This window comes from Corynebacterium gallinarum, from assembly GCF_014837045.1.
GTDB classification, from domain to species: domain Bacteria; phylum Actinomycetota; class Actinomycetes; order Mycobacteriales; family Mycobacteriaceae; genus Corynebacterium; species Corynebacterium gallinarum.
In genome coordinates, this window is sequence record NZ_JACSPR010000006.1 from 57,672 (window position 1) to 173,014 (window position 115,343).

The window sequence follows — 115,343 nt, forward strand, 5'->3', positions numbered from 1 at the left end:
TCTCGCCTGTTGTTCCAATCCTTTTACCTCAGCTTCTGTCCCAAAAAGCGCACAAATTACATCACGACGAGATGCCTCATATGGAACTACTCCAATGTAGGGAATGCGTCGACGATAGACAGCATAAACTTTTTCAGACATGAGCTTTTCCTCTAACTGAACAGAACGTTCTCAATCACTTCTACTACTTAGCAGAAGTTGTACTGCCGGTTTTATTGCCCATGGTGTCACATCCGGGAGCTGTGGCTTCGTGTCAGTGACTACCTCTTGACAAAAACATAGGGACACCCCCACGTATTAAAACGCCAGTCCTGCGGTTCTGGCACGGGCAACCACATCAGCGATCACAGCGAGTACCGCATCCACGTCTGATTCAGTGGTGGTGCGTCCCAAGGTGAATCGGATGGCTCCACGGGCATCGGACTCAGTGATACCCATCGCCAGCAGCACATGGCTGGCGCGGTTGACGCCGTTGGAACAGGCGGATCCTGTGGAGGCCTCGATGCGCATGGAGTCAAAGAGCATGATCAGGCTGTCCCCCTCCGCGCCGGGGAAGGACAGGTGCAGGTGTCCCGGCAACGCGGGCTCAGTGGTGTGGACCAGGACGTTGTCGATCAGGGACAGGATGCCGTCGTAAAGCCTGTCGCGGAGGGCGCTGAGGCGGGCGAGCTCGGTGTCGACCTCGGCCACCGCCTCACGCAGCGCCGCTGCCGTGGCGGCCGCACCGGCGACGTCGAGGGTACCGGGGCGGATGCCGCGTTCCTGTCCACCGCCATGTAACACGGCAGACGGTGCCGGGGAGCGACGGGCCAGGAGCAGACCCACGCCCCGGGGTCCGCCGAACTTGTGCGCGGATGCCGCCAGCGTGGTCGCGCCCAGGGCATGGAAGTCCACCGGCAGATGACCCACCACCTGCACGGCGTCGATGTGTGTGGGTGTCTCCCCCGCCGCGGCGATGAACTGTTCCACCGGCTGGATTGCACCGGTTTCATTATTCGCCCACATCATCGTCGCCACCGCGGCGGGTTGGGCCAACGCCTCGAAGGATGAGACACGACCATCACCACCCACCGGCAGCAGCTCCACCTGCGCCCCCTCAATCCCGAGAGCCTTGACCGTTTCCAGGATGCCGGGATGCTCGATCGGGGTGGACACGATCCGGTTCATCGGCGATGCCCGGTACAGGCCCTGAATGGCGAGGTTGTCGGCCTCGGTGCCGGAGGCGGTGAAGATGACCTCGATGGGCTCACAGCCCAGCAGCGCGGCGATCTCCTCGCGGGCCGTATCCACCACGCTGCGCGCCCTGCGTCCCGAGCCGTACTGACCACCCGGGTTGAGTGCCTGGGCATGCTCCATCCAGGTGTCGGCGGCGATGGCCCGCATCGGGGTGGTGGCGGCATGGTCGAGGTAGAAAGTATCCACGGTCCTTCTTCGGTTCTTGCTTCAGTTTTTGCTTCGGCTTGTGATGGGAGATGGATCAACAAGGGCCCGACAGTGACAACACCGTCGGGCCCATGTTTATTCGGTACGTGATCCTACTTGCGCTTGTTGATCTCCTCAAGCAGCGCAGGAGCAACATCGAAGAGGTCTCCCACCACACCGAGATCGGCGATGTCGAAGATGGGGGCGTCCTCGTCGTTGTTGACCACGATGACTTTCTTGGCGGTCTGCATACCGGAAGTGTGCTGGATCGCGCCGGAGATACCGAAGCCGATGTAGACATCCGGGGAGACGGTCACACCGGTCTGGCCGATCTGGTACTCGCCCGGGTAGTAGCCGAGGTCGACGGCGTCGCGGGTGGCACCCACGGCGGCACCGAGGGCGTCGGCAAGCGGCTCCAGAACGGTCTTGAAGTTCTCGGCGGAACCCACACCACGACCACCGGCGATGACCACCTTGGCCTGGGGCAGCTCGGGGCGGTCGCCACGCTCGGCCGCGGTGGCGGACACCACGGTGACGTCCTTGGCGGTGGCGGCGGGCAGCTCCAGGGTCTGGAGGGTGCCGGCAGCAGCGACCGGCTCACCGGCGACGGCACCGGCACGCAGGGTGTAGATCGGGGACGCGCCACCCACGGCCGCGGACACCTGGATGGTGTCACCGAAGATGGACTGGTCGGCGGTGCGGTCGGCGTTGATACCGACAACATCGCACAGCACACCGGAGGCCAGGCGGGCCGCGAGGCGACCCGCGATCTCGTTGCCACCGAGGTTGGCGGACAGCACGATCGGGCCCGGGTTGTGGGCTGCCACGATGTGGAGGGCATCCACCTCGGGCAGGACCAGGCGCTCGGACACGGACGGGGACTCAGCCACCACGACCACGGCAGCACCCAGGGCACCGAGCTCGGCGGCCAGGCCCTGGCCGGTGCCGGGTCCACCGACCACCACGGCGGTGACCTCACCGAGCACGCGGGCTGCGGTGATCAGTTCAGCGGTGACGTGATCCAGCTGACCGTTGTTCTGCTCTACCAATACATAAGCAGTAGACATGAAACGTTTCTCCTACAGGATTTGACGGGTTGTTGATCGGGTTGGAACTAGATCACGTTGTCGGCGGCCAGGTGCTCGGCGATCCGTGCCGCGGCATCCCCGGAGCTGATGACTTCACCGCGGGTACGTGCCGGGCGCTCGGAGGCGGCAGTCACGGCAGTTGCCGCGTGGGCCAGGCCGACCTGCTCCGGGGTGACACCGATCTGCGCCAGGTTGAGGCGCGCGATGGTGGCCTTCTTGGCGGCCATGATGCCCTTGAAGTTCGGGAAACGGGGCTTGTCGGCCTTGTCGGTGATGGAGACAACCGCGGGCAGTGCGGCCTTGAGCTCGAAGCTGCCCCGGTGATCCACACGGGTGCCGGTCACGTCAGCACCTTCAATGGCCACCCTGGACAGTCCGGTCAGTGCAGGCACCTGGCGGTACTCGGCCAGCACACCCGGCAGCGCACCCATGGAACCATCGGAGGAGGCAGAACCCGCAACGATGAGGGAGACATCCGGGATGGTGTTGATCGCGTTGTTCAACGCCCAGGCGGTGCCCAGCAGATCGGAACCCGCCAGTGCCTCATCGGTGAGCAGGATGGCCTCATCCGCACCCATGGACAGGGCCTTGCGCAGTGCCTCATCAGCGGATTCAGGGCCGGCGGACAGTGCCACCACCTTGTGCCCCGGGTTGGCCTCCCGGAGCCGCAGAGCCTGTTCGAGTGCGAACTCGTTGATCTCATCCAGGACCTCGTCAACGCCCTCACGATCGAGGGTGAAGTCGGCCTCCAGGGTCCGCTTTGACCACGTGTCTGGAACGTTTTTCACCAGCACCACGATTGTGGACATCCACACTCACCTTTCAACAGTTGCTCTCAGGAAGAATTCAAACTCTCCGGCCATGGTACGCGGACGGTTCCGGTCACCCCGCAGGACAATCCATCACCCCTGCCCGCCCTAGACAGAACAGTCTATTCAATCCAGACTATCTAAAGTCCTGCGCGTTGCACAATGTGAGATTCACCCGTTCCATTCGCGGGCGCCACACACCAGTGCCACTCCGGCGGAACCGATGCGGGTGATCACCACGGCCATCGCCTGGTCCCCCTTCAAACCCAGCTTCTTCCGCAGTTGGTCGGGATCCACATCCACACCCCGCACGAGGATCTCCAGGGACCCCGCCCCGTGTGCAGCCAGAGCACCTTTCAGCCTCTTCAGGGGTACCTGCTCGATAAACCGGAACCCGCTGGTGCCAGCGGGGATCTGATTACCGGTCAGATACGCGATGCGCTCATCCAGCATCCACAGCCCCTCACGCACCGCATAGTGGCGCACCAGCCCGGCGCGCACCACGGCACCGTCCGGGTCGATGATGAACTCCCCCGGTTCGCGTGCTAGCTGCTCGCCGGGCGCATCGTCGAGCGTGTCGGTGATCCGGTCTGTCCGGGTTCCGCGCATGATCACCGCCTCGCGGGTCTCCCCATCGGCCAGATCAGGGGTGTACAGACAGGCCTCTTTCACCCCACCATCAACACTGACCAGGCTGACCAGGCCGGTCCACCCGGAGAAGTCCAGGCCGGGCGCGCATTTAACCGCCATCGCATGGCCCTCCCACGCGGTGAGCAGATCTGGCAGCGGGGGCAGCAGCTGGGCTGGGTCGGTGATTCGTCGCCCGCCCGCCCGGCGTGCAGGGTCGGCGATGATCACGTCGGCGCCGGTCACCGCGGGTGCCAGGGCGTCGGCACGCAGCAGGTGCGGCGAGTGCTTGTCGACGCCCCCACCCAGGTTGTATCTCGCCATCAACAGGCGTGCGTGGTCGAGGTCGGAACCGATATACCCCATGCCGACCTGCCCGACAGCATGTCCCTCTGTACCGATGGAGCAGGTGACATCCACGGCGGTGGCCCCCTCCCCCAGGGCCGCCACCAGACGCTGTGCCCTCACCTCGGAGACCTGCATCGGGGTGGCCTGCTGGGCGGAATCATGGCACATCAGCCAGTCACCGGGGAGTTTGCCCTCCGCGGAACGACGCGCCCCGGCCAGTTCCGCCACCGCCCTGCCGTGCTCACCGAAGCGGGCACGCAGCGCAGCCACATCGGAGATCATGGTCTTCTTCGTCAGCGCCAGATCACGCGTGGCGGCATCGATATCGGGGAGGTGGTCGATGAGGAAGCGCACCTCATCAGCGTTGAAACTCATTACCCCAGTCTATGGGGTGCGAGGTCAGAAGCGTTCGACCCGGTGCAGTTCGTAGAATTCCCGGTAGCGGGGATTGTGCACGGCATCATCGACCACCGGGGTCATATCGAAGTCCTCGATCCGATCCATGAGTTCGGCGGTACTCGAGAATTGGGACAGTTCATACAGTGACGCCCAAGTCGGGATGACCAGTCGCAACAACCCGGCGCGCCACCCCTCCAGGACGAGATCGGGTGGGAAATACCCGGTGGAGGATGCCTCCCGGGTATTGCCGTCCGCGTGCTGTCCGTCTGGTTCAACGGCGACGAAGGAGAAAGTATCAAACCGTGCCTTGTCCCCCTCGGGGCTGGCCCAGCGGGCAAACGGCACGATGAGATCAGTGCGGATGACCAGTTTCTCCTGGGTGAGCATCTCGGTCAGAGAGATCTCATGGCGTTCCAGCTTGGCCCGGTAGGAGTGGTAGCGGCTGGCGTCCTGGACCAGCTCACCGGCATCGCGGTGCTCGGCCAGCAGGGTGCCCGCCTCCTCAAAGAGTTCGCGCACCGCGGCAAAGACGAGCGCATAGGCGACCTCCGGGCTGGTGCCCAGTCGCCCCGCCCACTCCAGCGCATCCGGGCCTTTCCAGATATCAGGGCTGTGTCCCGCGGAGAAGTCCGGGAAGTCACGCGGATCCACACCACCACCGGGAAAGACCGTGGCGCGGGGAAAGTGTGGCATGGTGGGCATCCGCTCCTGGATGTAGACCTCGAGCGTCGGTTGTCCCTCAAAGTGCCCATCCCGGACCAGCAGCACCGTGGCGGCCAGTCTGCGGCCACCCAACCCCTCCATCACCATGCCTGCACCACACTTTCTCGATCAACCATGAACAAGTTTAGGAAAACCACCCCGCCGGTTTATATTCAGTTCTTGGCGCGACGCGTGCGGGCACGACGCACACGCCGGGCGAAGTACCTGTCACCGATGCGATCCACCTGGATCGGCTGGTGGAAGGTCTTGGACAGGTTCTCGTCGGTAAGCACCTGGTCGATGAGGCCCTGGGCGACGATCTCGCCCTCATCCAGCAGCAGTGCGTGGGTGAAGCCGGTGGGGATCTCCTCAACATGGTGGGTGATCATGACGATCGCCGGGGCATCCGGATCCAGGGCCAGTTCACCGAGGTAGTTGACCAGATCCTCACGCCCACCCAGATCCATGCCGGCGGCCGGTTCATCGAGGATGAGCAGCTCGGGGTTGATCATCAGTGCACGCGCAACGAGCACGCGTTTTCGTTCACCCTCGGACAGGGTGCCCCAGGTGCGGTCACCGAGGTGGAGCGCGCCGACCCGCTCGAGAATCTCCGTGGCCTGGTTGAAGTCCATCTCGCTGTACTCCTCGCGCCAGCGACCGAGGATGGCGTAACCGGCGGACACCACCAGGTCACTGACCTTCTCGTCCCCGGGGATGCGGTTGCCCAGGGCGGAGGAGCTCACACCGATCATGCCGCGCAGATCGCGCATATCGGTCTTGCCCACCACTTCGCCCATGATGCGGGCGTGGCCGGCGGAGGGGAACTCCTCGGCAGCGGCCATGCGGATCAGGGTGGTCTTGCCCGCGCCGTTGGGTCCGATGATCACCCAGCGCTCATCCAGTTCGACCTGCCAGTCGACGGGGCCGACGAGGTTCCGGTTATCACGGGTGAAGGTCACACCCCGGAAGTCGATGAGGAGATCCTCGTTGTAATCCTCTTGAAGTTCAGTCGCAGCGTCATTCACATCTTCCATCATGTCCGATTTCCGCGGTCCCGTGTGGAACTGACACAGCTCGGATAAGATTTTGGCAGGGTTCGGCCGGGGTGATCACCACCCCCGTCGCCTGTTTCAAGTCCGTGTTGAATCTGCACCGCTAATGAGGAGAAAACTGTGACTGGTCGTCTCGGTATCGATGATGTTCGCCCCCAGCTTCTAGATAAGAACCCGGCGAAGGCGGTGGTCGGTGAGATCGTGCCTGTCTCGGCGATCGCCTGGCGCGAGGGCCATGACGCCATCTCCGCGACGCTGAACGTCCAGGGCCCGACGGAATCCTCCGTGGCCGCCGAGCCGATCCAGATCCCCATGCGGCAGACCCCCGGCAACCAGGACCAGGTCAACGCCTTCTTCGTCCCCGATGTCCCCGGCACCTGGACCTTCCGCGTGGATGCCTGGTCCGATCCGATGGCCACCTGGCGCCACGCCGTGACCACCAAGATCGAGGCCGGCCAGTCCGCCAGCGAGCTCTACAATGACCTCGAGCACGGTGCGCTCCTGTTCGAGCGCGCCGCCGAGAACCTGCCCGACGGTGAGCGCAAAACGCTTCTCGACGTCGCGGCCTCCCTGCGTGGTGACGGTAATCTCCGCGCCCGCGTCGCCCCGGGTATCTCCGGGGAGACCATGCAGCTGCTGGAGCGTTACCCGCTGCGTGAACTGCTCACCCGGGGTGAGAACCTGCAGGTCAAGGTCGAGCGTCGCGACGCTCTGGTCAACTCCTGGTACGAGCTGTTCCCCCGCTCCACCGGTGGTTGGGATGACAACGGCAACCCCGTCCACGGCACCTTCGACACCACCGCAAAGGCACTCGACCGCGTGGCAGCCATGGGCTTCGACACCGTCTACTTCCCACCGATCCACCCGATCGGTGAGGTCAACCGCAAGGGCCGCAACAACTCCCTCACCCCGGATGCCCACGATGTCGGCTCCCCCTGGGCAATCGGGTCCAAGGACGGTGGCCACGACGCCATCCACCCACAGCTGGGCACCGAGGAGGACTTCAGGAAACTGCTGGCGCGCGCCGAGGAACTCGGCCTGGAGGTCGCACTCGACCTCGCCCTGCAGGCCGCGCCCGACCACCCGTGGGCGAAGGAGCACCCGGAATTCTTCACCGTGCTGCCGGACGGCACCATCGCGTATGCGGAGAACCCCCCGAAGAAGTACCAGGACATCTACCCGATCAACTTCGACAACGCCCCGGAGAAGATCTACAAGGAGGTCTACCGTGTGGTGAAGTACTGGGTGGACCTGGGGGTGACCACCTTCCGCGTGGACAACCCGCACACCAAGCCCGCCAACTTCTGGCAGTGGCTGATCTCCGAGATCCACGAGACCGACCCCGATGTCATCTTCCTCGCCGAGGCCTTCACCCGCCCGGCGCGTCTGTACGGCCTGGCCAAGATCGGTTTCTCCCAGTCCTACACCTACTTCACCTGGAAGGTCTCCAAGGAGGAACTCACCGAGTTCGCCACTGAGATCGCCGAGATGGCTGACATCTCCCGCCCGAACCTGTTCGTCAACACCCCGGACATTCTCCACGCCTCCCTGCAGCACGGAGGTCGCGCAATGTTCGCCATCCGCGCAGCGCTTGCCGCCACCATGTCCCCGCTGTGGGGCGTGTACTCAGGTTATGAACTCTTCGAGCACCAGGCGGTCAAGCCCGGTTCCGAGGAGTACCTGGATTCCGAGAAGTACGAGCTGCGTCCGCGTGATTTCGAGGCCGCCCTGGAATCCAACGATTCCCTCGAGCCCTATCTCACCGCTCTCAACCAGATCCGTCGCGCCAATCCCGCGCTGCAGCAGCTGCGCAACATCCACTTCCACGAGGCCGACAATGATCAAATCATCGTCTACTCCAAGGTCGATGCTCTCACCGGCAACACCGTCCTGGTGGTGGTGAACCTGGATCCGCGGTCCGCCCGTGAGGCCACGGTTCATCTGGATCTGACCGCTCTGGGACGTGAACCCGGCGCTACATTCGAGGTCCGCGACGCGATCACCGGGGTCACCTACACCTGGGGTGCCACCAACTTCGTCCGCCTGGAGCCACTGAAGGATGTCGCCCACATCTTCGTCCTCCCGGAGCTGCCGGCCGCGCGTCGGGAGCGTCTGGCCTGGCGCCAGATCGACAAGTACCGCGCATAGATCCCGTACGCGGGCGCCCGAACTGCGGTAGCGTCGAAACAGTCAAACCCACTGAATACCCCTTGATTTTTCCCGATAAGGACGAATGTCATGACCCCTGCTTCCGCGAACGACCTGTTGATCCCCGAAGAGGATCTCAACCGGTTACGCCATTGCCGCCACCACAACCCCCACGGTTTCTATGGTTGGCACGCCACCGCCGACGGTTCGGTGGTCCGCACCCGCCAGATCGGCGCAGAGAAGGTCGAGCTGGTCCTGGGTGATACCCAGATCGTCATGGACCCCATCGGTGATGACATCTTCGCCATCAAGCTCGGCAACCGGGAGCCCCTGGATTACCGCCTGCGGGTCACCTGGCCGGAGCAGGAACCCGTGGTCGCCGCCGACCCCTATATCTTCCTGCCCACCCTCGGTGAGATGGACACCTACCTCATCTCCGAGGGTCGCCACGAGCGCCTGTGGGATGTGCTCGGTGCGAATGTGAAGACCTACGAGACCACCCTGGGACAGGTCCGGGGCACCGCCTTCGCGGTGTGGGCACCCAATGCCATCGGTGTGGCCGTGGTCGGTGGCTTCAACGGGTGGAATGCCTCCCAGCACGCAATGCGGTCCCTCGGTGGTTCCGGTGTCTGGGAGCTATTCATCCCCAACATCGGAGCTGGTGAGGTCTATAAGTTCGCCATCCAGACCAGGGAGGGCCACCGTCGCGACAAGGCCGACCCCATGGCACGTCAGGCGGAACTGCCACCGGCAACCGGATCCATCGTGGTGGAATCCGACTACCAGTGGCAGGACTCCGGGTGGATGGACAAGCGCGCGGAGATCGACACCGCCAGCACCCCGATGAGTGTCTATGAGGTGCATCTGGGTTCCTGGCGCTGGGGTCGCTCCTATGCCGATCTGGCCACCGAGCTCGTGGACTATGTCGCCGACCTCGGCTACACCCATGTGGAGTTCATGCCGGTCGCGGAACACCCCTTCGGTGGTTCCTGGGGTTACCAGGTCACCGGTTACTACGCTCCCACCTCCCGGTGGGGCTCACCTGATGAGCTGCGCAAGCTCATCGACGCCTTCCACACCCGTGGCATCGGCGTGATCATCGACTGGGTGCCCGCCCACTTCCCCAAGGATGACTGGGCACTGGCGAGGTTCGACGGTCAGGCCCTCTACGAGCACCCAGACTGGCGCCGCGGTGAGCAGAAGGACTGGGGCACCTACGTCTTCGACTTCGGTCGCAATGAGGTCCGTAACTTCCTCGTCGCCAATGCCCTGTACTGGTTGGAGGAATTCCACGTCGATGGCCTGCGTGTGGATGCCGTGGCCTCCATGCTCTACCTCGACTACTCCCGTGAGCACGGCGAGTGGGAGCCCAACGTCTACGGTGGCCGCGAGAACCTGGAGGCCGTCCAGTTCATCCAGGAGATGAACGCCACCGTGCAACGTGTGCACCCGGGTGCACTGACCATCGCCGAGGAATCCACCTCCTGGCCCGGTGTCACCGCACCGACCTGGGACGGCGGCCTGGGCTTCTCCCTGAAGTGGAACATGGGCTGGATGAACGACACCCTGGAGTACTTCTCCAATGACCCGATCCACCGCTCCTTCCATCACAATGAGCTCACCTTCTCCCTGGTGTATGCGTTCTCGGAGCGTTTCGTCCTGCCGATCTCCCATGACGAGGTCGTCCACGGCAAGGGTTCCCTGTGGAACCGCATGCCCGGTGACACCTGGAACAAGGCAGCCGGGATGCGCACCCTGCTCGCCTACATGTGGGCACACCCGGGTAAGAAGCTGCTGTTCATGGGCCAGGAACTGGGCCAGCGCGACGAGTGGTCCGAGGGCCATGAACTGCCCTGGGGTGTCGTCGAGGGCTGGCAGGGTGAATACCACGAGGGTATTTCCGATCTTGTCCGTGAACTCAACTCCACCTACAAGGAGGTCACCGCGCTCCACCAGCGGGATTTCTCCGGTGAGGGCTTCACCTGGAACAAGGCCGATGATGCCAGCAACAACATCCTGGTGTTCACCCGTTACGGTGACGACGGTTCCCAGGCACTGTGTGTCTTCAACCTCTCCGGCACCTCCCAGCCGGAGTACCAGGTCGGTGTCTCCGGTGGAGGCTCCTGGCGGCTGGTGCTCAACACCGATGATGAGCAGTACCACGGTGCCAACAACCCGCTGCCCGAGACCATCGAGGCGGAGAAGGTCGACCGGGATGGCTTCCCCTACACCACCACCCTGCACTCCCCCGCGATGAGTGCACAGTTCTACGTCTGGGAGGGTTAAACCCCCGGATGGCATAAAAGACTGCCCCATGACCACGTCGGTGGTCATGGGGCAGTCTTTTATGTGTGTGGCTAGTAGAGGGCGCTGGCCATCCTCCCGCGTGCGCTGAGCACCCGGGGATCGGTCGGATCGAACAGACCGAACAGTTCGATGAGGCGGTTCTTCACCGTATCCTTCTCCTTGCCCGCGGTACGGGTCAGGAGTGCGATGAGCCGGTTGAAGGCTGCCTCGGGGTTACCTGCCACGATCTCTGCATCAGCCGCGGCAAAGGCCTTGTCCGGATCGGTGGGATCCGCGTCGGCCTCGGCGATGACATCCGTGTCCCCCGGGGTGGACCCCAGACGGCTCATCAGCATGGCGGTGTCACGGGCCTGCTTGATCTCGGCGTTCTTCGGCTCCTCGGCGAGGATCTCCTCATAGATCCGGATCGCCTCCTCGAAGTTGCCTGCGTTGAGGGCGTCGGTGGCGGCGTCGAGACGCGGGTCCTCCGGCTCGGCAGACTCTGCGGCTGGGGCGCCCTCGGGCAGGCCCTCCAGCTGCGGGCCGACGGCCTGGATGACGGAATTGACCCACTGCTCGATGGCCTCGGCGGGCTGGCCTCCCTGGAAGTCCGCCAGGGGCCGTCCGGCGGCCACCGCGATGGTGGTCGGCAGGCCCTGCACCCCGAAGACCTGGGCCACATCAGGTGTGGTGTCGGCGTCGATATAGGCGAAGATGAAGGACAGCCCCGCGTTGGCGGCCAGGGCGGTGAAATCAGCCCTGAGCTGTTCCGAATCGGGGCTGCGGGAGGTGCCGATGAGGACGATGACGGGCACCTGGGTGGATCGGCGCAGCACCTCATTTTCCAGATTGTCCATCGTGACGGTGATGGACGTGGCGATCCCATGGGAGGCGGGTCCCGCCTCATGGTTCTTCTGGCGGGCCTCGGCACGGGCCTTCACCTCGCCCAGATCAATGGCGCCACTGGCAAGACGGCCGGGTGTGGTCACGGTTGCAACACTCTTTCTCTGGTTCTCGGCGGATGGTCCCATCCAACTCTACTGATCACCGGACAGACGTTCCTCCACGGCTTCCACCTTGCGGGTGAGGGTGTTGGTGTAACCGGGACGGATATCCGCCTTGATCACCAGGGAGGTACGAGGGGACACCCGGGAGACGGCCTCCGTGGCGCGTTTGACCACGTCGAAGACCTCATCCCACTCCCCCTCGATGAGCGTGAACATGGCGTTGGTCTCATTGGGCAGACCTGATTCCCTGACCACACGGATGGCCTCGGTGACGGCGTCGGCCATCTCCGCGTCGGGATTGTCGGTGACGGTTGGGGCAACTGAAAAGGCGATGAGCATGATGCCAGATTACCCGTGATCACCGACACCGGCCCTATTCCTGCAGGCGTGTGGTCACAGGAATAGAATGTGGACTATGACTGAAAACCCACAAGCAATTGATATCCCCCACGAGTACGTCGTCTGCCTCGACCATGTCGGCATCGCCGTCCCCGATCTGGATGCAGCCGTCGAGTTCTACCGCAGCGCATTCGGGTGGGTCAACCACCACCAGGAGACCAACGAGGAACAGGGCGTGACCGAGGCCATGGTCGGCCCGAAGAACATGACCGAGACCGATGGCATGCTCCAGCTGCTCGCCCCGCTGAATGAGGAATCCACCATCGCCAAGTTCATCGAGAAGAAGGGCCCGGGCCTGCAGCAGATGTGCCTGCGCACCCACCACCTCGATGAGCTGTCCGACTACCTGCGCAAGCAGAACATCCGTCTGCTCTATGACACCCCGAAGATCGGCACCGGTGGCGCCCGCATCAACTTCGTCCACCCCAAGGATGCCGGTGGCGTGCTGCTGGAACTGACAGAGCCCGCCAAGTAGGGTTCTAGCGCCTGTCCCAGCAGGCCTTGTGCCAGTGCCGGCGGTCGTCGGCCCTGGCCCCGGTATCCCGGGGCCAGGCCACCACATGGGCCACTCCCGGGGGGATGTTCTGATTGCATCCCGGGCACACGTAGAACTTCGTGGCAGCTGAACTGCCCATCTGACGGACCATATAGGGCTCACCGAAGGCCCACCGGGGTCCGTCCTGCACCTGGGTTCCCCAGTAGGCCGCACCGTCGCGGGGTAATTCGCGCGGTGCGGTTCTCATTCTTCTGTTCCTGCGTGCCACTCGAGTCCCCCTAGAACAGCGTGAGCTCGTTGGATTCGATACCCCGCAGGGTCTGGTAGTCCAGGGTGACACAGCGGATACCGCGGTCCTCCGCCAGGGTACGGGCCTGGGGTTTGATCTCCTGGGCCGCGAACACCCCCTGGACGGGTTTGAGCAGTTCATCCCTGTTGAGCAGCTCCAGGTACCGGCTCAACTGCTCCACACCGTCGATATTGCCACGACGTTTGATCTCCACGGCTACGGTCTGGCCGTCCGCATCCCGGCACAGGATATCCACGGGGCCGATCGCGGTCGGGTATTCCCGGCGCACCAGGGTGTATCCCTCACCGAGGGTGGTGATGTGTTCGGCGAGCAGCTCCTGCAGATGATCCTCCACACCGTCCTTGACCAGACCGGGATCCACACCCAGATCATGGGAGAGCTCGGAGTGGATCTTCTCCACGGTGATCCGCAGCTGCTCCCCCTTCTTGTTCTCCACCACCCAGAGGTGGACACCCACCTCCTCGCCGTCCTCATCGGTGATGGGGGTCTCGGTGAGGGTGCATGGGGGTGTCATCCAGTTGAGGGGCTTGTAGGCCCGGTCATCGGCGTGGATGGAGACGGACCCATCCGCCTTGACCATCAGGAGGCGATCAGCCATCGGGAGATGGGCTTCCAGACGGCCTATGTAATCTACTGAGCAACGGGCAATGACAAGACGCATGTCCCTACAATAACCAACCCGGTCAGGAACGTCCCTTCCGGGTGTCGTTGCGGTTCCGATTCTTCAGGAAATCGGCGGCGGTGAGGGTGTTTTCCGTCCGGGCGTCACGCGCGGCCTCCAGCCAGGCGGTGAACGCCATCTCACCGTAGCTGTCCATACCCAGCTCCATCTCCGTGTCCTTCGAGCGCACATGGAGGATGCGGGTGTCCGAGGACATGAAAACCGCCTCTTCGGTGGTTGGCTCCCGACGATCCAGGAGTTCCACCGAGCGGCGGTTGAAGATGATATCGGCCATGGGCGACAGGGAGCGCAGCTTGAAGTACTCCAGGTCATTGCCGTTGTAACGCAGTGACCCGTGGCGCCAGCCGTGTACCCCGGCCTGTGGGAGACGACGCAGGATCACCGTGGTGCCCCGGGAACGCAGGGTGAAAAAACGCCACGCCGCGAGCACGACAGCAAGAAGCGCGATGATCACCAGGGCTGCGATAATGAATTCCACGGTGAAGTGTGTCCTCCCTGCATCAAGAGAAATGTTTTAGTTGATCCTACCCACAATCTCGGGTAATCAAAAAAGCCCGCCTGGGCTGATGATGCAGTCAAGGACCCGTGGTTGTCGTGTCACGCACGTCCGGTAGGAACGGCACGTCGCGGCGTCGATAAGCAAAAGGCAAACGCCCGCCGGCAGCTGGAGGGTATCCAGCGCCGGCGGGCGTTCGACAGCTAAACGGAGGGTACTAGAGACCTTCGCTGCTGCGGCGGACCGCGCGCAGCCCAGCCTCGGCACGTGCCTTGGCCAGCTCGTCGTCCGAATTCAGTTCAGCCTCGGCGGATGCGGCATCAACCTCATGCGCCCAGACGGCGAAGTCCGCGAGGATCGTCACCTTTTCCTTGGATACGGAGAGGAATCCACCCTGCACGGCGGCAACAAGCTTGTCGCCGTCCGTGGGCTGGATGGTCACGACACCATTCTCGACCAGCTGGCCGAGCATCGGCTCGTGATCGGGCAGCACGCCGATCTCACCCTCGGTGGTCTGAGCGGTGACGATGCTGGCCTGACCCGACCAGAGCATGCGTTCGACAGACACCAGTTCAACGGTGATTTCAGCCATGTGTCTCTACCTTACTTTCCGGTCAGCTTCTTGTACGCAGCTTCGACGTCGTCCAGTCCACCCAGACCGTTGAAGGCCTGCTCCGGGTAGTGGTCGAAGTCGCCGTTGCAGATGCGCTCGAAAGCGTCGATGGTGTCAGCCAGTGGCACGTAGGAGCCCGGCAGACCGGTGAACTTCTCCGCGACGAAGAAGTTCTGGCCGAGGAAGCGCTCGATACGACGGGCGCGGGCGACCGTGATCTTGTCCTCTTCAGACAGCTCGTCCATACCGAGGATGGCGATGATGTCCTGGAGTTCCTTGTTCTTCTGCAGGATACCGATGACGCGCTGGGCGACCTCGTAGTGACGCTCACCGACGATGGCCGGCTCGAGGATACGAGAGGTCGAGGTCAGCGGGTTCACAGCTGGGTAGATACCCTTGGATGCGATCGAGCGGTCGAGCTCGGTGGTGGCATCCAGGTGGGCGAAGACCGCAGCAGGGGCGGGGTCGGTGTAGTCATCGGCAGGGACGTAAACGGCCTGCAGAGACGTGATCGAACGGCCCTTGGTGGAGGTAATGCGCTCCTGGAGAACACCCATCTCGTCAGCCAGGGTCGGCTGGTAACCCACGGCGGAAGGCATACGACCCAGCAGGGTGGACACCTCGGAACCGGCCTGAGTGAAACGGAAGATGTTGTCGATGAACAGCAGCACGTCCTGGTTCTGCACATCGCGGAAGTACTCCGCCATGGTCAGACCGGACAGTGCCACACGCATACGGACTCCCGGTGGCTCGTCCATCTGGCCGAACACGAGAGCGGTGTCCTGGAGAACGCCCATCTCTTCCATTTCGAGGAAGAGGTCGGTGCCCTCACGGGTACGCTCACCCACGCCTGCGAACACCGAGGTACCGGAGAATTCGCGGGCGATACGGGTGATCATTTCCTGAATCAGAACGGTCTTGCCCACACCGGCGCCACCGAACAGGCCGATCTTGCCGCCCTTGACGTAAGGGGTGAGCAGGTCGACGACCTTGATGCCGGTTTCCAGGATCTCGGTCTTACCCTCGAGCTGGTCGAATGACGGTGGCTCGCGGTGGATTCCCCACTGCTCGCCGTCGCGTCCGAGACCCGGCTCATCGAGGCAGTCGCCGAGGGCGTTGAACACGTGGCCCTTGACAACGTCGCCGACTGGGACGGAAATTGGCTTACCGGAGTCAATAACCTCTGCACCGCGGACCATGCCGTCGGTCGGGGCCATTGCAATGGTACGGATGAGGTTGTCGCCGAGGTGCTGAGCAACCTCGAGGACAACGGTCTTGGCGACTGATGCGAGGGTGACCTCGACAGTCAGTGCGTTGTACAGTGCCGGCAGCTCGCCGCGGGGGAACTCCACGTCGACGACCGCGCCAATGACACGCACGACACGGCCGGCAGTAGCTGCCTGCTGTGCGTTCTGCTCTGTAAGAGCTGTAGTCATAATCTAGTCACTTTCTCCGCTGTCGGACAGCGCACCAGCGCCACCGACAATCTCTGTGATTTCTTGGGTAATCTGTGCCTGACGGGCCGCATTGGCCACTCGGGAAAGGTCCTTGACCAGTTCCGTCGCGTTGTCAGTAGCAGACTTCATCGCGTTTCGACGTGAAGCGGACTCTGCAGCGGCTGCTTCCAGGAAGATGGAGAACAACCGACGAGAAACATACTGTGGAAGCAGTGCTTCAAGCAGTGTGTCCGCGTCCGGCTCGAAATCGTAGTCGGGTTCGATCTCGCTGCCGGAATCGGTCAGCGCGCTCTCTCCTCGTACGAAGATTTCGTCTTCGATGACTGGCTCAATCGGCAGCAGCTGATGCACTACCGGTTGCTGAGTCAGCATGGAAATGAATTCTGTGTAGACCACATGAACCTGGTCGAAGCCCTGGATGCCCAGTCCCTCGTCCACATTCAGTCCCTCGCGGTACTTTGCCTCGCCCTGGGCGGTGGCGGTGAAGCCATCGATCAGGTGGCGGCGCACGTCGTGGGTGGCATCCCAGCTCGGATCCTGTGAGAATCCGGTCCAGGCACCTGCGACGTAGTCCTCGCGGAACTTGTAGTAGCCCACACCCTTGTTACCGGCGACGTAGCGAACCACTTCGTAGCCCTTTTCGACCAGGAGCTTTTCCAGCTCCGCAGCCTTCTTGAACACGTTGTGGTTGTAGCCACCGGCCATGCCGCGGTCAGAGGAGACCACGAGCACGGCGGCTCGGTTGCCACCTTCACGCTCGCGCAGCATCGGGTGATCGAGGGAGCTTGCCGACGCGAGACGCTCCAGCACACGCTGGATCTCCTCGGCGTACGGTGCAGCTGCCGCGACGCGACCCTGAGCCTTGGTGATGCGAGAGGTAGCAATCAGCTCCTGAGCCTTGGTGATCTTCTTGGTTGAGTTAACCGAACGAATCCGGTCACGCAATTCACGAATTGTTGCCATGGTTCAAACGCCTCCCTTCAGTTGCTTGATCAGTCATGTTGTATGAGGCTCTCTGCCTGCTACTACTTGCTGACCTTGCGGGAAACGGTGAGCTGATCCTTCTTGACCTGGCGGGGATCGAGTGCATCGACCTCTGCCTCGTTGATGATACGGGTACCATCGGTGGTCTGGAACGTGCCCTTGAACTGCTCAGAAGCCTGAACCAGAGTCGCCTTGGACTCGTCGGACAGCACTGCGCCGCCGGCGATCTGCTCGTACACCTGTGGGGCGTTGGAGCCGAGGTACTCGTGCAGTTCGGACTCGAAGCGACGGACATCATCGACGGGAACGTTATCGAAGACGCCCTCGCCTGCGAGCCACAGGGAGATGATCTGGTACTCGACCGGCTGAGGTGCGTTCTCAGCCTGGATGAGCAGCTGAACCAGACGCTGTCCACGCTCGAGCTGAGCCTTGGACGCGGAGTCCAGGTCAGAAGCGAAGGTGGCGAATGCCTCCAGGTCACGGAATGCGGCCAGGTCCAGACGGAGTGAACCGGCAACCTTCTTCATACCCTTGGTCTGAGCTGCACCACCCACACGGGAGACCGAGATACCGACGTTAATCGCCGGACGGACACCACGGTTGAACAGGTCGGACTCAAGGAATACCTGACCATCGGTGATGGAAATCACGTTGGTAGGAATGAAGGCGGAGACGTCGTTCGCCTTGGTCTCAATGATCGGCAGTGCGGTAATGGAACCGGCACCGAGTTCATCGGACAGCTTCGCAGCGCGCTCCAGCAGACGGGAGTGCAGGTAGAAGACGTCACCTGGGTAAGCTTCGCGGCCCGGTGGGCGGCGCAGCAGCAGGGAGATGGCACGGTAGGCCTCAGCCTGCTTGGTCAGATCATCATAGATGACCAGGACGTGGTTGCCCTGGTGCATCCAGTGCTGGGCGAGAGCAGCACCGGCGAATGGCGCGAGCCACTTGAAGCCGGCAGCGTCAGAGGCGGGAGCAGCCACGATGGTGGTGTACTCCATAGCGCCCTGCTCCTCGAGGGTCTTACGCAGGGCTGCAATGGTGGAGCCCTTCTGACCGATGGCGACGTAGATGCAGCGAACCTGCTTCGTCTTGTCACCGGTCTCCCAGTTAGCCTTCTGGTTAAGGATGGTGTCGATGCAGACCGCGGTCTTACCGGTCTTACGGTCACCAATGATCAGCTGTCGCTGACCGCGCCCAATTGGAGTCATCGCGTCGATAGCCTTGATGCCGGTCGACATTGGCTCCTCGACTGGCTGACGCTCAAGCACCGAAGGTGCCTGCAGCTCGAGGACACGGTCCTCTTCAGCCACGATTTCGCCAAGTCCGTCAATGGGCTTGCCAAGTGGGTCGATGACGCGACCAAGGAACTTCTCGCCGACGGGGATAGACAGAACGTCTCCCGTACGACGAACCTGGTCGCCTTCCTTCAGTAGCTCGTAGTTACCCAGCACCACGACGCCGACAGAGTCGGTGTCCAGGTTCTGAGCGACGCCGATGACGCCGTTAGGGAACTCCAGGAGCTCATTCGCCATCACAGACGGGAGGCCCGAAACCTGGGCAATACCGTCAGCGGCCGAAATAACCACGCCGACCTCCTCACGGGAGGCCTCCGGGGAGTAGCTCGAGGTGTAGTTCGCAATCGCGCTACGGATCTCATCGGAGGAGATCGTCAGCTCCGCCATGTTCTTCCTGCTCTCGGTTGTTTCTTCCAGCATTACTTATTTGTCTATTCGTCGTGTCTTAAGCGAAGGTTGCGCGGAGGCGCTCGAGCTTACCCGAGGTGCTTCCGTCAATGACTTCGTCTCCAACGCGGATGACCATGCCACCGAGGAGGCTGGTATCAACCTCGGAGTGGATGCTCATCGCACGACCGTAAATTCGTCCCAGCTTGTCAGTCAGCGCCTGCTGCTGTCCGTCGTCGAGATCAACCGCGGAGACAACGTGTGCCACGGAACGGCCCTGCAGCTTGGCTGCAGCGGCTGCCAGTGCGGCCACATCGTCGATCGGATTGTGCTCGGGTCGACCGATGACCTGGAGTGCGAGGGCTTCGGTGACAGATGTCACCTTGCCGTACAGCACCTTGGCAAGCAGGTCGCGGCGGGTAGCCGGCTCCTGAGTGCGATCGGAGAGCAGCTGAGTCAGCTTGCTTTCGCGATCAAGGATCCGGCTGAGACGGAACAGTTCGTCCTCCACCCGGCCGAGCTGACCCTGCATCTCCGCTGAGCGGAGCAGGGCGCGACGGCCGAGACCAACGAGTCCGGTGCGGAACTCGCGTGGGGTTGACCAGGTCTGCTCTGCGGCATCCTTGAGGATTTCGAGAGTAGCCTGGGAAACCTTTCCACCGAACACGGCCCCAATGAGGCCGACGCGCTGCTGCGCGTCCTTCGAGGAATCAGCCACTGCGACACGCAGACCGCGGTCGCCGTCGAGAACCTCGACGACGTCGAACAGCTCGGTTCCGGCCTGGGCGGCAACTGCGACGGTGTTGTCTGCCTTGAGGGCAGTGTCCAGATCGGACGATACCTTTGCTAGTGCCTCACGGCTCGCTGCGTGCATGTCGCTCACTTTCCGTTCGGTGCCACGGTGTCGAGGTCGGCGAGGAAGCGATCAATGGTGCCGGAGCGCTTAACATTGTCGGAGAGCTGGTCTCCGAGAAGGTGCTCGGCGAGGTTGATCGAGTTCTGGCCCATCTCGCGACGCAGTTCGTTGACGACCTGCTCGCGCTGTGCCAGGAGCTGCTTCGTTCCGGACTCGATGATGCGGTTGCTCTCTTCGTCGGCCTTCGCCTTCATTTCTACCTCGATCTGCTTGCCGCGCTCACGCGCCTGCTCACGGATCTCAGCAGCTTCGGTGCGGGCCTCAGCGAGCTGTGCGTTGTACTTTTCAAGGGCAGCCTTCGCCTCGGCCTGTGCGGCCTCGGCACGCTGAATGCCTCCCTTGATCCGGTCCTCACGCTCAGTCAGGACCTCCTGGAACTTCGGAAGAACAAACTTCCAGAAGACGAACAGGATGATCAGAAACGGGATGAGGGACCAGACGATGTCGTATGCCTTGGGCAGCAGAATGGAGTTACCGCTCTCAAGAGGAAGGTACTCCGCGTTTGCGTGCGCAAGGATGTAAATAGGATTCGCCATGGTTTACCAGCTTTCGGTTAGTTAGCTGATTAAACGAAGAGGAAGCCAGCAACGAGGCCGATCAGTGCCAGGGCCTCAACGAAGGCGATGCCCAGGAACATGGTGGTACGGAGCTGTCCGGCCATCTCGGGCTGGCGTGCCATGCCCTCGAGTGCCTTACCGACCAGGATGCCGATGCCGATGCCGGGGCCGATGGTAGCGATACCGTAGCCAACTGCGCGGTAGTCAGCGACTGCAGCAACAGTGTCAGCCTGAGCCAGGATGATTTCGTTCATGAGAATGTCGTTCCCTTTCTGGTACCCAGATGGTCTGGGTTAAGAGGTGTTAAGTGGGGTTATTCAGTTGACCGTGTGGTCCGCCCGCCACTGTTCCCTGCAATGAGGGTCCGGTGACGACCTTTTGGGTTCATCTAGTGAGAATCCGCATGCAACGAGAGTTCAATGTACACCGCGACCAGCAGGGCGAAAATGTACGCCTGCAGGAAGATGATGATGACTTCGTAGATGGTGAAGAGGACACCTGCGAGAATGGTGACACCGGACATCGCGGTCCAGCCGTTCATCTGCCAGAAGAAGAAGTTCGTGGCGGAATACAGCAGAACCAGAATGAGGTGACCGGCCAGGAAGTTGGCCATGAGACGCAGGGCCAGGGTGACTGGCCTCAGGATGAAAGTCGAGAAGAACTCGATGGGAACCACCAGAATGTGGAGCAGTGGTGGAATATTCGGAACGACCACGGAGGACTTCACGTACTTGAAGAATCCGTAGCGCTTGGAACCCGCGTAGATAAACGCGATATATCCAGCCAGAGCCATCACGAGCGGCATGCCGATTCGTGCGTTCGGCGAGATATTGAGTCCCGGAATGATCGTCGCAACGTTCATCATGAGGGTCGCGAAGAAGATGGTGGCGATGATCGGCAGGAACCGACGGCCTTCCTTCTTTCCGAGAATATCCTCAGCGATGTGGATGCGGACGAAATCGAGTGCATACTCTGCAAAATTCTGGACACCATGCGGGATCAGCTTCGGCTTGCGCATGGCCCAAAGGAAGAAGATCACCACGATGGCTGCCATCAGAAGACGGATCAGCATCAGGCGATCAAGTGCGAACCAACCATTGGCGAAGTCTGTGAACAGCATGTCCACCACTTCGCCGCTGTCGGTTACGTGCCCCGGGAAAAATTCGTCGTCCAAGTTCGGGGCGTGGAATTCGCCCTTCATGGACAGTGTTGTAACGCTCAGCGTTCTCTCCCGTGTTCGGGCCGTGCACGCGTGGGTTTGTGCACGGTGCGATGGACGTCTGAAAAACTCACTGCAACCGTTACGGACTCCGTCGCACATCAGCGCAACGATTACAGGGGACGTGCTCCTCGGAACCGTCTCTGGCTATATAGTCTGCTGCCGTTGAAAGTCCCTCGGTTCAACCCGCGTAATAGACTAACAGGAGATTTGGGCTTTTATCCAAGTGGGGCGGGGGCAGACACCACCCGCGCAGGTTCGTGATGGAGAAATACCGTGTGAGCGGGACCTTTTATCAAATGTTAGGTGTGTCACAAATGCCCGTTTTGTGTCAAACGGGGGTGATTCACCACCCTCCCACTGGGAATTCCGTGGGATTCTTCTGCAAGATCCGTGCTGGTCAGCCCACAAAGTTATCAAGTTCCCTCAACGTCACCCGTTTCCCCCATCCTCGACGCAGTCGGCGTGTCAACAATCCCCCACTCCAGATGATTCCCGCCGCCATTTTGGGCCACCCACGCCCCCAAGCGGACATTCCGAACGTACGGTTCACCGCATTCCCCACCCCTGCCCCCGGCACCAACCCCAGGACGCAAAAGGCCCCGCCCCCACCGTGATGGTGGGACGGGGCCGGGCGCAGGCGGGGAGGGGCCTATCCGACGTAGGTGACCCTGGCGGTGATGACTCCCCAGACCTCGACCGCCAGCACCACGATCAGTGCCAGGACGACAGTGACAAACAGTGCCATGGTGTCGTAGAACTCCATGTTCCTGATGATCGCCATCACGGCGATGAGCACCACGATCTTGAGCAACCAGCTACCCAGGACGATCGCACCGGTGGTCGCGGCATCGGTATTCGAGGTGATGAGCACGCTCAGCGCGGTCAGGAGCACGAACCCGCCACCGAGAGCCGCGCCGATGAGTACACCCCAGATACCGGGGAGATCACGCAGGCCTCCCCACACCGCCAGGGAGATGAGGGTGATCACGATCAGTGCGATGGAGCCGAATTTGACCGCCCGCAGCAGTGGCCGGCGGTGGTCATCGAACTCGGACACCCCGGGCTTGTCCGGTGGGGTCTGTGGTGTTGCTGGGTTCTGGGGCTGTTGGTTGGTCACGTCGGGGAATCCTACCGGGTTGGGCGGGGAACCGGAAAGACAGCCGATACCCCAGCGGGAGTTGGAAAAAATCAAGTTTTGATACTGGACTGCGGCAGCTTTCCCGCCCGCCTGTCGCGGATGAGCGGTACCACGGTCAATGAGGTCGCCAGCACCAGGCCCACCACGGTGAACCCGAGCGCAAACGCCGGGGGAACCACGGAGAAACTCACCGCACCGAAGGCCACGACGGTCACCCACATGTACAGCACCAGCACCACCCGCCGGTGGGAGTGCCCCAGCTCCAGCAGGCGGTGGTGCAGGTGCATCTTATCCGGCGAGAAGGGCGACGCTCCCCTGCCCACGCGACGGATGACGGCCATCACCAGGTCCAGCAGGGGCACCGCCACGGCCGCGACCACCACGATGATCGGGGACATCAGGGCGATCATGTCCACGGTGCCGTACAGGCTCATGTTGATCTTGCCGGAGGCCGAGGTGGAGGCGGCCGCCAGCAGCAGGCCGATGAGCATGGAGCCACTATCCCCCATGAAGATTCTGGAGGGCTCGAAGTTGTGGGGCAGGAAGCCGGCACAGATCCCCACCAGTGCGGCGGCGATGATCGCCGGCGGGTAGGCGGAAACCGCGCCGTTCTGGTCGAACAGGATGGTCAGGGAGAACACGAGGATCGCAGCGCCGGCGATCATGCCCACCCCGGCGGACAACCCATCCAGTCCGTCGACAAAGTTCAGGGCATTGATCAACGTCACCGTGAACAGGGTGGTCAGGATCGTCGACTGGAACTGGTCGATGAGCAGCGTGGTGCCCCCGCCGAAGGGGATGTAGAGGATTGTCCAGGTCAGGCCCAGCAGGCTCATGGTCACTGCGCCGACGATCTGCCCCACGAGTTTGGTGATGGCGTCCAGATCGAAGAGGTCATCCAGGGCACCGACCACCACGATGACAAACCCCGCCCAGATGACGGCGTTCATCTCCGGAGTAATCGGCATGAACCCGCGTGTCAAGGCTGGAAGCTGGTCCGCGAGGAATACTGCGCCGAGGAAACCGCTGAACATGGCCACCCCGCCCAGGCGTGGTTTGGGCATGGTATGCACATCGCGATCGCGGATCTCGTCGAGACGCCCGTAGCGCACCATGAGGGTGCGGATGATGCCCGTGGTGAGGTAGGTGATCGCGGCGGCGACCAGGATCACCAGTCCCAGTTCACGCAGCGGGATCCCCGCGAAGCCGGCGCCCATCTACCGCAGGCTTTCCGCCGTCACTCCCAGAACCTCACCGATGCGTTCCGCACTGATGGCGCCCTCACGCAGGAGTTTGGGGTGGGGGCCGGAGATGTCGATGATGGACGACGGCTTGCCGATCGCGCATTCACCGCCGTCGAGGTAGACGGAGACATTCTGGTTGAGCTGCTGACGCGCCTCGGTCACCGTGCTCGGCGGGGTGTGGCCGGAGATGTTCGCGGAGGACACCGCCATGGGGCCGGTCTCCCGGAGCAGTTCGATCGCCACCGGATGCAGCGGCATGCGCAGCATGACGGTGCCACGGGTGTCACCGAGGTTCCACGGCAGGCTGGGGGCCTGGGGCACGATGATGGACAACCCACCGGGCCAGAAGGCCTGCACGAGGGTGCGGGCCTGCTCAGAGTAGTGCTGGACCAGGCCCTGGATGGTGTCCCAGCTGCCCACGAGAACGGGTACCGGCATGTCGGGGCCACGGTGTTTGGTGGCTAGGAGGTTGGCCACGGCCTGGTTGTCGAAGGCATCGCAGCCCAGACCGTAGAGGGTATCCGTGGGAAGGACAACGAGCTGCCCGGCCTTCACGGCATCGACGGCGGCTTTGACGCCGGCAACGCGGGATTCCGGGTCTGCGCAGTCATATACTCTGCTCACTCTGGTGCTCCTATAAAGATATGTACGGATGATGGTGAGTTGATCAAACTCAAGGTGCCAGCTTACTCGCCGTGATAAAGCGGTCCCGACCGGTCAGGTCCTTGAGCACAGCAACATCCCCGAAACCGCCGTGACCTGTCACGACGTCCCTGACGGCGGAGGAGGTAGTGTCGTCGTGTTCAATCCCGACCACTCCCCCGGGTGTCAGCAGCGCATGGATCAGGTGGATCATCTCGGTGATCACATCCATCCCGGTGGCACCGCTGAACACCGCCATGTGCGGATCGCGGTAGACCTCGGGATCCAGGTCACCGGTCTCCGGGACATACGGCGGGTTGGACACCACGATGTCCACCCGGCCGTGCAGGTGCGGCAGCAGGGTCGGGTCGGTGGCATCACCGATGACCAGGTCCACACCGGGTGTGAACTCGTCGAAGTTGCGTGTCGCCCACGCCGCGGCCCCCGGATCGAGTTCCACGGCGGTGACGGAGGCGTCGACAAGCTCATGGGCGATGTACGCGGCGAGCGCGCCGCTGCCGGTGCACAGATCGACCACAACGGGCTTGTCGACGCCGCGTCCCCGACGCACCGCCCAGTCGGCGAGCACCTCGGTCTCCGGCCGGGGAACGAACACCCCGGGCCCCACATGCAGGTCGAGCGGCCCCATGGGGGCGCGCCCCAGGATGTGTTGCAACGGCTCCCTGGCGGCGCGGCGCGCGACGGCCTCATCAAAGCCATCGGGCACCGGGTCACGCATATACAACGCCACGTTGAGCGGCCCGCAGTCGAGGAGGTGGGCGGCGATGAGACGGGCATCATTAAGTGGCGACGCCACCGCAGCCTGTTCCAGGATGACGGTGGCGTCGCGCAATGCTTCCCCGAGGGTACGCATGCCTAGTTGTCGGCCTCGAGACGCTCCGCACGCTCGGCGGCACGCAGCGCGGTGAACAGATCATCCAGTTCACCGTTGAGCACGGAGTCGAGGTTGTTGGCCTTGAAACCGATGCGGTGATCGCTGATGCGGTTCTCCGGCCAGTTGTAGGTGCGGATGCGCTCGGAGCGGTCCATGGTGCGGATCTGGGAGGCGCGGCCTTCAGCTGCCTCGGCGTCCGCCTCCTCCTTCTGCAGAGCCTGCAGACGCGCTGCCAGCACCTGCATGGCGCGTGCCCGGTTCTGGATCTGGGAGCGTTCCTTCTGACAGGTCACCACGATGCCCGTGGGCAGGTGGGTGATGCGCACGGCGGAGTCGGTGGTGTTGACACCCTGACCACCCTTGCCCGAGGAGCGGTAGACATCGACGCGGATCTCCTTCTCGTCGATCTCCACGTCCTGCACCTCATCCGGTTCGGGGTACACCAGCACACCGGCGGCGGAGGTCTGGATGCGTCCCTGGGACTCGGTCACGGGCACACGCTGGACACGGTGCACACCGCCCTCGAACTTGAACTGGCTCCAGGCACCGTCGCGGGACGGCTGGCGGGAACGGATGGACAGGGTGATGTCCTTGACGCCACCGAGGTCGGATTCCGCGGAGTCCAGCACCTCGATGATGAAGCCGTGCTTGTCAGCGTACTTCTGGTACATGCGCAGCAGGTCGCCTGCGAACAGGGCAGCCTCCTCGCCACCGGCACCGGCCTTGATCTCCATGACGATATCGTCACCGTCGTGTTCATCGCGGGGTGCCAGCAGGTCGGCGAGCTTTTCCTCCAGTTCCACCAACTCCACCTCGAGTCGCTCGGCCTCGGCGGCGAACTCATGGTCCTCGTGGGCCATCTCGCGGGCAGCTTCGAGATCATCCCGGACCTGGACGAGCTGGCGGTGCACGTTGATGATCGGCTGCAGTTCGGAGTAGCGCTTGCCCACCCGGCGGGCGGCTGCGGGATCATTGTGCAGGGCGGGATCCGCCATCTGCTCCTCGAGGCCGTGGTACTCGGCGAGGATATCGTCAACCGCTGATACGTGTCCTGCCATCAGGAGTACTCCTCATCGTTCTCGGTTCCTGCCATCGGGGCGCTGGAGGCGACCTGCATGAGGAATTCCGCGTTGGACTTCGTCTTCTTCAGCTGCTTGATGAGCAGATCGATGGCCTGCTGGTTGTCCAGGGCAGACAGGATGCGACGCAGCTTGTGCATGATGCGCGCCTCATCCGGGTTGAGCAGCAGCTCATCCTTACGAGTACCGGACGGGTTGACGTCCACAGCCGGGAACACGCGACGCTCGGAGATCTTACGGTCGAGCTTGAGCTCCGCGTTGCCGGTGCCCTTGAACTCCTCGAAGATCACGGTGTCACCGGCGGAACCGGTCTCCACCATCGCGGTGGCGATGATGGTCAGGGAACCACCGTTTTCGATGTTGCGGGCGGCACCCAGGAAACGCTTCGGCGGGTACAGCGCATTGGAGTCGACACCACCGGACAGGATGCGTCCCGATGCCGGCGAGCTGTTGTTGTATGCACGGCCCAGACGGGTGATGGAATCCAGCAGGACCACCACGTCCTGCCCCTGCTCCACCAGGCGCTTGGCGCGCTCGATGGCCAGTTCCGCGACAGCGGTGTGCTCTCCCGGCGGACGGTCGAAGGTGGAGGCGATGACCTCACCCTTGACCGAACGCTGCATGTCGGTGACCTCTTCGGGGCGCTCATCCACCAGCACCACCATGAGGTAGCACTCCGGGTTGTTGGTGGCGATTGCATTCGCGATGTTCTGCAGGATGGTGGTCTTACCGGCCTTCGGCGGGGACACGATCAGGGCACGCTGCCCCTTACCGATCGGCATGATCAGATCGATGACACGGGTGGTCAGGACCTTCGGCTCGGTCTCCAGGCGCAGTCGCTGGTTCGGGTACAGCGGGGTGAGCTTGTTGAACTCGGGGCGGTTGCGCGCCTCCTCAACGGGCTGACCATTGATAGTCTCCACGCGAACGAGGTTGTTGTACTTCTGGCGGTTGCGTCCACCGTGTCCACTGTGTCCGCCCTGGTTGCCGCCCTGGTTCATGCGCACCTGGCCGACGATCGCGTCACCGGAGCGCAGACCCATGCGGCGGATCAGCTGGTTGTTGACAAAGACATCGGACGGCGCCGGGTGGTACCCGGTGGTGCGCACAAATGCGACATTGGTGTCGACGATGTCAAGGATGCCGGCGACATTCTGCAGCTGGTCGTCGTTCTGGTTGTCGCCCTGATCCTGCTGGTTGTCGCCGCGGTTGTCACGGTTGTCACGGTTGTCACTGCGGTTATCGCGGTTGTCGTTGCGGTCGCGTCCACGACGGTTGCGACGTCCCCGGCGGCCACGACGGTCATCGCCGTGGTCGTCGGAATCGCGGTTGTTCTGACGGTTGTTCTGACTGTTGTCACGGGAGTCCGACTGGTGGTCATCGGAGCGGGACTGGTCGGAATGCTGGTTGTCGCCACGGTTGTCGCCACGGTTGTCACTGCGGTTATCACTGCGGTTGTCGTTGCGGTTGTCGTTGCGGTTATCGCGCTGGTCATTGCGGTTACCGCGGCGGTCACGACGCTGGTTGCCCCGGTGGCGATCCTGGGAATCCGACTGGTGGTCGTCGGACTGTGCCTGATCCTGGTGCTCAGAGTGCTCTGCAGGAGCGTCAGTGGTCTCCTCGGAGGACTGCTCATCGTGGGTGGAGTCCTGGGTGTCGCGCTGGCTCTGGCGCTGACGGTTGCGGCGTGCGCGACGTGCGGCGGAGCGGGACTCCATGCGGTTGTCCTGGTCGTCCCCGTCGGAACCTGACTGGTCATCCTGCTGGTCGGAGGTGTCCTGGGCAGGGGTGTCCTGAGCGGTGTCCGTCTGCTCCTGGGAGGTCGAGGGCGAGGCGGTTACGCGACGACGACCCCGACGGGCGGGGGCCTCCTGGTTATCGGAAGCGTCCTGCGTCTCCTGCACCGGGGTCTCAGGTGCGGCGGCAGCTGCGGTTTCTGCAGGAGCTGCAGGTGCTGCCTCCTTCTCCGGGGCGGAGGTCGTCCTGGTGGCCCGACGGGTGCGGGTCGCAGGAGCAGCCGGGGCGTCCTTGGCGGACTCTGTCGGCTGGGCCGACTGTGCTGGCTGAACCGGTGATCCACCCGAACGGGCGGTAGAGATGGCATTGATCAAATCGCCCTTGCGCAGCGCGGAAACTCCCCTAAGTCCGAGGTCACCGGCGATCTTGCGCAGTTCCGGCAGTCGAAGGGCGGTCAGATCGCCCTGGTTCGCTGCGGTGTTGTCTGTGTCGGTCACAGATATCCTTTCGTTGCATTCCAACCAAATGGCGGTGTTGTGTTCCATGGGTCTACATGGCATATCGCGAAGGCTGAAAAGCTTCTTCTGTGTAATTGGGGTTGACCACCCACAACCCCACGGCAGAGCAGCGATCAGCATGACATCCAACGGGTAGAACCCGGGATATCCGCACACGCCTGAGTGGGGTTACGTGGTAGTTCACAGGGAAAGGGGAAACATGTTCTCCACATAGTGCGGATGCGATGCTGCGCCCTGATCCAGACCGGTTGTGGCCGAGTGGGGCCCACACCTCAAGGTGCGCCATAAATTCATCCCATCATCCCCGAGCGGTGACACCGCCGGGCGTAGCCCACAGGGGTGAAGAGGGATTGTGAAGCGCACCGGTATAGACTACCCGGTCTTATCAGGACATATTAGCGCATTACACAGGTGGTGTCTTAATCGGTGCCCCGGACTTCGCTCTAAACGCCCTGCCATCATCCCCGAATACCCGTTTCCCGCCATGACCCCCGTTACCGGTTTCCGTGTCCACCGCTGCCGCTAGAGTGTTAGTCATGCTCAGCACGATGCAGGATGTTCCCCTCTCCCTCTCCCGGATCCTCAAGTACGGTTCCACCGTCCACGGTGACACGGTTGTCACCACCTATGACGGCGGCGAACAGGAACAGGTCACGTTCGCCGACATCGGTGCCCGTGCAGCGGCCCTGGCGCACGCACTCCATGACTCGCTCGGGATCACAGGTGACCAGCGGGTGGGTTCCCTGCTGTACAACTGCGGTGAACACCTGGAGACGATGTTCGCGGTGGCGTGCATGGGGGCGGTGTTCAACCCGATCAACAAGCAGCTGATGAACCACCAGATCTCCTACATCATCAACCACGCGGAGGATGAGGTCATCGTCGCCGATCCCCGCCTGGCGGCTCAGCTGGGTGAGGTGCTCAAGAGTTGTCCCGGCGTCCGGGCCGTGATCTTCATCGGTGATCCCGATATCCAGGAACCATCCGCCCACCTCCCGGAGGGGGTGGAGGCCTACTCCTATGAATCATTGTTGGACGGTCGATCCACCCACTTTGACTGGCCGGTCCAGGATGAGCGCACCGCGGCGGCGATCGCGTACTCCACCGGCACCACCGGCGCACCCAAGGGTGTGGTGTATTCCCACCGGTCCCTGTACCTGCAGTCCCTGAGTCTGCGCACCACCGATTCCCTCTCGGTGACCCACGGCGAGACCTTCCTGTGCTGCGTGCCGATCTACCACGTGCTCAGCTGGGGTGTTCCCATCGCGGCCTTCATGTCCGGCACCCCCCTTGTCATGCCCGGGTCGGATCTCTCCGCCCCCACCCTGGCGCGGATCATCTCCACCACACTTCCCCGGGCGGCTCACGGCGTGCCCACCCTGTGGATCCAGCTCATGGTGCACTACCTGAAGAACCCACCGGAGCGGATGTCACTGCGGGAGCTGTACGTCGGCGGTTCCGCGGTGCCCCCCGTGGTGATCACCCTGTGGGAGGAACGTTACGGCGTGGATGTGGTGCACGTCTGGGGCATGACGGAGACATCAACCGTGGGTACGGTGTCACGGCCACCATCAGGAGCCTCCGGCAGCGCCCGCTGGGCCTACCGGGTCTCCCAGGGCCGCTTCCCCGCCTCGCTGGAATACCGGGTGGTCAATGATGGCCAGGTGATGGCCTCCACAGACCGCAATGAGGGTGAGATCCAGGTCCGTGGCCCCTGGGTGACCGGGTCCTACTTCCAGTCCCCCGCCCAGGCCGAGGGCGGGTTGACGCACACCTTCGACGGTGAGGAGGCCGATGACGGCCACGCGTCATTCACCGCCGACGGCTGGCTGCGCACCGGGGATGTCGGTTCTGTCACCAGTGACGGTTTCCTCTCCATCCAGGACAGGGCCCGCGACGTGATCCGTTCCGGTGGTGAGTGGATCTACTCGGCCCAGCTGGAAAACCTCATCATGGCCACACCCGAGGTCGTGGAATGTGCAGTCATCGGTTTCCCCGATGACAAGTGGGTGGAACGCCCTCTGGCGGTCACCTTGTTGTATCCAAACGTCGAACCCACCCGGGAGACCGCGGAGAAGCTGCGTGATCAACTACGTGACCGGTTGCCGAACTGGATGCTCCCGGAGTACTGGACCTTCGTCAGTGAGATCGACAAGACCTCGGTGGGCAAATTCGACAAGAAGGATCTGCGTATGCATCTGGCCAATGGTGAATTCGAGGTGATCAAGCTCAAAGGCCCAGGTGAGAAATAGACCTGGATAGTATTGTCCCCAACCCATGGTTTTCCGATTATTTCCGGTTATAGTTGGCTTTAATCTGCACCGTTCCTAGGATGGAGTTCACATGACCACGCGCCTCTTCCTCCAGCCCGGGCCGCCTGCTCAGACACCACAGCAGCCACTGGCGCAGACCGGATCCGCTGCTCTCCCCGCCGATCTGCCTGCCGCCGGGCCTGATGGCACCCGTGTGTTGGTGGACCGTTTCGGGCGGGTCGCCCGTGACCTCCGGGTCTCGCTCACCGACCGCTGCAACCTGCGGTGCACCTACTGCATGCCGGCCGAGGGCCTGGAATGGATGCCCACGGAACAAACCCTCACCGATGAGGAGACCATCCGTCTGATCCGCATCGCCGTGGAGCAACTCGGCATCCGTCAGATCCGTTTCACCGGTGGTGAACCCCTCCTGCGCAGGAACCTCGAGGACATCATCAGCGCCACCACTGCGCTGCGCACGGATGAGGGCGAGCCGGTACGCACCGCCCTGACCACCAACGGCCTGGGCCTGGACAAACGGATCACCGGGTTGAGGGAGGCCGGCCTGGACCGGGTGAACATCTCCCTGGACACCATCGACGCGGAGCGGTACCTCGCCCTGACGCGCCGGGACCGCCTGTCCGGGGTGTTGTCCTCCATCGAGGCCGCCGTGGAATCCGGTATGCACCCCGTCAAGGTCAACGCGGTGGTCATGCCCGGGGTCAATGAGGTGGATATCGTCCCCCTGGCCACCTACTGTCTGGAACTCGGCGCGCAGCTGCGCTTCATCGAGCAGATGCCCCTCGGGCCGCGTGAACAGTGGCGGCGCGGCGACATGGTCACCGCGGCCCAGATCCTTGAGCGACTGGAGCAGGCGTTCACCCTCACCCCCGCGGAGGAACCCCGCGGTTCCGCCCCGGCTGCGCTGTGGAACGCCACCGGCCGGAGCAACCCGTCGGTCACCGGCACACTCGGCATCATCGCCTCGGTCACGCATCCGTTCTGTGGCGACTGCGACCGTTCCCGCCTGACCAGCGACGGCACCATCCGCAACTGCCTGTTCGCCCGCACCGAGACACCGTTGCGCGACCTCATGCGCGCCGGGTCCACGGATGAGGAGCTCGCCGCGGTGTGGGCGGGGGCCATGTGGGTGAAGAAACCCGGTCACGGCATCGATGATGAGGGTTTCCTGCAGCCTGACCGTCCCATGTCCGCCATCGGTGGGTGACGCGTTCATGCCCACCGCCAGCATCACCGAGCATCTCACCCGAGTGCTGTCCCTGTGCACCCCGGCCGCGCCGGTGACCCTGCCCGTGCCGGAGGCGACCGGCTGCGTGCTGGCGGCCGATGCCCACGCCATCCTCCCGGTCCCGCCGTTTTCCAACTCCGCGATGGACGGTTTCCTCGTCCACGCCTCCGATCTCGCCGAGGGATCCGTCATCACGCTGCCTGTTGTCGGTGACGTACCCGCGGGTGGCGGTGCGATCACCCCAGCCCCGGGCACGGCAGTGCGCATCATGACCGGCGCGGCCATCGCGGATCCGCACGGCCTGGTGGTCATCCCCGTCGAGGACACCTCCGCCGACCCCGGCCCCCAGGACCTCCCGGAGACCGTGACCATCAGCTCCTACCGGGGTCGTGCCCACATCCGTCCGCGCGGGGACAATGTGAACACCGGCGATGTGCTCGCCGGGGCGGGTGACACCGTCGATGCCGGCCTGCTGGCCGGGCTCATCTCCGCCGGCGTGCGGGAGGTGTCCGTGTTCCCCGCGCCCGCGGTCACGGTGCTCAGCAGCGGGGATGAGCTTGTCGACGCCCGATACACCCCCACCACCGGTCAGATCCCCGACTCCAACCGCCCCATGGTGGCACAACTGCTCCGGGAGCTGGGTATCACCCACGTCACCGAGCTGCACACCGGTGATGATCCCGCCGACTTCACCGCCGCCCTCCGTGAGGCCGTGGACCACAGCCACCTCATCATCACCACCGGCGGGGTCGCGGCCGGTGCCTTCGACGTGGTGAAAACCGTGATGAGCGCAGGTGACATGTGGTTCGGGCATGTGGATATGCAGCCAGGCAAGACCCAGGGGGCGGGAAGCTGGGCCGGGGTGCCCGTGCTCTGCCTGCCCGGCAACCCGGTGGCGGCGTATGTCTCCTTCCTCATGTTTGTCACACCCGCGATCGCACGACTCCGGGGACGCGACACCCCGGCCGACCTTGATTCCCGACCCCGTGTCACGGCCACCGCCTGCGCCCCCTTCCCCAGTGCCAGGGCGAAGAACCTCATTGTCCCGGTCCGCCTGACCTGGGATGCCAACGGTGCGGGTGCATCACCCTTCACCCGGGCAGGTCGGGGCAGTCACTTCGCGGCCTCCCTCAACGGCGTCGGCGGGTTTGTGCTCATCCCGCCGGGTGGGACCGGACCACAGGCGGGCGGGAAGGTCACGGTGTATCTGACATGAACGTGATCATTCTCGCCGGTGGGCAGGGCACCCGCATGGGCGGGGTGGACAAGGCATCGGTCCAGCTCAATGGGCGTCGCTTGGTGGACCACCTCCTGGGCCAGCTTAAGGGACACGACGTCATTGTGGTCTCACCCCACCTCCTGCCGGGCGTCGCCACCACCAGTGAACAGCCCCCCTTCGGTGGTCCGGTCGCCGGCATCGCCGCGGGGATCGCCGCGCTGGACCACCACAGCGACGTCACCGCCATCCTGGCCGTGGACGCCCCCCACTCCGCGGAGATGCTCCCGGCACTGCAGGCGGCGCTCGGTACCGCCGATGTCGCGGTCACCGTGGCCGCCGACGGGTGGATCCAACCCCTGTGCGCGGTGTGGCGCACCACCTCGCTCATTGAGGCCCTCACCAGCCTGGGGGAGGTTCGTGACCGACCCGTCAAGGCGCTGCTCAGGCAGGCGGCCACGGTGGTGGAGGTACCCGGTGACGGCACAGAGGCGGATTATGACACCCTCGGGGAACTGACCACGCTCGGAGAGGTCGAGCTGCCCCGCACACGCTGAACCACCGGGGACGGTGCGGCGTCGACAAGCACGCGTTTAGTAGAGACGCTCGAAGATCGGGCCCAGCAGCGGGCAGACCACCCCGAGCGCATCACGGACACCACCCGGGGAGCCGGGGGTGTTGACGATGAGGCTCGATCCGCTCTCGCGCGTGGTCAGGCCCACCAGTCCGCGGGACAGGCCGGCCTGGTTGGTGGCGGACAGGCCCGCGATGAGGATCTGGGTCATCACGGCGGGCAGCTGCGTCTCCAGGAGTGGCTCGGTGGCCTCCGGGGTCCGGTTGCGCGGGCCCACCCCGGTGCCCCCGATGGTGACGATGACCCGCACCCCGCGGTGGATCGCCGACTCGAGTTCCCCGGCCACCCCCTCGTGGCCCTCCGGGACCGTCACCGCGGACACCACCTCCACGCCCGCCTGCGACAGCAGCTCACGGGCGACAACACCGGCCCGATCCTCCCGCTCGCCGGATACCACCCGGTCCGATACGGTGATGACCGCACCGGTCAGCTCCATTCCCTGCACCGCCATGGACGACTACCTCTCTCCTGCGCTCCCACCCCCGAAAATGGGGGAAATTTAAAACCACATTTAAACGGACATCCGGTAAAACACCCAACATGCTGGACGTGAATTAGAGCACATTTATGTTGCGTAATTTTCAACGGGTTAAATCGTATTAAAGATGACCTTAGCAGGTCAGACCGTGTTAGATTAGGTTCAATGTAGTCACGGAAGGGTTTCCGGGAAGCCCTTCGACCCTAATCAGAAGAGGCATAAAGTGACAGAACTCAACACAAAGGGAAAAACTCTCCACGGGTGGGATCCCGAGGTCCCCGAACAGTGGGATTCCAGGATTGCCTGGCGCACCCTGTCCATCACAACGTTTTCCCTCATCATCGGTTTCAGCGTCTGGTACCTGGTCTCGGCCATCGCGCCCCTGCTCAACCGCATCGGTTTCGACCTCAGCGCAGCGCAGCTCTACTGGCTGACCGCGGTGCCGGGGCTGGCCGGAGGTATTCTCCGCCTGGTCTTCATGTTCCTGCCCGCCCGCATCGGCACACGCAACCTGGTGGGACTCTCCTCAGCGCTGTTCCTCATCCCCATGTTCGGCTGGTTCCTCGCGGTCCAGGATGCCAACACCCCCTACTGGTGGCTGCTGGTTCTGGCGGCCCTGACCGGCATTGGCGGTGGTTGCTTCTCCGGGTACATGCCCTCCACCGGCTGGTTCTTCCCCAGGGCCAAGTCCGGCACCGCCCTGGGCATCCAGGCGGGTGTGGGCAACCTGGGTGTCTCCGTCATCCAGTTCCTCGGCCCGTGGGTGATGGGTTTCGGTCTGCTGGGCATCGGTTTCATCACCCCGCAGCGTACCGCTGAGGGCAGTGAGGTCTTCGTCCACAACGCCGCCATCGTGCTGGTGCCGTGGGCGATCCTGGCCTCGGTCCTGGCCTTCCTGTTCCTCAAGGACATCCCGATGAAGGTGAACTTCCGGGACCAGTTGAACTTCTTCCGCAACAAGAACACCTGGATCCTCAGCGTCGTCTACATGATGACCTTCGGGGCCTTCGCGGGTTTCGCCGCGCAGTTCGGTCTGATCATCAACAACCACTTCGGCATCGCCTCCCCGATGGCGGAGCAGTTCCCCGCGGAGGCGCTGCACGCCGGTGCCACCTACGCCTTCCTCGGCCCACTCATCAGTGCCCTGGTCCGCGCGGGCTGGGGCCCACTGTGTGACCGGTTCGGTGGCGCTGTGTGGACCTTCATCAGTGGCGTGGGCATGATCGCCTCCACCGTGGCCGCCGCCATCTTCCTGTCACGGGCGGAGACCCCGGATGATTTCTACCCGTTCCTGTGGTCCATGCTCGCCCTGTTCTTCTTCACCGGTATCGGCAACGCCGGCACCTTCAAGCAGATGCCCATGATCCTGCCCAGGAAACAGGCCGGAGGTGTCATCGGGTGGACCGGAGCCATCGGCGCATTCGGACCCTTCGTGGTCGGTGTGCTGCTCTCCATGACCCCCACCGTTACCTTCTACTGGGGTTGTGTGGTCTTCTTCACCTTCGCCACCGCCCTGACCTGGATCTACTACGCACGCCCGAACGCCCCGTTCCCGGGATAACCGAAAGGCTCTCCACACATGACTACCACCGATAGCAAGACCGACTCCGTCAACCCCCTGTTCAAGCTGGGCAGCTACCTGCGCAAGGGCAAGGTCGGCCCCGAGGGTCAGCAGATCTTCCTCAAGGGCGGGCGTAGGGCCGATGTGTTCTACCGCAACCGCTGGGCCTTCGACAAGATGGTCCGCTCCACCCACGGTGTGAACTGCACCGGTTCCTGCTCCTGGAAGGTCTACGTCCGGGATGGCGTGATCACCTGGGAGTCCCAGGCGGTGGACTACCCCACCACCGGCCCCGACATGCCGGATTACGAACCCCGTGGTTGCCCCCGTGGCGCGTCGTTTTCCTGGTACACCTACTCCCCGACGCGCATCCGCTACCCGTATGTGCGCGGTGTACTGGTGGATATGTACCGGGAGGCGAAGAAACGCCACGGGGATCCCGTGCTGGCGTGGCGGGAGATCGTCGAAACGCCCGAGAAACGCCAGGCGTACATCTCCCAGCGCGGCAAGGGTGGGTTGATCCGCGTCCAGTACCACGAGGCCATCGAGATCGCCGCGGCCGCCCACATCTACACCATCCGCAATTACGGCCCCGACCGCATCCACGGTTTCACCGTCATCCCCGCGATGTCCCAGGTCTCCTACGGCGCCGGCACCCGCTTCCTGCAGATGATCGGTGGCGTGGCCCTGTCCTTCTACGACTGGTACGCCGACCTCCCACCATCCTCCCCGCAGACCTTCGGCGACCAGACCGACGTTCCGGAATCCGGTGACTGGTACAACTCCAGCTACCTGATGATGTGGGGCTCCAACATCCCGGTGACCCGTACCCCGGACTCCCACTTCATGGTGGAGGCCCGCTACCGCGGCACGAAGGTGGTCGTGGTGTCCCCCGATTTCGCGGATTCCACCAAGTTCGCCGATGAGTGGGCGAGGATCAACCCCGGCACCGACGGTGCCCTGGCGTTCGCCATGGGCCATGTGATCCTCAAGGAATTCCACGTCGACCGGCAGACCCCGTACTTCCTCGACTACATGTGCAAATACACCGACGCGCCCTTCCTGGTGGAACTGGATGAGCGCGGTGACGGCACCTACACCCCGGGCAAGTTCCTCACCGCCGCCGGTGCGGCCTCCTTCGCCCCGGACCTGGCTGCCACGCCCAACGCCACCCACCGCCTGCTCACCATCCAGGCCGACGGTCAGATCGTCGACCCGGGCGGCACCGTCGCCGACCGCTGGGGTGAGGAGGGCATGGGCAAATGGAACCTCCGTCAGGATGGCGTCGACACGGTCATGTCCGTCGCCGAGGTCACGGGTGCCACCGCTGCCACCGGTACCGCCGAGCTGCTCTTCCCCCGCTTTGACCTCGCCCCCACCGGCGCCGGGGAGACCGGCCCGGTCGGCGCGGGTGTCATCTCCCGTGGCGTGCCCACCGTGGAGGTCGGTGGCCGGAAGTTCACCACCGTCTTCGATGTCATGCTCGCCCACTACGGTGTCAACCGTGAGGAACTCAACCTGCCCGGTGAATGGCCGGTGGACTACCACGATCCGGTCATGGGCACACCCGCCTGGCAGGAGGAGCTCACCGGAGTCCCGGCCAACCAGGCCATCCGCATCGGCCGGGAATTCGCCCAGAACGCCGATGATTCCAAGGGCCGATCCCAGATCATCATGGGAGCCGGTGTCAACCACTACTTCCACGCCGATTCCATCTACCGTACGTTCCTGGCCCTGACCTCCATGTGTGGTACCCAGGGTGTCAACGGTGGTGGCTGGGCCCACTACGTCGGCCAGGAGAAACTCCGTCCCTCCACCGGCTGGGGTCTCTACGCGTTCGCCACCGACTGGCAGCGCCCGCCGCGTCAGATGATCACCACCGGCTTCTACTACCTCACCACCGACCAGTGGAGGTATGACAACACCCGCGCCGACCGCCTGTCCTCACCCCTGGCCAACCGCGGTTCCGTGGGCGACAAGCTGACCTCGGACACCCTGATCGAGTCGATGAAACGCGGGTGGATGCCGGCCTACCCGCAGTTCAACCGCAACCCGCTGCTGCTCTCCCAGGAGGCTGCGGACAGGGGTGTCACCGTCCAGGAGCACATCGCCGGGCAGCTGAACTCCGGCGAGCTTGAATTCGCCTGCGAGGACCCGGATGCACCGGAGAACTGGCCCCGCATCCTGCTCAACTGGCGCACCAACCTCATGGGTTCCTCCGCCAAGGGCACCGAGTTCTTCCTCCGGCACATGCTCGGCGTAGACTCCGATGCCACCGCCCAGGAACTCGGTCCCGATGAGCGCCCCGCCTCCATCCGGTGGCACGAGAAGGCCCCGGAGGGCAAGCTCGATCTGATGCTGACCACGGATTTCCGCAACACCTCCACCACCCTGGTCTCCGACATCGTGCTGCCCGCGGCCACCTGGTACGAGAAGCACGATCTGTCCACCACGGACATGCACCCGTTCATCCACTCCTTCAACGCGGCCATCAACCCACCCTGGGAGACCCGCTCCGACTGGGAGGTCTTCCACGACCTGGCGAAGGAATTCAGTCAGCATGCCGGGAAGTGGCTGGGCACCCAGACCGATGTCATCGCCGCACCGATCGCCCATGACACCGCCGATGAACTGAGCATGCCCGGCGGCATCGTCCCCGACCTGGAACGGGAGGGATATGTCCCCGGCCGGACCATGGCCAAGCTCATCCCGGTGGAACGTGACTACACCCAGGTCTATGAGAAGTGGAACCACCTGGGGCCCCTGCCGGAGAAGCTGGGCACCGGCACCCACGGCACCCCGTATAACGTGACCAAGCAGGTGCAGGAGATGGCACTGATCAACGGCACCGGCATGACGCAGGCCGCCGGTGAACGACCACTGTTGAACTCTGCGGTCAAGGCCATCGAGATGATCCTGCACCTGTCGGGTGTGAGCAACGGCCAGGTGGCCGCCGAGGGCTTCCGCAACCAGGGGGCACGCGTGGGAACCGACATGATGGATCTCATCGCCGGCCAGGAGGGCACCCTCATCAACTGGGACCAGGTCAAGGAACGCCCCATGGAGGTCATCACCTCACCGGAGTGGTCCGCGGATAAGCGCAATGGTCGCCGCTACACCGCGTTTTCGATCAACATCGAGTACGACAAGCCCTGGCACACCCTCTCCGGGCGCATGCACTACTACCTCGACCATGACTGGTTCATCGACTACGGCGAGCAGCTGCCCATCTTCCGACCACCGCTGGACAAGATCCACATCAACGGTGAGATGGGGCCGGGTGAGACCTCAACCGGCCGCGATGGTGAGCCCGAGGTGTCCGTCCGCTACCTCACCCCGCACAACAAGTGGTCGATCCACTCGCAGTACTACGACAACCTGCACCTGCTGACCATCTCCCGCGGTGGCCAGGTCATTTGGATGTCGGATAAGGATGCGGCGAAGATCGGCGTGAAGGACAACGACTGGATCGAGGCCTACAACCGCAATGGTGTGGTCTCCGCGCGTGCGATCGTCTCCTACCGCATCCCGGAGGGCACGGTCTTCATGAACCACGCCCAGGAACGCACCACGGGAACCCCGATCAACGAGCGAACCGGCAGGCGCGGTGGTACCCACAACTCGCTGACCCGCATCATGATCAAACCGATCCACGTGGCCGGTGGCTACGGCCAGCTCACCTACGGCTTCAACTACATCGGACCAACCGGAAACAACCGCGACGAGGTCACCCGGATCCGTCGCCGCTCCCAGGAGGTGCAGTACTAATGAAGGTCATGGCGCAGATCGCAATGATCATGAACCTGGACAAGTGCATCGGATGCCACACCTGCTCCGTCACCTGTAAGCAGGCATGGACCAACCGCGAAGGCACGGAATACATCTGGTTCAACAACGTCGAGACCCGCCCCGGTGTGGGTTATCCCCGTGGCTGGGAGGACCAGGACAAGTGGGAGGGAGGCTGGGTCCGGACCAATTCCGGCAAGCTGAAGCCGAAAGCCGGTGGACGCCTGAAGAAACTGGCCACCATCTTCCACAACCCCAAGCTGCCCACCATCGATGACTACTACGTGCCGTGGTCCTATGACTACGACAAGCTGCTGTCCGCCCCGGCCGGCCAGGCCACCCAGCCGACCGCCCGACCCATCAGTCAGCTCGATGGCCGTCCCATCGACAAGATCGAGTGGTCGTCGAACTGGGATGACAACCTCGGTGGTTCGAATGCGACCATGGACGAGGATCCGGTGCTGGAGAAGATGAACCTCCAGGTAGCGAAGGAGATCGAACATTCCTTCATGTTCTACCTCCCGCGCATCTGTGAACACTGCCTCAACCCCACCTGCGTGTCCTCCTGCCCGTCGGGCGCGATGTACAAGCGTGCGGAGGACGGCATCGTCCTGGTCGACCAGGATCACTGCCGCGGTTGGCGCATGTGCGTCTCGGGCTGCCCGTACAAGAAGGTCTACTTCAACCACAAGTCCGGCAAGGCCGAGAAATGTACCCTGTGCTACCCGCGTCTGGAGGTCGGCCAGCCGACCGTGTGCTCCGAGACGTGCGTCGGCCGCCTGCGGTACCTGGGCGTCCTGCTTTACGACGCCGATCGTGTCGCCGAGGTAGCAGCCACCCCGAACGAACAGGACCTCTTCGAAGCCCAGAAGACCCTGTTCCTCGACCCGCACGACCCGGAGGTCATCGCCGCCGCCGAGCGGGAGAACATCCCCCACACCTGGATCGAGGCTGCCCAGCAGTCCCCCATCTATGATCTGATCTTCACCTACGAGTTGGCACTGCCGCTGCACCCGGAGTACCGCACCCTGCCGATGGTCTGGTACATCCCGCCGCTGTCGCCCATCGTTGATGAGGTCACCGCCTCCGGCAACGACGGTGAGGACCACAAGATCCTGCTCACGGCCCTGTCCACCATGCGCATCCCGCTGGAGTACCTGGCGGGTCTGTTCACCGCGGGTGATACCCGGCCGGTGGAGAAATCCCTGCGCAGACTCGCGGCGATGCGATCCTATATGCGGGATATCAACCTGGGCAATGAACCCCGGGAGGAGATCGCGGAGGCTGTGGGTATGGACGGGAAGAAGATCCAGCAGATGTACCGTCTGCTGGCCATCGCCAAATACGACGACCGCTATGTCATCCCCACCGCCTCCCCGGAGACCCCACGCGGAATCCAGGGACTCGACCCCTTCGGCAATGTGGATCCCATCGGCGCGGCGGAATCCCTCAACGTCGGACTCGGCGAGGGTGCCCCGGAGGCCTGTGGGACCGGGGTGCCGGCAGCCGCCGGCCGCGTGAGCCTGGCCTCGTGGAACCCCGGTGAGCGCCCAGATTCAATGTTCCCGGACCGGCAGGGCTGATACGCGACCATGGCTATCCACCGCACCCACACCGGCACCGTTCCGCAGGAACTGGTCAAACGGATCCCGATGAATGACCACCAGAGACGACTGGTGTTTATGACCGGTTCCCTGCTCCTGGACTATCCGGAGGAGGATTTCGTCGACAAGCTCACCGCCGTCGAGGAGCAGCTCGACCAGCTGCCGCTGCCGGTGGCAGCCCAGGTGGTCGAGTTCGTCGACCACGCCCGGGTCAAGGGTCTGCGCTGGCTGCAGGAACACTATGTGGAGACCTTCGATCAGCGTCGACGGTGTTCACTGTTCCTCACCTACTACGCCGTCGGGGACACCCGTCAGCGTGGTACCGCCATCCTGGCGTTCCGGGACACCCTCCGGGCGCTGGGGTTCGACATCGAGCGTGATGAACTGCCCGACCACCTCTGTGTGGTCCTGGAGGCGGCTGCCCTGGCGGACCCGGAGCTTTTCGACAACGCCACCGACGTCCTCGCCGCGCACCGCGACGGCATCGAGGTGCTGCGCTCCGCCCTGGACAACCTCGACTCCCCCTACCGTCACCTGGTCATCGCCCTGTGTCAGGCCCTACCCCAGATCGATCAGGAGACCGCCGACAGTTATCTCGAACTGATCCGCACAGGTCCCCCCGCGGAGATGGTCGGACTCGGCACACCACTTCCCTTCCCGACATCACAACCGGACAATTAAAGGAACCGTGAGATCATGTCCAATTTTGAGACCTTCCTCTGGGTGGCCTTCCCCTGGCTGTGCATCGCCGCCTTCATCATCGGTATCTCCTGGCGCTGGCGCACCGATCAGTTCGGCTGGACCACGCACTCCTCCCAGATCTACGAATCGAAACTGCTGCGCCTCAGCTCCCCGCTGTTCCACTGGGGCATGGTCTTCGTGGTCATCGGCCACCTCATGGGTCTGGCCATCCCGAAGAGCTGGACCTCGGCGGTCGGGATCTCCGATGCGGCCTACCACCTCATCGCGACCATCCCTGGCACCATCGCCGGTGTCGCCGTGGTGCTCGGACTCATCGGCCTGCTCTACCGCAGGATCGCCAACCGCACCGTCTTCCTGTCCACCTCCAAGTCGGACAAGGTGATGTACCTCCTGCTGGGGGCGGCGATCCTCTCCGGGTTCATCGCCACCCTGTCCACCCAGGTCTTCGGCGGACCCCACGGATATGACTACCGGGAAACCATCTCCCCGTGGCTGCGCCAGCTGCTGATCTTCAATGCCCAGCCGGAACTGATGATGGATGTCCCCTGGGAGTTCAAGGTCCACGTCGTGGCCGGCTTCACCCTCATCGCCGTGTGGCCGTTCACCCGCCTGGTGCACGCATTCTCCGCACCCGTCGGTTACACCACCCGCCCATATGTCGTCTACCGTTCCCGCGACATCACCGCGCGCCCGGTACGGCACGATTCCGGGTGGGATCCGGTGCGCTCCGTCAAGACACAGCATGACGACGAGGCCCGCTGGCACGGTGCCTGAGCGGAGTCTCACACCTCGGGCGCAACATTAATGAGGGTGTTTCAGTAGTAAATATGTTAAGGTTTTTGACATAATTACTGTGGCTGCCCACTTTCTGTCGGTCGACGGATAACCCGCCGGCCGGCAGCCCGCACCCCCACTCCTGCACCTTGAGAGATGATTGCCGTGAATGAGAATCCTGCACCGCAGGCCGCCACCGAGCTTTTCACCGAGTCCTACCGACTCAGCCCAAAGCAGCGGGAGGTGCTCACGGTGCTGCAGGGCTTCCCGGAAGGCGCCCGTGCAATCGACGTTGCCAAGACGCTGGATATGCACGTCAACACCGCCCGTGGCCACCTGGAAGAACTGGTCGCCCAGGATGCCGTCCGTGTGGTCACCGCCCCCGCCAAGGGTCGCGGTCGCCCCTCACTGATCTTCCAGACACGGGTGCCGGATAACCGTGCTGTGGCACAGGAGTACATCACCCTCATCGAACTGATGGCCTCCCTCCTCGGCGCCTCCGACGAGGATGTCTTCCAGGACCCCGCCATGCACGCCAAGGCCAAGGCGGTGGGCACCCAGTGGGCCGCCATCATGGGATCCCAAGCCTCCGGGTGGGAGACGCTGGAGACGGCCCTGGCCCCGGTGCTCGCCCGTCTGCGCGCCATGGGTTTCGATCCCACCACCGAAAATGCCCAGCGCACCGAGGTACCAGAGCCCGCTGGACCGCCGGCAGATACCTCAGGGGATGTCTCCATCCACCTCAACAGCTGCCCCTTCATCATCGACGGCAAACGCCCGTCATCGTTTGTCTGCGCCGTGCATGAGGGATTCATCGAGGAGAGTCTGCGGACCCCGGACAGGATCTCCCTGGAGCTCAAGCCCTTCAACGCCCCCGGTTCCTGTGAGGTCCGCGTGACCCAGGCCGGTTGATATCCGTCAAAGATGAAACAAGGCTGCCCCCGTTGCGGGGGCAGCCTTGTTTCAGGTTTTTAAGGTTGAAGCACCTCTACTCGTGGACGACCTCGATCCGCACGGGTTCGGCGACCTCGAGTTCAATCACCCGAAGACCCGCCTCACGGGCATCATCGAGAATCCTGTCGGCCACCGGCTCGGTGGACAACACCATCACGGTCGGCCCGGCACCGGAGAGGTAGGCGGCGTAACCACGGTTGCGCAGACGGTTCACCCACTCCGCGGTCACCGGGAGCACATCGGCACGGTACGGCTGGTGCAGACGGTCACGGGTCCCCTCCCACAGCAGGTCAGGGCGCTGCTGCAGGGCGACAATCATGACGGCGACGCGGGAGACGTTGAACCGGGCATCGATATGGGTGACATCCGAGGGCAGGACGCGACGCACGGCCTCGGTGGAGGCATGGAAATCCGGCACGAGTGCCGTGGCACGGATCCCCTCATGCACGTCAAGCCCCACCGCGCGGTACTCCGGCTGGCTCTTGCCATCCACCGGGAGGTTGGTCCAGGAGACCACCGCCCCACCGAGGACAGAGGCCGCGGCATTGTCGGGGTGTCCCTCGAACGCGGAGGCCAGCTGAACCACCTGCTCCTGAGTCAGGGGGAAACCTGCCAGACCATTGGCTGCCGCGACACCCGCGACGGCTGCCGCCGCGGAGGAACCGAGCCCGCGGGACTGCGGGATGTTGTTGTGACACACCACGCGCAGACCGGGCACCTCGGCGTCAGCGGCCTTGAGCCCGGAACGGATGGCCTTGACCACCAGATGTGATCCGTCGAGTGGGACCTCACCCTGGCCCTCACCGAACACCTCGACCTCGAGGCCCGACTGGATGATCTCCACCTCGACGGTGTCATACACCGACAGTGCCAGACCGAGTGTGTCAAAGCCTGGGCCGAGGTTCGCGGAGGATCCGGGAACCGTGACTGTGACCTTCCGGCCCACATTCAGTTCGATCGCCATGGTTTGCTACTAGCCCCTTTCGAGACGGATAACGCTGTTGATGGACTTCACCGCCGGGTTGTCCTTGAGTGCCTCGACGGTAGCAGCCAGGGCATTCTCACGGGCCTGGTGGGTCACCACGATCAGGCGTGCACCCTCACCGCTTTCCTCCTGGCGAATGGTGCGCAGGGAGATGCCACGGTCGGCGAAGAGCTGAGCCAGGTCGGCGAGCACGCCGACGCGGTCCTCGACCTCCATGTCCACGTGGTAACGGGTGGGGGTCTCACCGTAATCGGCGATCGGCAGGTTGGCGTAGGTGGACTCGCCCGGCGCACGACCACCGTGGACCTTGTTGCGGGCGGCGCCGACGACGTCGCCAAGCACAGCCGATGCGGTGGGTGCACCACCGGCACCGTTGCCGTAGAACATCAGGCGCCCGGCGGCCTCCGCCTCGACGAAGATGGCGTTGAAGGACTTGTTGACGGCAGCGAGCGGGTGGCTGCGTGGGATCAGGGTCGGGTGGACTCCGACGGAGATGGCGGTCTCACCGTTGCTGTCGGTGATCTTCTCACAGATGGCCAGCAGCTTGATGGTGTGATCGGCCTGCTTGGCTGCGCGGATATCCTCCGCGCTGATGTTGGTGATGCCCTCGCAGTAGACATCATCGGAGGTGACCCGGGTGTGGAAGGCCAGGGAGGCGAGGATGGCTGCCTTGGAGGCGGCATCGTGGCCCTCGACGTCGGCGGTGGGGTCCGCCTCCGCGTATCCGAGGCGGGTAGCCTCGGCGAGGGATTCGTCATAACCGGCACCGCTGGAATCCATGGCGTCGAGGATGAAGTTGGTGGTGCCGTTGACGATGCCCATGACGGACTGGATCTGGTCACCGGCAAGGGAACGACGCAGCGGGCCGACCACGGGGATGGCGGCCGCGACGGCGGCCTCGAAGTAGAGATCGACGTTGGCCTCATCGGCGGCGTCGGCAAGCTCGGCGGCGTGCGCCGCGACGAGGGCCTTGTTGGCGGTGACGACGGACTTGCCGGCCTTCAGCGCTGCGAGGACCACCTTGCGCGGGTAATCGATGCCACCGATAACCTCGACGACGATATCCACATCATCGCGTTTGACCAGCGAGAAGGCATCATCGGTGAGCAGCTCATCCGGCACACCCGGGCGTGGCTTGCTCTTATCGGAAACGGCCACGCCACGAACCTCCAGGGGGCCACCGATACGGTGCTCGAGCTCATCGGCGTATTCGGTCATCAGACGCATAACCTCCGAGCCGACGGTGCCGTAACCAAGAAGGGCGATACCGACTGGTGAGCCGATTCCCTTGCCGGGGTTGAAGCTGGGGGCAGGTGCTGAGGTCATGATTCTCCCAAATAATCGTGGCGGTGCCTGGTGTTCGTTCTCTCCCTGGTCAGCCTACATGGCCGCCCGAGGGGGGAAGTCTACCAGGCCACTATAGACCAAGCTGTTCATTTTCTCCGGGCATGTGGACTATTTCATTCGGAACCCCGCCGGTACGACATCTCCTACCCCCGGGGGGATTTAAGCCACACACCGAAGTAACCTCCTGTATATTTTCATTGCTTCGTAGCAGAAGCAGTACCGCTATCTCCCCCCTTTCTTCACATACAGGAGTCCATCTTGAAGATTTCCACCCTGGGCCTAAGCATCGCCGCCACCGCGGCGATCACACTCGGCAGCATCACCACCCCCGCCTCCGCACTCGTGGCAACCACCACAACTGGGGATTGGGGATGGCCCGCCTGCACCCTCGAACTGAACAACGCTGAGGTGAACTTCTACCAGGGCTCTCTCCAGACGGCGCAGGACACCCTCACAGCTGACTTCAAGAAGCTCGTTCCCGCCGCATCGGCTGATATTGATCTTTTCGTCGACTTCGTCGAGGAGAATGGTAACGAGGTCAATACACTGCCAGACGCGGAACAGGACCGCTTCAATGAGATCGAGGGGCGCATCTTGGCAGCCGGTGAGGCCGCCGGACTGAAAAACAACATCCTAGACTCGGGCGAATCCATGAATGAGGCGGAACTCCTCCTCATTTACCTTACGTACCTCACGTTATTCAAATCGTTCGGGGGCTTTTTCACCCACACTGAGCAGACCCCCGGAGGGGCCACAGCGGTTCTGCCCGCGCCCCACTACTACAACGGAACTTGGCTCATTTCCGGTATTGCCAGCGTCGATGAGAGCCCAACTGCATCACCCGTAGAAGCCGCAATCGGCAAGGCATTCAGGACCCTGCTGCCCCTCGAAGCAGCCATGACACCCGCCCTGCAGAGCTGTGTCGACGGTGTCGGAGGGACCTTTACCCCGGATCTGACCGGTGTCACGCCCCGCCCGGACACGGATGAGACCACCACTCCCCCAGCAACAGCACCTGTGGCTGGAAGCTCGTTCGGAAGCAGCTAGCTCGATACCAGACGGAGCTTAAGCCTGCGTGCTCAGGCTCCGCCTACCCCGCCTGCACAGATACCCCTTCCATCGATTCATATGGAGAGTAGTATGACTTCTACTCCTGTTGGATCGGGGTTGCCCTACCACTGCTTAGAACCCCGGACAGCCGAAGGTCCCTACACTCGCCCCCCTTCTAAGGATGTCCCCATGAACATTCGTCCGTTCGCATCGGTTGTCGCAGCAGCCGCCCTACTCAGCACATCGGCCGTTGTCGCACCCGCTGCCACCGCAGCCACGGTCACACGCTCCGGTGTCACCTGCACCATCACCTTCACCCAGCAGGATTTCAACGATTTCCGCACCCACTTCGCCAGTTATGACGACTCGGTGGCCAGCCGCCTCAGCGCAGCAGTCCCCGGGCAGGAAGAGGAAATCGCGCTGATCGCCGGTGAAGTCGCCGACGCGATCAAGGACGGCGGTACATACAGCATGGAAGCCAATGCTGCCTGGGGCCGGTATTTCGCCGCCGGGCGGGAGCAGGGATTCACCAACAATGATCTGACTGCCATGATGCTGTTGGCCGCGACTCCTGCGGCCATGAGCAATCTGTTGCCCACCTTCGAACGAAGCCTCCGCGGGGTTCATGTGTTGACCCCCACCCAGGCCGCCTATATCCGCGATGGCCTCAACTACAGCTACCCCGTAGTAGAGGATGCCCTCGGGCCAGGCACCTTCAATAACATCCCGCTATCCCAGCGCGCCAAGGAGATTATTGAGCCTGCCCGGGTTGTCCTGCAGGATTTCGACGAAGGCCTGAAAGAGCCCTACCAGGCATGCGTCGATGGCAAAACCGGAACATTCCGGATCGGTGCGGATGATATCGATACGCCAGGTGGTGGAAACTGTGACGGGAACGGCGATGGTAACGGTGACGGCAACGGTGGGAATGGCAACGGGAACGGTAACGACCCCAACCCACCTGCCACCAGTGGTGGTTCCAGTTTCGGAAGTAGCTAGAAAACAGGTTCTTCCCGGTGCGGTCCCCCAATGTCACGAACAGATAAGTTGGGGGTCCGCATCGAGGAGTCGGGGAGCAGGCCATCCTCCACCGCCCGATGATAGAAATCGATGCGGGTGAGTATCGGGCGTCCGGCAAGGGCGTACTTCACCCGGATGCGGTCGATATAGTCCCGCACGGTATTAAGTGACAGGCCGGTGATTGTGGCCAGCCTCTTGGCTGGCTCCCCCGATGCGTACAGAAGAAGAATCTGCTGCTGCCGTGGGGATAATCGCACCCCGGCCGCAGCGGCCCCCGTCGATGCCTGGGCGCCTCCCCGGAATGCCGCGGCAACGAGAGCCTCCTCCAGATCCCGGGCACTGCTGGTCGGCTCAATGATCCCCGCCACCCTTTTCATGATGGGGTTGAGGTCAATGTAGGGGTCAGAGGTGATCCGGAACAGTACTATCCTCAGCCCCAGATCCAGCAGGCCACAAAGATCGCCCCTATGGTTCAGCCCCGTCTGGAGGCCCAGCAACACCACATCGGCGGCACCCGGGTCATCCCGGATGTGGTTCAGCGCCTCCACCGGCGTGGTGCATGTACCGACGCAGACACACGAAGTGGTTTGCAGCAGCATCTGCCCCACCCCGAGGCGCATCACCTCACGCTCATCCACTGTCAGCACATTTACTTTCATGATGAAAACTCTACGAGATGTCACAGGATAATTCCCAGCACTGACAGAAGTTTTCCCAGAATCCACCGCGGCCCCACTGTGGGCTCATTCGCGTTTCTCTCAACATGCCCATTAGCACACTTCAGGTGTCTCCGGTAGACGCCATTACTGCTGGCACCACTTGTAGCACCTTGTCGCATCACGCTTTTCTGGGGACCCTTGAAGGAGTGGATCATCGCTAGGATCCCCCCCCCACCAGCCACTGAATCACCCTTAGGAGACATCATGCGTATCCGAAGATTATCTCTCGGAATTCTGGCAACCGTCGGAATAGCTGCCAGCACCCTTCTTGCGCCTCACGCCAACGCCGCGGAGCTCACCATCACAGGCGATACCTGTACCGTCACTCTTTCCGCGACGGATAAACAACGGATCATAGCGGCTTACAGCAAATGGGGCGATAATCTCATCGCCGAATTGAAGCGGGAGGTCCCAGCCGCTGCATCCGACATCGACTACATCGTGGAGAACGTAGACTTCACTGGCCCGGGCTCAGTTGAGGTGGAGGCTGCACTCGCGCGTGTCGTCGCCGCTTCCGTAGCGAAGGGGTTCTTCAACGTCGACGACAACCCCGAGGCAACCCAAATCCTCGTAATCGCGCTGATCATCAAAACGGATCCTACTATGTTCGCTCAGGATCTAACCTTCACCCGCAGCACCATTCCTGTGGACCCTGTGGATCCCACCGACATTGATCCCGGGGACGGCGCGTCCGAACCCTACAAGCGTGTTCTCCAGAACTCCATGCATGGTGGTATGACAGCCGTGGGTGAATGGTATGGCGATGTCTATGCCGCCTGTCGCGATGGCGAGCCGGGTACCTACAATGTCCGTGTCACTCCCACCGGCGGTGGCGGCGGTGGCGGTAATGGTGGCGGCTTCGGTTCCGGTGGTTCCTCCTTCGGATCCAGCTAGACCCAAATCGGTGATCCCCGCGTCCGGTTGCCACACCTGGTGTCCGGATGCGGGGTTTTCCACGTCGGGTGCTCCCGCGGTCTCACAATCACACCCGTTCTTTCCTCGGGCGGGCTGAACAGGGTGCCGATATGCTGGCCTGCATCAACAGATCCAAGCCCCCACCGCCAACCGGAGGTTTCCCCACATGCTCCGCTCCACCCCGATCGCCACGTTCTGTATCAGCGCCCTGACCCTGCTCAACGCCTGTGGCATGGGATCGTCCGGCAGCACGGTGGGATCCTCCACCGTGGACACCTCCACGGCGGTTATTTCCAGCCCCGGTTCCTCAGGCTCCAGCCCGGGATCATCCGCACCCATCCCGGTGGAGACGGTGGATGTGGCCACTGATCTCCAGGCCCCGTGGTCAGTGGCCTTTCACGGTTCAACAGCCCTGATCAGCGAGCGGGACACCGCCCGGATCCTGGAGGTCACAGCCGACGGTGGCACCCGGACGGTGACGGAGATACGGGATGCCCAGCCCGGTGGTGAGGGGGGCCTGTTGGGGTTGGCGGTGCAGGAGGATTTCCTCTACACCTACTACACCACCGCAGGGGACAACCGGATCGTCCGGTTCCCACTCACCGGTGAGCCCGGCGCGCTCAGCGCCGGCGATCCTGAGGTGATCCTGGACTCCATCCCCAGCGCCAGCACCCATAACGGAGGGCGCATCGCCTTCGGTCCCGATGGGATGCTCTACGCCACCACCGGGGATGTCAACGAGCGCGATAATGCCCAGGATGAGACCTCCCTGGCCGGGAAGATTCTGCGCATCACCCCGGAGGGGGCTATCCCCGCGGATAATCCCGTCCCGGGCAGTCCCGTCTACAGCATGGGGCATCGCAATCCTCAGGGTATCGCCTGGGACGCGGACGGCACCATGTACTCCTCAGAGTTCGGGCAGAGCACCTGGGATGAACTCAACATCATCACCCCCGGCGGTAACTATGGGTGGCCGGTGGTCGAGGGGATCGCCAACCGCGACGGTTTCATTGACCCGATCCAGCAGTGGCGTCCCGCGGAGGCCAGCCCCAGCGGGATGACGATCGTCGGGGAGTCCATCTTTGTCGCCAATCTGCGTGGCCAGTCCCTGCGGCAGATCCCGCTGGCCGCCCCGAACACCTCCCGGGTGCTTCTCGACGGCGAATTCGGGCGCCTACGGGATGTGGTGACCGCCCCGGACGGCACCCTGCTGGTACTGACCAACAACACCGACGGCCGTGGCTCCCCAACCCCGGGTGATGACCGGATGTTGCGCATTGATCCCGCTGACATCCCCGGGATGAGGTAACGGGGTCAAATCCGCACCGTCCGGGATTCGCCGGTGTCCTGCTGCCGGTGCAGGATGGTGGCGGAGGCATCACGGCCGGCGGGCAGGAGGCGGGCCACCACGGTGTCCCCTGCCGTGGCGTGACGGAGTACCCCGGTGAGGGTGTCCTCCACGTCCGTGATGCGCGGGTGGGGGTCGGCCCCGCGGCGGGTGGTGTGGGCGGTGGAATAATCGTCGAGAAGCTTCACCCGCACACCGCGGAGGCGGGCATCCCAGGTGGCCGCGGAGATCGTCGGCCGGTCGAGTGCGGGTGACCGGATCGAATCGCGGAGGCGTTGTTCCAGCAGGTGTGCGGCCACGCGGGTCTCGTCGGGGGTGAGGGTGTCGGTAAACAGCATGGTGATGCGCGTGGATAACCAGTCTCGGGCGTCCTCGAGGAACCGCTCGCGGGTCAGTTCAACCGCGGCGGTTGCGGCGCTGGTGCGTCGTTCGGCGATCAGCAGTGGTAAACCGTCCGAGATCCGCTTGACCATCCACGGCAGGATGGAGGCAGGGATCAGCACGAGGGAGTGGGTCCAGGACACTGAGGGGTCAATGTAATCCGACTGGAATCCGGCCCAAACGAAGAGCTGCCCGATGATCATGCATCCGATCCATGCGGTCCACCCCGCCAGTGGTCGGTTGCGCATAGCCAGGTAGGCGCTGAGCAGCAGTGCCACCCACGGTGCCCAGAAAAACGGCCAGGTGTCCTCGTCGGCGGTGTTCTCCCCGATCGCCAGCGCGTAGAACACCCAGATGGAGACACAAGCAGCGGTGGTATACCGGTCCGGCAGGCGTTTCAGGGGTTGCTGGATCAGGCACCACAGCGCCCCCGCCGCGGCGAGGAGGGACAGCAGCCACAGCACCGGGCGGGGATGGTCGTTGAAGGTGGACATCGCGACAAACAGCAACCACACCACCACCGCGGGGCCGGGGCGGAAGATATCCGAGAAACCCATGGATTCATACACCGACGGCAGGGAGTCCATATTGGCATCCACATGGGATTCCTGCCGTTGGCGGTCCCACACCACGTGGATGACGCATCCCTCACCCGGCGCGCTGTGCACCTGTGCCGAGGCACCGGGGGTCCGGTCCAGACGGCCGAGGATGCTGACCCGGATGCCCGCACGGTCCGGTGATAGGCCCGCCGGGTCGAATCCGGGGCCGTCGTCGGCAAGCGTCACGGTGAACCGGTCGGGATCCAGATCGAAGCTCAACCGGGCTGAGCTACCGGGGGCGTGCTGTGCGACGTTCGCCCCACCCTGTCGCAGGGCGTCCACCAGCGCGGCAACGGTGGTTGCCGGGAGACACGCATCGGGCACGTCAACCCGGTCGAGGATGATACCGGTGTCTGGATACTCCGATAGAACCGCCGCGCTGATCTGGTGGACCGCGTCGGTGAAACTCATATCACCGAGACTGTCCAGGGTGTCGGCGCCGGTGTGGTTGATCTCCCCGATGATGTGCTGCGGATCCGGGCTGAGGGTGCCACGCCAGATGGCGGAGAGCTGGGTCAACACATGATCATGGATGAAGGCGAGGAATCGGGTCTCCAGCTCGCCCAGGGTCTTCTGGCGGGCGAGCACCAGCGCATCCCGGTAGGTGCGGGAGGCAGCCAGGTCAATGGTGCGGGTGGTGTTCAGGCCACGGGACACCACGATCACAAAGGGCACCACGGGCGCCAGTGCGTGGAGCACCTCTATCAGCAGGGTGAAACCGGGTGGGGTGCCGAGGTTCACGGCCGCGGCGACGGACACAGCTGTCAGGGCGATCATCACCGCGGGCAACCCGGGCCAGGATGCCACGAACAACGCCGCGGGCAGGGCCGAATAATCCCCCAGGCGCAGCTGCGTCAGGGGCGATTCCCCCATGACCAGAAGACACCCCGCGTGCACGGCCAACAGGGCGAAATACGTCAGCGCGGCAGCTGCCATCAACGGCTGATAATACCGCTCCCATTTCACCAGGCCCGCCAGCAGGAGCAGTGCCGACAGGGCAAGCAGGAGATTCCGGAAGAAGGTCCCCACCGGATCGAGCAGGGTGCCTGACGAGTAGAGGAGCAACAGCACCCAGGACAATCCGCCACCGATCGCGATGACACGCAGCAGGGAGACCGTGGCGGTGCGCAGTTCGTGGAACCGTTGCTGCACCTTTCCCGAGAGGTCCCCCTCCGGTGTGGTGAGCCCGGCCGCGAAGAATTCCTCCGGAAGGGAGCCGCTGCTCAGCACCTGGGGCGCCATGGCTTACGCGATGGGTCCGAGCGGTCCGGGCAGGAAACCATCCTCCTGCGCCCGCTGGAACATCTCCACCTTGGTGTTCGCCGGACGGCCGGTCTGTGCGTATTTGTACCGGATCCGGTTGATATAGTCCTGCACCGTTTCCACCGACAGACCCAGGATGGTGGCCACGCGTTTGGCGGACTCCCCGGAGGCATAGAGCTCAAGGACTTCCCGTTGACGTGGCGACAGGTCCACTCGAACCAGGCACGGATCAGAGTCGATCACGCTCGCCCACTCCGCGTTGGCCAGGGTGTTACCCCCGCAGATGGTCACGATCGCCTGATTGAGTTCGAGGGCACTGGCGGATTTCTCCAACACCCCCGCGGATCCGGCATGCAGGGCACGACGCGCCAGGTAGGGGTCCTCCAGGGAGGAGAAGATCAGCACCGGTATGCCCAATCCACAGAAGCTCTGCACGTTGGCAAATGGGTCCGAGTTGTCCGCCAGGCGTAGGTCAAGCAGGGTGATGTCAATGCGGACATCATCCCGGGAGCGGATGAAACGACAGGCCTCATCCGCCGTGGAAAACGAACCCACCAGGGTGCAGTCATCGCTGGAGCGCAGAATGGCATCAATGCCAGCAAGTGCAACCTCGTGATCATCAACCGCCAGGACATTCAATGTCATAAGAAAAATGTAGCAGGTGTGCAATTGCCCGGCTGCGTGAATGGTCCAGCGTCACAGCTACGCTCCCCCTCCGGGGGTTTTCATCGCCCCCTGAAATAGGGTCTGGTTCGAATCTGCCCGGATCCATACGGTGAAAGTGGGTTGACCCATCGGATCGCACCCGCTCTTTCCCCGAAGTAGATCAGAATGGAAAAATCATGAAACTCTCCAAGACGACTGTCAGCCTTGTCGCTGCGGCCACTATGATCATTGCCACCGTCGCGGCGCCAGTTGCCTCCGCGGTCCAGGTCCGGGTCAACGGTGATACCTGCAATATCACCTTCACTGAACGCGAGAGCAAGACCATCCGGGTGGCCGTTGCGAATGCAGTGGAAAAGGATCTTCTGGCTCAGGCCCCATCCGCCTCACGCCAGATCAAGGACTACTTCTCCAGCTACCGCACGGCCGTCAACGACCCCTCCAACACCAATCTGGCCAAGGCGCAGCTCCACTTCCTCGGGCTCATGGGCTCCGGTCTCACCGAGGAACAGCTGGGTCTTGCCATGTTCCTGGGCGTTGACTCCATCACTTCCGGTGATGTCACCGACGAGATCGACCGTGAGGAGGCGGCGGCAATCCGTGAGCTCGGCGTGGCAGTGTTCTGGCTGGCGACCGTGGATGCCGATGTCTACCCGGAAACCGCGCGGGTCGCCGGCAGCATCAACGAAACATTCGACACCGTTTATCAGGCGTGCGCTGACGGCGAGAACGCTGATCTCGCCCTGCAGGTTGAGGCGGATCTCAACGCCGGCACCGGTTCCTCCGGGTCTTCCATGCTCTCCCTCGGCAGCTCCTAGATAGGGAACACACCGCCACCACCCCGGTCAGGGGTGGTGGCGGTGTGCGTCGACAAGCGTTGTTCTAGACCTCGAGGGAGAGGATGTCGTCGAGGGTCTCGCGGCGCAGCATCAGCTTCGCGGCGCCCGCGCGCACGGACACCACGGCGGGACGGGCGAAGGCGTTATAGCGCGAGCTCATGGCGTAGCAGTACGCGCCGGTGGCGGCCAGTGCCAGCAGGTCGCCGGTGTGGATATCCGAGGGGTAGGTCGCCTCGTTGATGAGGATGTCACCGGACTCACAGTGGGATCCCACCACGCGGGTGTTGGTGGTCGCCCCCTCCGTGAACCGGGAGACCACGCGGGCATCGTATTCCGATCCATAAAGCGCCGGACGGATGTTGTCGGACATGCCACCGTCAACAGAGATATACCGGCGGGTGGTCTCATCATCGACGTCGACATCCTTGATGGTGCCCACCTCATAGACGGTGACGGCGGACGGGCCGGCGATGGCACGACCGGGCTCGACCAGCACGGTGGGTGCCTCGATACCCAGCTCGGCGGCGGTCTTGCCCACGGCGGTGAGCAGATCGTGCGCAACCTCGGCGACGTTGAGGGGTTTCTCCTCGGCGGTGTAGGCGATGCCGTAACCACCCCCCAGATCCAGCTCTGCGAGGGTGACACCCAGCTCATCGTGGATGCGGGAGTACAGCTCCAGGACACGTTCCGCGGCCAGGGAGAAGCCCTGCGCGTCGAACACCTGGGAACCGACGTGGCAGTGCAGGCCGACCAGCTCGAGGTTCTCGGCGTTCACGGCGGCACGCGCCGCATCGAAGGCTGCACCGGAGGCCAGGGAGAAACCGAATTTCTGGTCCTCGTGGCTGGTGGCGATGAACTCATGGGTATGGGCCTCGATGCCCGGCTTCACCCGGATCAGCACAGGCTGAACCCTGCCCTCACCAGCGGCGATGTAGTCCAGCAGCTCGAGTTCCTGCGCGGAGTCCAGCACCACGTGGCCCAGGTTGTTGCGCACGCAGGCCCGCAGGAAATCGGCGTCCTTGTTGTTACCGTGCGCAGTGATGCGCCCACCGGGGAAACCGGCGGCCAGGGCGACACCGAGCTCATTTCCGGAGGCGATGTCCAGGGACAGCCCCTCCTCGTCGACCCAGCGGGCGACCGTCTTGCTCAGGAAGGCCTTGGAGGCGTAGTGGACGCGATCCGGACCACCGAAGGCGGAGGCCATGTCACGGCAGCGGGCACGGAAATCATCCTCATCCACTACGAATAGCGGGGTGCCGTATTCCTCGGCCAGGTCCGGCAGGGGGACACCGGCGACGGTGACCACACCGTCCTCCTGGCGCACGGCGTTGCGTGGCCAGACATGGGCGGGCAGCTCGTTGAACTGGTCGGCGGCTGGCTCGCCTGGGGTGCCTGGTGTGCCTTGGACGCCTGGGACGCCTGTTTCTGTCTCAGCGGTCATTTACATCTTCTCCGGTGCGGATACTCCGACCAGCGCGAGGGCGTTGGCCAAGGTCTGGCGGGTGGCGGCGGCGAGGGCCAGACGGGCCGCGTGGATCGGCGCCTTCTCCTCATCGGCCTTGGGCAGGATCTGGCAGGAATCGTAGAAACGGTGGAAGGTACCGGCCAGTTCCTCAGCGTAGCGGGCAATGCGGTGCGGTTCACGCAGATCGGCCGCGGCACGGATGACGGCGGGGAATTCACCCAGGGTGCGGATGAGATCACCCTCGCGGTCATGGGTGAGCAGGGACAGGTCCGCGTCCTCGTAGGTGACGCCGAGGTCGACGGCCTTGCGGGCGATCGAGCACAGACGGGCGTGACCGTACTGCACGTAGTACACCGGGTTGTCCGAGGACTGGGATTCCCACAGGCCGAGATCGATGTCCAGGGAGGAGTCCACCGAGGAGCGGATCAGGGAGTAGCGGGCGGCGTCGATGCCGATGGCCTCGACCAGGTCGTCGAGGGTGACCACGGTGCCGGCACGCTTGGACATGCGCACAGCCTTGCCGTCGCGCAGCAGGTTGACCATCTGGCCGATGAGCACCTCCACACCCTCCGGGGCGTAGCCCAGGGCGGCGGCCGCTGCCTTGAGGCGGGCGATGTAGCCGTGGTGGTCGGCGCCCAGCATGTAGATGTTGAGGTTGTGGCCGCGCTCGAACTTGTCCTGCGCGTAGGCGATGTCACCGGCGATGTAGGCGGCATCCCCATCGGATTTGATGACCACACGGTCCTTGTCGTCACCGAAGTCGGTGGAGCGCAACCACCAGGCACCGTCGGATTCGTAGAGGTTGCCGTTGTCCTTGAGTGTCTGCACGGCACGGTCCACGGCGCCGGATTCGAACAGGGAGTTCTCGTGGAAGTACACATCGAAATCGGTGCCGAATTCATGCAGCGATTCGCGGATGTGGGTGAACATCATCTCCACGCCCTCGGAGCGGAACAGCTCCTGGGTCTCCTCCGGGGTACGGTCCAGGGCATCCGGGTGCTTTGCGACGATGGCGTCTGCGATCTCCCGGATGTACTCCCCACCGTAACCGTCCTCGGGGGTGGGCTCCCCCTTCGCCGCTGCCAGCAGCGACAGGGCGAAACGGTCGATCTGGCGGCCGTGGTCATTGAAGTAGTACTCGCGGGTGACCTTCGCGCCGGCGGCCTCGAGCACACGGCCCAGGGAATCGCCCACCGCGGCCCAGCGGGTACCACCCAGGTGGATCGGGCCGGTGGGGTTCGCGGAGACGAACTCCAGGTTCACATCCAGGTGCGACAGGTGGTCGGAGGTGCCGAACTTCTCGCCCTGCTCCAGGATCTTCGCCACGATCTCACCCTGCGCGGCTGCTGCCAGGCGGATGTTGATGAACCCGGGGCCGGCGATCTCCGCGGAATCGATGCTGTCATCGGCGGCAAGCGCCTCGGCGAGCCAGGTGCCCAGATCGCGGGGGTTCACGCCGACCTTCTTGGCCACCTGCAGGGCGACGTTGGTGGCGTAGTCACCGTGCTCGGGGTTACGGGGACGCTCAACCACGATCTGCTCGGGGAGCATGGAGGCGTCCAGATCACGGGAGGTGAGAACCTCAACCGCGGTCTGCTTGATCAGTGTGGCAAGATCAGCTGGTGTCATGGGGAGAAATTCTAGCCGAGCCCCACCATATGCACAGAATACAGGGTGTTCTTAAGGGCCACCCAGCTCATTTAACAGTGTGGGGTATCACAAACCCTGCCTGCGCTATAGACTCTCACACGAAATCCCAAGCATTGGAGTTATGGATGGTTACTGCCACAAACCGTGTGCGAAACAGCGTGCTCTCCCTCCTGTCCGCGACCGTGATCGCGGCGGGTGTGGTGGCCCCGGTGGCCAGCGCCCAGCAGTCCCCGACGGGCACCGGGGAATCGATCACCTGGGAGGAGTGCCCACCCCAGGTGGACATCCCCACCGCGCAGTGTGGACGCATCGAGGTGCCCATGCACTACTCGGATCCCGCCGCCGGTGAGATCTCGGTCGGGTTTGTGCAGATCCCGGCGCGCGATCAGGCCGCCAGGCGGGGTGTGATCTTCGGCAACGCCGGTGGCCCCGGAGGGGATGCCTATTCCTTCTTCGGCAACACCGCCATGGAGTGGCCTGCGGAGCTCTACAACGAATGGGATCTGGTGGCCGTCCAGCCCCGTGGCCTCATCGGTTCCACCCCGGTGGATTGTTCCACCCCTGCACCGGGATATGACGAACTGCGCATGATCACCCAGGCCGGCGCCTTCGTCCGTGACTCCTGTGAGCTGGGCACCCCGGGGTACACCTCCAGCCTGACCACCGACAACACCGCCAATGACTGGGAGATGGTGCGTCGTGCGCTCGGCGAGGAGAAGATCTCCATCCTCGGATTGTCCTACGGCACCTACCTGGGGTCGGTCTACGCCACCCGCTACCCCGCCCACACCAACCGGGTGGTTCTGGATTCCGCCATGGCACCGGGCCTGAGCTGGAACGGCGTGATGGCCGCCCAGGAACAGGGCTATATCAACGCCCTGCACGACTTCTTCACCTGGGCTGCGGATCACCATGAGGTCTACGGACTGGGCGAGACACCACTGGCGGTATATCAAGCATGGTCCAACCGCATCGTCGCGGAGTCCGGCACGAACCCCACCGTGGCTCCCCCACCCGCCCGCATCGGTGATATCCCGCCGGCCTTCGCCTCCTCCGGACAGATGGGGGCCGATGTGGTCACGGCAGTGGCACCGACCGGCGTGGCCCTGCAGGGCCTGGCCACGCAGCTGCTCAATCCGGGGGCCAACCAGGCGATGAGTCCGCTGCTCATCATCACCCAGGCCACCATCCCGCAGCCCTCCACCTGGCCCAACCTCGCGCGGGCGGTCTCCGGCGAGGAGCCCGTGCCCGATCTGGCCCAGCTGTCCGCTGATGAGCAGACCCAGCTGGTGATGAGCAATGCGGTCAACATGCAGCGTTTGGTCATGTGTAATGAGAACTCCGTGGCCCCCAACCCGCTGGAGATCCCCCGTGCGGCCTGGACCGGACTGGTCACCGGGGACATCTTCTCCGCCACCTCCACCTATTTCTCCTCCGGCATGGCCTGCTCCGGGCTCACACCCACCAGCGGGGTGCAGCCCCTGGACGGATCCCAGCTCGAGGTGCAGCCCCTGCTCATCCAGGGCACCCGTGACCCCCAGACCCCGTACCACCTCCACGGCGAGCTGGCCCAGGCCATGGGGGCGCATGTCCTGACCGTCGACGGCCCCGGTCACGGCCAGGCCGTTGGCACCCAGAACCCGGCTGTCTCCGGCGCAATGATCGGGTATCTGCGCTCCGGAAATCCCGGTGTGACCTCCCTTCCGGGATACCTACCGACCCCCTGATTGACCTACCCACAACCGATGGTGATAGCATTACACCGTTGTCGTCGGACAGTGGTGATCCACCTTGTCCGCGATGGCGGTTCGCCTCCGTAGCTCAGTGGATAGAGCACCGGTTTCCGGTACCGAAGGTCGTAGGTTCGACTCCTATCGGGGGCACAGAAAAACTGGCAATACACATCGGCACCGTCGTGGACTACTTCAATGTAGGCACGGCGGTGTCGGTGTTTTACCCGTGGTGATCAAGCACACCGTGTGGCGTGTGACCGGAATCCGGATATGTCTGCTAGTTTGTGAGAAACGAAATCGTTTCGTTATATTGGCTTTGCGTATGTCAGTTGATAGGTATATGGCGTTTGTCACCATCCGGATCGGATAGGTGCCTATCCATGGCAATTGCGTTAGAGTTTGATGGCATTAGGGTGTGGCCCATTTCACTCCCTGTGATGTGGATTTAGTTTCTGAAGTTCCGCTTGAGAAACGGTTGAGGGATACTGTGCCTCTAAGCAGCGGATTCCTGACATCAGCCACTTGGATTTTGGAAGGTTTATCGTGAGATTTCGTAGTACAGCAGAGAAGCGCACCACCGAGCTCCGTCTCCTGACCGCCACCGTTTATTTGAGGGCGCTCAACCAGCAGTGGATCCGCGAAGACCTCATCTCCGAAGACTGCCTGGGTCCACAGACCCCCATGGTCCCCGCCACCTCCGCAGCCCTCCTCGCCGATGTGCGCACCGACGCCCTCGAGCACTTCGAGAACGGCGCCTCCACTGTGATGGTGCCCTTCATCAACCCCTCCCCCTTCACCCTGTCCGTCCTGACACTCAGCGGCAGTGACCTCAATGAGCTGGATGGTTCCCAGACCATCAGCTCCCTGTTCGAGATGCTCTCCCCGAAGAAGACCTGGGCACTGCAGGACCTGTACTCGGGTGATCAGGAATCCGTGGAACGTCTCAGCCGCAGCGTCAGCCGTCTCAGTCTGCCGGTGGACTAGCCTCCGGGCAAGACGCACAAAACCCGCGCACCGACCGACCATCTGGTTAGTCAGTGCGCGGGTTTCATGTATTCCGCCCGCGGTCTAGCGCTTCGGGATGATCAACCACGCGAGCAGGTACATGAGAACCTGTGACCCCGGAAGCGGGATCAGCAGGGTGGCCACAAAGACCAGCCTGACCAGCATGGGATTCCATCCGTAAGTTTCGGCGAGGCCACCTGCCACGCCACCGATCCACTTATCGGTGGGGCTGCGGTGGAGCCGGCGGGCATGGGACGAGGCGGTGTTGAGCGCCTTGTCAAAAGAATTGTTCTGGTTGTTGGGGGTCGTCATGACCTGCTCCTTCATGCTGATGGGTGTTTTCTTCTACCCACCAGTGTCCCCGCGCAGCGGCGTGGGCGCATCGGGGATGGCCCCCCATTTATCCCCTAGGGAACGCCGAGGCTAGCTGTCGAGTGCGTCGACCTTATCCGTGGCATCACATGCACCGGAGTTGAGGGCCGCGGTGAGATAAGCGCGCAGCACATCCGCCTGCCCCGGTTCCATGGGATCGAAGACGAGGCGACGCACGGTCTCCACATGCGCCGGCACCGCCTGTTTGAGTCTGCGTTCACCCTCGGGGGTGAGCTCCACGATCACGCCGCGGGCATCCCCCTCACACTTCACCTTGGCCACCAGGCCCTTCTTATCCATGCGGGTGATCTGGTGGGAGGTACGGCTGCGGTCCCACTCCAGTGCGATACAGAGATCGCGAAGTCGCATCTCCCGGTCCCCTGCCTCGGACAGGGATACCAATACGGAGTACTCGGAGGAGGTCAGTTCATGGTCAGCCTGGAGGGTCTCATCGAGGGTGCGATCCATCTTGCGCGTTGCGGCGAGGATCAGCCGCCAGAGCTTCTGCTCCTCATCATTGAGCCATCTAGGTGTTGTCATGTCATACACCTTAGCCCTGCTCGGAGCGTTCTTTCAAAGGCCCGCCCCAACCCCACCCACATGACCGGTAAAAGAAAATCCCACGCTCATCCATTTTTATTCACGGCCCCACCAGCAGTTTTAAGTTGAAGCATCAACTAATTTGCCGTTCTTGTTGACACGTCACCAAACGTGGCCCATAATGGATGACGAACCGATCACAACGGCAACCACCCGAGATGATCGGTAACCGTGAACATGGCCGGGGCTAAACCTCCGGTGACACAAAAACAACACGAAGGATATGAAATGACCAACCTGAACGGTACCTGGACCCTGGACCCCGCCCACACCGAGATCAAGTTCGTGGCCCGCCACGCAATGGTGACCAAGGTGACCGGCAAGTTCACCGAATTCGACTCCAACATCGTTGTCGACACCGACAACCCGGAGAACTCCTCCGCCAAGGTCGTCATCAAGTCCGACTCCCTCACCACCGGCAACGCGGACCGCGATGGCCACGTCAAGGGCGATGACTTCTTCGGCGTGGAGAAGTTCCCCGAGATCACCTTCGTGGCGACCTCCTTCAACATCAGGAACGAGAACGAGGGCACCGTCACCGGTGACCTCACCATCAAGGAGACCACCAAGTCCGTCACCCTCGACGTTGAGGTCGGTGGCGTTGCTGAGGATCCATTCGGCAACATCCGCATGGGCTTCGAGGCCACCACCAAGATCAACCGCAAGGACTTCGGTGTTGACTGGCAGGCACCCCTGAACACCGGTGGTGTCCTGGTCTCCGAGGAGATCAAGATCCAGATCGACGGCTCCGGCATCAAGCAGGCCTAAAGCCTCCCCCGTTCAGCCACTCGAAGGCCACGTCCCCGTTATACGGGACGTGGCCTTTTGTGTTTGTCTGTGCTCGTCGACGCCGGAAGGTTCCTACCCGGGAACACCCAACCGGGCTTTCAGCTCGACACCGATGAGCCTGCGCGCCACGTGGGCGTCGGCAATGAGCGCGGCTGCGTTGACGAAGGGGTGCACCTGGCCCCGGAAACACACCGCGGTCACCTCTCCCCCGGCGCGTTGTACGGCATCGACATAGGCGTCGCACTCATCCCGGAGCGGATCACATTCCGCGGTGATCATGAGCATGGGTGGCAGGCCGGTCAGGTCAGATTGTCGTCCGGGTGAGAGGCGTGGGTCCGTGCGGTCATGGGTGGAGGCGTAGGCCCGGTAGAAGTACTCAAGACGACGACGGGTGAGGAAGAATCCCTCGGCGAACTCCCGGTGGCTATCGGTGTCGAAGGTGGACAGGTCCATCACGGGGTAGATGAGCACCTGAAAACTGATCCGCTCACGCAGCTCTTGCGCGACGACGGCCGCCAGGTTGCCACCAGCACTGGCCCCGCCGACGGCAACACGTCGCGGGTCGACGGGTAACCCACTGCGGCCCTCCAGGATGGTGGTCACCACCGCGAGGGTGTCCTCCACCGCCACCGGGAAAGGGTGTTCGGGTGCACGCCGGTATCCCACGCTGATACAGACCACCCCGCTGGCAGTGGCGATGTCCCGACACAGGGCATCGTGGGTGTTGATATCCCCCACCAACCAGCCCCCACCGTGGCAGAACACGAAGACGGGGGCATCCGCCACCGGCCATGTCGGGTGGTAGACACGGACCGCGACACCACCAAGCAGGATGTCCTCCACCCTGGCCACCGGTGCAGGAATCCCACCCACCGCGGCGCCGGCCTCGGTGGCAGCCCGGTTCTCCTCAGGCGTGCGGGTGTCCAGTTCGGGATTGTCGGCTGTGACCTGGAGAAACCGGCGGGCATCAGGGTGCAGTCTCATAGAATCGACGGTACTGTTTTCAGACTGTCGATGTCATGCATGACCTTCGGTGAGACGTAGTTGTACCGCTCCGGTACACAGGTGAGGACGAACACCTGGCTGTCCCGGCCGGCCTCCCCGAAGAGGGTGGAGATGCGGGTCAGGCGCTCCGGGTCGGTGCTGCCGAGGGCATCGTCGATGAACACCGGCACCACCCCGTGGGTGGAGGAATCCGCCACCAGATCGGCGATGGCGAACCGGGTGAGGATGGCCAGCTGTTCCTGGGCCCCTCCGGAGAGATGGTCCAGGTTGACGGTGCGCGGGCCGATGGATCTGGTGGAGATGCACAGTTGTTCATCCAGATCGAAACCGGTCTCCTCGCCGAATACCCGGGCGGCCAGGCGCGCGAGTTTGTCGGCGAAGGGGGCGGCGTAGCGTTTGCGGGAACTCTCCCGGTGCCGGATCATCACCTCGCGCAGGCGTTCCGCCGCCCGGGCGCGCCGCTGCTGGGAGGCCAGCCGGTGTTCGGCTGCCTCCAGTGCGGCGTAGGCCTGGGCGTGACGTTCCGAGGCACCCGCGGCCTGTTCGATGTGGCTTTCCAGGCGCGCCAGTTCCACCGCGGTGGTGGACAGGACATCACGGTAGGACTGCACATTGGCCTCAGCCGCCTGCAGCATCACCTCGGCGGTGACGGGATCGGACTTCTTAAGCTGGGCGTCGATCTCCTCCTTCTCGGCCCTGATGCGGGTGAGCTCGCCCAGTTTCTCCTCCACCGCCCGGGTGAGGTCGTCATCGCTGTTCTCCTCCACCGCCCGGTCCAGATCATCGCGGGTCGCGGTGGCGGTGGATTCCAGGCCCTCGAGCTGGGTGCGCAGGATCGTGAGTTCCCGGTCGGCGGGGCGTTGACGCAGGGCGTCGAGGGCGGCGTCGGCAAGCTTGGTGTCCTCGGCGGCCCGGTCGCGGTGTTCCTGCGCCGCGGTGAGCGCGGTGGTGGCGTCGGCGAGGGTGAGGTCGGTGGTGGCCTCCCCCTGCTGGTCCGCCAGGGCCGCGTATTCCGCACGGAGTCCATCGATGTCACGATCACCGATGATCCGGGCGCATTCCCGGGCCAGTGCGTCGATGTCGCTGGCAAGTTTCTGCTGCTCCGCCAGTCGCAGGCGCAGCTGTTCCACGTCGTCCACCTGGAGTGTGTCGAGCAGGGCCGCAAGATCGGCCTCCGCGGCGATCAGCTCCCGGTGACTCTGGGCAATCTCCCGGCCGGGATCGACCACCACGGTGACCTCGCCGATGGTGATGCTCAGCTCATGGTCCAGATCGAGGACGTGATCGTCGGCGTCGATCGTGATGGTTTGTCCATCAATGGTGATGTCGCTGGTTGTGGTCGCGGTGAGCCGGACGCTGCCACCGCGTGCCTGACTGAGTGCACGGGTGACCTTCACCTGTTCGGTGGCCTGCTGGAGTGCGTCGATATCCGCCGCGCTCACCGGGGTGTCCCCCGCCTGTCGGGTGCGCAGGGTCATGAGCTGGTCATTCACCTCATCAACAGCACCCAGCAGGGCCTCCAGTTCCTCCCGGCGCGCCCGGGCGGTGAGACTGTCCACCAGCTCCCGGGCTGTCCTCACGGCGTTGACCGCCTCAGCCTCCACGCCGCGGGCATCCTCGAGCACCTGCGTGCGCCGGGCGATCTCGTCTGCCTCCTTCTCCGCGGCGGCCACGGCGGCGGTGAGTTTCTCCTGCTGGGCTTCCACAGCTGTCCGGGCGGTGTCCGCGCGGGTGCGCAACTCCGTGCGTTCGGTCTGTTGTTTCACCGCCCGGCGGTGGTCATCCTCGGCGCGCATCAGACGCGCGACCACATCATCGGCCTGTTCCTTGATCTTCACCGCGGCCTCATGCTCGGAACGTCGCAGTACCAGTTCCTCCTCGGCGACGGGAAGTTTCTGCTGGGCGCTCTCGCGTTCGCGTTCCAGGCGGGCCACCCGGTCGACCTGGGCAGACAGCGTGGAGATCTCCGCGCGGGCGTCATCGAGGTTTTTCTCAAGGTTCTCCACCGTGGTGAAGTACTCTTCATAGGATTTCACCCTCTTCCCCGTGGCGGTGAAATACCGGGCGTATTCTGCCTCGACGGCGGCCATGAGGGCGGTGTCCTCGGTGCCATCATCACCACCCTCCCCGTCCTGGTTGTTGAGCGCCTGGGTCAGGGAGGGAATGCCCACGGCGTTGATCCCGGCCCCCACCTCCCCCTGACGCATGAACAGGGTGTCCAGCAGGAAACGGTCGAGGTGGCTCTCCAGGATGTCATCGAGGGCGGTATCCGCCTCCCGGCCGGTGTAGTTGGCCGGCCGGGGTTCCAGGACCTGTAGCTCGGAGGAGGGGGATTTGATGAACTGCTTGGTGATGATCATCCGGTACGGCCCCACCGAGACGTCCAGGCGGATGCGCACCGGCACGTCCCGGTCGACGGGTTTGACCGGCTTGGTCACCTTGTTCTTCGCGGTGTGTTTCTCGGTGAGCACGATCTGGATGGCCTCCAGGATCGACGACTTGCCCTTCTCGTTGTCACCGTGGATGACGATGACACCGGATTCCGGGATGTCTTTCAGTTCCAGGTGCTCGATGGCGCGGAAGTTGGTGATGGTGATGGCGTGGATGCGCATGGTTAGTTCTCCCTGCTCAGTCGGAACATCAGGTTGAGGGCATCACGGTCGACCTCTGAGGCGGGGCCGTCTGTGACTGCGTCGACAAGCTCCCGCAACGCCTCCGCCGCGTACCCGGTGACATCGAGGTTGGCCAGTTCCTCATCGCCGGGCTCGAGGACGAGGTCGGTGGTGCGCTCCCGGGGTTTGAGGGAGGCGAAGATGTCCTCCAGGCTGGCGAGCCCCTCCTCCAGGAGGCGGTTCTGCTCCAGGGTGATGGTGCCCTGAAGGCCGTATTTGATGACCGTGCGGGACTTGTCGGGGTAGGTCCGCAGCGTGGTCAGGAACTCGTCGATGTCCTCATCGGAGGTCAGTTCACGGTTGAGGGCCTCGAAGACCCACTTGCCCACCGGGACCTGTTGCACCTCGGCGTGCCCCTTGGAGGCGGTGACCACGAGGACGTTGCCTGAGTTGATCTCGCCGCCGACGCGGGTGGGGTCCAGGTCGTGGAAATCGGTGGTTTCCGGGGCGCCGGAGAACCACACCCGGCCGGTGTCACCCACCTGTTCGGCCGAGTGGGTATCACCCAGGGCGAGGTAGTCGATGGTGCCGTCCGCCAGCCGGGATTCCACATGGGCGAGGTCGATGAGGTCGGGGCGGGCATCGGTGGTGTGGGCCTCTGCCTGACCATGGCCCACCGCGATGCGGATCTTGTCCGTGGGTTCCAGTGGTTCCAGTGCCGCGCGGACCAGATCCGTGGTGGCGGTCTTGCTCAGCAGGGGCGCCCCGACCAGTTCGACACCGGGGAGGATCTCATGGACGTCCGTGTCCTTGAGCACCGTGACCGTGTCGATGTCCTCCATCCGGTAGAAGATGGAATCCGCGGTGAGGGGATCATGGTTTCCGGGTAACAGGTAGACCGGCACCGGCAGCCCACGCAGTGCATCAAGTGCCCGTCCGGTGGTCTGCTGGTGGAGTGAGTTGTGTTCGAACACGTCCCCGGCCACGACAATGAACCGGCACCCGTGTGCCACCGCCACCTCCCCCATCCGTTCAATGGACCGGATGCGGTCATCATCGAAACGGGCCTGGGCCTCGGCGGAGAGAAACCACCGGGTCATACCGATCTGGAGGTCCGAGGAGTGCAGAAACTTCACGCTGTCAGTCATGTCATCCATCTCAGCACATGGGGTGGACACGGGGGCACCCGCTGTTCGCTACTGCCTGCGACAGCGTCAGACCTCATCATCGGCATCATCGGCGCGCTGGCTCGGATGCGTGGAGGTGAGGATCTCATACATGTCCTCGATGTCACTGACCGCGCGCAGCTGTTCCAGCGAGGTGTAGGAGACCAGTCGCAGGGCCCGGTGCAGGTAGTTGATGTCGGAATCGTCGATCGCGGCGGCCACCTTCGGGTTCGGCAGATCCGGCAGTGTGCGACCCTCCCAGAAGGACTCGTTGGTCTCCGGTTCCTCCTCGCCGCGGGTGTGGAAGGTGTTGATCAGGGCCTCCAGGCCCGCCATCCCCTGCCCGCGCATGTCCAGCACCATCGCTGGACTGGCGGTCATCTTCTCCGCCACCACATAGGCGGCCGCCACGGCATGTTTACACACCAGGGTGCGGTCGGGGCAGGTGCAGTCGAAGTAGATCGACTCATCATGATCCCCGATGAGGTGATCGAGCATCGCCGAGGTCAGCCGGCCCTCACGCACCAGTTTCATGCCGTTGGGGGTCTCGGCGATGGTGGCATACGCCGCGCGGAGTTTCTCCGAGCTGCGGTACGGGAAGGTCATCAGCACGTCGAAAGGCTCGTTCTGGGACCCGGCGACCTTGCACGAGATCCGCCCCTCGAGCACCTGCACCCCGGTGACATTGCCGTTGCGGTAATAGTCCTCACCGCGCCGGATACGACCCGAATCGGCGTTTTTCAGGGTCAGCTGGACCACACGGTTGCCGGTGGGGCTGAACCGTTTCTGGCGGACCCTGCTGGTCTGGTCCCCCTTCTCCGGTTCCGTGCTGGTGACCTGGGTCTTCGCGCCGAAGTTGGCGTAGATGACATTGTCCATGCGGGGGCGACGGGACGCGCCCTGGCCGGAATCAGACTGGGTGGTATCAGGCATCAGCGCCCTCCCTCTCGCGGTAACTCATCAGGGCTGCCAGCTCGTCCGGGTTGAGTTCGGTGATCCAGCCCTCGCCCTCGCCGACGATGGCGCTGGCCAGGTGCATCTTGCCGTCGAGGATGTCCTGGATGGATTCCTCCATGGTGCCGGCGGTGATCATCTTGTACACATCCACATTCTTCTTCTGCCCGATGCGGAAGGCACGGTCGGTGGCCTGGTTCTCCACCGCGGGGTTCCACCAGCGGTCCATGTGTACCACGATCGACGCGGCGGTGAGGTTCAGACCCGTGCCGCCGGCCTTGAGCGACAGGATCATCGCCGGTGGGCCGTCCCCGGCCTGGAATTTGGACACCATCCGGTCACGGCCGAGTTTGCTCACCCCGCCGTGGAGGAAGGGGATGTCGGCGCCCAGCCGGTCGGAGAGGTATGGGGCCAGGATCTGGCCGAAGGCGGTGTACTGGGTGAAGATGAGCATGCGACGCTCCTGGGCCACCGCGTCGTCAAGCAGGTCCATCAGCGCCTCCACCTTGCCGGACCGGTGACGACCCCGCAGGGTCAGCGGGGAGCCATCATTGAGGAAGTGCGCCGGGTGGTTGCAGATCTGTTTGATGCGGGTGATGGTGGCCAGCACCAGACCCTTGCGTGACATGCCCTGCCGCTGGCTGAGCTGCTGCTGCACATCATCAACCAGCGCCTTGTACAGGGAGGCCTGTTCCGCGGTCATGTCCACCCGGATGATCTGCTCGGATTTCTCGGGCAGGTCATCGATGATGGCGGTGTCGGTCTTGAGACGGCGCAGGATGAACGGTGCGGTGAGCTGACGCAGACGCTCCGTCATCTCATCATCCTGGTCCCGTTCAATCGCCTTGGCGAAGTGGTTGCGGAAGAAGGAGGCGCTGCCCAGGACACCCGGGTTGCAGAAGTCGAGGATGGAGCGCATCTCCGCCAGGCGGTTCTCCACCGGGGTGCCGGTCAGGGCGACACGGTGGCGGGACGGTAGGGAACGCACCGCCTTGGAGATCCTCGTGGAGGAGTTCTTGATGGCCTGGGCCTCGTCGAGGACCACGCGATCGAAAGCGACGTCGCCAAGCAGCTTGAAGTCGCGGGTGACCACGCCGTAGGACGTCACCACCAGATCAGCCCGGCGCGCCTTGTCCACGAAGGCCTGCCCGTTCTCGCGCTGGGGCCCGTGGTGGACGACCACCTTGAGGCCGGGGACGAACTTGGCGGCCTCGACCGCCCAGTTGCCCACCACCGAGGTCGGGCAGACCACCAGGGTGGGTTTCGGTTCCCGGTCGGGGTGCTCGGCGCGTTCGACGGCCAGCAGGGTCAGCAGCTGCAGGGTCTTGCCCAGGCCCATGTCGTCGGCGAGCACGGCCCCGAGGTTGTTCTCCGACATCCAGTACAACCAGTCCACGCCGCGGCGCTGGTATTCGCGCAGGTCGGCGGTGACCGTCTCCGGGATCTCCACCCGGCGTGGTGCCGGGGTCTCGGTGCCTCCCAGCAGCGAGGTGTACCACTGGGAACCGGTGAACTCCACGGGTTCGTTCTCCGCGGCCTTGAGGGCGATCTCACGCAGCTCCTGGAGGGTGACCTCGCCGGTGCCGTCGCCGCTGAACTGCTCGTTGAAACGCTGGCGCAGTTCCTCCGCACGCGCCGTGAGCAGCTGCCACCCCTCTGCGCCGCTGGCCTCGGCGAGCTGGGCCTGCATGGCGGCCTCCTCCATCTCGGCCTTGGCGCGTTTGCGGGAGGACTTGGACAGCTCCTCCATGTACCCGGTGATCCGGCGCAGGGCATCCTGGTCGGCCATGACCCAGTCACCGCGCAGACGGATCAGACCGGTCTTGGATTCCACCAGCTCACGCATCTCATCATCGGTGAGTTCCACCTCGCCGACGCTGATCTTCCAGTCATATTCCACCAGCTGGTCCAGACCGATGATGGACTGGGTCGAGGAGTCCGCCGGGTCCCCCGGCGTCCGCGACTCGACCTTGGCGCGCGTCTCGTACGCGCTCCACGCCTTGGGCAGCATGACGGTGATCCCGGCCTTCTTGAGCTTTGCGACGTCATGGCCGATAAAGTCAACGATCTCCGCGGTGTTGAGGAAGACATCCCAGTCGCCCGTGGGCACGGTGTTGTGCATGTGCGCAGGGATCGCGTCATCGCGGGCGGGATCGAGCAGGTAGGAGATCGTCTTGGCGGTCTCGAACTGCTGGCGCAGGGACTCCAGGCCACCGGTATCAATGGAGTGCTTCTGGATCGGCTGCGGGGCATCCACACCGGAGCGCACCATCAGACGCACCGGCCAGATCGAATCCATCGGGTCCTCGTAGTCGGACTCCGCCGGTGGTTCCTCCACGATGATCACGAGCTGCAGGGCCGCGGAACTGATCGTGTTCTTCCACTGGTTGAGCGCATGCGTGAGGGTGGTTGACCCCTTGCGCAGCGGACGGTCGTACAGCAGTGCATCGAGGAATTCATGCCGCGCGTACGGCAGGACCTCATCCCGGTAATCGGACAGGATGTGGTTGGCGATCCAGTGGGGCAGATCATTGGCCATGGTGCCGGCCAGGTCCCGACCCCCGTTCTTCAGCAGGATGCCCGGGGCGGCGTTGTTCATCTCCGCGAGCCAGCCCCGCTCGGACAGGCTCGCCGCCAGCTGCCACTGGGGCCACCAGGCGTTGTCCATCATGACCGTGCGCAGGGTGACCCGGCCGGCCTGCACGAAACGCGTGAGACCCTGATACATGGTGATGATCCACCGCAGATCCGCGGCGATGGTCTCGCGCTGGGCACGGGTGGCGGCGGGCAACTCCGCCTGGAGGAAACTGAGCTGGGCAAGCACCAGCACCGCCTCCTCCGGGGCGAAGGCCGCAGTGGGGGTGGGCAGCGCCACCTGGCGGCCCTTCGGGGTCCGCAACTGCACGTTCATCCGGGCACGGAACGACCTGCCCTCGAGGATCCGGTCCACCACCGGCGGAAACGTGCCCGCGGGGACTGCCTCGGGCAGAACGATCCTGTGGCCCTCAACCTGCTCGATCCACAGTTGAAGCCCCCGGTCTTTGATCCACAGACCATGCAGCAGATGAGAAGTCATGTGCTCTTTCTACGCAGTACCGACACCATTACTCGTATCCATGTGCGAACACGGAGGATAACTCTTCTACCCTATCCTGTTCTTCCGGGCAGTGGGGATCGTCGGTGTGTAGGCCTCGCGTACCGGGTGTCGCGATCCGCCGGTTACTGCCCGGATCCAGCCCCTCCCACATTGGGGTGGTTTGTTTTCTGTGTGTTTCATCGCGCCGGACTGTGGGTTAGTGTTGGGCTTCACACGTTTTTCATTCCGTTTTTGAAGGAAGTGTGCTCCCACCCGCCCCCGGGTGACCCCCGGTGGTGATGGGACCGCGCTTCGCCCATGTACAACAACCCCCTGAAGGAGAACCTCGTGAGTGATAACACCTGGTTCATCATCGCCATCATTATCTACATGTTGGTCATGGTGCTCATCGGTTTCTGGAGCTACCGCAAAACCGCACACTACGACGAGTACATGCTCGGCGGCCGTGGCCTGAACCCGTTTGTGGCCGCCATGTCCGCCGGCGCCTCGGATATGTCAGGCTGGCTGCTCATGGGCCTGCCCGGTGCCCTCTACGTCACCGGCATGTCAGAGCTGTGGATCGCCATCGGCCTGACCATCGGCGCCTGGGCCAACTGGATGTGGGTGGCACCACGTCTGCGTTCCTACACCGAGGTATCACGCAACTCGATCACCCTACCCTCGTTCTTCGAGAACCGCCTGCGTGACCATTCCCGGCTCCTGCGCATCATTGCCGCACTGATCATCATTGTCTTCTTCACCTTCTATGTGTCCTCCGGCATGGTCGCCGGTGGCGTGTACTGGCAATCCACCTTCGGCGGTGACTACCTCACCGGCATGATGATCGTGGCCTCGGTGACGGTGGTTTACACCTTCGTAGGTGGTTTCCTGGCGGTGTCCTACACCGATGCCGTGCAGGGCACGATCATGTTCTTCTCGCTGATCATCGTGCCGGTCTTCGCCATCCTGGCGTTGAACAACCCCGCTGATATCTTCAGCTTCGCCGCTTCTAATGATTACGGCCCGTACACCGATGGCGAGGGCAACCCCACCTACTTCTCCATGATCACCGGGGTGTCCGTCGCCGCGATCATCGGCAACATCGCCTGGGGTCTGGGGTATTTCGGCCAGCCCCACATCGTGGTGCGTTTCATGGCGCTGCGTTCCCCCGCCGAGGCCAAGCAGGGCCGTCGCATCGGTATTTCCTGGATGATTCTGTGCCTGATCGGTGCCACCTTCACCGCCATGGCCGCGACTGTATTCTTCGCCCAGAACCCGGATTTCTCCGTCACCGACACCAGGGCCTATGAATCGGTCTTCCTGGATCTGGCCCGGGTACTGTTCCACCCACTGATTGCCGGCCTGGTGCTCACCGCCGTGCTGGCAGCCATCATGTCCACCATGTCCTCCCAGCTGCTGGTCACCGCCTCCTCGCTGATCGAGGATCTACTGCACGTGGTCAAGAAGGACGGCCTGAGCCAGAAGACCCTGCTCACGCTGTCGCGTGCCACAGTGATCATCCTGGCCATCATCGCCGGTGTCATGGCGGTCAACCCCTCTGACTCCATCCTTGGCCTGGTTGGTTTCGCCTGGGCCGGTTTCGGTTCCGCCTTCGGCCCGATCATCCTGGCCATGCTGTACTGGAAGCGTCTCAACGCACCGGGTGCCATCGCCGGCATGATCACCGGTGCCGTGGTCTCCATCGTCTGGGGCAGCACCGCCCTCGGTGACATCATCTATGAGATCGTCCCGGGCTTTGCCCTGGCCACCATCGCCATGGTCATCGTCTCCCTGGCCACCAAGGCACCCTCCCAGGAGATCACCGACGAGTTCGACACCGCGGTCCGCCTCTCGCATGCCACCAGCATGGCCGATGAGGACGTGGACTTCTCCGAGGTCGCCCAGGAGATCAAGAAGGGCCGCTAGAAGGGCCCGGAAACCCCTGTGTGGGAACCCCTCCCGGAAACGGCGAGTCTAACCAGGATGTGACAACATTTACCCGGTTACTCGCCGTTTTCACCTTTCTACTCCTTCTCTATACCGCGATCCCCTACATCACCACCTCAGGCACCAACCTCGCCCCGGTGGAACCGGTACCGCAACGGGTCCGGATCATCGGATACGACCGCGACCAGATGTTCGGCACCTGGCTCCCGGGGGTCCGGGAATCCGTGGTGGAGGCCTCCGGAGCAACCGACCCCTATTCCGGTGAACCCCTTGATCTCTCCACCGCCGAGGTGGACCACATCCTCCCCCTCAGTGCCGCCTGGGATCTGGGCGCCCACAGGTGGACCGCACTGGAACGCATCGAGTTTGCCAACGATCCCGCCAATCTGGTGCTGGTCAACCGGGCTGAGAACCAGCAGAAATCCGATCAGCTGCCCAGCCAGTGGCTCCCCACGAACCGTTCCGTCCGGTGCTGGTATGTGGGCAGGCTCTTCGACGTGGCCGCCGCCTACGAACTCCCCCTGCCGGAGCAGGACATCCGGGCGGGCAGACGCAGTTGCGGGTTAGCGATTCTGTAAACGCCTGATTAGGGTTATTCGGAGCAGAATTTCCATCCCACGACCGAAAGGCCCCCACCCCTCGTGACCACCGTTGTGATCATCCTGCATGTCCTCGCCGCCATCCTCTTCCTGGGACCGGTGACTGTGGCCACCTCGTCCTTCCACGTCCGCGCCGCGGAGGCCAACAACGGCGACACCGAAGCCGCCGGGGCCGCCAAGAACCTCTACAGGATCACCCAGAATTACGGCGTCTTCTCGCTCCTGGTCCCACTTCTGGGTGTCGCCGTGATGTTCACCGATGTCGGCTACTACTTTCAGCAGTACCAGTTCCACGCCGCGATCGTCCTGTCACTGCTTGCCTGGGCTGTACTGCTGTTTCTGATCTTCCCCCGACAGAAGACCATGATGGGTGCACTCGGATTCCTGGAGCCTGATGAACTGGCCGCCAAGTCCTACCAGATCGCGGACTGGAACAAGGCCAAGAGCCAGCTGTCGATGTTCGGTGGTATCTGGGCTCTGCTCTGGGTGCTCACCGCCATCACCATGTTCCTTTAACCCCGGGCACCGTCCCCTGGATAGGCCACACCGCGGCACCGGTTCTTCCGGTGTCGCGGTTTTTCGTGCGGTACGCCGGCTGTTGCGGAAGCTGAGGAGCCGACAGCCGTGAACGACATGGTTGGTTTATGGTGGAAAAAGCCAACATAGGGGTGTTTCCGGCACAGAACAACGATGTCGTTCACCAGCCGTCTCGCACAGTCTGCCGCAGGACCCTCGCAGGTCCCCCGACACAACAACAGCGACCCTCCTCCCACCAGGGAGAAGGGTCGCTTGTTATTGGTCAGTCAACCGGGGAAACTAGTCCCTCCAGCCGCCTCGGCCACCGCGATCATCACGGTCACGGCCGCCGCGGAATCCACCGCGGTCGCCGCCACGTGAGCCGCCTTCACGGCCGCCGCGGAAACCTCCGCGGTCGCCGCCACGTGAGCCGCCTTCACGGCCGCCGCGGAATCCACCGCGGTCGCCGCCACGGTCATCGCGCTCGAAGCGACGTGGTGGGCGTCCACCGGAGTCACGTTCGATGTTGATGAGCTGGCCGGAGATGCGGGTGTCGCGGAGGTTGTCCAGGACACTCTGTGGCAGATCCTTGGGCAGTTCGACCAGGGTGTGGTCGGCTGCAATGGTGATGCGTCCGAAGTCCTTGGAGTTCAGACCACCCTCGTTGGCCAGGGCGCCGACGATGGCACCTGGGCGGACGTGCTGACGCTTGCCCACCGCGATGCGGTAGGTGGCCAGGTTTGCGTCGTCACGGTCGAAGCGGGACGGACGGTCACCCCGGTCGCGGCCACGGCCACCACGGTCGTCGAAGTCGCGGTCACGACGTCGATCGCCGCGGTCTCCGCGGTCACGGTCCCGGCCACGGTCGCGGTCAGCGGCCTGCTCGGTCAGGAAGAAGTCGTTGCCGGCCTGAGCCTGGGTGGCCAGTGCGGCGGCGACGTCCTCGAGGGGTACGTCGTTCTTGTCGGCGTACTCCTTGATCAGAGTGCGGAAGAGAGCGACCTGGGGGTTCTCGAGTGCCTCGGTGATGGAGTCGGCGAACTTGACCTTGCGGTACTCGTTGACCTCGTCCACGGTCGGCAGTTCCATCTCCACCAGTGGGGCGTTGGTGGCCCGCTCGATGGAGCGGAGCATACGACGCTCACGTGGGGTGACGAACAGGATGGCCTCGCCGGTACGTCCTGCACGGCCGGTGCGGCCAATGCGGTGGACGTAGGACTCGGTGTCGTTCGGGATGTCGTAGTTGAGCACATGGGAGATGCGCTCAACGTCGAGACCACGGGCGGCAACGTCGGTGGCAACCAGGATGTCCAGACGGCCATCCTTGAGCTGGTCGACGGTGCGCTCACGCTGAGCCTGGGCGATGTCACCGTTGATGGCCGCTGCGGAGAAACCACGTGCACGCAGCTTCTCTGCGACCTCTTCGGTTTCGTGCTTGGTGCGCACGAACAGGATCATTGCCTCGAACTCGGTGACCTCGAGGATGCGGGTCAGTGCGTCCATCTTGTTGCGGTGTGCAACAGACAGGAAGCGCTGGGTGATGTTGGTGGCGGTGCGAGTCTCGGACTTGACCGAGATCTCCTGCGGGTTGTTCAGGTACTGCTTGCTCAGGCGACGGATGCCGTTGGGCATGGTCGCGGAGAACAGTGCGACCTGCTTGTCAGTGGGTGTGTCGGCGAGGATGCGCTCGACATCCTCCTGGAAGCCCATGTTGAGCATCTCATCGGCCTCATCGAGCACGAGGAAGCGCAGACCGGAGATATCCAGTGAGCCCTTCTCCAGGTGATCGATGATGCGGCCCGGGGTACCGACGACGACGTGGGCACCACGACGCAGGCCGGACAGCTGGATGCCGTAGGCCTGTCCACCGTAGATCGGCAGGACGTTGATGCCACCGAGGTGATCGGCGAAGGACTGGAAGGAATCAGCGACCTGGAGCGCCAGCTCACGGGTCGGGGCAAGCACGAGAGCCTGGGGGCTGCGCACGGACTTGTCGATGCGGGACAGAACCGGCAGCGCGAAGGCTGCGGTCTTACCGGTACCGGTCTGTGCGAGGCCGACCACATCGTGTCCGTCCATGAGGACGGGGATGGTCTGTGCCTGGATGGGGGAAGGAGTTTCGAAACCAACCTTGCGCACAGCGTCAAGAACCTGCTGTGGCAGTCCGAGTGCATCGAAGCCGGTGGAGGCTTCCGTAGAGGATGACTCGTTTGAAGACTGGGTTACGTCTTCCGAGGAGTCCTCATTCACATTCTCATTGATTACATTGCTCGCGCTGTCCGCTGCTTCGGCGGAGTCGGCGTCCTCAGAAATTTCCGCAACCCTGGTGATCTCTTCGCTACCCTCAGGCACAGTGGTGCCTTCAACAGTGTTGGTGGGGGTCTCGAGAGCGAAGTCAGCTACTGCTGAGTCACCCTGCGGGGTTTCCTGAGATTCCGACGAAATGACGTTATCCGGCTGTTCTACGTCGCCGTTGACGTTATCGGTATTTCTCATTGTTCCCCCAACTTACGCCACCAGCCGGAAAAACTCCATAGCCACCCCGCGTCGGCACGCATCACACCCAGGACCGTGAGCTGCGAAAATGAAACGCAGGTCACGATTTTGTCCCAAAAATGCCTGTCGACGCCCGTTCCACCGTCCCACAGGCCCTCGGGAAGGTGACACTGATCACGAAGCACCTCTCAATGGGACATTCCCTACTGCCCCGCCCAATAGTCCGATCATAGTATTTGTGCGTCCAGCGAGTAAGGTGACTTTCGTTCAAATCCCGTACCGCTCGCGCCCCTCACACAGGTGATCCCTGTCCGGCACAGCGGGAATGTCCCTTTGAAACGGAGACCGCATTTCCATGAATGCCTCCCCCACCGTGACTGATCAACCGGTACAGACCAGGAAATTCAAGGGTCTGCGCGCTCGTCACATTCATTTCATCGCGCTGGGTTCAGCCATCGGCACGGGACTGTTCTACGGTTCCGCCGGTGCCATCCAGGCCGCCGGCCCCTCGGTGCTGCTCGTCTACCTGCTGGGCGGGGCCGTGGTGTACTTCATGCTCCGGGCGCTGGGTGAGATGTCGGTCAGGCATCCGATCCGCGGCTCCTTCGCCGTGTACACCCGTGCGCACCTCGGTGGCTGGGCCGGGTACATCACCGGCTGGATGTTCGCCTTCGAGATGCTCATTGTCTGCCTGGCGGATCTCACCGCAATTGGCATCTACATGAAATTCTGGTTCCCCGACACCGCCCAGTGGGTCTGGGTGGCGGCGACACTGCTCATCGTCGGTGGCGCGAACCTGGCGTCGGTGCGCTGGTTCGGTGAACTGGAGTTCGTGTTCACCCTGATCAAGGTCACCGCCGTCATCGGCATGATCGTCGGTGGTGCCGCCATCCTCGCCTTCGGTCTGGGCAACTCCCCGGAGGTCTCCGGGATCTCCAACCTGTGGGAGCACGGTGGCTTCTTCCCCAACGGCATCGAGGGCATGATCGCGGCCTTCATCTTGGTCCTGTTCGCCTTCGGTGGCACAGAGATCATCGGCGTGGCCGGATCGGAGGCCGAGGATCCGGAGAAGTCCATCCCGAAGGCCGTCAACACCGTCCCGGCGCGCATCCTGCTGTTCTATGTGGGTGCCATCCTGGTCATCCTGGCGCTGAACCCGTGGCAGTCGATCACCGGTGAGGAATCACCGTTTGTGCAGATCTTCTCCACCCTTGGAGTCAACTGGGCCGCCGGTCTGCTCAACCTCGTGGTGATCACCGCGGCGCTGTCCGCCATCAACGCCGACCTCTTCGGCGCCGGCCGCGTGCTGACGGGCCTGGCCAAGGAGAACCTGGCCCCGAAGATCATGGGCAAGGTGGCCGGCAACGGCGTGCCGATCATGACCACCGTCATCATGATCATCGTCCTGATCCTGGGTGTGGTGCTCAATGTGATCCTGCCGGAGCGCGTCTTTGAGATCGTCGCCTCCCTGGCCACCTTCGCCACCGTGTATGTGTGGCTCATGATCCTGCTGGCCCAGGTCGCCTCCCGCCGCCAGATGAGTGCGCAGGAGGTGGCGGACCTGAAATTCCCAGTACCGTTCTATCCCTTCGGGCAGTACTTCGCCATCATCTTCATCGCCTTCACCTTCGGCATCATGGTCTGGTACGACAACTACCACCTGGCCCTCAGTGTGGGCGTCGGTTTCCTCGTGGTGATGACCATCCTCTACTACGCCACCGGACGCCCCAAGGCGATCGCTCCGGCGAGTAGTCCCTCATCCGTTTCTACCGGATCCCAGCAGGTCTGACACCCTCGCCCCACTTCCCTACCGTGGGTGGGCATGGACAACGAACTGTTTGGCATTGAACTTCCCGACACCTGGGTGGGCCGCATCGACGGCGACAACCCCGAGCACGCGCTGTGGTACACCACGGTAAGGCCCCTTCCGGAGCCGGATGAGGTGGATGCGGGCGTCGTCACGCTTGGTTTTGCCTCCGACGAGGGCAACCTGCGCAACCACGGCGCGGCAGGCGCGGCGCTGGGCCCCGATGCGATCCGCGGGGTGCTCGGCCTGGTCGCCGTCCATGACGCGCGGCCCCGGTATGACGCCGGCACGATCCGCGTCGATGGGGATCTGGAGCGCGGGCATGATGAGCTCAGCGCCGCCATCGAGACCATCGCGCGCGCCGGCCACCTGCCGATCGTGCTCGGGGGCGGGCATGAGGCCGGGTTCGCTTCGCACCGCGGCATCTACCGGGTTCTGGGATCATCGCCTGCGATCATCAACCTCGATGCCCACCTGGATCTACGTGCAGCCGAGCGCCCCACCAACGGCACCCCGTTCCGGCAGGTCCGTGAACTGGTTGGAGAGGAATTCCGGTACTCCGTGCTCGGGGTCTCTGTTCCCAACAACACGACCTTCCTGTTCAACGCGGCCCGGGACTTCGGCACCCACGTCACCACCGATGATGAGCTCAATGCGATGAGCCCGCAGGAGGCGGCCGATCACGCGCTCGCGCTCGCCAGGGATGCCGAGCACATCCACCTCACCGTTGACATCGATGTGCTCTCCGAGGCGCTCGCCCCGGGCACCGGCTCGCCGGCCGCGGTCGGGGTGGAGCTGGGCCGCATCCGGGCCATCTGTACCGGGTTGGCCGCTACCGGACGCCTCAAGCTTGTCGACGTCGTCGAGGTCAACCCACGCCTCGACCACAACAATCAGACCGCCCGCGTCGCAGCCCGCCTCATCCACGAGATCGCGGAAGCACATCTCGAGGCCACCCAGGAAATGTGCTCACAGGCCAACAGATGAGCCCCTCAGGTGCCCCGCAACCCCGACATCACCCACAGATGTTGGCCTGTGAGCACCGGGCCGTCGCATCCGTGAGAGAGCGGAAACGCACCTGAAGGACGGGTGAGGATCTCAGAGCTGCTCTTACCCTCTCAAAGGTCCTCAGCCCCGCAGGAACTCCATGATCGCCGGCCAGTCACGCCTCGCCTGACGCATGCCCGCATCAAAGGTGGCCCTGAGTCTGCCCAGGTTGATCTCGGTGTTCCGGATGGCCATATCCTCGGAGAAGAACACATAGGCCTGGCCGGCCTTCTCCAGGTCGAGGATGCGTTGCTTGGTCTCGTTGTACCGTGTGGGCCGAGCCAGGGTTGCCTGCGCCACCGCCGGATAACGCCTGAGTACCGCGGTGAGCAGACCGGGGCGGGTGAACTCCGAACGCCGGTAGTCCCGTGGCCTGGAGGACAGCACCAGGAAACGCTCAAACCCGGCGCCCAGGGCCGGCTGCAGCATCAACCCACCGGTCTCGCCGATGGCGCCGTCGACATAGGGTGCGCCGTCGATGATGGGGATCGGCATGAACCCGGGCATGGTGGAGGAGGCCCGCACCCTCTTCATCAGTTGCGAGAGGTCGGTGGCTGATTCCCTCCCCCAGAACACTGTCTCCCCGGTGTCGGCCCGCACTGCGGAGATCTGAAACGGCGTGGGATTGTTGGTGAAGGTCTCGAAGTCATAGGGGTACTGCTGGTCGGCACCCGGCGCGATCTCATACATATGCTCGGCGTGGAAATATCCCTTGCCACGCAGAAACGGGCGGATCCCCGAATGCCTGCGGTCGGCGGCGAAATCCACGAAACTCGCCTTCGTGCGGAAGCGGTCCCCGGACAGGTAGTTGACCGTGTGTGAGGATCCGGCGGAGACTCCCCCAACCCAACCGACATGGATGTCGTGGGCGATGAGCTGATCCACCACGGCGGCCGTATAGGCGTTGCGGGTGCCACCGCCCTCGATGATCAGGGCGACATCCGGGAAGTACTGGGGTGAGGATAAAGACATGGGGATGAGTTTACGCGTGCGACCCGAGTCGCTGGCCACCCCAACCTGCACATCCCCCACGGAGAAACTGTGCAGTGCGCCACAAAACTGCACGTAGACCGCATTATATCCAACCCTGAAAGAGGTCAACCGGGAACTCCCCGGGGTATCTTACGACCTATGAGGAGATGACGGTTTCATCAATCCATTACCCAAGGAGACCGTCGCACCCGATCACCTATTGAGGGGAAGTGTTTTCACGTGGATGTCGTTGACATCGCACGGTGGCAGTTCGGTATCACCACCGTCTATCACTTCATTTTCGTCCCGTTGACCATCGGCCTGGCACCGCTGGTGGCGCTGATGCAGACTTTCTGGCAGGACACCACCAATGCAGATCAACGACCCGTGAACTGGCAGTTCACCACCACGGACGCACGGATCAAGCTCCGCCACCTGTACCCAGAACATTAGTCACGACACTCTACTAGTAACATTCTGGGAATGAATCCCGCAAAACCAACTAAAGCTCCTAAGAAAAGTACTCTCTCAGCGGGAGACGTCAAACGGTTTCGATCGCTTCTAGAGAAGTTTCTCAATTCTGCAGACCCACAAGGTCGTGTAATAGGTGCTGCAACTTGGGGTGTTTACGCTTTTTATGATTTCGATGGAGAGCCAATTTATGTCGGGCAAACCAAAGAGTCGCTTCGCGGCCGCGTTCGACGCCACTTAACAAATCAACGTACAGATGCAGTCGCTATGAGGGTCCTTGACGTATTAGAAGTCGCCGAAGTAGAAGTTTGGCCCCTATGGGATCTGCAAGTTCTGGGAAGAATCGACAAACCGACAGCTCAAAAGCGTCTCGATGAATATGAATATAGTGCCTATCTCAAGGCAATCGATAAGTCTAAATTTCGTGCAATCTTAAATGAAAAAATTCCCCCCAGGAATCCACGAGTGGACCTTCCCGAGTCCTTTCGAGGTTCTGTGATCAGTGTGGAGGATTATGAACATTTGAGTCATCCCGATATTCGCATTGCAAGAAGAGCAGAGACCATTTCGCGTTTGGCTGACGTCGTCCGAGAGCGGGGCGAAGTGTCAACCGGCTTGCGTCGCGTATTGGTAATTCAGGCAATCCGACTCACCTTCTTATCTGCGGAGAGACTTGCTTTTAGTGAAGGAAGACCCCAGCCGTCACCCTTGAGCATCGATTCCATGAGTTTAGTTGGTTCCGTCCTTTCTGAAAAAGATTCGGAATCCTACGAGCTTGAGCAGGAAGAATGCGAAGACTAGTATGACTCTTGAAAAGAACATCTGTTTGGATAAACATACGCGGATAATGTTCTCACTTGTCGCCATCTGTTAGATCGAGGTCACTTTATATGAACCAATTCATTCCACAATCAAAGGAACCTTTGAAAGCGCTGGAATTCTTTGCGGGAATTGGTTTAGCCCGAGCAGGCATGGGAACCTTTGGCATTTCAACCATCTGGGCTAATGATTATGACCCTTCCAAACAACTCATGTATTCGAAACAATGGGATGGTTCGGAATATCGATTGGCCGATATACATGAGATTCGGGGCGAGTCAGTACCTACAGCCGATATCGCATGGAGTTCGTCTCCATGCACAGATCTCTCACTAGCGGGTAACCGCGTAGGACTTCGAGGCGGCCGCGAATCCTCTGCATTCTTTGGTTTCACTAGAGTCCTTCGCGAAATGGGTGAACGTAAACCTAAAGTGGTGGTATTGGAAAATGTTCTAGGACTTGCCTCATCGAATAAGGGAGCAGATTTACGGGCAGCAGCTCTTGAATTCAACGAATTAGGGTATTCCGTCGACTGCATAGTCCTAGACACTCTTCATTTTCTCCCCCAGTCGCGCCCGCGGTTGTTTATGGTTGGAGCATTGGAACCCCGGGGGGGCGGGTCATTAGACGAAAGCCTTCGACCTAAGAAAATTTCAAGCATTCATAGTGATCCCGCAATCGATACTTTCCTAAGTCCTCTACCGCAATTGCCTGATTTAGTCACTGAAGGACTAACCTCCGGAATTATTGAGAGATTGGATCCTACTGATAAGCGGTGGTGGCATCAGGAACGAGTTGAGAATTTCGTTCATTCCATGTCAGATGTTCAACGCCAGCGTTTGAGAAATTACATTCAGTCACCTCTAATTGTTGCTCGCACCGCTTACCGACGTACCCGTAATGGAATTCCCGTATGGGAAATGCGGGCGGAAGACGTCTCGGGATGTCTACGCACTGCTCGAGGAGGATCGTCCAAACAAGCGGTCGTTATTATGGGTCAAGGAAGCGTCAACATTCGGTGGATGACCGGCCTTGAATATGCTCGTTTAATGGGGGCTGGATGGTTTAACCTCGACGGATTACGTGAGAGCCAGATCCATTACGGTTTCGGTGATGCGGTTTCAGTCCCGGCAGTATCATGGATTACAGCAAATATGGTACTTCCCGTTTTAGGAACACCAACATCTTCCTCTCCGGCGCTCAAACCGTCCTTACTTAGCAATGGGTAATTCTGTGGCGTGAAGATCACAGAGATTTAAATAATTGAGACCTTAACGCCGAAAGGCGGAGCAGCCCGCGCTGCTCCGCCTGTGGAAAAACCCTTCAGAGGTTAGTGAACGAGGATATTAATCCTTGGTCCACCACTTGCCGAAGGTGAGGTTGGCGATGGTGACGTTGTCGATGAAACCACCACGGACCGGGTCGGCGCCGACGATGGAGGCCTTGATGTCCTCAGAGCCTGCGCCCTTGAAGAAGAACGGAACCACCTGGTTGGTGTGGTTGCCGGAGTACCAGCCGTGCGCCGGGACCTCGCCAACCTCACCGGTCAGTGCCTTCCAGTTGGGCAGCTCATCCTGGCCGGAGAGGTAACCGGTCTCGTGGTCGGCGGTGACGATCAGCAGGGTTTCATCCCAGGAGGAGTTCTGCTCCACCCATGCGACAACAGCGTCGACGGCGTTGTTGAAGTCCTGCTGCTCCTCGATGTTGCGGGAGATGTCGTTGGCGTGGCCGGTCCAGTCGATGGCGCCGCCCTCGATCATGAGGTGGAAGCCATCCTCGTCCTGGCCCAGGACGTTGAGTGCGCCTTCGGACATGGTGGCGAGATCGACAACGTCGTTCTGCGGAACGGAGTAGGGGGCGGTGGAGAAGCCGTCGCGACCCTGCTGCAGGGTGGAGGCAACCTGGGCCAGACCGAAGTACTGGGCATCATCCTCGACGTCACCGTTGGCCAGAGCCTCAAAGTCAGCGTTGTCCTCCACGTAGGTGAAGTCGGTGTCACCGTTGGAGACTGCGTTGAAGTCAGTCTCGGAGATGTACTGGTAGCGGGGGGTGTCGCGGAGGTTGTTGGAATCGTCGTAAAGCGGGTGGCCGGCACCCATGATGACATCCAGGTCGGAGTTGAGCATCTCGGTGGCGATACCCTGGTAGTCATTGCGGTTTTCGTTGTGGGCTGCCCAGGCAGCCGGGGTGGCGTGGCTGAACGGCACGGAGGAGACAACGCCGGCGGCCTTGTCCACGGCGAGGGCGCGCTCAGAGGTGTTCTCGACGGCGTTGCCCTCGTGGTCCAGACCGATGGCACCGTTGGTGGTCTTCGCGCCGGTGGCCATGGCGGTGCCGGCCGCTGCGGAGTCGGTGATAGAACCGGTGTTAACGTAGTTGTGGTCATTCCACGCCTGGACCGGATCATAAGAACCACCGTGCTGGTAGGTGGTCATGCCCACCAGGTCGAAGTCCTCGTAGACCTGGACTGCTTCACCTGGGAGCTCCTCGAGGGCCTCGGCGTCGGCTTCGCCCTCGACCTGATACTTGGTCTGGCCAGTCTCATACAGGTTGGTGGCAGCAACATGGTTGAAGCCCATGCCGTCACCGACCATGTAGATGATGTTCTTGGGCTCGGAGGGGCCCTCCGGGGCGGTGGAGCCGTAGTTGAACAGGTCGGAGGAACCGAAGCTGCTCTGGGCGCCGACGCCCGGTGCCATGAGACCGGCGAGGACGACGGCGGACGCGGAGACAGACGCTACAGTGCGCAGTGCGAGGCGGGAAAGTGCCACTTTGTAAATCCTTATCGAATGAGATCATCAAATGATTTGACCCCACCAGAACGAGCACCGGATGCGTTGGTATACGCATGGTGCTGGGTGCGGTGGGGAGATAACCGCAGACCAGAGGCTTTTAACAATTCCTCCGATGCGGACATCCATAATGTAAGAGCTATAGATTTCCGGCAGGTAAACTTGAAAATAATGTTCAGTAAAGCTCGGGCGACAAGGGGGTTAGCTGCTGTGTTCGCATAACTGCTGAGCGCGTCCACACTATTCGATAGGCTCCCATTAGATTGGGAGAACACGTAATGGAGGATGCGAAATGGAACCACGGGCACCGCAGTGGGAACTGAACGAACGGTTCCTCAGAATTACTGATCTCCTCGGCGATCACCGCAGCATCGTGGAACGGGAGGCCGCGGTCTATGCGCTGTCCGCCCTCGCGGATGACTGCGCGGAGCTCAATGACGGTGATCTCGACGAGTCATATCGATTACAGCAGGCCTGCCTCAATCTGATCTGCTCCCAACTCAGGGACCCCATCACCGGCAGTACACCAGCGTCAGAGCTGTTGGTGTTCAAACATCGCGTCCAGAACCTGATCGTGGACCGATTCCGCCCCAGATTCCTCGGGGGCATCGCCGACTGGTCCCACCTCTGGCTGGATCTCACCTACTGCCATTTACATGATTTCGGATTATCACTGGCCACACTGTCCAAACCGGTGAACTTCGCCCACGCCCATTTCCACGGCAACACCTCCTTCAACGATTCACAGTTCCACGCACCTGTCCTGTTCACCCACGCCCACTTCACCGGGTTAACCTCACTCCAGCGGGTACAGTTCCACCACACCGCCAGATTCACCGAGGCGGAATTCACGGCCCTGGCGGTATTCAATGAATCTCAGTTCGATCGTGATGCCTTCTTCGACGAGGTCTGTTTCACCGGTTCATCCTGGTTCCGCGCCGTGACCTTTGATGCCGATGCCGATTTCACCTCAGCCCAGTTCTGGGATACGGCACATTTCCAGGATTCTGACTTCGCCTCCTATGCCACCTTCTCGCAGGCGCAGTTCACCTCCACTGCGCGCATCGAGAAGTGCACCTTCCGCGACGGTGTCGATCTCTGCGAGGTATTCTTCGGCGGTCCGATCTCCTTCAACAAATCAGAATTCATCGATTCCGTGTGTTTCGATGATGCCTTCTTCACCACCTCTCCCCTGTTCCGATCCGCGATGTTCAACGAGGTCCAGTTCCACCGCACCCACTTCCACTGCCCCGTGATGTTCGGTCCGTTCCAGTTCAGCACCACCACCGACTTCTCCGACGCGGTGTTCTGCAGCGGGTTCGGACTCCACGCAGACCAAGGCAGCAACATGGAACTGACCCTCGATGGCACCTGCTTCAGCTATGACGAGGACACGGTAATAAAGGAACTGGACAATGCGATCCCGAGCGGACTGCTGAAAACCGCGATGTTTGAGTACAGCTGCGATTCACCCCTACAGATCCGCGGTCGGTGATTACTGGCATCTCCTCAGGGGCTAGAGGGGGCGGCGCAGGTGGGCGTCGTAAAGCCGTTGGTAGAGCTTGACGAAACCACCCACCGCGAAAGCCGCGAAGATTGTGCCCTCGCGCACCCCGACGAGCTCGCCGACGAACATGAGACCGATGGCGACGGCGATGAGGATGAGGGACCAGTCGAACAGCTGCTTGACCGTGCCGAACCTCCACCCCGACGCGATCGTGATCGCCGCGACGATTCCCTCCCCCGGGGAATAGAGAATACGCGGAAGGATCTGCAGGAACACCCCGAGCGACACCATGATGGCACCGACAATCACCGTGACCCACTGCCACAGATAATTCGAGGGCTGGATGAAATCCATCATGTACAGCGACACATCGCACAACGCACCGAAGACAACGGCCACGAGGAACTGCCAGTACTGGAAGGTGACGAAACGACTGCGCAGGATCACTTTCTGGGCGATGACCAGGACGATACTGATCAAAACGGTCACCACGCCAAAGGACAACGATGAGGCCGCCGCGATGGCAGCTGGCACCGTCGAGATGGGCGTGGTTCCGAGATCAGCGTGGACGGTCAGGGCAATACCGATGGTCATGATCCAGACCCCGAGGAAGAACATCCCCCACCGCACGGGAGTGCTGTACCGCTTGGAGGGATCCCTCGATGTCTTATCTGCGACCATAAGGAATGATCTTAAGCCAGTGACGCCGGTTACGGGACTACCCGCTGCGGTTGGAATCTGTTGGTGTGTGAGCAACTCGGCGCGCACAGGACAACAGCTGCGGGGTTTCCGGGCGGTGGGATGGCGGTTTCGGGGTCATCTGTTGGTATGTGAGCAAACCCGTGCTCACAGGACAACAGATCCACCCTTTGTCCGCCCCAACCGACGACAACGCCCCGCATCTCCGGGGTGGGAGAATGCGGGGCGGGGGTTGAGGCGTCGAAAAGCGCAGGCTAGCGGGCCTGGCCCTCGCGAATCTGGCCACGGAAGACCTGGCGGGCCTCGTCCTCGTCGGGCTCACTGAGGTAACGCTCAAGGCTGTCGTCGAGCTCGAGCATCCACGGGGTGTGGTGCTCGGCGGCCTTTGTGCCGGTGATCACCGAGGTGTACGTGGCATCACGGAAGTTCATGATGCCTTCCTTCTTCGACTGCAGCCACTGGCGCTGGATGTTGGCCACCTCGTCGAGGTCGAACATCGGGTAGTCGGTCTGCTCGATGAGATCCTTGACGTAGTCGCACTGGAAGTCAATCTGGTCGAACTCGTCCTTCATGGCGTTGAAACGCTCCAGCCACTGGTCCATGTGGGCGCGCTGTTCCTCAGCGGTGGGCAGCTCGATGCGGCCGAGGATGACGTCGCGGGTGTACCATGCCTGGGCGTCAAACATGTTGAAGGTCAGCCACTGGTCCTGGGAACCCAACCAGAACAGCTGGTTGTTCTTCTCCGAGACCACACCGCGGTAGAGGGTGTCCGGGTAGATGTTGTTCGCGGACTGCAGCGTCAGGCTGGAGGGCAGGAACGGATAGTGGTGCTTGTAACCGGTGCAGAAGATGACAGCGTCGAAGTCGCGCTTCTCACCATTCTTGAAGTACGCGGTGGAACCCTCGAAGCGCACCACCAGGGGCAGCTCCTCCATCTCCTCCGGCCAGCCGTGACCCATCGGCTTGGTGCGGTAGCTGTAGGTGATGGAACGGGCACCCATCTTATACGCCTGTGAACCGATGTCCTCGGCTGAATAGGATGCGCCGATCAGGAGAACATCCTTGTCAGCGAGGGTTTCAGCACCACGGAACTCGTGGGCGTGCATGACCTGGCCGGGGAAGGTCTCAATGCCCTCGAAATTCGGGATGTTCGGGAAGGTGAAGTGGCCGGAGGCGACAATGACGTTGTCGTAGGTGTCACTGGTGGTCTCACCGGTGCGCAGGTTTTCCACGTGAACGGTGAACAGCTTGGTGTCCTCATCGAAATCGACCCAGCGCACGGCGTGGGCGAACTTGACGTACTTCTTCACATCCGACTGCTCTGCGCGGCCGTTGATGTAATCCCACAGCACCTCACGGGGCGGGTAGGAGGAGATGGGTTTACCGAAGTGCTCATCGAAGGTGTACTCCGCGAATTCGAGGATCTCCTTCGGACCGTTGGACCACAGGTTGCGGTACATGCTGGAGTGGACGGGCTCGCCATAATGGTCGGTTCCGGTTCGCCAGGAGTAATTCCACTGGCCACCCCAGTCGTCCTGCTTTTCAAAGCAGACAAGTTCAGGGATCTCCTGTCCCTTCTTCTCCGCTGACTCAAATGCCCTCAACTGGGCCATTCCACTCGGGCCAGCTCCGATGATCGCTACACGCTTCTTGCTCATACTTGCCTTCCCGACCACCCCTTTCACAAGGCGGCCTCATTCGCAGTGCGTGCAGGGGGCCGGGATGAACATGCTTGTCGCACCCTGTCTGAGGGCACCAACCAGCACACCGCCGGCCACGCTAGGGCCACACGCTCTTATCATGGGACCTGAAACCGGTGATTATGCGTAAAGGTGCATAACCTGCCGGGGCAAAAAAATAGGCTCGCCCATGCGGCCACACTCGTCAGTGGGGGCCTGCAAGGCGACAGCCTTTTTCGCTCTAGTCCGTAAACAACCTTATCAAAGTAACAGAAGTTTGCAAGTTTCACTTATTTATCCGGCAGGAAATACCTTCAGATCAGCACCTTCGCGGACGGGCATGATCGGGGGTGGGCGGCCTTCCGGTGCGCGCCCGATCACGCTTGATCACGCCACCTCGGGCCCGAAATCCCCATCCAGACGCCGGTTATGATCCCGCGACAACATCAGAGCTGGAATGGCGGCAAGCACCATCAGAAACACACCCCAGATATTGATGGGCATATACAACACCGCGCCACCCATCAAGAGGAACATGAACCCCATCGCCCGACCCACATAAGGGCCGAAAGGGTAATCCTCCGGATTGCCCACAAACACAGGTAATCGCATGAAAGGATTCCACCGCGCCAGGTACAGCGTGGTGGCGATGGCCATCATTGAGCCGACAATGAGGATTCCAAGTCCAGGTAGTAGCTCCATGGGGCCATTCCACCAGAATGTGTTCTGCGACACAACCACCCGGTCTGGTTTTATTCCATTTTTGTACAAGCTCTTATGCTGATCCAGTATTACTGCCAGCAAATTCGTAGTCCCACCTGGGGATGAGCGGCTGGGGGCATGAGGGCTTTAGTGCCAGGGGCTTGAGCGCTCGGGGGTTTTTCGCCGCCGTCTACCGGATTGCCTTGTCCACCATCATCGCCAGGATCCGGACCGCTCCCCCGTTGATCACATGCAGGGCCCGTTCCGCGATCAACCGTTCATTCACGGTGGGGGCGAATCTCTCCAGCATGGCCATCAGCACGGCCAGCTTGGGGAATCTCCTGTCCTGGCCGAGACGTTGGAACGCCACCGCATACAGTGAGGTCTGTGCCATGGAGATTCCCCGCTGGATGAGCTGGTTGTCTGGAAATTCCTGCAGCTTCCCGTATCCGCTGATGGCCAGTTGCAGCTGGCGTGCCTGACGTTCGCGTTTGCCGGGATTGTCCACGGGCACTTCGCGCAGCAGCGCCAGGGTCATGGCGTGCAGTGCCACCGCCTCATCGAGTTCGAGATAACCAAGGTTGGTGTCAGCGGTCTTGCCTGTGGCCAGGTCCATGAACCGTCGCTCGGCGCGGTTTTTGCGTTGGCTGGCGGAGTCATCGGGATAGTCGTTGCGAAGTTTCTTCACATAAGCCTCGGCGTCCGGCAGCATCTCCTCGAAGAGTTCCCCGAAAGCCGTGGCCAGCTCCTCGGGGCGGAAATCCTCCACCAGTTCGGCGTCGAAAATCTGTCCCTCGTCGGCAGCGGCGGCGGCAGAATTCCGCGGATCCCTGCTCCGCTCCCCCGGCATGAGTTCCGGCGGTAACCACCCATCACGATCGCTGCCGGGTCCCCGGAGGTTCACAAACGGCTGGATAATATGCACCGCTCCGTCCAGCATCCGCTGGGTGGACCGGGTGACCATCCGGGTCACCCGGTGCGAGGGGCGCAGAGCGGGATCTTCCAGCACCGTCACCACATCGGCCAGCACCTCGCACAGGTCCAGGTCGGCGGCGCGGTTGCCCAGCATGAAGGTGCAGTCCGCCGCCAGGCCCCCGGCCACCGCCTCCGGATCACCCGTGGATCGGATCCCGGCCAACAGGGCACCCGCCAGGCATTCCTCCGCGGCGACCAGCAGCGAGACGCGGTGGATCCACCCATCCGGTGCCAGCGCCTTGCGGGTGGTGTCCTTCAGCTCCGCGGGATCGGCGGCGAGGAACCCGGCCGCACCGAAGACCACGGCCTGCCTCAGCTCGTGGATCAGCTGGTTCAGCGCCTCGACCTCCGCCCGGTCGGTGATGGCGGTCCGTCGTCGCTGCGCCAGCAGTTCATTGAGGTAAGGGCTACCGGGGATCTCCAGGCGGCCGAGGTCCTCCACCGCCTCCTGGTAGAGCGGTGCCGAGGCATCGGCGATGTCCTGGATCCGGTTGTTCCACACCGCGGCCATGGCCTCGGCGATCAGGACCCGGCGCGCGGGGATCTCGGGGGCCACGTTGGCGAACACCAGGGGGTCTTCCGCATCATCGACAAAGACCGAGACCACGGCGTCATCGGCGAAGTCATCGCGCAGGCCCAGCAGCGTGAGCCCGTGGGCAACGGAATCCACCGACAACCGGCCCGCGGTCATGTGGCCGAGTATCTCCCACCGGGTGATGGCTGCTTCCCCGCCGATCGCGACTGTGATGGGCCCGTCGGTGAAGAACTGTGGTCCACGTTCACTGAGCGTGGCATTGTGTTCAGCAGTCATACCGCCATGCTAACCGCTGTCATGCAGGGACAGCCACGCCGTGAACCGGAGCCGCTGCTCCCCTATTCCACCACGCGCAATTGCGGGGCCTCGATCCGGGCGAGCTGGGGTGGGCGGAAATAGGTGGGCTCCGAGGTCGGTTTCACCACATGCAGCGCGGTGGAGAATGTCAGCCCGTGGATCTCCTCCACGGGCAGGTGCAGATCATCCGCCGCCTGCTGCGGGCTGAACCGTTCCGGGGTGAACACCTGCGGGAACACCGACGAGGCTTCATGGACGGGCAGGCCGTCGGGCTCACCGTGTTTATAACCGAGGGTGTGTAGTTCCAGCAGCATCCGTCGATAAGCAGCGTCGGACAGCCGCCCGGCGCGGTGGGTGGCCACCGCGGCCATCATCGCCGAGACCCGGTACTCGTTCTTCAGCTCCAGCAACTGCTCCACAGAGGGGTTGGGGGGGAGTTTCTCCAGGATCGCGGTGCGTGGCAGGAGCAGTTCGAAGGCGAAAAGGTCGGCCTCGCGTTCCTGTTTCGCGGCGGGTGGTTCATTGCTGTGCAGGGTCAGGTGCCCGATCTCGTGGGCGATGTCGAAGCGGAACTGCTCGGGGGTTTTCCGCCGGGCGATGAAGATGAACGGCACCCGACCCGACCACACGGAGAAAGCATCGACCTTCTCGGCGAGTGCGGGCAGACTGTAGGCCCTGATGCCGAAGTACTCCGCCAGGTGCACCATGTTGGGGATGGGCTGGGTGTCAATGCCCCAGGAGGTCCGCAGCAGCGCGGCCCCGGTGACAGGATCGGCCCCACCCAGGTCCAGCAGTTTCAGCTGCGGGAGGACGAACCGGCCGGCCACCCACCCCGCCACCTCAACCGCATTGGAGGCTGCCGCCAGTGCGGCACCGCGGTGTACGGCGGTGGCCCGGCGCCCGGCCCGGAAGTTGATGTTGGCCGGCGGGATGTCCACGGGGTCACGCTGGGCGAAGAACTCCACAGGGAATCCCAGGTGCGCGGAGAGATCCGCACCACGGGCCAGTGGCGCACCGGAGCGTTCATACCCACTGACCGTGCGGGGGTTCACGCCGAGGCGCACGGCCAGGTCTGTCTTGGTCAGACCTCGGCGCCTGCGGGCCAGTTCAATGCGGTGGGGGTTGAGGAATCTGGGGCGCACACCCCAGTTCCGCGGGTGCGAAGTAGGCATGCTCATCCTCCTGGAGTTATCGGCTTCATCGCCGCCACACCGGGTGCCACCGGTGAGGGCAAAACGTCTTCTATCACTGACAGCAGGCCACGGAACCCGTCCCTGACCTGCTGTGATCTTCCACCAATGATACCTGATTGTGACCAAATAGGAAGGGGCTTTTCCCAGGCGCACGCGCACCCGCGCCTATTTCCACCGCCTCCGAGCGACCCACTCCCCTGCCCCACGGGATGAATTTAATTCCCTCCCGCTCCTTGACAGACCAAGCTGTCTGGGGTTTGGTTGGACACGCAATCGGTTTACCTTTTGTCCTCTCCCTGGAGCCCCGGATGATGAGGATCGCACCACCTGCCAGGCAGGTGACGCGGTAGGTAGGACCACCTCGCGACCAGGCGGGGACACCCGGGGCAGCCCTTCTGCACACGCATGCACACGCATGCACACGCACAGCATGCAGCCGCTCCCCGGCATCCCCCCTGCCCATCGCAAGGTCGGTCCCCACAAGGATTGCCGTGCGTCCTAGCCGGGATCTGCACGTTCGGCTCAAGCAGAAGGACTTTTCCAAGTGACTTCTTTTTTCTCCTCCACCATCGCTGGTGTCCCACGGATCGGCGCGCACCGCGAACTGAAATTCGCCCTCGAGAGTTTCTGGTCCGGCTCTGTGTCCGGCCGCGAACTCAGCCAGACCGCCACCACGCTGACCAATGACTACTGTGATCAGCTGGCCGCCGCCGGCCTGGACAACATTCCCACCGCGGGGCGTTCGTACTATGACGCAATGCTGGATACCACCGCCCTGCTGGGTGTATTCCCGGAGCGGTTCCAGAACATCGATGACCACCCCAATGACGGCCTGCCCGCCCACATCGACCGCTATTTCGCCACCGCCCGCGGCACCGCGGAGCTCCCGGCGAGCGCGATGACCAAGTGGTTCGACACCAATTACCACTACCTGGTGCCCGAGTTGTCGGCGGATACCCGCTTTATCCTCGATGACACCGCCCTGCTCACCGACATCCAGGATCAGCTCACCCGCGGCCATGACGTCCGCCCGGTCCTCATCGGCCCCCTGACCTACCTCTCCCTGTCGCGCACCACCGACGGGTCTGATCCCCTTGATCATCTGGAGACACTCTTCGAGATCTTCGAGCGCCTGCTGGCCAAGCTGCCCACCACCTGGGTGCAGTTGGACGAGCCCTCACTGGTCACCGATATCGCACCGGAGGTGCTGGAGCGGGTGCGCGCAGGGTATGCCCGTCTGGCCACACGGGGCGGGGTGTTCGTCAACACCTATTTCGGTGCCGGTAATCAGGCGCTGGACACCCTGGCTGGCATCGGTCTGGGCGCGATCGGCGTGGACCTCGTCTCCGATGGCGTTACCGCGCTGGAGGCCTGGGAGGGCGAGGAACTGCTGGTCGCCGGCATCGTCGACGGCCGCAATGTGTGGCGCACCGACCTGTGCGCGGCCCTGGGCACCCTGCGTCGACTCCAGGCACGCGGCCCCGTTGCGGTGAGCACCTCGTGTTCGCTGCTGCATGTCCCCTATGCCCTCACCGCCGAGACCCGGCTCAACCCGGAGGTGCGCGAGTGGCTCGCCTTCGGCGAGGAGAAGGTCCGGGAGGTGGTCGCGCTGGCCGATGCGCTGGCGGGCGAGATCAACGAGACGCTTTTCGACGCCGCAGCCGCCGCGCTCGCGGACCGTCGCCACTCGGTGCTCACCGCCGCGCGGGATGCCGACATCACCGATGCCGACCGCTCCCGCTCCCCCTTCGATGTACGCACAGCAGCCCAGGACGAGGCCCTGGACCTGCCGGCGCTGCCGACCACCACGATCGGGTCCTTCCCGCAGACCCGTGAGATCCGGTCCGCACGCGCCCGTTACCGCGCCGGGAACCTCACCGTTGAGCAGTATGAGGACGCGATGCGCGATGAGATCGCCCAGGTGATCAAGGCCCAGGAGGACCTCGGCCTGGATGTGCTGGTGCACGGTGAACCGGAACGCAATGACATGGTGCAGTACTTCGCGGAGCTGCTGGATGGTTTCCTCACCACCACCAACGGCTGGGTCCAGAGTTACGGTTCCCGCTGTGTGCGTCCGCCGATCCTGTTCGGCACCGTCACCCGCCCCGAGCCGATGACGGTGCGGTGGTTCGCCCACGCCCAGAGCCTGACCAACCGGCCGGTCAAGGGCATGCTCACCGGTCCGGTGACCATCCTGGCCTGGTCGTTTGTCCGTGATGATCAGCCCCTGGCGGTCACCGCCGACCAGATCGCCCTGGCACTGCGTGAGGAGATCACCGACCTGGTGGACGCCGGCGCGAAGATCATCCAGGTGGATGAGCCCGCCATCCGCGAGCTGCTGCCCCTGCGCCGGGCCGAGCAGGAGGCCTACACCCGGTGGGCGGTCGGCGCCTTCCGCCTATCGACGTCCACAGCCCCCGACCATGTCCAGATCCACACCCACATGTGCTACTCCGAGTTCAATGAGTTGATCCAGTCGATCATCGACCTGGATGCGGATGTCACCACCATCGAGGCGGCCCGCTCCGATATGCAGGTGCTCGCCGCCCTGAAATCCTCCGGGTTCCACCTCGGTGTGGGTCCGGGTATGTGGGATATCCACTCCCCGCGTGTACCGGAGTTGAAGGAGGTCTCGCAGCTGTTGTCGTCCGCCCTGGAGTCGGTGGATCCGAGGCGCCTGTGGGTCAACCCGGACTGTGGTCTGAAAACCCGTGGTTGGGAGGAGACCACCGCCTCACTGAAGGTGCTGGTCGCGGCAGCGGAGCAGGCCCGCACTAACCTGCTGCAGCGGGCATCGACCAGCGTCTGACAAGCGCCTGACTACCGGAACCGTGAGACCGCCGCCAGCCCGGCGGCCAGCGGTACCACCGTCAACAGGATCGCGATACCCATGGCCGTGCCGAACTCGGTCAGGGTCACCGCGAGCTGCATCGTCGCACCGAGGGTCGCCGCGCCCACCACGGCGCCGACCTGCCGGGCGGTGTTGTACACACCGGAGGCCGACCCCACCAGATCCTGCGGCACATCACGCAGGGAGATCGTGGAGTTCGGCGCCCAGCACATCGCATTGGCCACGCCGAACAGCACCACCGGGATGAGCAGGGTCAGTGCGCCGGCGCCACTGATCATGAACACGGCGAACAACGACATCGCGGTGATCATGGCGGCGAAGCCGATCTTCGAGATCATCCCCGGCGCCACCCGGTCGGTGAGCCGACCGATCACCGGTGACATGAGCACCGACAACACCCCCATCGGTACCAGCATGAGACCGGCGGTCTCGGGGGCCATGTTCTGCGCGGTCTGCAGGTAGAGCATGATAGGCAGATTCACCGAATAGACGGTGAACCCCAGGGTGAACACCGCGAAGGCGCCGCGGGAGAAATTATGCGTCTCAAACAGTCGCAGCGGCATCAGCGGTGCGCTCGAGCGGGTCTGCATCCACACAAACAGCACCAGGGCCGCGATACCACCGGCCAGGGACAGCCAGATCAGCGGGCCGAAACCAAGTTCAGGCCCCTGCTGGAGTGCCACCACAATGCCGAGTACCGCGATGAGACTGACAGCGCCGGAGAGGTAATCAATGCGCGAGGTGCCCGTGGGTAGGGTGGGCACATAGCGGGCCACCGCCACCAGCGAGATCAGGCCGAGGGGCACATAGACGAAGAACACCGCACGCCACCCGACCGCGCCGACCAGCACACCACCGACGACCGGACCGAACAGTCCCGCGCTCGAGGCGACGGCACTCCATACACCGGTGGCCGCTCCCCTGCGGTTGTGGGCGAAGATGCGGTGGATGATACTGAGCGGCTGCGGGTTGAGCAGGCTGCCGCCCAGGCCCTGGAAGGCTCGCGCCAGGATGAGCAGCTCGATGGTGGGTGCCAGGGCACACGCCAGAGCGGAGACGGTGAACAGCGCCATGCCCGCCATATATACGGTGCGCTGCCCGAAACGGTCACCGAGCCGGCCGGTGATGAGCAGCGGCACGGCGAAGGTGAGCAGATAGATCGCCGACACCCACACCGCCTGGTTGAGGCTGGCCCCCAGATCCTCCCGGATACGTGGGAGGGCGACCGCCACCAGCGACTGGTCCAGCAGCGTGAGGAAGAGTCCGACGCTGAGCGCGCCGAGTGCCTTCCAGGCGCGGTTCTCCGGGATCGGGGTGTTTGTCGTGGCGGTCATGGCTTAGACGGTGGTGTCCACTTGCTTGCTGGGCAGGGTCTCCCGGCCGAACATCCAGAACACCGCGGCCAGCAGACCGATGACACCGCACAGCAGGAAGCCGTACTGGAAGCCGAAGGCACCCGCGATCGCACCGACGAGGATGGGGCCGGTGATGGCGCCGAAGTCCTGGGCCATCTGGAAGTTGGCCAGGACCTTGCCGCCGGCGCGGTCGGAACCGATGACGTCGGCAAGCACCGCCTGCTGGGAGGGGTTGAGCAGACCCGCGCCCGCCCCGGCCAGCGCCGAGAGGATGCACAGGGCCCAGATATTGGTGGCGAACCCCAGGGTGGCGGTGAACAGCGCATTGGTGATCAGGCCCGAGATGATCAGGGGCTTTCGACCGATCCGGTCCGACAGGTCGCCGGCGAACTGCAGGCAGAGCGCATTGCCAGCGGCGAAGGCGGCCATGGCGAAACCGGCTGCCACTCCACCGTTGGTGAAGATCGCAGCCGCAAACAGCGGCAGAGTGGCCACCCGGACACCGAAGTTGGACCAACCGTTGGCAAACGCGCCGACCAGCGCGGAGCGGTAGGCGGAATCCCGGATGGCCTCCATGAACCGCAGCGGGGTCACACCGGAATCGGCCCGGGAGCGCAGGGAGTCATCCACCTTGGGCATCTTCCACCACACCACCAGGGCGGCGAGTGCGACGGAAGCACCGTAGATGACAAACGGGGGTCGCATACCCAGCGTGGACAGCGCGGCACCCACGACGGGGCCGATGATGTTGCCGAACAGGAATGCCGAGGCGTAGGTGGAGGAACACCAGCCGCGGATCTCCACCGGCGCCATCCGCACGATCAGGCCCATCGCGGAGACCGTGAACATCGTCGAACCGATGCCCGCGATGCCGCGCAGCGCCAGAATCTGCCAGTATTCCTGGGCGAACGCGACGAGTCCGGTGGTCACCGCGACGATGAGCAGGCCCGAGAGATACACCCTGCGGGAGCCGAGCCTGTCGATGAGTGTGCCCGACACCGGCGCGAACAGCAGGCGCGCACCGGCGAAGATGGACACCACGGCGGACGCGGCGGCGAGGCTGACATCGAAGGTCACGACGAACTGCGGCAGGATCGGCGCGATGAGTCCGTACCCCAGTGCGATGATAAATGCAGCGGCGACCAGGACCCAGATCTCCATGGGGATCTTCGGGCGCTCTGTCTGCGCTGCCTGCGGTGCAGGCGTGGATACGGGCACCGGTTCAGGATTTTGTTGAGTATTCACCATTTCCTGATCAAGGCTAGCCCTGTTGCCGGGAATATTCCATTGAGCTGCACCGGGCGGGGTTTATTCGAACAAACTTTCTACTACTATTCGAACGCGTGTCCGGTGGGCGCTCTAAGCTCACCACCATGATCAAACACATCAACCGTCTTGCCCCGATCCCCTCCCCCACCCGCCACGCCGAGCATCTGCGCGACACCTTCCCCGAGGTCCTCGCCACCGTGACCTCCATGATGCGGCACCCACGATCACTCGCGCGCCCGGTACCCACCTGGCGGCCGCCGAGCACCCGCCTACCCGGCGATGATCCCCTCACCCTGACACTGTCACGCATGAGGGTCGGTGATGTGGTCCGGGAGATCGTCCGCGGCACGGGCGAAACCCGGGCCCCGGCCTACCTGGTCACCGTGCGGATCACCGACCCCGCAGGCCGACGCGTCCCCCGCGCCGGCGCCGAGGCGTGGGTGCGCGCCCTGCTTGCCGACGACCACATCACCGCCGTCCATCAGCTCACCGATGAACCAACACCCACCTTCTGCTGGTTGGTGGATGCCCGTTTCACCCCGGTCCGGTCCCCGGCGTCACTGTTCCAGCAACCGTCCAGGGCCGCCTGACTCTGGATGAGCAGTGCACTGGGACCCCGCGGTCACCGGATATCAGTGACCGGGGGAAGACTCAGTTACTTCGAACCGTCGTCGTCCTCATCATCGTCGTCGTCCTCATCATCGTCGCCCTCAAAGTCGTCCTCATCGGAGTCATCGACGAAGAGATCGTAGACATCGGGCTCATCGAATTCCTCATCATCGAAGGGGACGAGCTGTTCCTCCCAGTCCTCGGCGTGGTCATCGGCGAGGGAGAGGACATCGAAAAGCCGGTCGAAGTCGGTGAAGGTACCCAGATCGAGGATCTCATCGGTGGCGAATTCCAGCTCGGTGGTCAGGTCCGCGAACATGCGCTGGCGGTCCTCCTCCGAGAGCACCGCATCACCGTCGGATTCCCACAGCTCCTCGATGGCCTGGTCCACCAGGTCCTCGAAAGTCTCCCCGATGGCGACGAAACTGACGGTGGCGGTGGGGATCCCATTCTCCACCTCGACAAGAACCTGCAGCTCAGAGTTCTGTCCGACCTCGGCGCGCACCAGGTTGGCGTTGACGGCGTCCTGGTAGAACTCCAGATCCTGGATACGTTCGTCGGTGCCTTCCAGCAGATCACGCAGGACGGTGACCACCTGATCGGTGGCGACATGCTTGGCCACGGCTGCTACGGCATCGTCAATGGAGAACACCACGGAGACCAGAACGGCCTCGAAGTCCTCATCATCCTCATCCACATTGGCGGCGGCGATGTAGACATTGGCCGCCGGCAGGAGGGAATCGATCTCCACGAACTGGATCTCCAGGTCAGAGGTGATCGGAACGAACATTGTGTCGCCATTGACGCGCGATTCAATACCATCTCTGTCGAGCGCAGCTGCGATGTCCTCGAAAAAGCTCATGTTCGGATGACCTTCCATCTGGGTTGTGTCGAGGAGGGTCCCTCAGACACTGCCGACCACTCTAGTGCCCGATCCCCGCACATGCCTACCACTTCACCGGAGGTGCGGACAGGAGGTGCACATATCGGCGTTCGGGGAGTGGTAGATCATGCAGCACGCTGCACGTTTGTACTGTCCATCCCCGGAAAATCTGGGGGCGGGGACGGATGCGGCGGTGGATAGACCGTCGATAAGCTCCGTGGCCACCTCGCGCGCCAGCTCCTCCTCGAAGGCCTCCTCGCCCGCCTGGGAGGCCGCGATCGCCAGGCAGTCCCCCGCGACCGCCCACAGGGGCGCCGGCCGCAGCCCGGCCACCTCACAGAGCTTGTCGACGACCACCCCGATCGCCTCACCGTACTGCGCCCCGGCCAGACGCCACTCCCCCGGACCGAGAAAGGCCCCCGGGACGAAACCGAACCAGAACTCGTCCCGCGCATGCAGCTGCCCCTGCCGGAGATCAAGGCTGGGGACCTGATCAAACTCCACCATCGCGTAGACAGAGGGGGCAACCAGCGCATTACACAACGTATAGAACCACAACTGTCCCGCATGCTTGGGCTGGGCGATCTCGAAGATCTCCTGCCCCTTCGCCACCGCCGCGGTGACCGTCTCCGTGGCGGCGAGTTCCTCCACGGTGATCGGCCGGGCACCCGGCCCCGGCACCAGCGTGTCGGCAAACAGGGGGTACTGGGCCACGACCCGGTTCCAGAAACTCATCAACGTGCTCCAAACATCTGCATCAGATTCATCCAGCGCATCCCCGGCACGGCTTCCTCCTCATCACTCTGCGTGAGCAGGTAATCGAGTTCCGCGGCCAGGTCGGGGCGTCCCGTGCCCCACTCCAGCATCTCGTAATTCTCCCATGCCCTCCGTTTGGCCTGACGTGGGTCCCACACCATGCGGCTGTTGACATCAATAACGAACGTCCCCCACCCCGGCGCGTCATCGGTCTGCGCGCGGTAGGGATGCCACTCCTTCCCTGGTGATGCCGTGCGGATGAACTCACCCCAGTGGTGCTGCACCAGCTCGGTGATATTCTCCAGATGCTCCGCACCACCACCCAGGCGGGTGAACCCCATGGTGCGCGAGGATTCATGATCCCCGAACACCGCATTGAGCTCAAACGAATGGATAGCACCCAGCCCGATCTTGCGCAGCGACTCCGGCGCATAATCAAACCGGTACATCCACGTCGGCTCGAACTTCGCATGCGCCTGCGCCAGTCGCACGGACGGCGCCCAGAAGATCGCATCCGCCAGCAGCTGCGCGAACTCCGACCGGGACTCCGCGCCCCCGTAGGCATCCAGCACCTGCTCGGTGTTCTCCGGATCAAAGACACTGAGCATGCGCAGCGCCGACCTCCTCCGCGCCGAGCTGCGCAGATAGAAGGCCTTGGAAAAGGATGTCTCATCCGAGTTGGTCCCGATGATCAGGGGAATCCGCGCCTGCCTGCCCTCCTCGAACATCACCAGCGGATGATCGGGCAACAGCGTCCCATCCACGGTCGGGCCATAACAGGAATTGAGATACAGTAACTCCCCCGACTTCCACAGCATGGACTGCCCGGCGCGCACAATGTCATCAGCTGATTCCTTACGCAGATCCTCCAGGGTGGTATCCCGCGGCATGGCCATCCGGTACACCAGCTCCCGGGCCCACAACTTCGACTGCGTAGAGGAATGCACCGTGGCCATGGGTGCCGACTGCACCACCGCCCGGTGGAACAACCCCTTCGCGGTGGGCACACACATTAGGGAGATCACCCCGGCCGCGCCCGCCGACTCACCCATCAGGGTGATGTTCTCCGCATCGCCACCGAAATTCGCGATATTCCTCTTGATCCAGTTCAGGGCCATGAGCTGGTCATGCAGCGCCGGGTTGGCCACGCAATCCTCCCCCACCGACCGCAGATCCAGATACCCCAACGCCCCCAGGCGGAAATTGATGGACACGTACACCACGTCCATCTCCCTCACCAGGTTGTATCCCCGCAGCGCCTTCTCACTCGAGGCGCCCATGATGTAGGAACCACCGTGGATATACACCACCACCGGCAGCTGCTCATTGTTATCCGGCCTGACGATATCCAGGTTGAGACAATCCTCCGACCCCCGAATCCGGTCAGTCCAGGAATAGGTGGGCTGTGGCGCCACATCCCCGAACACCGAACAATCCCTGATCCCCTTCCACCGCTTCATCGGACGCGGCGCCCGGAACCGGTACTTCCCCCCGGTATTGCGACCATAGGGAATCCCCCGCCACGTACGTAGCCCCGGCCCCCGCACACCTCTCACGAACCCCAACGAAGTGGGAACCACCAACTCATCAGCCAACACCGAACCCGCCGCACTATTGGCGATCGGCCCCTCAGGCCGCGGCTTCCACGTCGATCCATCCATAAGACCCAAGGCTAGGCCGGTTGCGAGGGGGCGGCAATTGAACCGCGGCGGGTGTGAGCAGGATTGCCCTGGTGGGCGGGGTGGGCCGCGCGCCAGGGGCCCGGTGTGGCAAATTCCGTTGGTTTGTCTCAGGCTTCCTGGGGAAACGCGGGGCCGGGGCGCACAAAACAACAGTTTTTGTCACGACGGGTCGGCGACCGGCCACCGGCGTGGCAAATTCCGTTGGTTTGCAAACTCCATCCTGGGGAAATGCCCCTCCCCGGTACACAAAACAACAGTTTTTGTCACGGCGCCTCACGCCAGGCCCGGCCAGCCGCACGAAACCGCTCCTGCGGAAAGGGCCGGGAATGGTGGGAGGCTCTGCGGACCTGCTCGACGAGACGGTCAATGCCGTCACGATGCGTGAAATCAGCAGCGTTCAACCGGAAGACGAGCAGGCCCTCCTGGGTGAGCAGGCTGTGGCGTTTGAACTCGGATTTCGTGGCGGCCAGGGAGGAGACGCCGAACTCGCCCCCAGGTTTCCCCATTCCGTCGTATTCGACGGCAACTGAAATCTCCTCGAAGAGGAAGTCGACACGTCCGAGGAGATCCCCGCGGGGGTCGTAGATACCCACCTGCTGCAGGGGCGCGGGCAGCCCGGCGTGGAACATCGCCACCTTGGTCACGGATTCCCGGGGGCTCTCTGACCAGGGCGTGGTCAGTCTCACCGCCGTCCGGGCCGAGGCGATCCCCTTGAAGCCGCGCATCTGATCCAGGTGTTCCCGGAGCTTCGCCATGCTGGTCATGCGGGTTCGCAGGGCGTGATCCATGTAGGTCACGGCCTCCCACATCGGATACCACCGGGCCACGTCGATGCAGGTGCGGGTGGGGTTGGTGAGACGGTAGGTATTCTGACCCTTGCCGATGGTCAGGAGGTGTTCGGGCAGGTCAGGACCCAGGTGACGGTGGATCACCGGGGTTACGGACCCGGTTCTGCGGTGTCCGATTTCCACCGGGATGTCAGTCAGTGAAGATGGCAGCGGGAACCTGTGGAACAGGGCCGCGGTTCTTCCCACGAGAGGTGCTCCAGTCCGACGTGCGATCATGACCGCGTGTGCTTTTTCCTTATCTGTCTCTGACAGGGAATGCCAGTACTCCGATTCCACGTAGACACCGGTACTCATCCGTATTAACCGACCCCCGCGGACTTCACGTCGCAACGCCCAGTAGTTGGGTTGGTCCAGGTCAGCCGGACGATGGAACGGGCCCGCGCCCAGATGGTTGTCCCCCACTGTCGATCCCTCCCCCGAAGAATGTTCGCCGGTCCATCAAAACACACCACCGGATGTGACTCAACACACGTAGAATCTGCGGACATGACGATCAATCTCATTGACAACGGCCCGATCACCGTCGGCGACATCCACGAATTCCGCTACACCGTCCCCGGCAACAAGGCGGTGCCTGATCTGTACCCGGAGTCGGAGGAGTTCGCGGCGATGCCGAGGGTCTTCGCCACGGGGTTCTTCGTCGGCCTCATTGAATGGGCGTGCATGGACCATTTGAAGGCGAGCCTGCCGGAGGGTGTGATCTCGCTGGGCGTGGGGGTGGACATCACCCATGATGCGCCGGCGACGGAGGGTGCGGAGCTGGTGGTGAGGGTGACGGCCACCGGCGTCGGCAAGCGTTCTGCGGAGTGGTCGGTGGAGGTCACCGCGGGTGACACGGTGCAGGGGCGCGGCACGCATAAGCGGGTTGTGGTGGATCGGGAGCAGTTCACCGACACTGTCAACAACCTCGCAGACAGCTTCGGCGCCACCCAGATTTGATTGGCCCCAACGCCCCGGCTGTGTAAAAGAGTATAAAATCCAGTGCATGGTCAACCACGTCGACAGGGACACCACCCTGTGTATTTCTCTTGCTGCACGTCCGTCCAACCACGGGGTCCGCTTCCACAACTGGCTCTATGCTGAGCTGGGCCTGAATTTCCTCTACAAGGCCATCGCCCCGGCGGATATCACCGCGGCGGTGGCTGGTATCCGCGGGTTGAACATCCGGGGTGCGGGTGTGTCCATGCCTTATAAAGGTGATGTGATCCCGTTGATCGATGTCCTGGATCCCAGTGCGGAGCGGATCCGGTCGGTCAACACCATCGTCAATGATGATGGCCACCTGACCGGGTACAACACCGACTACACCGCGGTGATCAACCTGCTCAGGGCCCATGATGTCGACCCGGATCTGCATGTTGCGCTGCGTGGTTCCGGCGGGATGGCCAACGCCGTCATCGCCGCCCTGACCGATCACGGGATGCGTGGGACCGTCGTGGCGCGTAATCACACCACCGGTGCGGCCCTCGCCCAGCGTTACGGTTGGGAGTACTCCGCGCAGGTCCCGGAACACGCCCAGGTTCTGGTCAATGTGACTCCATTGGGAATGAATGGACCCGATGAGGATGTTGTAGCTTTCGACAGGGATGAGATCGACCGCGCTGAGGTCATCTTCGACTGTGTCGCCTTCCCCGTGGAGACCCCCCTCATCAGGCTCGCGAGGTCCCAGGGCAAGAAGACGATCGACGGTGGAGAGGTTGCCGCTCTGCAGGCAGCCGAGCAGTTCCACCTGTACACGGGCGTCCGCCCGACCGATGAGCAGATCATCGCCGCTGAGGAGTACGCAGCACCTTAAACTCCCATCACCCACAGGAGGCTCATCATGGCCAGAGACACCACCACGTTCACCGATGCCATCCATTCCGACCCGCAGTCCGTCGAGGACAATGCGGGGTGGGGTGGCAAGCTGCTCATTCCGGCGCTGGACCGGGCCGTGCACATGCAGACCGGTGCCATCGAAGCCTATGTGGCACGTCTCAAGCAGAAGAATCCGGATCATTCCCCGCAGCAGATCCAGAAGATCATGGATGATCACCTGAAGAAGATCGCCACCGGTACCGGTGCGTCGGTGGGTCTGGCCGCGGCTGTTCCGGGGATCGGTTTCCTCACCGGCGCGTTGGCCGTCAGTGCGGAGTCGCTGGTCTTCCTCGACGCGGTGGCGTTCTACACCATGGCGTCCGCCCACCTGCGCGGGGTGGATATCAGCCACCCGGAGCGTCGTCGTGCGCTGATCCTCGTGGTGCTGCTCGGTTCGCAGGGCACCGCGCTGGTGGATGCCGCCGTGGGTGATATCTCCAAGAAGCGTAAACTTCCCGCCGCCAATATCTCCCGGTTCAGCATCGGCGGTCTGGCTGATGTGAACAGTCGCCTGCTGCGCATGGCCATCAAGCGTCTGGGTAAGCGTTTCCGTGGCGCGTGGCTGGGTAAGATCCTGCCCCTCGGTGTCGGCGCGGTGGTGGGCACCCTGGCCAACCGCAAGCTGGCATCCAAGGCCATCACCAATGTCGGCCAGTCGCTCGGTCCCCTGCCCGCCTAACAACGCTTTTCGACGCATCCCCCGCCCCCCTCACCCGACGAAAGGACCTCTCCCCCTCCGGTTTCTCCCCTGAAAGGCCCACACTTGCCCCGTAGCACCTCACCCACCCCCAACCGCCTCCGCCAGCTGATCACCGTGGCGTGGCAGCGCCCCGTGCTGACCACCATCACCGTGATCACCGCAGTGCTGGCCACCCTGTTCGAGCTCACCATCCCGCTGCTCACCGGCGGGGCCATCGACATCGCCCTGGGTCAGACGGGCGCCACCCTGACCACCTCCCTGCTCGACGCCATCACCCCGGCCGGCACGAGCATGCTCACCGCCGTGATCACGCTGATCATCATCGTGGCGCTGGCGCGCTATGCCACCCAGTTCGGTCGCCGGTACACCGCCGGCCGGTTGAGCATCGGTGTGCAGCATGACATCCGCCTGCAGGTCCTGGGCACCCTGCAGCGTCTCGACGGTCCCGGCCAGGACGATATCCGCACAGGCCAGGTGGTTTCCCGGTCGATCTCGGATATCAACCAGGTCCAGGGCCTGCTGGCGATGATGCCCATGATCATCGGCAACGTGGTCAAGCTGGTGGTCACCCTGGTGATCATGCTGTTGATCTCCCCACCGCTGACCATCATCGCGGTCATCCTCGTGCCCCTGCTGCTGTTCGCGGTGGCCTATTCCCGGCGCGCACTGTTCGCCTCCACGTGGTCGGCGCAGCAGAAGGCCGCGGATCTGGCCACCCACGTTGAGGAGACCGTCTCCGGTATCCGGGTGGTCAAGGCGTTTGTCCAGGAGGACCGGGAGGTGGAGAAACTCGAGGACAACGCCCGGGATCTCTACGCCCAGCGCATGCGCACCGCTCGCCTGACCGCGCGGTTCATCCCCATGGTGGAGCAGCTGCCCCAGATCGCCCTGGTGGTCAACATCGTCGGTGGTGGTTATCTCGCCATGACCGGCCAGATCACGGTGGGTACCTTCGTGGCGTTCTCCGCGTACCTCACCAGCCTCTCGGCGGTAGCCAGGTCCCTGTCGGGCATGCTCATGCGTGTACAGCTGGCACTGTCGTCGGTGGAGCGTGTCTTCGAGGTCGTTGATCTGGAACCCGAGCACCACGATCCCGTGGACACCATCGCCGTCCCGGACAATCAGCCCCTCGGCCTGCGCCTGTCCGATGTGCACTTCCGGGGCATCCTCAACGGTCTGGATCTCACGGTCAATCCCGGGGAGACCATGGTGCTGGTGGGCCCGCCCGGATCGGGCAAGACCATGGCGGTGCAGCTGGCCGGCGCCTTCTACCAACCGGAGCAGGGCCACCTGTCCTTCCTGGATGCCCAGCGCCGCCCGCTGCCCTTCGACCGTCTCGCCACCGGTGATATCCGCAGCAACCTCATCGCCGTCTTCGATGAGCCGTTTCTCTACTCCACCACCATCCGCGACAACATCGCGATGGGGCTCGATGTCACCGACGAGCAGGTTCAACGGGCCGCTGAGATGGCGCAGGCACATGAGTTCGTGGACAAGCTCCCCAACGGTTACGGCGAGGTGGTCGGTGAACGTGGACTGACGCTCTCCGGTGGGCAGCGGCAGCGCATCGCGCTGGCCCGGGCGTTCCTGGCGCGGCCGCGGGTGCTCGTGCTCGATGATGCGACCTCCGCGATCGATGCCACCACCGAGGACCGCATCTTCCGCGCCATCCGCGAGGAACTGACCGATGTCACCATCCTCATGGTCGCCCACCGTCACTCCTCCCTGGAGCTCGCCGACCGCGTCGGCCTGGTGGAACGCGGTGTGGTGACCGCCCACGGCACCCTGGAGGAGATGAACCATAACCCGCGGTTCGCGCACCTCATGGCGCTTGATTTCAAGGAGCCGGGCACCCCGGAGTTCGAACTCGACGGCGCCGCCGAGCCCGACCGCGGTGAGCTGTGGCCCGCGCTGCAGGAGCAGGGCAGTCATTACCGCCTGATCACCAACACCTCGAGTGTGGGTGGGCGCGGCAGCGGTGCGTCCATGCCCGCCACCCCGGAGCTGATCGCACGGGTGGAGGCGCTGCCCCCGGCCACGGAACAACCCCGGATCGACACCGCGCGGTTGAAGAACGAGGCCCGTCCCTTTGAACTGGGTCGCCTGTTCCGCCAGGTGCGCTTCCTCATCGCGGCCGTCATCGGTCTGCTGCTGGTGGGTGTGGTCGCCGATCTGGCCTTCCCGACGCTGATGCGCATGGCCATCGACAACGGTGTCCAGGCCCGCGACACCGGCACGCTGTGGATCATTGCCGGCGTGGGCGCGGTCGTGGTGCTGCTGGGCTGGGCGGCCGCGACCGTCAACACCGTGCTCACCGCCCGGACCGGTGAACGTCTCCTGTTCGGTCTGCGGCTGCGGTCGTTTGTGCACCTGCTGCGGCTGAGCATGGATTATTTCGAACGCACCATGTCGGGGCGCATCATGACGCGCATGACCACCGACATCGACAACCTCTCGTCCTTCCTGCAGACCGGCCTGGCGCAGACGGTGGTGTCGGTGGGCACGCTCGTCGGTGTGGTCACCATGCTGCTGATCACCGATGCCACGCTCGCGCTCGCAGCGCTGGCGGTGGTGCCGGTCATCGTGGTGCTCACCCTGATCTTCCGCCGGATCTCCTCGCGTCTGTACACCCAGGCCCGCGAGCAGATCAGCCAGGTCAACGCCACCTTCCAGGAATCCATCGCCGGCCTGCGCACCGCGCAGATGCACCGCATGGAGGACCGCGTCAATGACACCTTAGAACGCGAGGCCGAGGAGTACCGCCGCCTGCGCGTGAATTCCCAGACCGCGGTGTCCATCTACTTCCCCGGCCTCACCGCCCTGTCGGAGATCGCCCAGGCCCTCGTGCTCGGCCTGGGTGCCTGGCAGGTGGCCCGTGGCCAGCTCAGCCCCGGCGTGCTCGTGGCGTTCGTGCTCTACATGGGTCTGATGTTCGGGCCGATCCAGCAGCTCAGCCAGATCTTCGACAGCTACCAGCAGGCCGCCGTGGGCTTCCGCCGCATCCGCGAGCTGCTGGCCACCACCCCGTCCGTGCCCGACGACGGCACCACACCCGGTGCGCGCGCCGCCGCCGGCGGCCACCTGATGCTTGACGACGTCTCCTTCGCCTACACCGACACACCCATCCTGGAAAATGTGCACCTGACCATCGAACCCGGCACCACCGTCGCGGTGGTGGGCCCCACCGGTGCTGGTAAGTCCACCATCGTGAAACTGCTGTCCCGGCTCTACGACCCCACCGCCGGACAGGTATGCGCCGCCGGCACCGACATCCGCGACTTTCCCACCCGCGACTGGAGGCTGGCGATCGGCCATGTGCCCCAGGAGGCCCACCTGTTCTCCGGCACCGTCGCCGACAACATCGGGTACGGGATGACGGGGGCGTCGCAAAGCATGATTGAGGACGCCGCCCGCCGGGTGGGTGCGCTCACCGCCATCGCCGCGATCCCGGGTGGATTCAACCACCCCGTCGGTGAACGCGGACGCGGCCTGTCCTCCGGGCAGCGCCAACTGATCGCCCTGGCGCGCGCCGAGCTCATCGAGCCGGTGATCATGCTTCTCGACGAGGCCACCTCCACCCTCGATCCCGCTACCGAGACAGTCATCCTCAACGCCTCCGCCAGGGTCACCCGGAACCGCACGAGTGTGATCGTCGCGCACCGGCTCGCCACCGCCAGTAGGGCCGACCGGATCATCGTGGTTGACGGGGGACGTATCATCGAGGATGGTTCCCACGATGAACTTCTGGGAGCGCATGGAACCTACGCAACAATGTGGCATTTAGTAGGGTGACAGGATATTTTAGGAAAGACTGTTACCAAAAAGTGCTAAAACTGGGGTGCTAGGTCCCCGCGACCGGAACCAGCGTTACAGTGGATAAAATAAAGCCCATTTAGAACCCTCAACAAGCAAGGAAAAGAGGCGAGTACCTGCCGTGAGCAGCGCTAGTACTTTCGGCCAGAACGCGTGGCTGGTGGATGAGATGTTCCAGCAGTTCAAGAAGGACCCCCAGTCCGTGGACAAGGAATGGAGAGAGCTCTTCGAGTCTCAGGGGGGTCCACAGGCTGAAAAGGCTACCCCCGCCACCCCCGAAGCCAAGAAGACAGCTTCGCCGCAGTCCTCAACTTCCGGCAAGTCCACCGCCAAGGCTGCCCCTGCCGCCAAGACCGCACCGGCCTCTGCACCCGCCAAGGCTGCCCCTGTCAAGCAAAACCAGGCATCCAAGCCTGCCAAGAAGGCCAAGGAGTCCCCCCTGTCCAAGCCAGTTGCCAAGCCTGAGCCAGGAACCACCCCCCTCAGGGGCATCTTCAAGTCCATCGCGAAGAACATGGACCTCTCCCTGGAGGTGCCCACCGCCACTTCCGTCCGCGACATGCCCGCGCGCCTCATGTTCGAGAACCGCGCCATGGTCAACGACCAGCTCAAGCGCACCCGCGGCGGCAAGATCTCCTTCACCCACATCATCGGCTACGCCATGGTGAAGGCTGTCATGGCACACCCGGACATGAACAACTCCTATGACATCGTCGACGGCAAGCCGTCCCTGATCGTCCCGGAGCACATCAACCTCGGCCTGGCCATCGACCTCCCCCAGAAGGACGGCTCCCGCGCACTCGTGGTCGCCGCCATCAAGGAAACCGAGAAGATGACCTTCTCCCAGTTCCTCGAGGCCTATGAGGACGTCGTCGCACGCTCCCGCGTGGGCAAGCTGACCATGGATGACTACCAGGGTGTCACCATCTCCCTGACCAACCCGGGTGGCATCGGAACCCGCCACTCCATCCCACGTCTGACCAAGGGCCAGGGCACCATCATCGGTGTCGGCTCCATGGATTACCCCGCTGAGTTCCAGGGTGCCTCCGAGGACCGCCTCGCCGAGCTCGGTGTGGGCAAGCTCGTCACCATCACCTCCACCTACGATCACCGCGTCATCCAGGGCGCGGAATCCGGTGAGTTCCTGCGCACCATGTCCCAGCTGCTCGTGGACGATGCGTTCTGGGATCACATCTTCGAGGAAATGAACGTTCCCTACACCCCGATGCGCTGGGCACAGGACCTGCCCAACACCGGCGTGGACAAGAACACCCGTGTCATGCAGCTCATCGAGGCCTACCGCTCCCGCGGTCACCTCATCGCCGACACCAACCCACTGCCCTGGGTCCAGCCCGGCATGCCGGTTCCGGACCACCGTGACCTGGATATCGAAACCCACGGCCTGACCCTGTGGGATCTGGACCGTACCTTCCACGTCGGTGGTTTCGGTGGCAAGGAGACCATGACCCTGCGTGAGGTGCTCAGCCGCCTCCGCGCCGCCTACACCCTCAAGGTCGGCTCCGAGTACACCCACATCCTCGACCGCGATGAGCGCACCTGGCTGCAGGACCGCCTCGAGGCCGGTATGCCCAAGCCCACCGCCGCCGAGCAGAAGTACATCCTGCAGAAGCTCAACGCCGCCGAGGCGTTCGAGAACTTCCTGCAGACCAAGTACGTCGGCCAGAAGCGCTTCTCCCTCGAGGGCGCCGAAGCACTGATCCCGCTGATGGACTCCGCCATCGACACCGCCGCAGGCCAGGGCCTGGACGAGGTCGTCATCGGTATGCCACACCGTGGTCGCCTCAACGTGCTGTTCAACATCGTCGGCAAGCCACTGGCCTCGATCTTCAACGAGTTCGAGGGCCAGATGGAACAGGGCCAGATCGGTGGCTCCGGTGACGTGAAGTACCACCTCGGTTCCGAGGGTACCCACCTGCAGATGTTCGGCGACGGCGAGATCAAGGTCTCCCTCACCGCCAACCCCTCCCACCTCGAGGCCGTCAACCCGGTCATGGAGGGCATCGTCCGCGCAAAGCAGGACATCCTGGACAAGGGCCAGGACGGCTACACCGTCGTCCCGCTGCTGCTCCACGGTGACGCCGCCTTCGCCGGCCTGGGCATCGTGCCCGAGACCATCAACCTCGCAGCCCTGCGCGGTTACGATGTCGGTGGCACCATCCACATCGTGGTCAACAACCAGATCGGCTTCACCACCACCCCGGACTCCAGCCGTTCCATGCACTACGCCACCGACTACGCCAAGGCCTTCGGTTGCCCGGTGTTCCACGTCAACGGCGATGACCCGGAGGCTGTTGTCTGGGTGGGCCAGCTGGCCACCGAGTACCGCCGCCGCTTCGGCAAGGACGTCTTCATTGACCTCGTCTGCTACCGCCTGCGCGGCCACAACGAGGCTGATGACCCGTCCATGACCCAGCCGAAGATGTACGAGCTGATCACCGGACGCGACTCCGTGCGTGCCACCTACACCGAGGACCTCCTCGGCCGTGGTGATCTCTCCGAGGGCGACGCCGAGGCAGTTGTCCGCGACTTCCACGATCAGATGGAATCCGTGTTCAACGAGGTCAAGGAAGCCGGCAAGAAGCAGCCTGCAGAGCAGACCGGCATCACCGGTTCCCAGGAACTCACCCGTGGCCTGGACACCAACATCACCCGCGAGGACCTGATCGAACTCGGCCAGGCCTTCGTCAACACCCCCGAGGACTTCACCTACCACCCACGTGTGGCACCGGTGGCCAAGAAGCGCGCCGAGTCCGTCACCGAGGGTGGCATCGACTGGGCATGGGGCGAGCTCATCGCCTTCGGCTCCCTGGCCAACGAGGGCAAGCTGGTCCGTCTCGCAGGTGAGGATTCCCGCCGTGGTACCTTCACCCAGCGTCACGCCGTAGCCATCGACCCGAACACCGCCGAGGAGTTCAACCCGCTCAACGAGCTGGCACAGGCCAAGGGCGAGGGTAAGTTCCTCGTCTACAACTCCGCTCTGACCGAGTACGCGGGCATGGGCTTCGAGTACGGCTACTCCGTGGGCAACCAGGACGCCGTCGTGGCCTGGGAGGCACAGTTCGGTGACTTCGCCAACGGTGCACAGACCATCATCGATGAGTACATCTCCTCCGGTGAGGCCAAGTGGGGCCAGACCTCCTCGGTCATCCTGCTGCTGCCCCACGGCTACGAGGGTCAGGGTCCGGACCACTCCTCCGCACGCATCGAGCGCTTCCTGCAGCTGTGCGCCGAGGGTTCCATGACCATCGCCCAGCCGACCACGCCGGCGAACTACTTCCACCTGCTGCGTCGCCACGCACTGGGCAAGATGAAGCGTCCGCTGGTCGTCTTCACCCCGAAGTCCATGCTGCGCAACAAGGCCGCCACCTCCACCCCGGAGGAGTTCACCGAGGTCACCCGCTTCCAGTCGGTGCTCGATGATCCGAACGTGGCCGATGCCTCCAAGGTCAAGAAGATCATGCTGTGCTCCGGCAAGGTCTACTACGAGCTGGCCAAGCGCAAGGAGAAGGACAACCGCGACGACGTCGCCATCGTCCGTATCGAGATGCTGCACCCGATCCCGTTCAACCGTCTGCGTGACGCGTTCGACGGTTACCCGAACGCCGAGGAGATCCTGTTCGTCCAGGACGAGCCGGCGAACCAGGGTGCATGGCCGTTCTACCAGGAGCACCTGCCCAACCTCATCGAGGGCATGCTCCCGATGCGTCGCATCTCGCGCCGTTCCCAGTCCTCGACTGCGACCGGCATCTCGAAGGTGCACACCATCGAGCAGCAGAAGCTGCTGGATGATGCCTTCAACGCCTAGTCTCCAACACTCCAGTTGATAGTCTGAACCCCGCTCGTACCTTTTGGGTGCGAGCGGGGTTCCGCTATTCCTTCATAAGCGATAATATTCATCTACCGCCTATAGCGTTTGACTTCTACATTTTAACTTTGCGAGCATCCCGGTCACCCAGGAAATCCCGGGCTTTGCTCGCGCCATCATCCGCGCAGGTAGATGACTTTCCAAGGCGATGTTGTCGGTTTCCTTCCAGAAGCGCTGCGTTATTTGGGAACAGCACTCGCAACGCCCCCTAAAACACCTAATCAGAGGCTATTATTTAAAAGGGCACCTGCCGTCGTTAGTTCGACGGCCTTTCATTGAGGAGCAACTCGCTCAACATCGCTGCACTGCTGATCGAAGACCTGCCGTCGTTAGTTCGACGGCCTTTCATTGAGGACCATCCGGCACATCCGGCACACGCACAGGACACCGAGCCTGCCGTCGTTAGTTCGACGGCCTTTCATTGAGGAGTCGCTGTCCTAGAGGAGCGGAAAGCCGACCCGCCCTGCCGTCGTTAGTTCGACGGCCTTTCATTGAGGAGCGGGAGAGCATCTCATTGAGAATCTGCTCGTTGGTCCTGCCGTCGTTAGTTCGACGGCCTTTCATTGAGGAGCCACTGACGTGTCCCGCGGGTGGGTGTCCGGCAAGCCTGCCGTCGTTAGTTCGACGGCCTTTCATTGAGGACCAGCAGCTGGTCAGCGAACCCGACCGCCTGCGACTGCCTGCCGTCGTTAGTTCGACGGCCTTTCATTGAGGAGCCGTGAAATGCGCCTATCTAAAGCCAAAATCATTGTGCCTGCCGTCGTTAGTTCGACGGCCTTTCATTGAGGAAGGCCACGGGGAAAGTTTCCCCCGTAATATTTTTCGCCCCTGCCGTCGTTAGTTCGACGGCCTTTCATTGAGGAGGCACCACCATCTACGCCGACAAAGCCGCCGCCGAACCTGCCGTCGTTAGTTCGACGGCCTTTCATTGAGGACTAAGTCGGGCTGCCCTCACATAGGCCAGTATTTCCACCTGCCGTCGTTAGTTCGACGGCCTTTCATTGAGGAGAAACTGCACGGTGTCCAGCACACCGTTGATTTCCCTGCCGTCGTTAGTTCGACGGCCTTTCATTGAGGACTAACAATCCCCCGTGGGCACGGTGCGGGCGGGCCCCTGCCGTCGTTAGTTCGACGGCCTTTCATTGAGGATTGCAAGCAGTGGCACCTACTGGAAACATTTCTTATCCTGCCGTGGTTAGTTCGACGCCCTTTCATTGAGGAGGAAAAGAACATTGACATTCCCCTGACCTCATGAGGAACCTGCCGTCGTTAGTTCGACGGCCTTTCATTGAGGACCGGACCCCGGAGTACATCCTCGACCGGGCGATCCGCCTGCCGTCGTTAGTTCGACGGCCTTTCATTGAGGATCGGAGCCACCAGCAGGTTCTTTTGGGGGAAGCCACCACCCTGCCGTCGTTAGTTCGACGGCCTTTCATTGAGGATCGGAGCCACCAGCAGGTTCTTTTGGGGGAAGCCACCACCCTGCCGTCGTTAGTTCGACGGCCTTTCATTGAGGAGCTTCATTGACCACGGTGGTGAGGGTATCGACCCCATCCTGCCGTCGTTAGTTCGACGGCCTTTCATTGAGGAGTCTAAGAAGGCGTTGCAGGCGCGGATGGTGGACTTCCTGCCGTCGTTAGTTCGACGGCCTTTCATTGAGGAATGATGGGTGCCCCTGAGTCATTCTTCTTGGATGACCTGCCGTCGTTAGTTCGACGGCCTTTCATTGAGGATCAGAGAGTGCGAGACTGCGTGCCTGCATAGCGTCCTGCCGTCGTTAGTTCGACGGCCTTTCATTGAGGATCGCTGAAAATGTTCCCGCAGGAGGTCGAGGAATGGGTCCTGCCGTCGTTAGTTCGACGGCCTTTCATTGAGGACTATGTACCCACAGGGCAACGAGTGCACCTCGCCACCCTGCCGTCGTTAGTTCGACGGCCTTTCATTGAGGACTCCTCCACGGCACCGCCCGCGACATCACCACCCGAACCTGCCGTCGTTAGTTCGACGGCCTTTCATTGAGGACACACGTGGACACCACCCATCGACGACCCACCCGTCCT

Annotated in this window: 91 protein-coding genes, 1 tRNA gene, 1 pseudogene and 1 CRISPR repeat array (2 of these 94 cut by a window edge); of the genes and pseudogenes, 38 read left to right on the forward strand and 55 right to left on the reverse strand. The window is 63.0% G+C overall.

Translation table 11 applies throughout. From position 1 onward, the window contains the following. From H9627_RS09350 to H9627_RS09380, 7 genes are all read right to left on the reverse strand, one after another. Positions 1 to 141, reverse strand: partial view of a hypothetical protein gene (locus H9627_RS09350; RefSeq protein ID WP_191733777.1) — the beginning only. Its footprint begins 321 nt before the window's first position; 141 of the gene's 462 nt are visible here — the first part of the coding sequence; it begins with the start codon at positions 139 to 141; its stop codon lies beyond the left edge, outside the window. 156 nt (positions 142 to 297) lie between these two features. Beyond that, positions 298 to 1,422, reverse strand: coding sequence for a cysteine desulfurase family protein (locus H9627_RS09355; RefSeq protein WP_191733778.1), 1,125 nt, complete (start codon positions 1,420 to 1,422; stop codon positions 298 to 300). A gap of 113 nt (positions 1,423 to 1,535) precedes the next feature. Then, positions 1,536 to 2,489, reverse strand: a complete 954-nt coding sequence (locus H9627_RS09360; protein ID WP_191733779.1) for an electron transfer flavoprotein subunit alpha/FixB family protein — start codon at positions 2,487 to 2,489, stop codon at positions 1,536 to 1,538. Positions 2,490 to 2,536: 47 nt separating this feature from the next. Further along, a complete protein-coding gene (locus H9627_RS09365; protein WP_191733780.1) occupies positions 2,537 to 3,319 on the reverse strand; it encodes an electron transfer flavoprotein subunit beta/FixA family protein in 783 nt (260 codons plus the stop codon). Positions 3,320 to 3,490: 171 nt separating this feature from the next. Next, positions 3,491 to 4,669: a THUMP-like domain-containing protein gene (locus tag H9627_RS09370; RefSeq protein ID WP_191733781.1), complete on the reverse strand. Its 1,179-nt coding sequence runs from the start codon at positions 4,667 to 4,669 to the stop codon at positions 3,491 to 3,493. A 24-nt stretch (positions 4,670 to 4,693) separates the two neighbouring features. Further along, positions 4,694 to 5,503 (reverse strand): NUDIX hydrolase, encoded by an 810-nt coding sequence (locus tag H9627_RS09375; RefSeq protein WP_191733782.1) that lies wholly within the window; start codon positions 5,501 to 5,503, stop codon positions 4,694 to 4,696. Between the two features lie 65 nt (positions 5,504 to 5,568). Continuing rightward, complete coding sequence (locus H9627_RS09380) at positions 5,569 to 6,432, reverse strand: ABC transporter ATP-binding protein (RefSeq protein ID WP_191733783.1); 864 nt, start codon at positions 6,430 to 6,432, stop codon at positions 5,569 to 5,571. Between the two features lie 135 nt (positions 6,433 to 6,567). On the opposite strand from H9627_RS09380, the gene H9627_RS09385 reads away from it, so the two are divergent. Then, the gene (locus tag H9627_RS09385; protein ID WP_191733784.1) at positions 6,568 to 8,595 is read left to right on the forward strand and encodes an alpha-1,4-glucan--maltose-1-phosphate maltosyltransferase; all 2,028 of its coding nucleotides are present in this window, start codon (positions 6,568 to 6,570) and stop codon (positions 8,593 to 8,595) included. Positions 8,596 to 8,685: 90 nt separating this feature from the next. Next, the gene (gene glgB, locus H9627_RS09390) at positions 8,686 to 10,881 is read left to right on the forward strand and encodes a 1,4-alpha-glucan branching protein GlgB (RefSeq protein ID WP_191733785.1); all 2,196 of its coding nucleotides are present in this window, start codon (positions 8,686 to 8,688) and stop codon (positions 10,879 to 10,881) included. A 71-nt stretch (positions 10,882 to 10,952) separates the two neighbouring features. On the opposite strand, the gene H9627_RS09395 is transcribed toward glgB, so the two are convergent. Together H9627_RS09395 and H9627_RS09400 are read right to left on the reverse strand one after the other, a co-directional pair. Continuing rightward, positions 10,953 to 11,912: a tetratricopeptide repeat protein gene (locus tag H9627_RS09395; protein WP_225213708.1), complete on the reverse strand. Its 960-nt coding sequence runs from the start codon at positions 11,910 to 11,912 to the stop codon at positions 10,953 to 10,955. Positions 11,913 to 11,918: 6 nt separating this feature from the next. Continuing rightward, the gene (locus H9627_RS09400) at positions 11,919 to 12,227 is read right to left on the reverse strand and encodes a thiamine-binding protein (RefSeq protein ID WP_191733787.1); all 309 of its coding nucleotides are present in this window, start codon (positions 12,225 to 12,227) and stop codon (positions 11,919 to 11,921) included. Positions 12,228 to 12,303: 76 nt separating this feature from the next. Between H9627_RS09400 and mce the strand changes: the two genes are divergently transcribed. Next, a complete protein-coding gene (gene mce, locus H9627_RS09405) occupies positions 12,304 to 12,762 on the forward strand; it encodes a methylmalonyl-CoA epimerase (RefSeq protein ID WP_191733788.1) in 459 nt (152 codons plus the stop codon). A 4-nt stretch (positions 12,763 to 12,766) separates the two neighbouring features. Here mce and H9627_RS09410 read toward each other — a convergent pair whose 3' ends face one another. The 17 genes from H9627_RS09410 to rho all read right to left on the reverse strand — a co-directional run bounded on the left by H9627_RS09410 (position 12,767) and on the right by rho (position 28,934). Continuing rightward, positions 12,767 to 13,051: a hypothetical protein gene (locus H9627_RS09410; protein WP_191733789.1), complete on the reverse strand. Its 285-nt coding sequence runs from the start codon at positions 13,049 to 13,051 to the stop codon at positions 12,767 to 12,769. Between the two features lie 10 nt (positions 13,052 to 13,061). Beyond that, the gene (gene nucS / locus H9627_RS09415; RefSeq protein WP_035109476.1) at positions 13,062 to 13,754 is read right to left on the reverse strand and encodes an endonuclease NucS; all 693 of its coding nucleotides are present in this window, start codon (positions 13,752 to 13,754) and stop codon (positions 13,062 to 13,064) included. Between the two features lie 22 nt (positions 13,755 to 13,776). Further along, positions 13,777 to 14,253 (reverse strand): DUF2550 domain-containing protein, encoded by a 477-nt coding sequence (locus H9627_RS09420; RefSeq protein WP_191733790.1) that lies wholly within the window; start codon positions 14,251 to 14,253, stop codon positions 13,777 to 13,779. 235 nt (positions 14,254 to 14,488) lie between these two features. Continuing rightward, entirely contained in the window at positions 14,489 to 14,863 is a 375-nt protein-coding gene (locus tag H9627_RS09425) for a F0F1 ATP synthase subunit epsilon (protein WP_191733791.1), read from the reverse strand. 11 nt (positions 14,864 to 14,874) lie between these two features. Then, positions 14,875 to 16,320, reverse strand: coding sequence for a F0F1 ATP synthase subunit beta (atpD, locus tag H9627_RS09430; RefSeq protein WP_191733792.1), 1,446 nt, complete (start codon positions 16,318 to 16,320; stop codon positions 14,875 to 14,877). A gap of 3 nt (positions 16,321 to 16,323) precedes the next feature. Then, entirely contained in the window at positions 16,324 to 17,304 is a 981-nt protein-coding gene (locus H9627_RS09435; protein ID WP_191733793.1) for a F0F1 ATP synthase subunit gamma, read from the reverse strand. Between the two features lie 62 nt (positions 17,305 to 17,366). Continuing rightward, entirely contained in the window at positions 17,367 to 19,007 is a 1,641-nt protein-coding gene (atpA, locus tag H9627_RS09440) for a F0F1 ATP synthase subunit alpha (protein WP_191733902.1), read from the reverse strand. A 58-nt stretch (positions 19,008 to 19,065) separates the two neighbouring features. Continuing rightward, on the reverse strand, positions 19,066 to 19,881 hold the full coding sequence (locus H9627_RS09445) for a F0F1 ATP synthase subunit delta (RefSeq protein ID WP_191733794.1): 816 nt from the start codon (positions 19,879 to 19,881) through the stop codon (positions 19,066 to 19,068). Positions 19,882 to 19,886: 5 nt separating this feature from the next. Continuing rightward, positions 19,887 to 20,459 carry a F0F1 ATP synthase subunit B gene (locus tag H9627_RS09450; RefSeq protein ID WP_191733795.1) on the reverse strand — a complete coding sequence of 191 codons (573 nt, stop codon included), beginning with the start codon at positions 20,457 to 20,459 and terminating at the stop codon, positions 19,887 to 19,889. A 29-nt stretch (positions 20,460 to 20,488) separates the two neighbouring features. Further along, entirely contained in the window at positions 20,489 to 20,734 is a 246-nt protein-coding gene (locus tag H9627_RS09455; protein ID WP_006769271.1) for an ATP synthase F0 subunit C, read from the reverse strand. A 134-nt stretch (positions 20,735 to 20,868) separates the two neighbouring features. Further along, on the reverse strand, positions 20,869 to 21,681 hold the full coding sequence (atpB, locus tag H9627_RS09460; protein ID WP_191733796.1) for a F0F1 ATP synthase subunit A: 813 nt from the start codon (positions 21,679 to 21,681) through the stop codon (positions 20,869 to 20,871). A 670-nt stretch (positions 21,682 to 22,351) separates the two neighbouring features. Next, complete coding sequence (locus H9627_RS09465; RefSeq protein ID WP_404826205.1) at positions 22,352 to 22,819, reverse strand: hypothetical protein; 468 nt, start codon at positions 22,817 to 22,819, stop codon at positions 22,352 to 22,354. A 71-nt stretch (positions 22,820 to 22,890) separates the two neighbouring features. Next, positions 22,891 to 24,057 carry a glycosyltransferase family 4 protein gene (locus H9627_RS09470; RefSeq protein ID WP_191733797.1) on the reverse strand — a complete coding sequence of 389 codons (1,167 nt, stop codon included), beginning with the start codon at positions 24,055 to 24,057 and terminating at the stop codon, positions 22,891 to 22,893. After that, positions 24,058 to 24,708: an L-threonylcarbamoyladenylate synthase gene (locus tag H9627_RS09475; RefSeq protein ID WP_191733798.1), complete on the reverse strand. Its 651-nt coding sequence runs from the start codon at positions 24,706 to 24,708 to the stop codon at positions 24,058 to 24,060. A gap of 49 nt (positions 24,709 to 24,757) precedes the next feature. Next, the gene (gene prmC / locus H9627_RS09480) at positions 24,758 to 25,600 is read right to left on the reverse strand and encodes a peptide chain release factor N(5)-glutamine methyltransferase (protein WP_191733799.1); all 843 of its coding nucleotides are present in this window, start codon (positions 25,598 to 25,600) and stop codon (positions 24,758 to 24,760) included. 2 nt (positions 25,601 to 25,602) lie between these two features. Then, positions 25,603 to 26,679, reverse strand: coding sequence for a peptide chain release factor 1 (prfA, locus tag H9627_RS09485; protein ID WP_191733800.1), 1,077 nt, complete (start codon positions 26,677 to 26,679; stop codon positions 25,603 to 25,605). Next, positions 26,679 to 28,934, reverse strand: coding sequence for a transcription termination factor Rho (rho, locus tag H9627_RS09490; RefSeq protein ID WP_191733801.1), 2,256 nt, complete (start codon positions 28,932 to 28,934; stop codon positions 26,679 to 26,681). Before rho ends, prfA begins: the two co-directional genes overlap by 1 nt. A 557-nt stretch (positions 28,935 to 29,491) precedes the next feature. Here rho and H9627_RS09495 point away from each other — a divergent pair. The 4 genes from H9627_RS09495 to H9627_RS09510 all read left to right on the forward strand — a co-directional run bounded on the left by H9627_RS09495 (position 29,492) and on the right by H9627_RS09510 (position 34,229). Continuing rightward, entirely contained in the window at positions 29,492 to 31,207 is a 1,716-nt protein-coding gene (locus tag H9627_RS09495; protein WP_191733802.1) for a long-chain fatty-acid--CoA ligase, read from the forward strand. Positions 31,208 to 31,298: 91 nt separating this feature from the next. Next, a complete protein-coding gene (moaA, locus tag H9627_RS09500; protein WP_191733803.1) occupies positions 31,299 to 32,435 on the forward strand; it encodes a GTP 3',8-cyclase MoaA in 1,137 nt (378 codons plus the stop codon). Positions 32,436 to 32,442: 7 nt separating this feature from the next. Further along, positions 32,443 to 33,672 carry a molybdopterin molybdotransferase MoeA gene (locus H9627_RS09505; RefSeq protein ID WP_225213710.1) on the forward strand — a complete coding sequence of 410 codons (1,230 nt, stop codon included), beginning with the start codon at positions 32,443 to 32,445 and terminating at the stop codon, positions 33,670 to 33,672. Continuing rightward, positions 33,669 to 34,229: a molybdenum cofactor guanylyltransferase gene (locus H9627_RS09510; RefSeq protein ID WP_191733805.1), complete on the forward strand. Its 561-nt coding sequence runs from the start codon at positions 33,669 to 33,671 to the stop codon at positions 34,227 to 34,229. The genes H9627_RS09505 and H9627_RS09510 overlap by 4 nt, the downstream gene beginning before the upstream one ends. 36 nt (positions 34,230 to 34,265) lie before the next feature. Here the strand turns inward: H9627_RS09510 and H9627_RS09515 are convergent, their stop codons facing one another. Next, the gene (locus tag H9627_RS09515; RefSeq protein WP_191733806.1) at positions 34,266 to 34,757 is read right to left on the reverse strand and encodes a MogA/MoaB family molybdenum cofactor biosynthesis protein; all 492 of its coding nucleotides are present in this window, start codon (positions 34,755 to 34,757) and stop codon (positions 34,266 to 34,268) included. Between the two features lie 250 nt (positions 34,758 to 35,007). Here H9627_RS09515 and H9627_RS09520 point away from each other — a divergent pair, with 250 nt between their 5' ends. From H9627_RS09520 to H9627_RS09545, 6 genes are all read left to right on the forward strand, one after another. After that, positions 35,008 to 36,345, forward strand: coding sequence for a nitrate/nitrite transporter (locus tag H9627_RS09520; RefSeq protein ID WP_191733807.1), 1,338 nt, complete (start codon positions 35,008 to 35,010; stop codon positions 36,343 to 36,345). 18 nt (positions 36,346 to 36,363) lie between these two features. Beyond that, a complete protein-coding gene (locus tag H9627_RS09525; RefSeq protein WP_191733808.1) occupies positions 36,364 to 40,113 on the forward strand; it encodes a nitrate reductase subunit alpha in 3,750 nt (1,249 codons plus the stop codon). Then, on the forward strand, positions 40,113 to 41,714 hold the full coding sequence (narH, locus tag H9627_RS09530; RefSeq protein ID WP_191733809.1) for a nitrate reductase subunit beta: 1,602 nt from the start codon (positions 40,113 to 40,115) through the stop codon (positions 41,712 to 41,714). The genes H9627_RS09525 and narH overlap by 1 nt, the downstream gene beginning before the upstream one ends. 9 nt (positions 41,715 to 41,723) lie before the next feature. Beyond that, positions 41,724 to 42,416 carry a nitrate reductase molybdenum cofactor assembly chaperone gene (narJ, locus tag H9627_RS09535; RefSeq protein WP_191733810.1) on the forward strand — a complete coding sequence of 231 codons (693 nt, stop codon included), beginning with the start codon at positions 41,724 to 41,726 and terminating at the stop codon, positions 42,414 to 42,416. Between the two features lie 15 nt (positions 42,417 to 42,431). After that, on the forward strand, positions 42,432 to 43,211 hold the full coding sequence (gene narI / locus H9627_RS09540; RefSeq protein WP_191733811.1) for a respiratory nitrate reductase subunit gamma: 780 nt from the start codon (positions 42,432 to 42,434) through the stop codon (positions 43,209 to 43,211). A 156-nt stretch (positions 43,212 to 43,367) separates the two neighbouring features. Beyond that, entirely contained in the window at positions 43,368 to 44,123 is a 756-nt protein-coding gene (locus tag H9627_RS09545; protein WP_191733812.1) for a helix-turn-helix transcriptional regulator, read from the forward strand. A gap of 76 nt (positions 44,124 to 44,199) precedes the next feature. On the opposite strand, the gene thrB is transcribed toward H9627_RS09545, so the two are convergent. After that, the gene (gene thrB, locus H9627_RS09550) at positions 44,200 to 45,129 is read right to left on the reverse strand and encodes a homoserine kinase (protein WP_191733813.1); all 930 of its coding nucleotides are present in this window, start codon (positions 45,127 to 45,129) and stop codon (positions 44,200 to 44,202) included. Between the two features lie 9 nt (positions 45,130 to 45,138). Beyond that, the gene (locus H9627_RS09555; RefSeq protein ID WP_191733814.1) at positions 45,139 to 46,476 is read right to left on the reverse strand and encodes a homoserine dehydrogenase; all 1,338 of its coding nucleotides are present in this window, start codon (positions 46,474 to 46,476) and stop codon (positions 45,139 to 45,141) included. Between the two features lie 279 nt (positions 46,477 to 46,755). On the opposite strand from H9627_RS09555, the gene H9627_RS09560 reads away from it, so the two are divergent. Next, entirely contained in the window at positions 46,756 to 47,544 is a 789-nt protein-coding gene (locus H9627_RS09560) for a hypothetical protein (RefSeq protein WP_191733815.1), read from the forward strand. 192 nt (positions 47,545 to 47,736) lie between these two features. Continuing rightward, the gene (locus H9627_RS09565; protein WP_191733816.1) at positions 47,737 to 48,546 is read left to right on the forward strand and encodes a hypothetical protein; all 810 of its coding nucleotides are present in this window, start codon (positions 47,737 to 47,739) and stop codon (positions 48,544 to 48,546) included. Here H9627_RS09565 and H9627_RS14205 read toward each other — a convergent pair. Further along, positions 48,543 to 49,226: a helix-turn-helix transcriptional regulator gene (locus tag H9627_RS14205; protein WP_225213711.1), complete on the reverse strand. Its 684-nt coding sequence runs from the start codon at positions 49,224 to 49,226 to the stop codon at positions 48,543 to 48,545. The two genes, H9627_RS09565 and H9627_RS14205, sit on opposite strands and share 4 nt — an antisense overlap. A 264-nt stretch (positions 49,227 to 49,490) precedes the next feature. Here H9627_RS14205 and H9627_RS14210 point away from each other — a divergent pair, with 264 nt between their 5' ends. Then, positions 49,491 to 50,180 carry a hypothetical protein gene (locus H9627_RS14210; RefSeq protein WP_225213712.1) on the forward strand — a complete coding sequence of 230 codons (690 nt, stop codon included), beginning with the start codon at positions 49,491 to 49,493 and terminating at the stop codon, positions 50,178 to 50,180. 364 nt (positions 50,181 to 50,544) lie between these two features. After that, complete coding sequence (locus H9627_RS09590; protein WP_191733906.1) at positions 50,545 to 51,510, forward strand: PQQ-dependent sugar dehydrogenase; 966 nt, start codon at positions 50,545 to 50,547, stop codon at positions 51,508 to 51,510. A gap of 5 nt (positions 51,511 to 51,515) precedes the next feature. On the opposite strand, the gene H9627_RS09595 is transcribed toward H9627_RS09590, so the two are convergent. Beyond that, positions 51,516 to 53,771 (reverse strand): sensor histidine kinase, encoded by a 2,256-nt coding sequence (locus tag H9627_RS09595; RefSeq protein ID WP_191733817.1) that lies wholly within the window; start codon positions 53,769 to 53,771, stop codon positions 51,516 to 51,518. 3 nt (positions 53,772 to 53,774) lie between these two features. Beyond that, the gene (locus tag H9627_RS09600) at positions 53,775 to 54,437 is read right to left on the reverse strand and encodes a response regulator transcription factor (RefSeq protein ID WP_191733818.1); all 663 of its coding nucleotides are present in this window, start codon (positions 54,435 to 54,437) and stop codon (positions 53,775 to 53,777) included. A gap of 197 nt (positions 54,438 to 54,634) precedes the next feature. Between H9627_RS09600 and H9627_RS09605 the strand changes: the two genes are divergently transcribed. Next, positions 54,635 to 55,273 (forward strand): hypothetical protein, encoded by a 639-nt coding sequence (locus tag H9627_RS09605; RefSeq protein WP_191733819.1) that lies wholly within the window; start codon positions 54,635 to 54,637, stop codon positions 55,271 to 55,273. Between the two features lie 64 nt (positions 55,274 to 55,337). Here the strand turns inward: H9627_RS09605 and lysA are convergent, their stop codons facing one another. Both lysA and argS read right to left on the reverse strand, forming a co-directional pair. After that, positions 55,338 to 56,735, reverse strand: a complete 1,398-nt coding sequence (gene lysA / locus H9627_RS09610) for a diaminopimelate decarboxylase (protein WP_191733820.1) — start codon at positions 56,733 to 56,735, stop codon at positions 55,338 to 55,340. Further along, positions 56,736 to 58,388 (reverse strand): arginine--tRNA ligase, encoded by a 1,653-nt coding sequence (argS, locus tag H9627_RS09615; RefSeq protein WP_191733821.1) that lies wholly within the window; start codon positions 58,386 to 58,388, stop codon positions 56,736 to 56,738. 146 nt (positions 58,389 to 58,534) lie between these two features. Between argS and H9627_RS09620 the strand changes: the two genes are divergently transcribed. From H9627_RS09620 to H9627_RS09630, 3 genes are all read left to right on the forward strand, one after another. Further along, positions 58,535 to 60,136, forward strand: coding sequence for an alpha/beta hydrolase (locus H9627_RS09620; protein WP_225213714.1), 1,602 nt, complete (start codon positions 58,535 to 58,537; stop codon positions 60,134 to 60,136). An 83-nt stretch (positions 60,137 to 60,219) separates the two neighbouring features. Next, positions 60,220 to 60,292 (forward strand) — tRNA-Arg (locus tag H9627_RS09625). Between the two features lie 393 nt (positions 60,293 to 60,685). After that, positions 60,686 to 61,126 carry a hypothetical protein gene (locus H9627_RS09630; RefSeq protein ID WP_191733822.1) on the forward strand — a complete coding sequence of 147 codons (441 nt, stop codon included), beginning with the start codon at positions 60,686 to 60,688 and terminating at the stop codon, positions 61,124 to 61,126. Between the two features lie 84 nt (positions 61,127 to 61,210). Here H9627_RS09630 and H9627_RS09635 read toward each other — a convergent pair whose 3' ends face one another. Together H9627_RS09635 and H9627_RS09640 are read right to left on the reverse strand one after the other, a co-directional pair. Further along, entirely contained in the window at positions 61,211 to 61,459 is a 249-nt protein-coding gene (locus tag H9627_RS09635) for a PspC domain-containing protein (RefSeq protein WP_191733823.1), read from the reverse strand. 111 nt (positions 61,460 to 61,570) lie between these two features. Further along, positions 61,571 to 62,059 (reverse strand): MarR family winged helix-turn-helix transcriptional regulator, encoded by a 489-nt coding sequence (locus tag H9627_RS09640; RefSeq protein WP_191733824.1) that lies wholly within the window; start codon positions 62,057 to 62,059, stop codon positions 61,571 to 61,573. Positions 62,060 to 62,347: 288 nt separating this feature from the next. Between H9627_RS09640 and H9627_RS09645 the strand changes: the two genes are divergently transcribed. Then, complete coding sequence (locus H9627_RS09645) at positions 62,348 to 62,887, forward strand: YceI family protein (protein ID WP_191733825.1); 540 nt, start codon at positions 62,348 to 62,350, stop codon at positions 62,885 to 62,887. A gap of 93 nt (positions 62,888 to 62,980) precedes the next feature. Here H9627_RS09645 and H9627_RS09650 read toward each other — a convergent pair whose 3' ends face one another. The 5 genes from H9627_RS09650 to H9627_RS09670 are packed head-to-tail and all read right to left on the reverse strand — an operon-like array spanning position 62,981 to position 71,721. Continuing rightward, positions 62,981 to 63,892, reverse strand: coding sequence for an alpha/beta hydrolase (locus tag H9627_RS09650; RefSeq protein WP_191733826.1), 912 nt, complete (start codon positions 63,890 to 63,892; stop codon positions 62,981 to 62,983). Further along, entirely contained in the window at positions 63,889 to 66,525 is a 2,637-nt protein-coding gene (locus tag H9627_RS09655; RefSeq protein WP_191733827.1) for an AAA family ATPase, read from the reverse strand. The genes H9627_RS09650 and H9627_RS09655 overlap by 4 nt, the downstream gene beginning before the upstream one ends. A 2-nt stretch (positions 66,526 to 66,527) precedes the next feature. Then, positions 66,528 to 67,682, reverse strand: a complete 1,155-nt coding sequence (locus H9627_RS09660; RefSeq protein WP_191733908.1) for a metallophosphoesterase family protein — start codon at positions 67,680 to 67,682, stop codon at positions 66,528 to 66,530. Between the two features lie 57 nt (positions 67,683 to 67,739). Further along, a complete protein-coding gene (locus H9627_RS09665) occupies positions 67,740 to 68,624 on the reverse strand; it encodes a 2-oxo acid dehydrogenase (protein ID WP_225213715.1) in 885 nt (294 codons plus the stop codon). Next, positions 68,617 to 71,721, reverse strand: coding sequence for a DEAD/DEAH box helicase (locus H9627_RS09670; protein WP_191733828.1), 3,105 nt, complete (start codon positions 71,719 to 71,721; stop codon positions 68,617 to 68,619). The genes H9627_RS09665 and H9627_RS09670 overlap by 8 nt, the downstream gene beginning before the upstream one ends. Positions 71,722 to 72,069: 348 nt before the next feature. On the opposite strand from H9627_RS09670, the gene putP reads away from it, so the two are divergent. From putP to H9627_RS09685, 3 genes are all read left to right on the forward strand, one after another. Next, positions 72,070 to 73,647 (forward strand): sodium/proline symporter PutP, encoded by a 1,578-nt coding sequence (gene putP, locus H9627_RS09675; protein WP_191733829.1) that lies wholly within the window; start codon positions 72,070 to 72,072, stop codon positions 73,645 to 73,647. 59 nt (positions 73,648 to 73,706) lie between these two features. Continuing rightward, complete coding sequence (locus tag H9627_RS09680; protein ID WP_191733830.1) at positions 73,707 to 74,246, forward strand: HNH endonuclease family protein; 540 nt, start codon at positions 73,707 to 73,709, stop codon at positions 74,244 to 74,246. A 63-nt stretch (positions 74,247 to 74,309) separates the two neighbouring features. Next, entirely contained in the window at positions 74,310 to 74,783 is a 474-nt protein-coding gene (locus H9627_RS09685) for a DUF2269 domain-containing protein (protein ID WP_191733831.1), read from the forward strand. 300 nt (positions 74,784 to 75,083) lie between these two features. Here the strand turns inward: H9627_RS09685 and H9627_RS09690 are convergent, their stop codons facing one another. Beyond that, positions 75,084 to 77,279: a DEAD/DEAH box helicase gene (locus H9627_RS09690; RefSeq protein WP_191733832.1), complete on the reverse strand. Its 2,196-nt coding sequence runs from the start codon at positions 77,277 to 77,279 to the stop codon at positions 75,084 to 75,086. Positions 77,280 to 77,634: 355 nt separating this feature from the next. On the opposite strand from H9627_RS09690, the gene H9627_RS09695 reads away from it, so the two are divergent. Both H9627_RS09695 and H9627_RS09700 read left to right on the forward strand, forming a co-directional pair. Beyond that, entirely contained in the window at positions 77,635 to 79,068 is a 1,434-nt protein-coding gene (locus tag H9627_RS09695; RefSeq protein ID WP_191733833.1) for an amino acid permease, read from the forward strand. A 33-nt stretch (positions 79,069 to 79,101) separates the two neighbouring features. After that, positions 79,102 to 80,073: an arginase family protein gene (locus tag H9627_RS09700; RefSeq protein WP_191733834.1), complete on the forward strand. Its 972-nt coding sequence runs from the start codon at positions 79,102 to 79,104 to the stop codon at positions 80,071 to 80,073. A gap of 141 nt (positions 80,074 to 80,214) precedes the next feature. Here H9627_RS09700 and H9627_RS09705 read toward each other — a convergent pair whose 3' ends face one another. Next, complete coding sequence (locus H9627_RS09705) at positions 80,215 to 81,105, reverse strand: patatin-like phospholipase family protein (RefSeq protein ID WP_191733835.1); 891 nt, start codon at positions 81,103 to 81,105, stop codon at positions 80,215 to 80,217. A gap of 240 nt (positions 81,106 to 81,345) precedes the next feature. On the opposite strand from H9627_RS09705, the pseudogene H9627_RS09710 reads away from it, so the two are divergent. The 3 genes and pseudogenes from H9627_RS09710 to H9627_RS09720 all read left to right on the forward strand — a co-directional run. After that, positions 81,346 to 81,471, forward strand: a pseudogene (locus tag H9627_RS09710) (cytochrome ubiquinol oxidase subunit I); the annotation flags it as partial. Positions 81,472 to 81,588: 117 nt separating this feature from the next. Then, positions 81,589 to 82,377, forward strand: a complete 789-nt coding sequence (locus H9627_RS09715; RefSeq protein ID WP_191733836.1) for a GIY-YIG nuclease family protein — start codon at positions 81,589 to 81,591, stop codon at positions 82,375 to 82,377. Between the two features lie 89 nt (positions 82,378 to 82,466). Continuing rightward, entirely contained in the window at positions 82,467 to 83,624 is a 1,158-nt protein-coding gene (locus tag H9627_RS09720; protein ID WP_191733837.1) for a DNA cytosine methyltransferase, read from the forward strand. 117 nt (positions 83,625 to 83,741) lie between these two features. Here the strand turns inward: H9627_RS09720 and H9627_RS09725 are convergent, their stop codons facing one another. Beyond that, complete coding sequence (locus H9627_RS09725) at positions 83,742 to 85,166, reverse strand: alkaline phosphatase (protein ID WP_191733838.1); 1,425 nt, start codon at positions 85,164 to 85,166, stop codon at positions 83,742 to 83,744. 313 nt (positions 85,167 to 85,479) lie between these two features. Between H9627_RS09725 and H9627_RS09730 the strand changes: the two genes are divergently transcribed. Beyond that, the gene (locus H9627_RS09730) at positions 85,480 to 86,682 is read left to right on the forward strand and encodes a pentapeptide repeat-containing protein (RefSeq protein ID WP_225213717.1); all 1,203 of its coding nucleotides are present in this window, start codon (positions 85,480 to 85,482) and stop codon (positions 86,680 to 86,682) included. A gap of 21 nt (positions 86,683 to 86,703) precedes the next feature. Here H9627_RS09730 and H9627_RS09735 read toward each other — a convergent pair whose 3' ends face one another. The 5 genes from H9627_RS09735 to H9627_RS09755 all read right to left on the reverse strand — a co-directional run bounded on the left by H9627_RS09735 (position 86,704) and on the right by H9627_RS09755 (position 92,753). Continuing rightward, the gene (locus H9627_RS09735; RefSeq protein WP_191733839.1) at positions 86,704 to 87,375 is read right to left on the reverse strand and encodes a YczE/YyaS/YitT family protein; all 672 of its coding nucleotides are present in this window, start codon (positions 87,373 to 87,375) and stop codon (positions 86,704 to 86,706) included. A gap of 272 nt (positions 87,376 to 87,647) precedes the next feature. Further along, on the reverse strand, positions 87,648 to 89,051 hold the full coding sequence (locus tag H9627_RS09740; protein WP_191733840.1) for an NAD(P)-binding domain-containing protein: 1,404 nt from the start codon (positions 89,049 to 89,051) through the stop codon (positions 87,648 to 87,650). Positions 89,052 to 89,459: 408 nt separating this feature from the next. Then, positions 89,460 to 89,843, reverse strand: coding sequence for a hypothetical protein (locus H9627_RS09745; RefSeq protein WP_225213718.1), 384 nt, complete (start codon positions 89,841 to 89,843; stop codon positions 89,460 to 89,462). A gap of 121 nt (positions 89,844 to 89,964) precedes the next feature. Beyond that, positions 89,965 to 91,560 (reverse strand): hypothetical protein, encoded by a 1,596-nt coding sequence (locus tag H9627_RS09750; protein ID WP_191733841.1) that lies wholly within the window; start codon positions 91,558 to 91,560, stop codon positions 89,965 to 89,967. A 62-nt stretch (positions 91,561 to 91,622) separates the two neighbouring features. Next, on the reverse strand, positions 91,623 to 92,753 hold the full coding sequence (locus H9627_RS09755) for an XRE family transcriptional regulator (protein WP_191733842.1): 1,131 nt from the start codon (positions 92,751 to 92,753) through the stop codon (positions 91,623 to 91,625). A gap of 565 nt (positions 92,754 to 93,318) precedes the next feature. On the opposite strand from H9627_RS09755, the gene metE reads away from it, so the two are divergent. After that, positions 93,319 to 95,583, forward strand: a complete 2,265-nt coding sequence (gene metE / locus H9627_RS09760; protein WP_191733843.1) for a 5-methyltetrahydropteroyltriglutamate--homocysteine S-methyltransferase — start codon at positions 93,319 to 93,321, stop codon at positions 95,581 to 95,583. 11 nt (positions 95,584 to 95,594) lie between these two features. On the opposite strand, the gene H9627_RS09765 is transcribed toward metE, so the two are convergent. Next, complete coding sequence (locus H9627_RS09765) at positions 95,595 to 96,959, reverse strand: DHA2 family efflux MFS transporter permease subunit (RefSeq protein WP_191733844.1); 1,365 nt, start codon at positions 96,957 to 96,959, stop codon at positions 95,595 to 95,597. 3 nt (positions 96,960 to 96,962) lie between these two features. Next, a complete protein-coding gene (locus H9627_RS09770) occupies positions 96,963 to 98,141 on the reverse strand; it encodes an MFS transporter (protein ID WP_191733912.1) in 1,179 nt (392 codons plus the stop codon). A 212-nt stretch (positions 98,142 to 98,353) separates the two neighbouring features. Here H9627_RS09770 and H9627_RS09775 point away from each other — a divergent pair, with 212 nt between their 5' ends. After that, entirely contained in the window at positions 98,354 to 98,839 is a 486-nt protein-coding gene (locus H9627_RS09775; RefSeq protein ID WP_191733845.1) for a hypothetical protein, read from the forward strand. Positions 98,840 to 98,904: 65 nt separating this feature from the next. Here H9627_RS09775 and H9627_RS09780 read toward each other — a convergent pair whose 3' ends face one another. The 4 genes from H9627_RS09780 to H9627_RS09795 all read right to left on the reverse strand — a co-directional run bounded on the left by H9627_RS09780 (position 98,905) and on the right by H9627_RS09795 (position 103,321). After that, entirely contained in the window at positions 98,905 to 99,720 is an 816-nt protein-coding gene (locus H9627_RS09780) for a hypothetical protein (protein ID WP_191733846.1), read from the reverse strand. A gap of 93 nt (positions 99,721 to 99,813) precedes the next feature. Further along, positions 99,814 to 100,476 (reverse strand): (2Fe-2S)-binding protein, encoded by a 663-nt coding sequence (locus H9627_RS09785; protein WP_191733847.1) that lies wholly within the window; start codon positions 100,474 to 100,476, stop codon positions 99,814 to 99,816. Continuing rightward, a complete protein-coding gene (locus tag H9627_RS09790; RefSeq protein WP_225213719.1) occupies positions 100,476 to 102,158 on the reverse strand; it encodes a carboxylesterase/lipase family protein in 1,683 nt (560 codons plus the stop codon). Before H9627_RS09790 ends, H9627_RS09785 begins: the two co-directional genes overlap by 1 nt. 284 nt (positions 102,159 to 102,442) lie before the next feature. Next, complete coding sequence (locus H9627_RS09795) at positions 102,443 to 103,321, reverse strand: hypothetical protein (protein ID WP_225213720.1); 879 nt, start codon at positions 103,319 to 103,321, stop codon at positions 102,443 to 102,445. A 192-nt stretch (positions 103,322 to 103,513) separates the two neighbouring features. On the opposite strand from H9627_RS09795, the gene H9627_RS09800 reads away from it, so the two are divergent. The 5 genes from H9627_RS09800 (at position 103,514) to H9627_RS09820 (ending at position 113,223) form a co-directional block, all read left to right on the forward strand. Further along, positions 103,514 to 103,966 (forward strand): thioesterase family protein, encoded by a 453-nt coding sequence (locus H9627_RS09800; protein WP_191733849.1) that lies wholly within the window; start codon positions 103,514 to 103,516, stop codon positions 103,964 to 103,966. A gap of 46 nt (positions 103,967 to 104,012) precedes the next feature. Continuing rightward, positions 104,013 to 104,822, forward strand: a complete 810-nt coding sequence (locus H9627_RS09805) for a shikimate 5-dehydrogenase (RefSeq protein WP_191733850.1) — start codon at positions 104,013 to 104,015, stop codon at positions 104,820 to 104,822. Between the two features lie 27 nt (positions 104,823 to 104,849). Next, entirely contained in the window at positions 104,850 to 105,563 is a 714-nt protein-coding gene (locus tag H9627_RS09810) for a hypothetical protein (RefSeq protein WP_191733851.1), read from the forward strand. An 84-nt stretch (positions 105,564 to 105,647) separates the two neighbouring features. Then, on the forward strand, positions 105,648 to 109,376 hold the full coding sequence (locus H9627_RS09815) for an ABC transporter ATP-binding protein (protein WP_191733852.1): 3,729 nt from the start codon (positions 105,648 to 105,650) through the stop codon (positions 109,374 to 109,376). 142 nt (positions 109,377 to 109,518) lie between these two features. Continuing rightward, a complete protein-coding gene (locus tag H9627_RS09820) occupies positions 109,519 to 113,223 on the forward strand; it encodes a multifunctional oxoglutarate decarboxylase/oxoglutarate dehydrogenase thiamine pyrophosphate-binding subunit/dihydrolipoyllysine-residue succinyltransferase subunit (RefSeq protein ID WP_191733853.1) in 3,705 nt (1,234 codons plus the stop codon). 306 nt (positions 113,224 to 113,529) lie between these two features. Continuing rightward, a CRISPR array of direct repeats spans positions 113,530 to 115,343; the repeat unit is 36 nt; unit sequence CCTGCCGTCGTTAGTTCGACGGCCTTTCATTGAGGA (it continues 543 nt past the right edge of the window).

Excerpts from the sequence above, each read along its gene's own strand:
- H9627_RS09360 (WP_191733779.1), bottom strand. The coding sequence starts at position 2,489 with ATGTCTACTGCTTATGTATTGGTAGAGCAGAACAACGGTCAGCTGGAT.
- H9627_RS09365 (WP_191733780.1), bottom strand. The coding sequence starts at position 3,319 with ATGTCCACAATCGTGGTGCTGGTGAAAAACGTTCCAGACACGTGGTCA.
- H9627_RS09370 (WP_191733781.1), bottom strand. The coding sequence starts at position 4,669 with ATGAGTTTCAACGCTGATGAGGTGCGCTTCCTCATCGACCACCTCCCC.
- H9627_RS09375 (WP_191733782.1), bottom strand. The coding sequence starts at position 5,503 with ATGGTGATGGAGGGGTTGGGTGGCCGCAGACTGGCCGCCACGGTGCTG.
- H9627_RS09380 (WP_191733783.1), bottom strand. The coding sequence starts at position 6,432 with ATGATGGAAGATGTGAATGACGCTGCGACTGAACTTCAAGAGGATTAC.
- glgB (WP_191733785.1), top strand. The coding sequence starts at position 8,686 with ATGACCCCTGCTTCCGCGAACGACCTGTTGATCCCCGAAGAGGATCTC.
- H9627_RS09395 (WP_225213708.1), bottom strand. The coding sequence starts at position 11,912 with ATGGGACCATCCGCCGAGAACCAGAGAAAGAGTGTTGCAACCGTGACC.
- H9627_RS09400 (WP_191733787.1), bottom strand. The coding sequence starts at position 12,227 with ATGCTCATCGCCTTTTCAGTTGCCCCAACCGTCACCGACAATCCCGAC.
- mce (WP_191733788.1), top strand. The coding sequence starts at position 12,304 with ATGACTGAAAACCCACAAGCAATTGATATCCCCCACGAGTACGTCGTC.
- nucS (WP_035109476.1), bottom strand. The coding sequence starts at position 13,754 with ATGCGTCTTGTCATTGCCCGTTGCTCAGTAGATTACATAGGCCGTCTG.
- H9627_RS09425 (WP_191733791.1), bottom strand. The coding sequence starts at position 14,863 with ATGGCTGAAATCACCGTTGAACTGGTGTCTGTCGAACGCATGCTCTGG.
- atpD (WP_191733792.1), bottom strand. The coding sequence starts at position 16,320 with ATGACTACAGCTCTTACAGAGCAGAACGCACAGCAGGCAGCTACTGCC.
- H9627_RS09435 (WP_191733793.1), bottom strand. The coding sequence starts at position 17,304 with ATGGCAACAATTCGTGAATTGCGTGACCGGATTCGTTCGGTTAACTCA.
- atpA (WP_191733902.1), bottom strand. The coding sequence starts at position 19,007 with ATGGCGGAGCTGACGATCTCCTCCGATGAGATCCGTAGCGCGATTGCG.
- H9627_RS09445 (WP_191733794.1), bottom strand. The coding sequence starts at position 19,881 with ATGCACGCAGCGAGCCGTGAGGCACTAGCAAAGGTATCGTCCGATCTG.
- H9627_RS09450 (WP_191733795.1), bottom strand. The coding sequence starts at position 20,459 with ATGGCGAATCCTATTTACATCCTTGCGCACGCAAACGCGGAGTACCTT.
- H9627_RS09455 (WP_006769271.1), bottom strand. The coding sequence starts at position 20,734 with ATGAACGAAATCATCCTGGCTCAGGCTGACACTGTTGCTGCAGTCGCT.
- atpB (WP_191733796.1), bottom strand. The coding sequence starts at position 21,681 with ATGAAGGGCGAATTCCACGCCCCGAACTTGGACGACGAATTTTTCCCG.
- H9627_RS09470 (WP_191733797.1), bottom strand. The coding sequence starts at position 24,057 with ATGGGCGCCGGCTTCGCGGGGATCCCGCTGCGTGAACTGGGACTGGTG.
- prmC (WP_191733799.1), bottom strand. The coding sequence starts at position 25,600 with ATGCGTACCCTCGGGGAAGCATTGCGCGACGCCACCGTCATCCTGGAA.
- prfA (WP_191733800.1), bottom strand. The coding sequence starts at position 26,679 with ATGGCAGGACACGTATCAGCGGTTGACGATATCCTCGCCGAGTACCAC.
- H9627_RS09495 (WP_191733802.1), top strand. The coding sequence starts at position 29,492 with ATGCTCAGCACGATGCAGGATGTTCCCCTCTCCCTCTCCCGGATCCTC.
- moaA (WP_191733803.1), top strand. The coding sequence starts at position 31,299 with ATGACCACGCGCCTCTTCCTCCAGCCCGGGCCGCCTGCTCAGACACCA.
- H9627_RS09505 (WP_225213710.1), top strand. The coding sequence starts at position 32,443 with ATGCCCACCGCCAGCATCACCGAGCATCTCACCCGAGTGCTGTCCCTG.
- H9627_RS09510 (WP_191733805.1), top strand. The coding sequence starts at position 33,669 with ATGAACGTGATCATTCTCGCCGGTGGGCAGGGCACCCGCATGGGCGGG.
- H9627_RS09515 (WP_191733806.1), bottom strand. The coding sequence starts at position 34,757 with ATGGCGGTGCAGGGAATGGAGCTGACCGGTGCGGTCATCACCGTATCG.
- H9627_RS09525 (WP_191733808.1), top strand. The coding sequence starts at position 36,364 with ATGACTACCACCGATAGCAAGACCGACTCCGTCAACCCCCTGTTCAAG.
- narH (WP_191733809.1), top strand. The coding sequence starts at position 40,113 with ATGAAGGTCATGGCGCAGATCGCAATGATCATGAACCTGGACAAGTGC.
- narJ (WP_191733810.1), top strand. The coding sequence starts at position 41,724 with ATGGCTATCCACCGCACCCACACCGGCACCGTTCCGCAGGAACTGGTC.
- narI (WP_191733811.1), top strand. The coding sequence starts at position 42,432 with ATGTCCAATTTTGAGACCTTCCTCTGGGTGGCCTTCCCCTGGCTGTGC.
- H9627_RS09545 (WP_191733812.1), top strand. The coding sequence starts at position 43,368 with ATGATTGCCGTGAATGAGAATCCTGCACCGCAGGCCGCCACCGAGCTT.
- thrB (WP_191733813.1), bottom strand. The coding sequence starts at position 45,129 with ATGGCGATCGAACTGAATGTGGGCCGGAAGGTCACAGTCACGGTTCCC.
- H9627_RS09555 (WP_191733814.1), bottom strand. The coding sequence starts at position 46,476 with ATGACCTCAGCACCTGCCCCCAGCTTCAACCCCGGCAAGGGAATCGGC.
- H9627_RS09565 (WP_191733816.1), top strand. The coding sequence starts at position 47,737 with ATGAACATTCGTCCGTTCGCATCGGTTGTCGCAGCAGCCGCCCTACTC.
- H9627_RS14205 (WP_225213711.1), bottom strand. The coding sequence starts at position 49,226 with ATGAAAGTAAATGTGCTGACAGTGGATGAGCGTGAGGTGATGCGCCTC.
- H9627_RS14210 (WP_225213712.1), top strand. The coding sequence starts at position 49,491 with ATGCGTATCCGAAGATTATCTCTCGGAATTCTGGCAACCGTCGGAATA.
- H9627_RS09595 (WP_191733817.1), bottom strand. The coding sequence starts at position 53,771 with ATGGCGCCCCAGGTGCTGAGCAGCGGCTCCCTTCCGGAGGAATTCTTC.
- H9627_RS09600 (WP_191733818.1), bottom strand. The coding sequence starts at position 54,437 with ATGACATTGAATGTCCTGGCGGTTGATGATCACGAGGTTGCACTTGCT.
- H9627_RS09605 (WP_191733819.1), top strand. The coding sequence starts at position 54,635 with ATGAAACTCTCCAAGACGACTGTCAGCCTTGTCGCTGCGGCCACTATG.
- lysA (WP_191733820.1), bottom strand. The coding sequence starts at position 56,735 with ATGACCGCTGAGACAGAAACAGGCGTCCCAGGCGTCCAAGGCACACCA.
- argS (WP_191733821.1), bottom strand. The coding sequence starts at position 58,388 with ATGACACCAGCTGATCTTGCCACACTGATCAAGCAGACCGCGGTTGAG.
- H9627_RS09620 (WP_225213714.1), top strand. The coding sequence starts at position 58,535 with ATGGTTACTGCCACAAACCGTGTGCGAAACAGCGTGCTCTCCCTCCTG.
- H9627_RS09635 (WP_191733823.1), bottom strand. The coding sequence starts at position 61,459 with ATGACGACCCCCAACAACCAGAACAATTCTTTTGACAAGGCGCTCAAC.
- H9627_RS09640 (WP_191733824.1), bottom strand. The coding sequence starts at position 62,059 with ATGACAACACCTAGATGGCTCAATGATGAGGAGCAGAAGCTCTGGCGG.
- H9627_RS09645 (WP_191733825.1), top strand. The coding sequence starts at position 62,348 with ATGACCAACCTGAACGGTACCTGGACCCTGGACCCCGCCCACACCGAG.
- H9627_RS09650 (WP_191733826.1), bottom strand. The coding sequence starts at position 63,892 with ATGAGACTGCACCCTGATGCCCGCCGGTTTCTCCAGGTCACAGCCGAC.
- H9627_RS09655 (WP_191733827.1), bottom strand. The coding sequence starts at position 66,525 with ATGCGCATCCACGCCATCACCATCACCAACTTCCGCGCCATCGAGCAC.
- H9627_RS09660 (WP_191733908.1), bottom strand. The coding sequence starts at position 67,682 with ATGGATGACATGACTGACAGCGTGAAGTTTCTGCACTCCTCGGACCTC.
- H9627_RS09665 (WP_225213715.1), bottom strand. The coding sequence starts at position 68,624 with ATGCCTGATACCACCCAGTCTGATTCCGGCCAGGGCGCGTCCCGTCGC.
- H9627_RS09670 (WP_191733828.1), bottom strand. The coding sequence starts at position 71,721 with ATGACTTCTCATCTGCTGCATGGTCTGTGGATCAAAGACCGGGGGCTT.
- H9627_RS09690 (WP_191733832.1), bottom strand. The coding sequence starts at position 77,279 with ATGAGAAATACCGATAACGTCAACGGCGACGTAGAACAGCCGGATAAC.
- H9627_RS09695 (WP_191733833.1), top strand. The coding sequence starts at position 77,635 with ATGAATGCCTCCCCCACCGTGACTGATCAACCGGTACAGACCAGGAAA.
- H9627_RS09700 (WP_191733834.1), top strand. The coding sequence starts at position 79,102 with ATGGACAACGAACTGTTTGGCATTGAACTTCCCGACACCTGGGTGGGC.
- H9627_RS09705 (WP_191733835.1), bottom strand. The coding sequence starts at position 81,105 with ATGTCTTTATCCTCACCCCAGTACTTCCCGGATGTCGCCCTGATCATC.
- H9627_RS09715 (WP_191733836.1), top strand. The coding sequence starts at position 81,589 with ATGAATCCCGCAAAACCAACTAAAGCTCCTAAGAAAAGTACTCTCTCA.
- H9627_RS09720 (WP_191733837.1), top strand. The coding sequence starts at position 82,467 with ATGAACCAATTCATTCCACAATCAAAGGAACCTTTGAAAGCGCTGGAA.
- H9627_RS09730 (WP_225213717.1), top strand. The coding sequence starts at position 85,480 with ATGGAACCACGGGCACCGCAGTGGGAACTGAACGAACGGTTCCTCAGA.
- H9627_RS09735 (WP_191733839.1), bottom strand. The coding sequence starts at position 87,375 with ATGGTCGCAGATAAGACATCGAGGGATCCCTCCAAGCGGTACAGCACT.
- H9627_RS09740 (WP_191733840.1), bottom strand. The coding sequence starts at position 89,051 with ATGAGCAAGAAGCGTGTAGCGATCATCGGAGCTGGCCCGAGTGGAATG.
- H9627_RS09750 (WP_191733841.1), bottom strand. The coding sequence starts at position 91,560 with ATGACTGCTGAACACAATGCCACGCTCAGTGAACGTGGACCACAGTTC.
- H9627_RS09755 (WP_191733842.1), bottom strand. The coding sequence starts at position 92,753 with ATGCCTACTTCGCACCCGCGGAACTGGGGTGTGCGCCCCAGATTCCTC.
- H9627_RS09765 (WP_191733844.1), bottom strand. The coding sequence starts at position 96,959 with ATGACCGCCACGACAAACACCCCGATCCCGGAGAACCGCGCCTGGAAG.
- H9627_RS09770 (WP_191733912.1), bottom strand. The coding sequence starts at position 98,141 with ATGGAGATCTGGGTCCTGGTCGCCGCTGCATTTATCATCGCACTGGGG.
- H9627_RS09775 (WP_191733845.1), top strand. The coding sequence starts at position 98,354 with ATGATCAAACACATCAACCGTCTTGCCCCGATCCCCTCCCCCACCCGC.
- H9627_RS09780 (WP_191733846.1), bottom strand. The coding sequence starts at position 99,720 with ATGAGCTTTTTCGAGGACATCGCAGCTGCGCTCGACAGAGATGGTATT.
- H9627_RS09785 (WP_191733847.1), bottom strand. The coding sequence starts at position 100,476 with ATGAGTTTCTGGAACCGGGTCGTGGCCCAGTACCCCCTGTTTGCCGAC.
- H9627_RS09790 (WP_225213719.1), bottom strand. The coding sequence starts at position 102,158 with ATGGATGGATCGACGTGGAAGCCGCGGCCTGAGGGGCCGATCGCCAAT.
- H9627_RS09795 (WP_225213720.1), bottom strand. The coding sequence starts at position 103,321 with ATGAGTACCGGTGTCTACGTGGAATCGGAGTACTGGCATTCCCTGTCA.
- H9627_RS09800 (WP_191733849.1), top strand. The coding sequence starts at position 103,514 with ATGACGATCAATCTCATTGACAACGGCCCGATCACCGTCGGCGACATC.
- H9627_RS09805 (WP_191733850.1), top strand. The coding sequence starts at position 104,013 with ATGGTCAACCACGTCGACAGGGACACCACCCTGTGTATTTCTCTTGCT.
- H9627_RS09810 (WP_191733851.1), top strand. The coding sequence starts at position 104,850 with ATGGCCAGAGACACCACCACGTTCACCGATGCCATCCATTCCGACCCG.